The sequence below is a fragment of the Burkholderia sp. YHN3-13 genome (assembly GCF_055810675.1).
On record NZ_JBVVNQ010000003.1, the window covers coordinates 388504 to 503846 of the forward strand.

A 115343-nucleotide genomic window follows, 5' to 3' on the forward strand; every position below is an offset into this window, starting at 1 on the left:
AGAAAACGCACCACATACAGCGACGCGCTGCCGGTCACGAACATCTGCGCGACCGTGCAGAGGCCCCACAGCACCATGATTCGCATGAGCGTGCGGCTCGCGCCGATGCGCGCCAGCAGCAGATTGCTCGGCACCTCGAATGCGGCGTAACTGATGAAGAAGATGGCCGCCGCGGAGCCGAATACGGCTTCGCTCAAGCCGAGGTCCTGCAGGAACTGCAGCTTGGCGAACCCGATGTTGACGCGATCGACGAAGTTGACGACGTAGCAGAGGAACAGAAACGGAATCACGCGCAGCGCGATCCGACGATACAAGAAGGCAGGGGATGACTCGGACATGGACCGCTCCCGGTATGTGGAAATGCGTCGACCGTCGTTTGCATTGCGTGGGGGCCGCCAGCGATGGCGTCGACACACGTTGCGCGCGCACGAGCGGGTGAAGCGTTGCCGGATGATTATACAAATCCCGCTATTCGGTATTTATCGGTAGTTAACACGAGAGAGGCCGATGGACGCTACGCACGCGATGCCGCCGCAACCCGAACCCGTCAGTTTCGTAATAAATATCGAAAAAACTCGATCACCAGGCCCTCTTTCCCGCGTGCGGGGTATCGCGTGACACCCTATGTAAACCCCATCATAAAAATAAATACAATCCCTTATAATGAGATTTACAAAAAATAGATCCTCGAGGGTTGAGATCACCTCCTCCCGTGTTTTTTTCTGGATATGATCGTCGAGGAAACTGGCCGCGTCGTACGGCACCTTCGGAAGCCATCCAGGCGAACCGCGCGCATGGCGCGAGCCCGCTGCCCGCGCCTGGCAGCATGAGCCGGCTTCGGCCGGCGTCGAATTTGAGACGGAATGCATTAGCCACGCCATGAACCTGCACGCTGAAACACTGTGCTTCTCGGATGTGTTCCTCCATTCGCAGGCGATCGTAAACTGGTCGCAGCACTACGATCAGATCAGTCCGGGCACGGCCACGACCACGTTGCGCCAGGTCGCCGGCCAGCGCTTTCACGTCTTTCGCGAACGCATCAACCAGCGCGTGATGCAGCACGGACTCGCGCCGCGCGGCCGGCTCTGCTTCGCACTGCCGATCGCCAGTGCGGTTGCGCCGGTGGTCCAGGGCCGTACCGTCGAGCGCCCGAGCCTGCTGACGCTGCGCGGCGGCGAGGAATTCGTCGCGCACCTTCCGAGCGACACCGAAGTGCTCGCCTTCACGATCGATCGCACCCTCACCGCCGATCGCGAGGTCGACGAACTCGCGCACCTGCCGGCGCGCATCCTGCAGCAGCCGGTACTCCCCATCGCGCCCGCGCGTTACCGCGATGCACTGGACGGCCTCGAGCAGGTACTCTGCCAGGCGCTCGACCGCGATTCGCTCACGGCGCGCGATGCGTTCGACGAACGCGTGCTCGCGCACAGCGTCGTCGGTATCCTGCTCGACCTCGTGCAGACCGACGCGTCCGGCGCCGGCGCGCTGCCGTCGGCGTCGACGCAGAGCTACATCGTGCGCCGCAGCCAGGAGATCGCGCTCGACAGCGACGACGTGCCGACCGTCATCGATCTCTGCCACCACCTGCGCATCAGCCGCCGCACGCTGCAATACAGCTTCCAGAACGTCGTCGGCACGACGCCGACGGCCTACCTCCGCTCGATCCGGCTGAACGCGGTGCGGCGCTTCCTGATGACGACGCCCGAGACGATACGCATCGGCGACGCGGCGGCGCAATTCGGCTTCTGCCACTTCGGGCGCTTCTCCGCGTACTACCAGCAACATTTCCACGAGTTGCCGTCGCATACGCCGCGCCTGAGCTGAGTCCGTGCGCAAGCGCCGTGACGCCGCATCCGGGTAATCCCCTGCCGCTCGACGCATGCGGATTGCCGATAGCGGACAACGCCCGGTTTTTCGGCACCGTAAATTGCGTCGTCGGCCTGCTCCGCGGTGCGTTGCACCGGGCGGCCGGCCAAGCGCACACCGGTGTCGCCGGCGAACATCAGCCTCCATGGCCGGTTCGTCAGGATCGGCCCGCGGCACCGGGATATTGATCAGACATGCCGGTGTCGATTCCTGATGGACGATCCGGTCAGCGGGACTACTCATGAACGAATCGTCATCCCGGTCCGACGCGGGGCTCAGCAGGAACGCGGTCGGACTCTCACACATCGTCTTCTTCGTCGTCGCCGCGGCCGCGCCGCTCACCGCGATGGTCGGCGCGACGCCCGCGGCATTCTCGCTCGGCAACGGCCCCGGCGTGCCCGGCGTATTCGTGCTGGCCGGCATCATGTACCTGATCTTCAGCATCGGTTATGCCGCGATGAGCCGGCATATCTCCAATGCGGGCGCGTTCTACGCGTATATCGCGAACGGGCTCGGACGTCCGGCCGGCGTGGGTGGCGCGTTCATCGCGATCGTCGCGTACAACGCGGTGCAGATCGCGATCTACTGCATGTTCGGCTTCTTCCTGAACGACAGCATCCAGCGCCACTACGGCGTCGACGTGCCGTGGTGGGCGTTCGCGCTCGCCTGCGTCGTCGCCGTCCATGTCTGCGGCGCGCGGCGCATCGAGTTCAGCGGCCGGCTGCTCGGCATGCTGATGATCGGCGAGATCGCGATCGTGATGCTGCTCGATCTCGCGATCGTCGCGCACGGCGCGAGCACCGGCGGCTTCAGCGCGAAACCGTTCAGCCCGTCGACGGTGTTCGCGCCCGGGCTGGGCACCGCGCTCGTGTTCGTCCTCGGCTCGTACATGGGTTTCGAGGCAACGGCGATCTTCTCCGAGGAGGCACGCGACCCGAAGCGCACGATTCCGCGCGCGACCTACGTTGCCGTGCTTCTCATCATGGCGTTCTACGCGCTGTCGTCGTGGGCGATCGTCGAGGCATGGGGGGAGAGCCGGATCGCCGCGCAGGCGGCCCACGACCCGGCCAATCTCTGGTTCGCCGTCAGCGGCCGGCTGCTCGGCGGCATCGCGACGGACGCGATGAACGTCCTGCTCGTCACGAGCCTGTTCGCGGCCATCCTGTCGTTCCACAACACGATCACGCGCTATTTCTACGCGATGGGCCGTGAACGTGTGCTGTGGCGCAAGCTCGGCCATACGTGCCCCGTGCATCGCTGCCCCGACGTCGCCGGCAAAGTGCAGACGCTGATCGCGCTCGCGGCCATCGCCGGATCGGCCGCCTTTCGCCTCGACCCGTTCGCGGTCGTGTTCTCGTGGATGAGCGCGCTGGCCACGATCGGCATCATCGCGGTGCAGATCCTCGTGGCGGCCTCGGTGATCGCGTTCTTCGCGCGCGATCGCCGGGATGCCAGCGTCGTGCACCGCCTGATCGCGCCGCTCGTCAGCATGATCGCGCTCGGTGCCTGCCTCGTGCTGGTCGTACGCAACCTGTCCGTGCTGAGCGGATCGGATTCCACCTTTGTCGCGATGTTTCCGTATTTCCTGGTCGCCGTCGGCGCGCTCGGCATCCGCGCCGCCTTGCGATTGAAGCGCAGCGATCCCGACCTGTACCGCGCACTCGGGCGCGCCGTCCAGTAGCCGCCCCCGGACGGTGCCGCACGGCACCGCCGTCGCACGACGCCCCGTCGACGCTGTCCCGGTGCCGGCGACCCGCGCCCGCTGCGTCGCGCCGGCGCGGGTATTCCCTGTCCCGATCGCCTCGCAACGATTGCCGATAGCGGACAAGGCCCGCGATTTCATCGACATACAGTGAAAGCGACGTTGAAGCCGCACCGTGGCCGCTGCCCTCGCCGCCACCGGTTCGGCCCGACGATTCGCCCCTGGGAAACACGGACACCATGATGAAAATTCAGAATCTGATCGGCGGCCGGCATTGCGATGCCTCCGCCGGCCGCACCTTCGAAAAACTTGCGCCGGCGACGGGCGACTACGTCGCCGCGGTGCCCGCGTCGAGCGCCGAAGACGTCGATCGCGCCGCGCGTGCCGCGCACAATGCCCTGCACGACGACGCGTGGGCCCGCGCGGGCGGGCCGGCCAGAGCCCGCTGGCTGCTGCGGCTGGCGGACCTGGTCGAACGCGACGGCGATGCGCTGACGCAGCTGCTCGCCGTCGAACAAGGACGGCCGCTCGCCGAGATGCGCATGATGGACCTTCCGATGTGCATCGACACGCTGCGCTACTTCGCCGGCTGGGCCGACAAGCTCGAGGGCCGCACGATTCCGACCGACGGCTTCATGGGCCGCCCGACGCTCAGCTACACGCGGCGTGCGCCGGTGGGCGTGGCCGGCCAGATCATCCCGTGGAACGCGCCGCTGATGATCGCCGTGTGGAAACTCGCGCCGGCGCTGGCGGCCGGCTGCACGGTGGTCGTCAAGCCGTCGGAGGATGCGCCGCTGGCCGTGGCCCGGCTCGGCGAACTCGCATGCGAAGCCGGCCTCCCTGCCGGGGTCGTCAATATTGTCCACGGCGTGGGCGCGGAAGTCGGCGCCGCACTGGTCGCGCACCCGCTCGTCAACAAGATCAGCTTCACGGGCAGCACCGAAGTGGGCCGCGCGATCGCAGGCGCCGCGGCAAAGACCTTCAAGCGCGTCACGCTCGAACTGGGCGGAAAAGCCGCGCAGATCGTCTTCGCGGATGCCGATCTCGACCGTGCGATCCCGTCGCTGATGGCCGGCATGTTCGCGAACCAGGGCCAGACGTGCGCCGCCGGCTCGCGCGTGCTCGCGCATCGCTCGATCGCGCCCGCACTCGAAGCGCGGCTCGCCGATGCGGCCCGCGCGATCCGCGTCGGTCCGCCGTCGGAGCCCGGCGTGCAGATGGGCGCCCTCATCAACCCGCGTCACCTCGCACGCGTCCGCGCGCTGGTCGACGGCGCGCTCGCCGAAGGCGCCGTGCTGCTGGCCGGCGACGAACAGGTGCCGCCGCGCGGCTGCTTCATGCGCCCGACGGTGCTCGGCGGCGTCCAACCTGGCATGCGGATCGCCCGTGACGAAGTGTTCGGCCCGGTCGGCATGGTCATGCCGTTCGACACCGAGGACGAGGCGGTTCGCATCGCCAACGACACGCCGTTCGGCCTGTCCGCTTCCGTGTGGACGCAGGACGTCGGCACCGCGCACCGCGTCGCCGAGCGGCTCGACGTCGGCGCGGTCGCGATCAATGCGTGGAGCCCGATCGACGCGCGCCTGCCGTGGGGCGGCACCAAGCAAAGCGGGATCGGGCGCGACCTGTCGAAGGCCGCGCTCGATTCGTACCTCGAGGAAAAGATCGTCACCGCAGCCCTGTGATCCCGCGGCGCACACCGCGCCGCCTCCTGTTCAAGTACTTCGTAAGAGAGACGAGAGACACCATGGACTATCAAACGCGTCAAAAACGATTCTGGCATCCGATGAGCTCGGCGGCCGCCGGACATACGACCCCCACCGTCGTCATCGCGCGCGGCGACGGCAACTATGTGTACGACGTCGAAGGCCACCGCATGCTCGACGGCGTCGGCGGCCTGTGGAACGTCAACGTCGGCCACAACCGGCCGGAAGTGAAAAGCGCGATCGCCCGGCAGATGGACGAACTGTCGTACTACCAGACCTTCGACGGCGTCGCCCACCCACGCGTCTACGACCTGGCCGACCGCCTGTGCGCGATGTTCGCGCAGGAAGACATGCAGCGCGTGATGTTCGGCAGCGGCGGATCCGACGCGATCGAAACCGCGCTCAAGATGGCGCGCCAGTACTGGATCGCCGCGGGCGAGCCGTCGCGCACGAAATTCCTGTCGCTGCGCAACGGCTATCACGGCGTGCACATGGGCGGCACGTCGATCGGCGGCAACGGCGTCTACCATTACAATCACGGCCCGCTGCTGCCCGGCTGCGTGCTGCTCGATACGCCCTGGCTCTATCGCAACCCGTGGAACTGCGACGATCCGCAGCAGCTCGTCGAGCATTGCATCGGACAGCTCGAGGAAACGATCGCGTTCCACGGTCCGCAGACCATCGCCGCGTTCGTCGCGGAACCGGTCCAGGGCGCGGGCGGCCTGATCGTCCCGCCGGCCGATTACTGGGCGCGCGTGCGCGACGTATGCGACCGCAACGGCATCCTGCTGATCGCCGACGAGGTGGTGACGGGCTTCGGCCGCACCGGCAGCATGCTCGGCAGTCGCGGCTGGGGCGTCGCCGCCGACATCCTGTGCGTCGCCAAGGGGATTTCGGCCGGCTACGTGCCGCTCGGCGCGACACTGTACAACGGGCGCATCGCGCAGGCGATCGAACACGGCGCGGGCTTCTCGCACGTGGTCATGCACGGCTACACGTACAGCGGGCATCCGCTCGCGTGCGCCGCGTCGCTCGCGGTGCTCGACATCGTCGAGGCCGAGGATCTGCCGGGCAATGCCGCGCGGGTCGGCCAGCGCCTGCTCGAGCAGCTTCAGCCGCTGAAAGCCGACTTCGAGACCGTCGGCGACGTGCGCGGCAAGGGGCTGATGCTGGCGCTCGATCTGGTGACCGACAAGGCCAGCCGCACGCCGCTCGATCCGGGCCAGGGGTTTGCGGCGCGCGTGGCCGATGCCGCGCGCAAGCGCGGGGTCCTGGTCCGCGCGATCGCGAACAAGGTCGTGATGTCGCCGCCGCTGACGCTGCTGCCGGACGAAGCCGACTTCATCGCGGTCACGCTGCGCGAGGCGCTGCAGGCGTGCTGCGCGGATTCGCGGTCGATCGCCTGACGCCGCCGGCCTTCGTGCACGGGCCCGGCATCCCGGGTTCGTGCGCATGGCCATGCCCCCGCGCGCCGATGGGCACCCTCGCGGGACGTCGATGCCCGGCGCCCCGCCCGCCGTTATTTCGTTTTCGAGGATCACACGCCAAATGGAAAACCAGGCCGTTGCATTCACGGTGGAGAAATACCCGCTCGCCCTTCGGCTGCTGCACTGGGCCCGGGCGATCCTGATCGGTGCGCAGCTGTGGACCGGCTGGACCATGGTCCGGCTCGACGACAACCTGCCGGCCAAATTCGACTGGTACTACCCGACCCACAAGGAATTCGGCGTGCTCACGCTGCTGGTGGTCGTCACGCAACTGGCGATCCGCTCGATGAAGCCGTTGCCGCCGCTGCCTGCGACCCTGCCGAGGCTCGACCGCAAGCTCGCCAAGATCGGCCACATCCTGCTGTACACGCTGGCGATCGTCGTGCCGCTGATGGGTTATTCGATGTCCAGTACCTATACGCAGAGCGACGGCGTGCCGTTCTTCCTGTTCCGCGTGCCTGAGCTGCTGCCGAAAAACGACCACTGGTTCGAGGCGTTCCAGTGGCTGCACCGGACGCTGGCCTACACGCTGCTCGCGCTCATCGTCCTGCACGTTCTCGGCGCGCTGAAACACCGGTTCTTCGACCGCAATCCGGAAAACGACGTGCTGCGGCGGATGCTGTAACGCCGCCGCCGACCGGGCGCGCGGCCCGGTCGGGATTCGCCTTCGGGCCGCCTGGTGACGGCGGCCCGGTTTCCTGCATTTTCCTTGCTTCGTTTTACTAACTACTACCGGACCGGTTCGGGCGTCCGATGCCCTTGCACGCCCTCGAAACCGGTACCGCGCCGGCAATCCGGCGCTCACCTGGAGATCGACGATGAAGAAGATGATTGCGGCCGTATCGGCCGCCGGCGCGATGGGATTCGGCTTGACGGCCCATGCGCAGAGCAGCGTGACGCTGTACGGGCTGATCGACGAAGGCGTCAATTTCACGAGCAACGCGGGCGGCAGCAAGGCCTACCAGATGGTCAGCGGCGACACCGTCGGCAGCAACTGGGGACTCAAAGGCACCGAAGACCTCGGCGGCGGCCTGAGAGCGCTGTTCCAGCTCGAAAACGGCTTCAACGCAAGTACGGGCGCGCTCGGCGTGACGTCCCGGATGTTCGGCAGGCAGGCCTATGTCGGCCTCGATTCCGACCGGTTCGGCACGCTCACGCTCGGCCGCCAGTACGACCCCACGCTCGACATGTGGAGCCCGTTCACGGCCACCGGAAACTGGCTCGGCGACTTCGGCGCGCACCCGTACGACAACGACAACGCCGACTGGGACTACCGCATCCAGAACAGCGTCAAGTACGTGTCGCCCGCGTATGCCGGCTTCAAGGGCGAAGTGCTCTACGGCCTCTCGAACCAGGCGGGCGGCTTCGCGCGAAACCGCGTCTACAGCGCGGCCGTGCAGTACCAGATGGGCGCGTTCTCCGCCGCCGTCGCCTACCTGAAGGCGAACAACGGCGGCGCGACCGCGGGCGGCGCGCTGTCGAGCGACGACACGGTATTCAGCGGCCGCTCGCAGCAGAACATCGATGCCGGCGCGTCATACAAGTTCAGCGACACGTTCACGCTCTCCGCCGCGTATTCGCACGTCGACGTGACCCACCCCGAGTCGAATCTCTACTTCGCGAACCCGCCCGCGGCAGGCACGCAGAACGCGTGGAAATTCGACAACTTCGAGGTCAACGGCCAGTATTTCTTCCGGCCGGACCTCTGGCTCGGCGCCGCCTATACGTTCACGCACGCGCATGTCGCCACGACGGCCGGCGACGTATCGCCGAGCTGGCACCAGTTGTCGATGATGCTCGACTACGACCTCAGCAAGCGGACATCGACCTACATCCAGGGTGCGTACCAGCATGCAACCGGCAACACCGGTACCGACTTCGACTACGCGCACGTGCTCGGCACGGCCGGGCAGTCGTCGGGCCGCAACCAGCTGGCGCTGCGGATCGGGATGATGCACCGGTTCTGAGCGCGGCGACCCGCGGGCCGGGTTGCCGCACGCGGCAACCCGGGCTTTCCCGTGCGGTCAGAACTGATGCCGCACCCCGACGCGCACCGCCGTCTGCGACGCGCCTGCCGCCGCTGCGCCGAGCGCGGCTTCGACCTGGGCGCCGTAAGCACTGTCGTGCCCGCGCGCGAACACAGCGTACAGCCCGGTGCGCTTCGACAGCGAATAGTCGGCGCTCAGCGTGATCTGGTTGGCCGAGCCGATGTCCCCGCCGCGCTGCTGGTACTGGAAACCGCCGCCGAGCTGCAACGAGGGCGTGACCGCATAGGTCAACCCGGCGTCGTAGGTGGTGGCGCGCAGCGGCGCGGCGGCGCTGATCCGGACGTCCGACACCATGCCGAAGACGCGGAACGCCCCGACGTTGTAGCCGGCCCCGCCCGAGAAGTTGCGTAGATTGCCGCCGGCCGTCACGTCGTGCTGGCCGAAATAGGCGAGCGCGGCGCTGAATGCACCTTGCGTGTAGGACAGCATCGCGCTTTGCACGCTGCCGCGCGCGACCGTGCCGGGCACGTTGCCGAACCCCCACATGCCGCCGAACGCGACACCGCCGAACGTCGGACTCACGTACTTCACCGCGTTGTTCACCTGCACACCCCACACGCGGTTGTCGAGCGCGCCGCCCGCCGACGCGTTCGCCGGCAAGCCCCACGCGAGCAGCCCGGCCGGCGTGTTCGCGCCGATCGCGAACGACGGCATGAGATCGCCGACGAAATCGAACTGGCGCCCGAGCGTCACGGTGCCCCAGTCGCCGCCGAGCCCGACGTAGGCTTGCGAACTAAACGCGGAGCCCGGCACGGTCAGCGTGCCGTCCGATGTCTGGAACTGGCTTTCGAGCCGGAATACCGCGAAGTTGGCGCCGCCGAGATCTTCCCTGCCCGTCAGACCCCACACGTCGTTGCGCGACACGCCCGCCTGGAGCGCGAGCTGGCGGCCGCCGTGCGGCGCGGATGCGACGTCGCTCGTATAGGTGATGCCGGTGTCCAGCGAACCGTAGAGCGTCACGCTCGACTGCGCGAACACCGGCGAAACGGCACCGCAGCCGCACAGCGCCATCATCTTCAACCACGTTCCCATCTTCTTCTCCTCATCGAATTTTCGCGCGTCGCGTCCGCGAGCCGGACCGCACGCAGGCCGTACCGGGTTGCGTCATCTTCATCGTCAACATAGGATTCCATATCGATTCGACGCGACGCGATCTCGGGACCGTCAGTGGCATGTGTCACGCGCCTTCCTTGATGCGAGTCCCGTTGCCGCCGCCACGACTTAAGTTAGACTACGGCCCTGCCGTCGCCGATGTGTCGCGTCGCCCGCGACCGCGGCGCGGCGCGAGCCGTTTCCGATCGTCCCGTTCCATTGCCGCAAGCCGCCTGATTTCCGGATCACGTCATGTCGAGCCTCACCAAAATGCTGTCCATCCTCGACGTCTTCTCTTCGTCCGCGACGTCGATGACCGCCGAGGAAATCGCCGAACACCTGGGTTTTTCACGCACCACGTGTTATCGCTACGTGAAGGAACTGGCTTCCGTCGGCCTGCTCGTCGGCACCAACGGCCGCTATACGCTGGGCCCGCGCATCATCCATCTCGACTACAACATGCGGCAGTCGGACCCGACGCTCACCGCCGCGAAGCCCGTCATCCAGAAACTGGTCCAGGTCACCGGCGGCGATGCGCTCGTGTCGACGCTGTTCGACGAACAGATCATCAACGTCATGCACGAAACCGGCGCCGAGAATCTGCAGCTCGGTTTCGGCCGCGGCCGCATCATGCCGCTGTTCCAGGGCGCGTCGTCGAAAGTGATCGTGGCCGCGATGTCGCGCGCGCGCCTGAAACGGCTGCACGAACGGCACAATGCCGCGTTCGGCGAGTTCGCGGCCGACTGGACGCAGTTCTGGCGGCACTGCCAGCAGATCGTCGAGACCGGCTACTGGATCTCGCGCGGCGAACTCGACGCCGGTTTCGTCGGCATCGCCGCCCCGATCCGCACCGCCAGCAGCGGCGAGATCAACAGCAGCCTGTCGCTGGTCTTCCGCGCCGAGCACTTCGCGCTGTTCGACGAGCACGTGCTCGGCAAGCTGCTGATCGACGCCACCGCGCAGATCGGCGAAGCTACCTGAAGGCTGGCGCGACGCCGCGCGCGGGCGCCGGCGTGCGCACCGTCAGTTCAGTTGCGTGATGAATTTGGTGACCAGATAACCGTCGAAGGTCTCCGTGCCTCCCTCGCTGCCGAAGCCGCTGTCCTTCACGCCGCCGAACGGGATCTCCGCCGGCCCCATGCCGAAGTGATTGATGTTGACCATGCCGGCCTCGAGCGCGCGGCCGATGCGGTGCGCGTTGCGTACCGATGTCGTGAATGCATACGACGCCAGGCCGAACGGCAAACGATTGGCCTCGGCGAGCGCATCGTCGAGTGCATCGAACGGCACGATCCCGACGATCGGGCCGAACGGCTCGTCGTTCATCAGGCGCGCCTCGCGCGGCGGCGCCACGACGACCGTCGGCGCGAAGTAATGGCCGGGCCCCGGCAAACGCGTGCCGCCCGCGACGATCGCCGCGCCGTTCGCCTTCGCGTCGGCGACGAACGCGTCGATCTCCGACACGCGCCGCGCATGCGCGAGCGGCCCCATCGTGACGCCCTCCTCCAGTCCGTAGCCGACGCGGATCTTGCCGACCGCTTCCAGATACGCGGCAACGAAGCGGTCGAATACCGCGCGTTGCACGAAGAACCGCGTCGGCGACACGCACACCTGCCCGGCATTGCGAAACTTGTACGCGGCCAGCATCGTCGCGGCGCGCTCGATCTCGGCATCCGCGCAGACGATCACGGGTGCGTGTCCGCCCAGCTCCATCGTCATGCGCTTCATGTGCGACGCGGCGAGCGCCGCCAGCCGCTTGCCGACCGGCACCGAACCGGTGAACGAGATCTTGCGCACCTGCGGCGCCTCGATCAGCTGCGTCGATACGTCGCCCGGCACACCCCACACGATGTTCAGGCAGCCCGGCGGCAACCCCGCATCGTGGAAGAGGTGCGCGAGCGCGACGATCGCGCTCGGCGATTCCTCGGGCCCCTTCAGCACCAGCGTGCACCCCGACGCAAGCGCGGCCGCGATCTTGTGCATCGCCTGGCTGAACGGGAAATTCCACGGCGAAAACGCCGCGCACACGCCGATCGGCTCCCGCAGCACCGTCTGCATCACGTCCGGCGAACGCGCGGGCACGACGCGGCCGTAGGTGCGACGCCCCTCCTCCGCGTGCCATTCGAGCTGTTCCGCGGACGACACGACCTCCGCGACCGCCTCGCGAAGCGGCTTGCCCTGGTCCATCGTAATGTGGCGGCCGATGGACTCGGCGCGCTCGCGCACGAGCGAAGCGGCGCGCCGCAGGATGTCCGAGCGCACGAGCGGCGACTCGCGGCGCCATGCCGCGAACGCGCGATGCGCGGCATGCACGGCGGCGTCGATATCGGCCCGCGTCGCATGCGGCAGGTCGCCGAGCACGCGGCCGTTGCCCGGATCGACGACGGGCTGCGTGCGCCGGCCGTCGGCCGGCAGGAACCGTCCATCGACATACAGACGAAGCGGCGGGTAATCGGCGCACGCATCAGGCACCATGCGCGAAGTCAGCGGCGTAAACGGAATCAAGACGGTACCCTCGGTTGAAAGTGCGCGGTGGGCGCGGACGGTGCGACGGTCGTGTCACGCCGCCTGTTGCGGCGCTTGCAGCAAGCCGCCGATTTCCTGCCGGAGAATCTGGTTTTCCTGCCTGACGAGCAGATGCCGGACCTTGCCGCGGAACGTCCCGAACTCGGGATCGGCCATCAGCGCGGCCCGCCGCCGCGCACGCATGTCGAGCGAATCGAATGCCCACAGATAGACGAGCTGGTTCAGCGGCCCGACTTCCGTCGCGAAACAGCCGATCATCGTGCCGAGTGCCCGCTCCTGCGCGGCGCGCCCGCATTCCGCATACAGCCGCAGATATTCGGCGACGCCGCCCGGCACCAGCGTATAGGTGCGTTGCTCAACAAACATGCGCTTCCTCCCGTTGTCGCGGCGCGAACGCCTGAAAGGCCGCGGTCGCGCGGGCCATCCCCGCGGCGTCCGTCTGCGCCGCCACGTAGCGATCGGGGCGCACCACCACGAGCGGGCCGGCATGCCGGTCGAACCATGCCGCCAGCGCGTTGTCGACGTCCTCGACGCAAGCGCTGCCGTGCACGCTGGTCACGCGCCGGGCGCGACTCGTCCCGCTGCGCGAACGGCTGACCTGCACGAAGGTCGCGCCGAGCGACGTCCAGTACGCACGATCGTCGTCACTCAGGCACGCTTGCGGATCGCACTGCCAGCCGACGATCGAGAACCACGGGCCCAGCACGTCGTCGAGTTTGCGGCGCAGGCCATCGGCCGTTTCGACGTCGGGCTGCACGATCATCCTGCCGACCGCATCCGAGCCGCCCGGCAGCACGATGCCGCGCGTGTAGCTCGGCATCGGCTTGAACCGCATCTGCAGGATGTAGTCCTTCAGCCCCGGTGCAAAGCGGACGAGCCCGAGAACGCGATCGCGCAGAAACGCGACGAGCCGGTTGGTCGGCATCAGCATCGCGCCGAAGGTGTCCGCGAGGTCGATCATCGCCTTCGCGTGATCGCGCCGCTCGGATTCGTACGTCGAGATCACGCCGGGATGCAACGCGCCACGGACGATGCCGGCCAGCTTCCACGCGAGGTTGCCCACGTCGCGCAGGCCCGCGTTCAGGCCCTGGCCGATCCACGGCGGACTCAGGTGCGCGGCATCGCCGACGAACGCCACGCGACCGACGATGAAACGCTCGGCCACGCGCGAATGGTGCGTGTAGGTGCGCGCCCGCACGATCTCGACGCGATCGATGTCGTCGACGTACGGCGCGATCAGCGCGCGAATCGAGTCGGGCTGGGCGATCGCCGCTTCGTCCTCGTGCGGAAACACGAGAAATTCCCAGCGCCGGAAATCGAACGGCAGATAGATGCAGACGTTCGGGCGGCGCGGGTCGCAGTTCAGCGCCGTGCAAGGCTGGTCGAGGCCGGCGTTCTTCACGTCGACCACGACCCACTTGATCGGATGCGTCGTGCCGGCGAGCATGACGCCGAGCAGCTCGCGCATCGGGCTGCGTCCGCCGTCGGCCGCGACCACGTAGTCGGCCTGGAGCGCGTACTGCCGGCCGTCCGCGCGGCGCACCTGCAACGTGACGCCTCCGTCGTCCTGTTCGACATCCACCACTTCCTGACTGGTCCGCAGCGACACGTGCGGATAGCGGGCCAGCCCGGCGCGCAGCGTTCGTTCGGCCAGTTGCTGCATGAAGATGTTGCGCCGCCACCAGCCGAATTCGCGGATCGACGGGCGGATATCGGCAAAGCATTCGCCGTTCGCCTTGAACATGCGCAGCGGCACGTTCTGGATGATGTCGCGGCTCAGTTCGTCGGCGAGCCCCGCTGTCTGAAACATCCGCAACGCTTCGTCGTCGATGCCGACCGCGCGCGGAAATTCGACGATCTCCGCGGCCTTCTCGACGATCACCGTCGCGATGCCGTAGAGGCCGAGCAGATTCGCCATCGCCACGCCGTTCGGCCCCGCGCCGACGATCGCGACCGAGGTCCGCTCCGGATTGTTCGCCTTCATGCGTCGGCCCCCGTCCGCCACGCCGGATCGTCGAGACGATCGAGCCATGATCGCAGTGCGCGATTGAATGCATCGGGCTGGTCGTCATGCACGTAATGCGTCGCGCCGGGCAGGTCGATCCGTCCGATTCCCGCATTGGCGGCCGCCATTTCGGCCGCCACTTCCGCGGACAGGAAGTCCGACGCGCCGCCGCGCAACAGCAGGGTGGGCACGTGCAGGTTGAGGACGAGCGGCCACAGATGGACGAGCTGCTCCGGCGTCGCGGCCAGCCGTGCCGCCGCGATCCCGGCGGCGTCGTGCCGCCACACGATCCGTCCGTGCGCGTCTTCCTTCAGCGAGTGTGCGACCCGCGAATCGAGCGCGGATTCCGCGATGTTCGGCCGCTGATGCCGCCAGAATGCGCGCGCGTCGTCCCACGACGCGAACGCGTCCGGCGTTTCCTGCAGCTCGCGCTTGATGCGCTCGGCACCTTGCGAGCCGGCCGACGCGCCCGGGCCCATGTCCTCGATCACGAGACCGGCAAGCCGGTCCGGATTCGATGCCGCGTAGACGAACGCATTGGCGCCACCCATCGAATGCCCGGCCAGCACGAATCGTCGCAGGTCGAGCGCGCGCACCAGCGCATCGAGATCGCGCACGTAGGCCGCCGCGTAATAGTCCCGCCGCGGATCCCAGTCGCTCAGCCCGCGCCCGCGCTGATCGAGCGCAACGACCCGGTAGCGGTCGGCCAGCGCGTCGGCGACGGGCTCCCACGTCCGCGCGTAGCTGCGCAAGCCGTGCAGCATCACCACGGCCGGCGCATCGTCGCGCCCCCAGCTCACGTAGTGCAGCCGCAACCCGTCGCTCTCGACCCATCCATCCTTGACGGACACCGTATTCATCATTCGCTCTCCGGCAGCCCCTGCTTTCACACCAGGCCGTCGCGACCGACGATCTCGCTCGCCTTCAGGCCGCCGAGCCGCGCGTGCAGGCGGCCGCGCGTCGCGAACGCGAAGATCACCAGCACTTCGTCGTCGTTGGGCGCGTCGGGAAACAGGCAGGTCACCGTGTCGTAATGCGAGCGCACGTAGAGCGCATCCTTGTGCGCGAGCGGCACGTCGATCACCGTGTTGATCGGGCCGCGCTTGCCGCTCGACGGCACCCACGACTTCCCGCCGCCGAGCGCGGCACGGATCGGCTCCGCGAAGATCGACGTGAGGAACGCGTTGCCATGTTCGTATTCGCCCGCCGAGCCGACCAGGCACGCCTTGCCGTAGCTCTCGATCGCCTGGCCCGCCGCGAGCGACGCGATGCGTCGCGCGAACTCCTGCCCGAGCGCCGACGACGGGCGTACGAGATCGTCAAGATTTTCGCTGTACCGCCCCGCATACGGGTTGTGAACGGCCGCGGCGATCACGATCTTGCGCAGCGGCTCGCCGTCCGCGAGCTGGCCGGTCTCGTTCGCGAGCGAATCCTCGATCTGCGTATACCACTTGCGGATATGAAAGCCTTCGAAATTGGCGATCTTGCTCATCAGTAATCCTCTATAAAGTATCGATGATGTCGGAATGAATGGACGGCGCGTCAGTCGAACAGCGGTTCGAGCTGGAAGGGATCGCTGGGCGCGTTGTACCGGTGCAGCACGCGCTTGCCTTCCTCGTCGTCCGTGACGGTTTCGCAAAAGAATTCGAGCCGGTTGCCGTCCGGGTCCGGAAAATACACGCCGATCCCGACCTTGTGATCGGTGATCTTCACGATCGGCACGTCGCGACGGATCAGCATCCCGTACAGCCGGCGCAGTTCGGACAGGCCGCCCGCGATTTCGAGGCCGTAGTGCTGCAGGCCGATCGTGCCGAGTTCCGCATCGGACGCCGCGCGAATCAGCGCGATGTCATGGTGTTTCTGGCCGAACGACATGAACACCCACTGCTCGCCGCGAGCGGTTTCCGTCATGCCGAGCACGTCGGCATACCAGATGCTCGATCGCACCGGATCGCGCACGAACAGCGACAGGTGCGTGCGCTGCACGCGCGGTACCGGCAGCGGCAGCCCAAGCGCGTTCGCATGCGCCGCCCGTTGCTGGAGGTCAGGCTGGGTCATCGCTCGCTCCGCTCAATGCGTCGACTGCGCGTGGGCGACGAGCGGCGCTTCGAACGGCGTCCACGCCACGGCCGTGATCTCGCTGAAATCGCGCCATTCCTTGGTCCAGCTCCGGCCGCCGTCGTGCGAACGGAACAGGTGCCCGTACTTGGTCCCCGCATAGACGAGCCCGGGCCGCGCCGCATGGACGCCAAATGCCCAGAACGTCGAATTCGGCGGCGTGCGCAGATCCGTCTCGTGCCATGCACGGCCGCGATCGGGCGAGCGGTAGATACGGCTGCGCGTGCCCGGCGTACCGTCGCCGATCGCCATCAGCAGGTCGCCGCCGGGCGCCGCCAGCGGGACGACCGTGCGCGTGTAGTACAGCCCGTCGAAGCGGTCGCGCGACAGCTTGCCGTCCCAGGTCAGGCCGTCGTCGTCGCTCACGTGCACCGCGTTCACCGTCAGCAGCACCGTCGTCTTCGGCTGGTGCGGCCCGGCGGGCAGCACGGCGATCGCATGAATGTCGCTGTTGCGGATCGCCGTGCCGGGGCCGTCCACGCGCGTCCAGGTCGCACCGGCGTCGCGGCTGCGCCATGCGCCGCCTTCCTCCACGCCGTACCACACGTTGCGGCCGTCTTCCGGGTCCACGCAGATCGTCAGCAGCCGCGGACGATTGACGCCCGAACAGAACTCCGGGAACTCGGGAGCCGTTCGCGCCCAGGTCAGACCCGCGTCGCTCGACTTGTAGAGCGCGGCGCGCGACGGCGCGCCGGTGCCCGCATACAGCACGGCCGGATTCGCGGGATCGATCGCGATGGACCAGACTGTCTGCCCGTTCAGCAGGTTCTCGGGGCGAAACCAGTGCGCGCCGCCATCCTCGCTGATGCACAGCCCCGAATCGGCGCCGGCATACACCCGCGACGGCGTCGCGGGGTCCACCGCGAGCGCGCGCACGATGCCGTCGAACTCGATGGGCTCGTCCAGCCCGAGGCGATGCCAGGTCTTGCCGTCGTCGTTCGAGCGCAGGATGCCTTGTCCGGCGGTGGCGACCAGTACGGTTGCGGTCATGCGATGCTCCTTGTGTCAGAGAAAAATGCCGCGCGTGAGCCCGCCGTCGCAGCCGATCGACTCGCCGGTGATCGAGCCGGACTTCGGGGACGCGAGAAACGCCACGATCCATCCCATTTCCTCCGGCTGCAGCACGCGCCGGATCGGCGTGACCTTCACGTAGTTGGCCTCGACCTCCGCGGCCGTCAGCCCCTGCTTCCGCGCTTCCTTCTCGTAGAGCTCGTGAATGTGCGGCGTCTCGACGACGCCCGGGTGAATCGTGTTGACCGTGATGCCGAACGGGCCGAGCTGGTCGGACAGCGTCTTGGTCAGGTGCACGATCGCGACGTTGCGCATGCCGGACAACTGCTTGCTGCCGCGGCCCGTGAGCCCGCCGACATTGACGATCCGGCCGAAACCGTGGCGCCGCATGTAGGGCGCTGCCGCCTTCGCGCAACGCAGGTAGCCGACGACCTTGATGTCGATGTCCTGGAGCAGCCCCTGCGGATCCGCGTGCTCCAGCTCCGCGCGCACGAGGCCGCCCGGATGCGCGGCGCCGTTCAGCAGGATGTCGAGCCGGCCGAAACGTTCGACGCTCGCCGCCATCGCCGCTTCGACGGACGCCATGTCGGTCGTGTCGAGCGTGACGGGCAGGATCGCGCCGGCCGCGTCGCCCAGCGGCGCGAGCGTCGCGCGAATCTCGGCGGCGGCGGCCTCGAGGTGTTCGAGGCGTCGCGCGGCAATGGCGACGTTGACGCCTTCGCGCGCCAGTTCGAGCGCGACCGCCTTGCCGATGCCCATGCTGCCGCCGGTGATGAATGCGGCTTTTCCGTGGAGTTGCAGGTCCATAACGATGAAAGATCAGAGTCGGGAGTGAAGAAATCGGCGGGCGGCGCGATCAGGGCAGGCACATTTCGATGAGCCGCGGCCCGTCGGTGTGCGCGAGTGCGTCGTCGAGCGCCTGGGACAGCGCCTGCACCGTGCTCGTACGCTCGGCCGGTACGCCGTAGCCGCGCGACAGCGCGAGCCAGTCGATCGGCGGATCGTCCAGCAGCGTCAGGCGGCTCGCGTGCGGCGTGTCGGCCGGCAGGCCGCCGCGTGCGAGCTCGGTCTGCAGGATGCCGTAGCGCCGGTTCGAGGCGATCAGCATGACGATCGGCAGACGCTCGCGCGCCATCGTCCACAATGACTGGATCGTGTACTGCGCGCTGCCGTCGGACTGCAGCGCGAACACGCGGCGTGCCGGGCACGCGACGGCGGCGCCGAGCGCCACCGGCAAACCCTGGCCGATCGCGCCGCCGGTATTCGTGAGGATCGTGTGACGGCGCGCGCGCGCCGACGCGGTCACGAACGGATAACCGCACGTGCCGCCCTCGATCGACACGATCGCGTCGTCGGGCAACGCATTCGCCAGCACGCGACCGACGGCTTGCGGCGTCAGCGGCCCGCTTTCCACCTGCCAGCGCTCGACGGGCACGCCGCCGGCGCCCTCCGGCGCGCCGATGCGCGCGGCCAGCGCGTCCAGCGCGTCGTCCGCCGCGTCGCCCGGCTCGGCCAGCGTCACGATGTCCTCGGGGCGCGCGAGTTCGCCGGGAATGCCTTCGTAGCCGAAGTACGTGACGGGAGCGAGCGCCCCCGCCAGCACCACGCGCCGGCCGGCCAGCGCGGCGAGCGCCGGCTCGGGGAAATACGGCAGGCGGTCGATGTCCGGCAGGCCGCCGCCGCGCTCGGCGCGCGCCGGAAACGTCTCGCCGAAGCAGGTCGCGCCGGTCGCCGCCGCGATGCGCGCCGCCGCGCGCTGCCCGCGTGCCGACAGCGCGCGGCCGCCCAGCAGCAGCACGGCCGGCAGGCCGCCGAGCAACTGATCGGCGACCCGCTCGACCCGGGTTCGGTCGAACGACACCGCGGCCGCGCGAACGACGGCCGGCGACACCGAACCGCCGCGCACCGCGACCGACTGCAGATCCACCGGCAGCACGAGCGTCGCGACGCCGCGCCGCGCGCCCATCGCGGCCGCAATCGCGTCGGCCGTATCCGTCGCGAGATCCGCGGCGCGTGCCACGCTGCGATACCACACCGACACCGGGCGGGCGAGAGATTCGATGTCGGACGTGAGCGGCGCGTCGTACTTCAGATGATCGCGCGTGTGATCGCCGACGATGTTCAGGATCGGCGTGCGGGCGCGGCGCGCGTTGTGCAGGTTCGCAATGCCGTTCGCGTGCCCGGGCCCGAGGTGCAGCAGCGTCATCGCGGGTTTGCCGGCCATGCGGCCGTAACCGTCGGCCGCCCCGGTGCATACGCCCTCGAACAGCCCGAGGATCGGGCGCACGCCCGCCACGGTATCCAGCGCACCGACGAACGGCATCTCGGTGGTACCGGGGTTCGCAAAACAGACGTCGACGCCCGCGTCGCGCGCCGTGGCGAGCACGACGCCCGCCCCGCTTCGTGTTCCGGCATCGATGTCCAACTGTGGGATGTTCATGCGTCCGCTCGACGGTTTGAATGAAGTGGATATCACTTTAATCCCGAATTACGGGATTTGTCAAACTCGCCAGTGCGCGAATAACGCCAAACCGATCCTCGTTTACCCGGAAAAAATTCGACTGGATAGTGCTATCAAGGCTCAACCCCAGCGATTTGCCATGTCCTGAGCTCGTCGTAAATTCCCGCCATTCGGAATTCATGAAATCCACCGATTACGCCAACTTCCATGGCCGCGTGCCTGTGGCGAGCCGCATCGCGTCGCACACAAAAATGCGAGCTTACGATTGCAAATGCCTCTCATTTGCATTAAATTTCCGCGCAAATGTACCGTTTGGAACACAGATGCCGATGCCCAACCGTCAGCCCTGCCCGAACGCCAACCACATCAAAGGACAGGGTATGAGCAGGAAGAAATGGGCGGCCGCACCGATGGCCATCGTCGTCGGCGCGGCCGGCGTGGGCACCGCCGACGCGCAGGAGGCGACGCTGCCGACCATCGAGATCGCCGGGCAGCGCGCGAGCGCGCCGTTTCGCACGCGTGACTCGACGAGCGCCACGCGTGGTGACGCGGACGTGATGGAGATCCCGTTCGCGGTCAGCAGCGTCGATGCGCAACTCGTGCGGACCGTCGCGGCGACACGCGGCGAGGACCTGTACGACTGGGTCGCGGGCGTCGCGCGGCAAAACAGCTTCGGCGGGCTGTGGGACAACTACGCGGTGCGCGGCTTCGCCGGCGACGGCAACACGTCCGGCACCGATTACCTCGTCAACGGCTTTTCGTGGAATCGCGGCATCGGCGTCCCGCGCGACACCGTCAACCTCGAGCGCATGGAAGTGCTCAAGGGGCCGGCGTCGGCGCTGTACGGGCGCGGCGATCCGGGCGGCCTCATCAGCTACACGACGAAGCAGCCGCAGTTCACGCGCGCGAATACCGTCGGCGTGTCGGCCGGCAGCTATGGCGCGTTGCGCGAGACGCTCGATTCGACCGGCCCCGTGACGAAATCGCTCGCGTACCGCTTCGTCGCGATGAACGAGAACAACGGCAGCTTCCGCGATACGGTGTCGAGCAAGCGCTACCTGTTCGCGCCGTCGTTCACGTGGGACATCGGCGCGGACACGACGCTCCATTACGAATTCGAGAGCGTGCGCCAGCGCGCGCCGCTCGATCGCGGCGTGGTCGCGGTGGGCGGGCAGCTCGGCGCGATTCCCGCGTCGCGCTTCCTCGGCGAGCCGCGCGACGGCGACTTCGACGTGCGCAACACGGGCCATCAGTTCACGCTCGAGCATCGCGTCGATGCGAACTGGTCGGTCAACGCCGGCTTCGCGCAGCGCACCACCGACCTGTCCGGCCGCTCGTCCGAGGCATTCGCGCTGCAGCCGGACGGCCGCACGCTGTGGCGCCGCTACCGGCAAGTCGCGTTTCACTCGAACGACCTGCAGGGCCGCCTCGAAACGGCCGGCAAGTTCCGCACCGGCGGCATCGGCCACACGCTCGTGCTGGGTATCGACGCGTACCGCTTCAACTACGACCAGTTCGTCGCGCGCTCGACACCCACGGCCGCCGCGCCGTATGCGATCGACATCTTCGATCCCGTCTACGGCCAGCCGGCGCCCGTGCCGCGCACCGCGACCAACCTGCTCGAGCGCGACGACGGCCAGGGCGTCTATGCGCAGGACACGCTCGCGTTCGGGCCGCACTGGAAAATCCTCGCGGGGCTGCGCTGGGATCGCTTTCACCAGTCGGTCGAGAACCGCCTGAAAGGCACGACGAGCCACCAGTTGCAGACCGCGTTGAGTCCGCGCCTCGGCATCGTGTACGAGATGAGCCCCGCGCTGTCGCTGTATGCGAACACCGCGTATTCGTTCCGGCCCAACAACGGCGCCGACGTAAACGGCCGCGCGTTCGATCCGGAGAAGGGGCATGGCTACGAAGTCGGCGCGAAATGGGCCGGCGCACGCTGGCTCGCCACCGTCGCGGCATTCCACGTCAACAAGCGCAACGTGCTGACCGCCGATCCGGCCAACGCCGGCTTCTCCCGCGCGGCGGGCGAGGTGCGCAGCCGCGGCGTCGAATTCGAATGGAACGGCGACCTGGGTCACGGCGTGCGCGGCCTCGTCAACGTCGCCTATGTCGATGCCGCGGTCACGCGCGACGCGGTGCTGACGCCCGGCGCACGCCTCGTCGACATTCCGCGCCTGAGCGGCAGCGCGCTGCTCCTGTACGAAACCGCGGTGCCGTTCGCGGACAAGGCCGGCGCCGGCGCCGGCGTGATCTACGTCGGACGCCGGGCCGGCAATACCGCGAACACGCAGGACGGGTTCGACCTGCCGGCCTATGCGACCGTGCAGCTGAACGGCTATGTGCAGATCGACAAGCATCTGCGCGCGTCGGTCGTGCTGAACAACCTGTTCAACCGCACCACCTACGTCAGCTCCTACAACAGCCTGTGGGTCACGCCAGGCGCGCCGCGCAGCCTGTTCGCGTCGCTCGCCTACGCGTTCTAGCCGGAATCGGCCGGCCGCCGCGTACCGCGGTCACGCGCCGAGCGCGAGCCGTGCGGCGAGCGCGAGCAGCAGGGCCGGCAACATCACGCACGCGCCGACCGCAAGGAACGCGCGGAAGCCGACCTGCAGCCCCTCGCGCCGGATAGCCGCGAGCCACAGGATCGTCGCGAGCGATCCGGTCACGGACAGGTTCGGCCCCAGGTCGACGCCGATCAGGATCGCGTCGATCACCCGGTGCGGGCTGCCCGCGGCGTCGATCGTCGAGCTCGCGAGGAGTCCGGCCGGCAGGTTGTTGACCAGATTCGACGCCAGCGCGATCGCGACGCCCGCCACGGCCGCGGCGGTCTGCTCGCCGCTTGCCGTCAGCGCGCGCAGCAGCCCGGCCAGCGCACGCACCGCGCCGCTCCGGTCGAGCGCCTCGACCAGAACGAACAGCCCGGCGACGAGCGGCAACACGCTCCATGAAATCGCGCGAACGATCGGCACGGCGGCCGTGCGATCCCGAACCAGCACGCACGCGACCGTGACGACACCCGCCGCCGCGGTCGGCAACCCGAGCGGAAGATCGAGCGCCGACACCGCCATCAGCGCGGCGGCCGTGACCGCGATGCCGGCCAGCGCGATACGGCCGCCGCCGGTGAGCGGCCGCGTCGGCAGGCCCGATTCGCAACGACCGCGCAGCGCGTGTCGCTGGGTGATCCGCAGCATCCCGTACGTGCAGGCGATCGACACGACGGACGGAACCGCGAAGTGGTCCAGCCATGCGCCGAGCGGCGGCATGCGCGCGCCGTACAGCACGAGATTCGCCGGGTTCGAGATCGGCAGCACGAAACTCGCCGCGTTCGCGACGAACGCGCAGATGTACAGCAGCGGCAGCGGCTCGGCCTTCGCGCGGCGCGCGGCCGCGACGACCGCGGGCGTCAGCACGACGGCGGTCGCATCGTTGGACAGGAAGACCGTCGTCACCGCGCCCACCAGGTAGACGAGCGCGAACAGGCGCCGGGGCGAACCCTGCGCGCGATTGACGACGCGCGTCGCGACCCAGTCGAACAGCCCTTCGCGCCGCGCGACCTCGGACAGCAGCATCATGCCGGTCAGGAACAGGTACACGTCGCCGCCCTTCGCGACGGCCTCGAGCGCCGGATGCACGGGCAGCAGGCCGCATGCGACCAGCAGCAGCGCGCCGCTCACCGCCCAGGTCGCCTCGGGCCAGCCGAACGGACGCGCGATGACGCCCGCCGTGGCGAGCGCGGAAATCAGCCATGCAAGCGAAACGGAATTCATGGACAAGTCGGAAATGACATGGAGAGGACAGGCACGTTCATGACGACGTGGCCGGCAGATCGGCCGGCTTGCCGCACACGCTGCTCAGCGCGCGCGCATGGCCGAGCCAGAGCGCGAGCGACCCGGTCGACACGGCGCCCAGCACGACGAATGCGGCCGGATAACCGAAGTGCTGCGCGAGCACGCCGCCCAGCGCGGGACTGAGCGCCGCGCCGATGCCCTGCGCGGTCGCGACGGCGCCCTGCCCGGCGTTCACGCGGCCGGAGCCGTGCAGCAGGCGTACGACGAGCGCCGGCACGACGACGCTCTGCAGGCCGGCGCCGATACCGTCGAGCACCTGCACCGGCCAGACGCCCGCCTCGCTCATCAGGACGGCGGCGAGCGCGCCGCGCACCGGCAGCACCAGATAGGACAGCAGCAGCACGCGCCAATAGCCGTGCGCGCGGATCAACCGGGGTGCGAGCCACGCGGCCGCGATCATCACGAGCTGCGCGATGACGATGGTCTGCGCGGTGAACATGCTCGCGTTGCTGCGATGCGTGGCGACCACGCCCATCCCGTAGAGCGGCAGCATCGCCGCGTTGCCGAGATGAAACAGCGCGAGCGACGCACCGAGCAGGACCAGCGGCCGGTTCGAGGCCAGCGTGCGCATGCCGCCGACGCGCATCGTCGGCGCGCCCGCGGGCCGGTCGTCGTGCGCGGCAAGCGTTCGCGGCGCGGCAGGCTCGGTGTCGAGGCCACGCGCGCACGCATGGTCGATGGCCTGCCCGGGAATCGCCAGCGTGCTCGCGATCGCGAGGATCGTGAACACGGCGACGAGCGCGAACACCGCGTCGAATCCCGCATGCCAGCCGAGCCAGCCGGCGAGCGCCGCGCCCACGACGTTGCCCGCGTGGTTCGCCATCTGGTTGCGGCCGAACTGCCGGTCGAAACCCTGCCGGCGCGCGATGCCGAGCGTCACGCCCGCGACGGCCGGCGCCAGCGCCGCGCCGCCGACGGCGGCCAGGATCTGCGACGCCGCCACCGCCGGATAGCCGTCGGCGACCATCAGCGCCAGCGAGGCGAGCGCCGTCACGGCGGTGGCCACGATGATCAGCGCGCGCTTCGCGCGCAGCGCATCGACGAGCGCGCCGGCCGGCGGCGTCGCGGCCATCGCGGCGAGCCCGGCCAGCGTCATGACCGAGCCGATCGCGTCGGCACTCCAGCCGCGCGACAGCAGGATCACGCCGACGAACGGGCCGATGCCGGCCTGCACGTCGGCCAGGAAAAAGTTGAGCGCCTCGAGCGCGCGCGTCGGTTTCATGGTCGACGGGCGGTCATTCGTCTTCCGCATCGACGAGTTCGGCGATCTCGCTGACATCGAGCACGGCGCCGTATCGCGTGACGACGCCTTGTCCCCACGCCATGACATGGACACCGGCGCGCAGATAGTCGCTCAGTTCGGCCGCCGCATGGGGCGGCACCCGCAGCACGGCACCGTTCGCCAGCAACGCGCCGTTCAGCTCGCCTTTCGGGCCGTGCAGCGCGAACGCGACCTCGCCGCTCATCTCCATCGGCTTGCGGCCGCCATGCGGCGGCTTCGGCGCACCGTGCACGGGCCCGTCGTCGACGATCTCGACGCCGTGGCGCCCGGTCAGTTGCACCGCGGCGATCGTCTCGGCGCCGCGCATCTTGACGCCGCGCACGCGAATGCGGTCGCCTACCTCGATGTGGCGAACCAGTTCGCGGCCCAGATGCGGCGGCACGTGAACCTGCAGGTCGCCGTTCAGGACCAGGCCGTCGATGTCGCCGTGCGGGTTGAGCAGGAACTGCGTGACGCGGCCGCGCGTTTCGGGCAGGCAGGCGGGATCGATCCAGTGCATGGCAGGACTCCTTATTGGATGAAGAGAAAACGACGCGCGGTCAGCGCGCGACGTCGTCATAGAGATTCACGACGCGGCCCGGCGCACCGAACGCGGTGGCCTGCAGCGCTTCGCCATAGGCGTTGCGCGTGCCGTACCCGACCGCGGCCACGCGCGCGCCCGGCACGAGCAGCCCGCCGAATTGCTGGGCGGCCGGCACGGTCAGCTTGACGATCGCGCCGTCGTCGAGCATCACGCCGTCCGGCTCGCCGCGCGGCGCGCGCATGACGCGCCGCACGACGCCGGACACGCTGATCCGGGTCAGATTGACGCCGCGCAGCGCGGGCGGCATCGGCGCGGCAGGTGCCGGCGGCTGGTCCGACAGCGACGCGCCGGTGCGGTCGTTGCGCACGACGCGCGCGTGGAGGTCGTCGCCGAGGCGGCGTTCCCCGGCCACCGTGACGCGCTCGCCCGGCCGCGCGAGCGCGACCAGTTGCGTGCCGAGATGCGGCGGCAGGCGGACGAGCGTGCCGTCGGTCAGCACGAAACCGTCGACGTCGCCTTCCGGGTTGATCGTCATGCGTGCCAGCGTGCCGGACACGAGCGCGTCGGGAGCGATGCCGCCGCCGGGCACGCCGACCGGCGGCGCCGGGTCGAGGCCGGCGCGCGGCGGTGCGCCGGGCGGCTCGTCCGCACGCGGCGCGGGCGGAATCTGCGCGGCGCAGGCGGTCGCCGCGGCAAGCAGCGCGACGGCGCACAGTCCGGCAGCGGTGCGGCGAACGGCGGCGCGCCGCGGCGGCCGCGAACGCGCGGCAAGTGGGGTCGACATCATGGCGGGCTCCGGCAACGGGTTGCGATGCGTCGATATTCGCAACACGCGTGCCAGCACGCGCGCGCCCGCCGGGCGGTGTTCCGGACGACGGACCGTGCGGGACGTGTCGGGATTCCCGACATGTTTCACCCGCCGTTGTCGGAGATTCCGACAGTCACATCGGCGCGGCTAGTCGTCGCGCTCGATCCCCAGATGAGCCATGCGCGCGTAGAGCGATTGCCGGCCGATACCGAGCTGCCGCGCGGCCTCGGCGCGATTGCCGTTCGCACGCTCGAGCGCGCGCAGGATCGCGGCGCGCTCGACCGCCGCCAGCGCATCGGGCAACGGCAGGTCGAACAGCGAGGCCGGCAGCGCGAGCGTGTCGCTGCCGTTCTGAAGCGCGGGCACGGCGGCCAGCCCGAGATCGGCCGCACCGATGGCCGGCCCGGGCGCCAGCGCGGCCGCCCGCTCCATCACGTTGCGCAGTTCCCGGACGTTGCCGGGCCAGCGATGATCGAGCAACGCCCGCTGCGCGTCGTTCGTCAGGTGCAACGCACGCGCGCCTGCCGCCCCCGCCAGGAAATGCGCGGCCAGCGGCAGGATGTCGGCCACGCGCTCCGCGAGCGGCGGCAAGTGCAGCGGAATGACGTTCAGGCGATAGAACAGGTCTTCGCGAAACGTGCCGTTCGCGACCGCCGCGGCAAGATCGCGGTGCGTCGCGGCCACCACGCGAATGTCGATCGCCGTCGGACGATCCGCACCGAGCGGCGTCACCTGGCGCTCCTGCAGCGCGCGCAGCAGCTTGGCCTGCATCGCGGCGGGCATGTCGCCGATCTCGTCGAGAAACAGCGTGCCGCCGTCGGCCTCGACGAGCCGTCCGGCGCGATCGGCATGCGCGCCGGTAAACGCGCCGCGACGATGCCCGAACAATTCGCTTTCGAGCAGATCGGCCGGAATCGCCGCGCAGTTGACCGCGACGAACGGCTGCGCATGCCGCGCCGACGCCGCATGCAGCACGCGAGCCGCCACTTCCTTGCCGGTACCCGTCTCGCCGGTGACGAGTACGGTCGCGTCGCTCGTTGCGGCGCGGCCGATCTGCTTTTGCACGTCGCGCATCGCGGCGCTCACGCCCAGCAGCCGGGGGCGGGTCGACACCGGTTCGCGCGCGAACCCGTCGCCGTGCGGCTCGGCGGCCGCCGGCGGCGTGTTCGCGGACACGACGCGCGTGAGCAGTTGCGCGATGTCGCGGCGCCCGATCGGCTTGGTCAGGTGATCGAACGCGCCAAGCCGCATCGCGTCGATCGTGTTGTCGCTGGTCGCATGGGCGGTCAGCATCACGACCGGAATCGCGGCCAGCGCGGGATCGTCGCGCAATTGCGCGAGCACCGCGAGCCCGTCCAGGTCGGGCAGGCGGTAATCCAGAAAGATGCAATCGACGCGGACGCCATCGCGCAGCACGCTCAACGCCGCTTGCCCGGCCTCCGCTTCGACGACGCGATGGCCGAGATCGGCGAGCGTCTCGGCCAGGCCATCGCGAAACGCCGCGTCGTCGTCGACTATGAGGATGGTTGCCATGGGATTTCAATGACGAAGGAGGCGCCGCGCGGCACGTCGTCGAGCCAGGCCTGGCCGCCGTGCGCCGCGGCCACTTCGCGGACGACCGCAAGACCGAGGCCCGTGCCGTCCGCCCGTCCCGTCACGAACGGCTCGAAAATGCGGTCGCGCTGCTCGGCGGGAACGCCGGGGCCGGTATCCGACACGGTGATCCTCAGCCAGTCGCGTCCGGCATCGGTGCGACGCGCGGCGGTCAGCGTGACCGCGCCGCCGTCGCCGGCATGGCGCAGCGCATTGAGCACCAGGTTGTCCAGTGCGCGGCGCATCTGGTCGGGATCGAACACGGGGAAACCGGCGGGCTCCGCCACGCGTTCGCGAGGCTCGCCGCGCGACCATACTAGCTCGATCGACCGGCGCTGCGCCAGCTCGCGGTGCGCGTCGACGACCTGCGCGAGCCACACGTCGACATCGACCCGCGTCGCATGCGGGCTGACCGGCTGCGTCAGCGCAAGCAGGCCGGACAGTTGCGCATCGATGCGTTCGATCTGCGCCAGGATCACGCGCAGCGCATCCTGCTGCCGCCCGCTGTCGCCGGCCAGCGCGTTTTCGGCTTTCAGCCGCATCGCGCCCATCGGGTTGCGAATCTCGTGCGCGACCTGGGCGGCCAGCTTGCCCAGCATCCCGAAGCGTTCCGCCTGCGCGAGCCGCGTGCGGAGTTCGGCGGCCTGCTGCTGCAGGTGTTCGGCACGCCGTGCGCGCGCGTTGAACGCCTCGATGATCCGGTCGAGATCCGACTCGCCGACGTAAGGCAGGTGCGGTTCGCGACCGTCGGGCCCGAGCCCGGTCTCGATCCGCGCGAGATTGCGCTTCCAGCGGCGCAATCCGATGGCCAGCGCCGCCGCGATCGCGAGAATCACCGCGAGCACGCCGGCGAGGCCCAGCGCCAGCAGCTCGCCGTGCCGGCCGAGCGGCGGGCGGGCGCGCGTCAGCATCCAGACGAACAGGCCCGATCCGGCGCGGACGGGGCACGCCGCCGCGATCACGGCGTCCTGCGCGCCCTCGACGGCGTTCGACGTCGCGGCGCGCGTCGCGGCGGCCGCGCGCAGCGTGCGGAGAATCAGCGGCGTTTCCGCGTCCGGCACGTCGCGCTTGATGCCGCTGCCCTGATAGGTGGGAAAGGAATACGCGAGAAAACCGCTCGCCGCGGCGCCGCCGCCCGCCGTCCAGAAACCGCCTTCCATGTCCGGCGCGCGCGCGAGGACGATATCGAGGATCGCATGCATCAGCGCGGCATCCGGCTGCGCGCCGGCCGGCGCGGACGTATCGTAACGCGACGCGACCGCTTCGCAGGCCGCTGCGCCCGCGGCCCGCGCACCGGCGATCTGCTGCCCTTCGGCGGAACTGGCCATGACCCAGACGACCGCGACCAGCGTCGCGCAGAGCGCCGCGACGAGCGCCCAGAGCATGACGAGTTGAGTGGAGAACGGCGGACGCTTCATCGGATCGGGCATGCGGTCGAGGGCGACAGGATAACGTAAAGCATACGACGCCGGGACCCGCGCGAATACGACGCGTCGCGCCGGACGGCAACGGTCGCCATCGGGAAAGGCCGCTGAAAGAACCAAGCGCTAGACTGCCTGCGGCTCGACACTCCCGCCCCTTCCCCTCGAGGACAGCATGCGCGCCATTGCCTTCCGAAGACTCTCCGTCGCCTTGTTCGCCGCCGGTGCGCTGTTCGGCGCCGCGTCCGCGAGCCGCGCCTGCGACGTGCCCGCCCCGGTGCGAACGATCGATCCGCCCGGTTACTACGACGACCCGACCGGCTACGCGCGCGACGTGAAGCCGATGCGCGATTTCGTCGCGAAGCTGAACGCCGCGGCGGAACGCGCCGACTGGTCGTGCGCGCTGACGCTGCTCGACAGTTGGGCGCAATCGGATGCGCTGATGGGCAAGATCTCCGGCTATCAGGGATATTTCGAGCGTTCGTGGGCCGGCACCGACTTCGCGATGGTGATCCTGCGCATGCCGCCCGGCGTGCGCGAAGCGAACCGCGCGCCATTCAACGCGATCGACCCGTGGCTCGAACGCATCGCGATCGCCACCCGCGATTCGGAGGCAATCAACCGCCTGCACAACAACCTCGTGTACTGGGCGGGCCTCGACCTGATCGCCATCGGCACCGTGACCGACAACGCGAGCCTGATCGACTCGGGCCTGCTGCGCGTGCGCGAAGGAATCCGCGACATCGCCGCGGACGGTTCGCTGGCCCGGGAAGTCAAGCGCGGCAACCGCGCGCTGCACTATCACACCTTCGCGCTGCTGCCGCTCGTGTTCGCGGCGGAGCTCGTGCACCGGCGCAAGATCGACCTGTATCGCGAGAACGGCGGCGCGATCGGCCGCCTGGCCAACCTCGTGATCGACGCGGTGGAGAACCCCGACAGTTTCAGGAAGATCACGCCGGTCAGGCAGGACCTGTTCCCGTGGACGTTCCGCGACGAACTGAGCTGGGTCGAGCCGTACTACGCACGCTTCGGCGATCGCCGGCTGCCCGCGATCATCGCGCCGCGCCGCCCGTTCAGCGAATGGCGGCTCGGCGGCGACGTGACCGCGGCGTGGGGTGCGCCGCTGCCGTAACGATCCGCGCGTCGAGTCACGCCGACCGCCCGGACGGTGTTGCGCCCCCCGTTCCGCGCGTCAGCGCATGCCCTCGTGCGTAGCCTCGTTCACGGCGCCGCCGACGCGCTCCGCGCGCTCGACGATACGCGCAAGCCGGATGATGTCGGTCAGCGCGAAATCGTTCGCGTCCGGCGTCGGCCGATCGTGCTCGCGCGCCACGCGCATCGCGAACGCGAGCGCTTCCGAGCGCTCGCGCAACAGCGTGCGCAGTGCATCCGCGATGATCCGGCGGTCGCGCGGATCGTCGAGGCCGAGCACCGGCCCGCGGCCCGGTTCGCCGGCCGGCGCCGCCAGCATGGCGATGCCGGGTATCGGCACCGTGTTCCGCTTCATGTCCCTCTCCCGTTGACGGGCGGCCGCACGCTGCGTCACCGCCGGTTCGACCGCGACACCACGTCGATCCACACCGCCAGCACCAGTACCGCGCCCTTGACGATCATCTGCCAGTACGCGTCGACGTCCAGCATCGACATGCCGTTGTCGAGGCTTGCCATCACCAGCGCGCCGATCAACGCGCCGTACACGGTGCCCGAGCCGCCGCGCATCGACGTGCCGCCGATGAAGCAGGCGGCGATCGCGTCGAGTTCGCCCATCGTGCCCGCGGACGGCGAGCCGGCCGCGAGCCGCGCGGTGTTCACGATGCCGGCGAACGCGCACATCAGCCCCATCAGCGCGAAGATCGCAAGCTTCACGCGGTCGGTGTCGACGCCCGACAGCCGCGTCGCCTCGAGATTCGAGCCGACCGCATAGATACGCCGCCCGAACACGGTCTGCGTCGCGATCCACGAGAAAATGCCGAGCAGCGCGAGCAGCAGCAGCACCGGCACCGGGATGCCGCCGTAGCGGTCGAGCGTTGCGACGAACGCGAACAGCACCGCGCCCGCGCCCACGATCTTGACGGCGTCCTGCCACGGCGGCGCAACCGTGAGCCGGTAGCGGCGCCGCGTGCCGCGCTGGCGCACGACCAGCAGCGCGACGAGCGCGAACAGCAGCAGCGCGAGGCCGTCCCCGGCCACGCGCGGCAGGTAGCCCTGCCCGAGGAACACGAAGCCGTCGGATACCGGCGCGATCGTCGAGCCGCCCGTCACGCCGAGCAGGATCCCGCGAAACGCGAGCATGCCGCCCAGCCCGACGATGAACGACGGCACGCGCCGATAGGTCGACCACCAGCCGTTGAAGAGCCCGATCAGCACGCCAAGCGCGAGCACCACCGGCACCGTCGCGGCGACCGGCCAGTGACGGTTCACGTCGAGGATCGCCGCGACGCCGCCGAGCAGCCCGAGCAGCGAACCGACCGACAGGTCGATCTCGCCCGCGATGATCACGAACACCATCCCGCAGGCGAGCATGCCGGTGATCGACATCTGCCGCAGCAGGTTCGACACGTTGCGCGGCGTGACGAACGCGCCGTCGGTCAGCACCGAGAAGAAGGCCCAGATCGCCGCGACCGCGAGCAGCAGCGCGAGGATCTTGTAGCGCACGAAGACCTGGCGAAGCTGACTGCCGGTCGGACGACCTGCCGGGTGCGCCGCGTCGTGGCCGCTTGAACGGCGCGCGTCCGCGTCCTGCGTCGCCGGGGTGGAAGAGGAAAGTTCTGGATTCATGTCGCACTCGCTGCGGTGGGTTCGGTCGGCCGCCGGCCGGATTTCAGCGCGGCGCCGAGGATCTGTTCCTGCGTGAGGCCTTCGTTGACGAAATCCCCGCGCAGCTCGCCTTCGCCGATCACCAGCACGCGATCGGCGAGCCCGAGCACCTCCGGCATTTCCGACGACACGACGATCAGCGCGACGCCGCGCTTCGCGAGCGCGAACACGAGCCGGTAGATCTCGGCCTTCGCGCCCACGTCGACGCCGCGCGTCGGCTCGTCGAGAATCAGCACCTGCGGCTCGGCCAGCAGCATCTTCGCGAGCACGGCCTTCTGCTGGTTGCCGCCGGACAGGCTCGCGATCGGCAGGAACGGATGCGCGGCGCGCACCGACAGCCGCTGCATCTCGGTGCGGATCGCATCCAGCTCGGCCGCCGCGTCGATCCGGCCGCGCACCGCGAAGCGCCGCAGCACCGCCAGCGTGATGTTGTGGCCGACACCGAGCTGCGGCACGATGCCGTGACGCTTGCGGTCCTCGGGCACCATCGCGATGCCGGCGCGGATCGCATCGGCAGGCGCCCGGATCGACAACGGCCGGCCGTTCATCAGCACGGTCGCCGTGCTCGCGCCCGGGTACGCGCCGAAGATCGCCTGCATCAGCTCGGTACGGCCCGCGCCGACGAGCCCCGCGACGCCGAGGATCTCGCCGCGCCGCACGCTGAACGACACGTCGTCGACCCGCTTGCGGCGCGGGTTCGTCACGTCGCGGCAGGTCACGTGGCGCGCCTCCAGCACGACCTCGCCGATATCGTGCGGCTCGCGCGGATACAGATCGCGTATCTCGCGGCCGACCATCATCGCGATGATCCGGTCGGTCGTCAGCGCGCGCATCGGCTCGGTCGCGACGTGACGGCCGTCGCGGATCACGGTCACGGTGTCGCACACCGCCTCGACCTCGTCGAGCTTGTGCGAGATGTACACGCACGCGACGCCGCGGCGCTTCAGGTCGCGCACGATGTCGAGCAGGATGCGCGTTTCGGACGCGCTCAGCGACGAAGACGGCTCGTCGAGAATCAGCAGCTTCGCGCGCTTGTTCAGCGCCTTCGCGATCTCGATCAGTTGCTGGTGCCCACCGCCGTAGTTCATCACCGGCTGGGCGACGTTGATCGAGTCGATCCGCAGTTCGTGCAGCAGTGCCTCGGCACGCTGCACCATCGCCGCGAAGTTCATGCGTCCGCCCGGCAGCGTGATCTCGTTGCCGAGGAAGATGTTCTCGGCCACCGACAGCTCGGGCACGAGCATCAATTCCTGGTGGATGATCACGATGCCCGCACGCTCGGTGTCGCGCACGCCGGACGCGACGAGCGGCGCGCCCTCCCAGCGGATCTCGCCGTCCCACGTGCCGTGCGGATACACGCCCGACAGCACTTTCATCAGCGTCGATTTGCCCGCGCCGTTCTCGCCGCACAGCCCCACGCACTCGCCCGGCCGCACCATCAGGTCGATGCCGTCCAGCGCCTTCACGCCGTCGAATTCCTTGACGATGCCGCGCATCGTCAGCAAGGGTTCGGTCATTCGCTCATGCCTCGCAGTGTGCGCGCGGACGCGCCGGTGGGCCGCCCGCGCACCGCGCCGTTACTGGCTCGCCAGCTGTGCCTGGGTATAGAAGCCGTCCTTCACGACGACGTCGACGTTGCGCTTGGTCAGGAGCGTCGGCTGCAGCAGCACCGTGTCGACCTTCTTCCTGCCGTTGTCGTACTGCGCATTGAACGCGGGCTTCGTGCCCTTGGCGAGATCCACCGCGAGCTTCGCCGCTTCGCTCGCGATCAGCTTGAGCGGCTTGTAGACGGTCATCGTCTGCGTCCCGGCGATCACGCGCTTGACGGCGGCGAGATCCGCATCCTGCCCGGACACCGGCACCTTGCCGGCCAGGTGCTGCGCGGCGAGCGCCTGGATCGCGCCGCCCGCGGTGCCGTCGTTCGACGCGACGATCGCATCGATCCGGTTGTTGTTCGCGGTCAGCGCATCCTCGACGATCCGCAGCGCGGTCGACGCGCTCCACTCCGGCACCCACTGCTGGCCGACGACCTTGATGTCGCCGCGATCGATCGCCGGCTTCAGCACCTTCAGTTGCCCTTCGCGCAGCATCTTCGCGTTGTTGTCGGTCGGCGCGCCGCCGAGCAGGAAATAGTTGCCCTTCGGCTTCGCGTCGACGACGCCCTGCGCCTGCAGTTCGCCGACCTTCTCGTTGTCGAACGAGATGTACGCATCGACGTCGGCGTCGAGGATCAGCCGGTCGTAGGACACCACCTTGATGCCGGCCTTGCGCGCCTCGGCCACCACGTTGCCGAGCGTCTTCGAATTGAACGGGACGATCACGATCACGTCCACGCCGCGCGAAATCAGGTTCTCGATCTGCGAGATCTGCCGCTCCTCGCTCGCATCCGCGGACTGCACGGACACTTTCGCGCCGAGCTTCGTGGCGGCGGCCACGAAATAGTCGCGGTCGCGCGACCAGCGCTCGACGCGCAGGTCGTCGATGCAGAAGCCGATTTCCGGCTTGTCCTTGCTCGCGTGCGCGAGCGGCGCGCCCAGCGCGAAGACCGCCAGCGCGGCGGCGCCGGCCAGTGCATTCAATACGGTACGACGTTTCACGGATTTCATGTCTCCATTCCTCTCTTTATTGGACAACGTCACGAACGCCGGGCAGCCGCCGAAGCCGCTCGCCCATCGTCTTGCCACCGCGCGGCACGGCATCGTACGGCGTGCTACGCGCCTGCCGCGAACACCGGTTCGAGCGCCCGGTACAACGCGCGAAACGTCGGGCGCCGCGCGTCCCGATACCACGCGTGGCGCGCCATGTCGGGCTCCCGCACCGCGACGACGGGCGGCTGCGGGCACACGGCGTCGAGCGGCGCATCCGGTTCGAGCGCGAGATGCGCGAGCCGCGCGGCACCGAGCGCCGGGCCGACTTCGCCGCCCGCGCGCAAGGTCAGTGCGCGGCCGCTCAGGTCGGCGAGCATCTGCGTCCAGTACGCGCTGCGCGAGCCGCCGCCGATCACCGTGATGCCGTCCGGCGCGAGCCCGGCCGCATGCAGCGCGTCGATCCCGTCGAGCAGCGCGAAGCCGACGCCCTCGAGCGTCGCGTTCGCGAGATCCGCGCGCCGCGTATCGGGCGTCATCCCGTAGAACACGCCCTTCGCGTTCACGTCGTTGTGCGGCGTGCGCTCGCCGCTCAGATAAGGCAGGAACCACGGGCGCTCCGCGCGCGCGTTGTCCTGCGCGTCGGCGAGCAGCGCGGCCACGCCGTCGTACCCGGCCAGTTGCGCGGTGAAATCGATGCAGCCGGCCGCGTTCAGCATCACCGACATCAGGTGCCAGGTGCGCGGCAACGCATGACAGAAACTGTGCACCGCCGATTCGGGATTCGCGCGAAACCCGTCCGACACGGCGAAATAGACACCCGACGTGCCGAGCGACAGCAGCGCGTCGCCGGGCCGCACGATGCCCACGCCCACCGCGCCGGCCGCGTTGTCGCCCCCGCCCGCGACGACCGGAATCTCGCGCAACCCGAGCGAGCGTGCGACGCCCGGCAGCAGCGTGCCGGCGATGCGGTTGCCCTCGAACACGGCGGGCACCTGCGCGCGCGACAGCCCGCATGCGGCCAGGAGCCCGTCGTCGTAGTCGCGCTTCGCGACGTCGAGCCACAGCGTGCCGGCCGCATCCGACGGGTCGGTCGCGAACATGCCGGTCAACCGGTAGCGCAGATAATCCTTCGGCAGCAGCACGTGGGCGATCCGCGCGAATACGTCCGGCTCGTGCCGGCGCACCCACAGGAGTTTCGGCGCGGTGAAACCGGGCATCGCCAGATTGCCGGCGACGGCACGCAACGTGGGCGCCAGCCGCTCGAGTTCCGCACACTCGGCGTCCGCGCGGCCGTCGTTCCACAGAATCGCGGGGCGCAGCACGTCGCCCCGCGCATCGAGCAGCGTCGCGCCATGCATTTGCCCGGTGAGCCCGATCGCGCCGATGTCGTGCGGATCGATGCCGGCCGCGCGCGCGTCGGCGACCAGCGCCGCCAGCGCGCCGCACGCCGCGTCCCACCAGTCGCGCGGCGCCTGTTCGGACCAGCGCGGGTGCGGCCGGCTCACCGTCAGCGCCTGGCTCGCGCTGGCCCGCACCGCACCGTCGCGGTCGAGCAGCACGGCCTTCACGCCGGACGTACCGAGGTCGACTCCGATATACATGGCGTCAACGCAGCCCGTAGATGGCCTGGTTCACGATGTTCTCGAGCCGCTCCTGCCCGCCGCTCGCATGCTGCGGATTCACGCCGCGCGCGAGCGCGTCGGCGGCGAGCGACTCCAGCGTGTAGCCGCCCGCCAGGATCTCGCGGCCGAATGCGCTGTCCCATTGCGCGTAGCGCTGCCGGCGCAGCGCGTCGAGCCGGTCGTTCTCGACCAGCACGGCAGCGCGCTCCAGCGCCAGCGCGAGCACGTCGATCGCGCCCACGTGGCCGTGGAACAGGTCTTCCGGATCGACGCTCTGGCGGCGCACCTTCGCGTCGAAGTTCATGCCGCCGGTGGTGAAACCGCCGTGGCGCAGGATCTCGTAGAACGCGAGCGTCAGTTCCTCGACGCTGTTCGGAAACTGGTCGGTGTCCCAGCCGTTCTGCGGATCGCCGCGATTCGCGTCGACGCTGCCGAACACGTCGAGCGCGAACGCGTTCGCGATCTCGTGATGGAACGAATGGCCGGCGAGCGTCGCATGGTTCGCCTCGATATTCACGCGGATCTCGTTCTGCAATCCGTACTGCGTGAGGAAACCGTGCACGGTCGCGACGTCGTGGTCGTACTGGTGCTTGGTCGGCTCCTGCGGCTTCGGCTCGATCAGCAGTGCGCCGGTGAAGCCGATCCGGTGCTTGTGCTCGACGACCATCGACAGGAAGCGCGCGAACTGCTCGCGCTCGCGCACGAGATCGGTATTGAGCAGCGTCTCGTAGCCTTCGCGGCCCCCCCACAGCACGTAGTTCTCGCCGCCGAGCCGGTGCGTCGCATCGAGCGCGTGACGCACTTGCGTCGCCGCCCACGCGAACACGTCGGGATTCGGGTTGGTCGCCGCGCCCGCCGCGAAGCGCGGATGCGAGAACAGGTTCGCGGTGCCCCACAGCAGCCGGACGCCCGTGGCCTGCTGACGCTCGCCGAGGTAGTCGGTCATCCGCGCGAAGTTCTCGACGTACTCGCGCAGGCTGTCGCCCTCCGGCGCAACGTCGGTGTCGTGAAACGTGTAGAACGGCGTGCCGAGCTTCGTGAAGAACTCGAACGCCGCATCCGCCTTCTGCCGCGCCCGCTCGAGCGCATCGCCCGGCTGGTCCCACGGCCGCCGGAACGCCCCCTGGCCGAACATGTCGTGGCCCGGCCACACGAACGTGTGCCAGTAGCACACCGCGATCCGCAGATGCGCCTCGAGCGTCTTGCCGAGCACCTGCTTCGTGCGGTCGTAATACCGGTAGGCAAGCGGGTTGTCCGATTGCGGACCTTCGTAGCGAATCGCGGGAATCTGTTCGAAATACGACATGGCGTCTCCGTGCGGTTTCTTGTTGCGGTGCGGCGCGCGGCGCGTGGGCACGCGGGCCGGATTCGATCTGGCTGGATCGTGCCCGTGCACCTGCCCGCCCGCAATTGCGAAATTGCGCAGTACGCTTAACGTTTCTTGCCAGCGCGCTGCGCACGGCATGCGTTCCGTCCTACAATCGCCGGACACCCGACCACCGCGCGGCACGCCCCGCGCCCCCGGAGACAACGGCGCGACGTCCCGCACGGCGCGCGCTTCGAGACCGAGATGAACCGCGCCCCTTCCAGCCAGACACCGCACCGCATCGCGCTGCTGTTCAACGCCAACAAGGTCTACGACCGCGAGATCATCAGCGGCATCGGCCAGTACCTGCGCTCGACGCGCGTGGTGTGGGACCTGTTCCTCGAAGACGATTTCCGCTGCCGGCTCGCCGGCATCGAGCACTTCGACGGCGACGGCATCATGGCCGACTTCGACGATCCGGCCGTGGCCGACGCGCTCGCCGGCTCGCCGCTGCCGATCGTCGCGCTCGGCTCGTCTTACGAGGATCCGGCGCAGTACCCGGACGGCGTGCCGTATATCGCGACCGACAACGCGAAGCTCGTGTCGCTCGCGTACACGCACCTGATCGGCGCCGGGCTCGCGCACTTCGCGATGTACAGCCTGCCCGTCGCGCAGCAGAACCGCTGGGCGCAGCAGCGCGAGCTGGCGTTCGACCGGCTCGCGCGCGCGGACGGGCTCGACGCGCCGATCTACCGCGGGCTGTCGACGAGCGCATCGGCCTGGAACCACGCGATCGAGCAGCTGATCGGCTGGCTGCACGCGCTGCCGAAGCCCGTCGGCATCATCGCGGTGACCGATGCGCGCGCGCGGCACCTGCTGCAGGCCTGCCTGATCGCCGGCCTCGCGGTGCCGGAACAGGTCGCGATCATCGGCATCGACAACGATCCGCTCACCCGCACGCTGACGCGCATCCCGCTGTCGTCCGTGATCCAGGGCACCGAGGAAATGGGCCGGACCGCCGCGCACCTGCTGCACCAGATGCTGCGCGGCGCGCGTTTTCCCGACCGGCGGATTCTCGTGCCGCCCGTCGGGATCAACGTGCTCGAATCGACGCGCCACCAGCCGCTCACGAGCCCGTACGTGATGCGTGCACGCCATTTCATCCGCCAGTACGCGTGCCAGGGCATCAAGACCGAGCAGGTCGCCGACTACGTCGGCGTGTCGCGCTCGCTGCTCGAGGAACACTTCCGGCGCGAACTGCAGCGCACCGTGCACCAGGAAATCCTGCGCCACAAGCTTGAAGCGGCGCAGGCGCTGCTCGCCGGCCGGCAGGCGTCGAGCGCCGAAGTCGCGATCCGCTGCGGGTTCACGTCGCTCCAGTACATGTACGCGGTGTTCCGGCGCGAACTCGGCTGCACGCCGCGCGAATACCAGGAACGCGCGATCGCCGCGCATTGAAGCCGCCTTTACCCATCGAATCCGCCCATGCATATCGATACCGACTCTCTCCACCGGGCGCCCGGCGCCGCACGCGTGCATGCCGAGCCGTGGGGCACGCTGCCCGACGGCGACGCGGTGCGGCGCTATACGCTGCGCAACGCGCACGGGATGCGCGTGGTCGTCAGCGATCTCGGCGCGACCGTCGTGTCGTGGCTCGCACCCGACCGTGCCGGACGCTTCGCCGATATCGTGCTCGCGCACGACACGCCCGCCGAATACGTCGATTCGGGCGTCTACCTCGGCGCGACGATCGGCCGGTGGGCGAACCGGATCGCCGGCGCGCGCTTCACGCTCGACGGCGTCGACTACCGGCTCGATCGCAACGAGCGCGACAACCTGCTGCACGGCGGCGCGAACGGCTTTCACCGCCAGCGCTGGGCGGTCGTCGACGATGGCGGCGGGCTGACGCTGCAGCTCGATTCGCCCGAAGGCGACGCCGGTTTTCCGGGCAACGTGAGCGTGCAGGTTCGCTACGCGCTCGACGACGACGGCACGCTGACGATCGACTACACCGCCGTCACCGACGCACCCACGCCGCTCAACCTGACGAATCACAGCTACTTCAACCTCAGCGGCCGCGCGGGCAGCGACGTACGCGGCCACGTGCTGAGCATCGACGCGGACGCGTTCCTCGAAGTCGACGACGCGCTGATCCCGACCGGCACCGCCGATGTGACCGGCACGGCGTTCGACTTCCGGCAGAGCGCGCCGCTCGGCGCGCGCCTCGACTGGCCGCACGCGCAACTCGCGCGGGCGCGCGGTTTCGATCACTGCTTCGTGCTGCGCGACGGCGCGCACGCGGTCAGGCCGGTCGCGACCATCTACGATCCGGAAAGCGGCCGAGAGCTGATCGTGTCGACCGATCAGCGCGGCCTGCAACTCTATACGGGCAACTATCTGGATGGCGTGCGCGTGAGCGGCGGCACGCGCTGCGTGCGACACGCCGCGCTGTGCGTCGAGGCCGGCGGCTTTCCGGATCAGGTCAACATGGCCGACCTGCGCGACGACGTCATCGTTCAACCGGGCGCCGTCTATCGGCAGACCACGCAATACCGCGTCGGCGTTCGCGCATGACGCGGCGCGCGGCGTCGACCTGTCGAGCCGCCGCGCCGCACGCATTGTCGCGCGATCCGCTACACGCGCCGCATCGTCGCCGATACCAGCGCCGCATCCTCGCCCGTCCCGGCCGGCCGTGCCGCGGGCGCCGCATCGGCCGGCCGCGCACCGAGCCCCGTGCCGCCCGTGCGCCGCCGCGTCGCATGCCGCTCGATCACGCGCTGCAGCACGCAGAACACGCACAGCAGCGCGCCGATCACGATTCGCGTCCACCACGAACTCAACGTGCCGTCGAACGTGATCAGCACCTGGATCGTGCCGAGGATGCCGACGCCGAACACCGAGCCGATCACGTAGCCCACGCCACCCGTCAGCAGCGTGCCGCCGATCACGGTCGCGGCGATCGCGTCGAGCTCCATCCCCTGCGCCTGCAGCCCGTAACCCGACAGCACGTACAGCGTAAACACCACGCCGCCGAGCGCCGAACAGAAGCCGCTCAGCGCGTAGACGCCGATCTTGGTGCGCGCGACCGGCAGCCCCATCAGCAGCGCCGAGCGCTCGTTGCCGCCGATCGCATACACGTTGCGGCCGAAGCGCGTGAAATGCGCGACGTAGATCGCGACGGCCAGCGTCGCGAGCGCGATCAGCGCGCCCGCGCTCAGCATCCCGCCGCCGACCGGCACGCTGATGCCCGCGATCGCATGGAACACCGGTTCGTTGATCGTGATCGACTGCGTCGTGATCAGGAAGCACGCGCCGCGCGCGAGAAACATCCCGGCCAGCGTGACGATGAACGGCTGCAGACGGAAGTAATGGATCAGCGCGCCCATCGCCGCGCCGTACAGCGCGCCGAACGCGAGCACGAGCGGCACGATCACCCACACGGGCCAGTGCAGCCGCTCGGCGCCGACCGCGCAGAAGATCGTTGTCAGCGCAACGACCGAGCCGACCGACAGGTCGATGCCGCCCGACACGATCACGAAGGTCATCCCGATCGCGACGATCAGCAGGAATGCGTTGTCGACGAGCAGCCCGGTCAGCACCTGCATCGAGAAGAAGCCCGTGTACATCACGGACCCGAAGCCGAACAGCGCGGCGAACAGCACGATCGTCACGACGATCGGCAGCGTGCGCGGGTCGGCAAGCCGTGCGAGGAATCGGTTCATCGCGGCGTCGCTCCGGTGGTGGCGCGCGAACGCGCGGCAGGCAGCAGTCGCGACGCGAACCGGACGACGAGCGCACGCGCCGCGTCCGACTGGATCAGCGTCACGACGATCACGACGACCGCCTTGACGACGAGCGTCGCCTCCGGCGGCACGCCGATCGAATAGGTCGTGTAGGTGAGCGTCTGGATGATCAGCGCGCCGAGCACCGAGCCGGCGAGGCTGAAGCGGCCGCCGAGCAGCGACGTGCCGCCGAGCGTCACCGCGAGGATCGCGTCGAGTTCGAGCAGCAGGCCCGCGTTGTTGCCGTCCGCACTGCGCACGTTCGAGCTCGCGAGGATGCCGGCCAGCGCCGACATCACGCCCGAACACAGATAGACGCCGAACACGACCGCGCCCGAGCGCAGCCCGACGAGCCGCGTCGCGACCGGGTTCACGCCGATCGCGCGAATGAACAGCCCGAGCGCCGTGCGGTTCACCAGCAGCGCGGTCGCCGCGATCGTCGCGGCCGCGATCCACACCGCGCACGGCACGGTCGCGAGATAACCGCCGCCCAGCGCGAGGTAGCCCGGCGCGCCGATCGGGATGATCTGACCGCCCGTCAGCAGTTGCGCGACGCCGCGGCCGGCCACCATCAGGATCAGCGTCGCGATGATCGGCTGCATCCCGACGAATGCGACGAGCAGCCCGTTCCACGCGCCGGCCAGCAGCCCGACACCGAGCGCGGCCGCGAGCGCCAGGCCGACCCGCGACGGGTCCGCATCGAGCACGATCGCCGCGGCCGCGCCGGCAATCGCGACGATCGCACCGACCGAGATGTCGATCCCGCGCGTCGCGATCACGAGCGTCATGCCGAGCGACACGAGCACGAGCGGCGCCGCGCGGTTCAGGATGTCGATCGGCGCGCCGAACAGGTGACCGTCGAGCAGCGCGATCGACAGGAAACCCGGACGATACGCGACGTCGAGCGCCAGCAGCAGTACGAGCGTCAGCACCGGCCACGCGAGCGGATGACGAAACAGCGTGCGCAGCCGCGTCATGACTGGCCTCCCGCGATCAGCCGGTACACCTGCTCCTCGGAAGCGTCGGCGCCGGTCAGTTCGGCGACCTTGCGCCGGTCGCGCAGCACCGCGATCCGGTGGCTCACGCGCACCACCTCGCCGATCTCCGACGAGATGAACAGGATCGCGAGCCCGGTCGCGCACAACGCGAGCACGCGCTCCATGATGTCGAACTTCGCGGCGACGTCGATGCCGCGCGTCGGCTCGTCGAGGATCAGCAGCTTCGGGGCCGTCGCGAGCCAGCGCGCGAGCAGCACCTTCTGCTGGTTGCCGCCCGACAGCAGCCCGATCGGCTGCTCCGCGTCGCGCGCCTTGATGCCGAGCCGGGCGATGTACGTCTCGGCGATCTCGCGCTGCCGCGCGCGCGCGATCAGCCGCCACCAACCGCGTCGCGCCTGCAGCGCGAGGATGATGTTCTCGCGGATCGACAGCGCGGCGACGATGCCCTCCTTCTTGCGATCCTCCGGACAGTACGCGATGCCGTGCCGGACCGCATCGTGCGGCGACGCGAGCCGCGTGCGCGCGCCGTCGATCTCGATCGCGCCGGTGTCCGCACGCTCGGCGGCAAACGCCAGCTGCGCGGTTTCGGTGCGCCCCGAGCCGAGCAGCCCCGCCAGCCCGACGATTTCGCCCGGGCGCACGTCGAGATCGAGCGCGCTCATCATCCCGCGCCGGCCGACCTGCTGCATCGACAGGAACGGCGCGGCGCCGCCGGCCGTGCGCTCGACGGCCGCCGCGCCGGCCTGCAGCGTGTCGGACATCCGTTCGCGGCCGGTCATCTTCGCGACCAGCGCGTCGACCGGCAGGTCCCGCGCCAGATACTCGCCTTCGCGCTCGCCGTTGCGCATCACGGTGATCCGGTCGGACACCGCATAGGTTTGCTCGAGAAAGTGCGTGACGAACAGGATCGCGATGCCCGACGCCTTCAACCGGCGCAGCACGTCGAACAGCCGCGCGACCTCGCCGTCGTCGAGGCTCGACGTCGGCTCGTCGAGAATCAGCACGCGCGCGTCGACGGACACGGCGCGCGCGATCGCGACCATCTGCTGGACGGCGATCGGATACGCATCGAGCGAGCGCGTGACGTCGAGCGACAGGTCGAGCTCGGCCAGCGCCGCGCGCGAGCGCGCATGGATCGCGTTCCAGTCGATCGCGCCGCGCCGCATCGGCTGCCGGCCCGCGAAGATATTCTCCGCGACCGACAGGTTCGCGCACAGGTTCACTTCCTGGTAGAGCGTCTGGATGCCGGCCGCCTCGGCCTCACGCGGCGCGGCGAAGCGCACCGGCCGGCCGCCGACGCGAATCTCGCCTGCATCGTGCGCATGCACGCCGGTGAGCACGTTGATCAGCGTCGACTTGCCCGCGCCGTTCTGGCCCATCAACGCGTGGATCTCGCCCGGAAACAGCCGGAAGTTCACGCACTGCAGCGCGCTGACGCCCGGAAACGACTTGTCGATGCCGATCATCTCGACCACCGGCGGACTCTCCATGCAGCCTCCCTCGAAGCGGTTGCGATCCTCGGGCGGCCGCGATGCGGCGGCCCGAGCCGGACCTGCCGGGCCGGTCAGTACTTGCGGGTCGGCATCACCTGCGCGGCGACGCTCATCGGGAACACGGTCTCGTTCGTGACGATGCGCTTGGGCAGCGTCTTGCCGGCGACGACGTCCTTCACCGCGCTCATCAGTTGCGGGCCGAGCAGCGGGCTGCATTCGACGTCGACGTTGATCTTGCCGGCGATCATCGCCTGGAAGCCGCCCTTCGTCGCGTCGAACGACACGACGCTCACGTCCTTGCCGGGCTTGATCCCGGCTTCCTCCATCGCCTGGATCGCGCCGAGCGCCATGTCGTCGTTGTGTGCGTAGACGACGTTGATCTGCTTGCCGTAGGTCTTCGCGAACGCTTCCATCACCTGCTTGCCGCCGGCGAGCGTGAAGTCGCCGCTCTGCGACGCGATCACCTTGAATTTGGGATTGTTCTTGATCACTTCGAGCAGGCCCGCGCGCCGGTCGTTGGCCGGCGCGGAACCGACCGTGCCCTGCAGCTCGACGATGTTGATCGGGCCCGGGTCGTTCTTGTAGCGCTCTTCCATCCAGTGGCCCGCGCGGCGCCCTTCCTCGAGGAAGTCCGAGCCGATCATCGTCACGAACAGCGACGGATCCTTCACGTCGACCGCGCGGTCGGTCAGGATCACCGGGATGTGCGCGGCCTTCGCTTCGGTCAGCACGGGCTCCCAGCCCGATTCGACGACCGGCGAGAACGCGATCACGTCGACCTTCTGCGCGATGAACGAGCGAATCGCGCGAATCTGGTTCTCCTGCTTCTGCTGCGCGTCGGAGAATTTCAGGTTGATGCCGGCATCCTTCGCCGCGCTCTTCACCGACACGGTGTTCGCGGTGCGCCACGCGCTTTCCGCGCCGACCTGCGAGAACCCGAGCGTGATCGGCTTCTGCTGGGCGAACGTGCCCGGCGCCCATACCGTCGCCGCGGCGACGAGCGCACCGGCCGCCAGCTTCCTGATGAATGTCATGGTCCGTCTCCGATGATGTAATTGTCTGCCGCGGCGCTGTTCTGATTCTGCATGGCGCGAACGCGGTGCGGGGCCGGTGCCGGCCGGCGCGTTCGGCCGGCCCGGTCTGCATGCCCCGCATCAGTCTAGGAACAAGTCCGATAACCTTCCAATGAAATATTGGATTGAGGCGATATCGGAATCGGCATACGTATAAACACCTAAAGCACGTCCCGCCCGTTACAGCCGGCCCTGGCCGCGTTTGCGACGCACTCGCCCGCCACGCCATGTTCCGTTCGGCGAATCCGCCGAATGCCGCCTTCGTCATCGTGTGTTCGTTCGCACGCGTGGTATCGCGGCCGCAGCCGGGCCGGGATCGGCGCACGATTCTTGCTCCCCGGGGCTCGAACCGACGAACGACCAGGAGCAGAACATGCGTGCAGGATGCCCTCCCGGAACACGGCCCGGCGATACGCGGATCGGCACACGTGTCGATCGACGCGCCGCAGCATGACGAAGCGCACGCCATCGCGGCCGAATGCGCGCATGCCCGGCGGGCCCCTGCGTCATGTCGACGACCGTCGCCCCGGCTATACGCGCCGGCGGCTCCGCCACGGCTTTGCCTATTACGGACCTGACGGTGCGCGGGTTCGCGACGCCGACGAAATCGCCCGCATCGACGCGCTTGCGATTCCACCCGCGTACACCGACGTATGGATCTGCATGGACCCGCGCGGACATCTGCAGGCAACCGGCCGCGACGCGCGCGGGCGCAAGCAGTATCGCTATCACCCGCTGTGGCGCGAAACGCGGGACGCGAACAAGTACGCGCGGATGGCCGCCTTCGCGCGGGCGCTGCCGCGCATCCGCGCGCGCGTCGCGCGTGATCTGGCGTTGCCGGGCATGCCGCGCGACAAGGTCGTCGCGACGATCGTCCGATTGCTCGACACCACGCTCGCACGGATCGGCAACGCCGAATACGCGCGGGAAAACGGCTCGTACGGGCTGACGACGCTGCGCAAGCGCCATTTGAAGATCCAGCCCGGCCAGGTGCGGCTGCGCTTCGCCGGCAAGAGCGGGATCGAACACGACGTGACGGTCGACGACGCGCGGGTCGCGCGGATCGTGCGGCGCTGTGCGGAGCTGCCCGGTCACGAGTTGTTCCAGTACGTGGACGACGACGGCGCGCGCCATCCGGTCGGCTCGTCCGACGTGAACGACTACCTGCGTGACGCCGGCGGCGCCGATTTCACCGCGAAGGATTATCGGACCTGGGCCGGCAGCGTGCACGCACTCGGCTTGTTGCGGCGCGTGGAGCACCGCGGCATCACGCACGCGCGCAAGCAGATCGTCGAGACCGTGCGCGCGGTGGCGGACCTGCTGCGCAACACGCCGGCCGTGTGCCGGCGCTGCTACATCCATCCGGCCGTGCTGGACGCCTTCGAGGCGGGTGCGCTCGCCGCGCTCGCGGTCGAGCGGACGCCGCGCGGCCTGCGTGCGGACGAAGCGGCCTTCGTGGCAGTGCTCGGCGCCGTCGGCCGGCGCACGGCGAAATGACCGTGCGCATCGTGCCGCCGCCCGTTTAGCGACCGGCACTGGCCGGGACCCGTGTCGTCTTCAACCGGGTTCCGGGCGCATGACCGACAGCCGGATCTGCCCGTTTCCCCGAACTCGTTCACACCACAGGCCCGCACGACGCCGCTGCATGCCAGCCCGGCCGCCCCTAGACGCGGCCCGCCAGATGAAACCGCGACGCCGGATGCCAAAGCTGCACCGACGTCGCGACGTGATCGCCCACCCAGGTACGGCGTCGCAACAACAGGCACGGCTCGCCGATTTCCATCACAAGGTGCCGACGCACCTGCGCATTGGGCTTCTCCGCGTAGATCCTGAACTCGGCACGCTGGATCGGTGCCAGTCGCACCATGTAGTGATTCGGCGTCTCGAGCGTGAAATCCTGCTCGAGATAGTCGGGAAACAAGACCGGATTGACGTAGCGATCCTCGAACTGGATCGGCTCGTCTTCCTCGAAATGCACGATGCGCGAGTGAAACACCGGCCCCGACCGCAGCCCGAGCGCATCGATCGCTTCCGGGTCGACGCTGCGCTCGATCAGCAGCACCCGCGCGCTGTGCCGATGGCCCCGCTCCGCGATCTCGTCCGCGATGTTGCGGATTTCGAGCACCGTCGATTCGTAATGCCGGCGTTCGACGAACGTGCCGGCTCCCTGGATGCGGGTCAGCACGCGTTCGGCCGTCAGTTCGCGCAGCGCGCGCGACACCGTCATCCGGGCCACGCCGAATTCCTTGACCAGTTCGGCCTCGGTGGGAATCGCGCCGCCGGGCTTCCAGTCGCCCTTCGCGATCCGTTCGACCACGTAGCGCTTGATCTGCTGATAGGCCGGCAGTGCACGCGCCGGCCGGGCGGAAAGTTCGCGTTCCGTTTCGTTCATGCGCCCTCGACCGAATGAAAATTGGATGATTCGCCGTGCCCGGTCATCGTCACTGCAACGACGGCGGCACGCCCGCGACGATGCCTGCCGCGATCGCGATATCGTCCGCGAGCGGCCGGTCGTCGTGATACGCCGGCACGCGTTCGCGCACCTGCCGCCACAACGCATCGGTCGACGCGGCCCGCCCCGTTTCGCCCGATTGCAGGTCGTATGCCTGCGCGGCGGCCAGCAGCTCGATCGCGAGCACGCGCGTCGTATTCTCGATGATGTCGAGCGCCTTCAGCGCGGCCGGCGTCGCATGACACAGGTGATCTTCCTGCAGCCCCGACGTGATACCGCCGTCGAGGCTCGCCGGCGCCGCGAGCCGCTGGTTCTGCGCAACCAGCGCGACCGCCGTGTACTGCGCGATCATGAAACCGGAGCAACTGCCGCCCGGCGTCGCGAGAAACGCCGGCAGCCCGCTGACGAGCGGATTCACGAGCCGGTCGAGACGCCGCTCGGCGATCGCCGCAACCTGGGCCATCGCGGCCGCGAGGCTGTCCATCGCGAGCGCGATACCCGCACCGACCGCATGAGCCTGCGAATGCGCGACGGGTGCCTCCCGCGTGCCGGCGACGATCGGATTGTCGGTGACGGACGCGAGTTCGCGATCGACCACCTCCGCCGTCACGGCGAACACGTCGCGCGCCGCGCCATGCACGTGCGGAATCGTGCGCAGGCTGAGCGGATCCTGCGTATGCCGGCCGCTCGCCGCGCACAGCATCCCGCTGCCCGCCAGCAGCGCACGCAAGCGCGCCCCGACCTGCCCGATGCCCGGCGAAATCCGCAGCGCGAGCGACGCCGGATCGAATGACGCGAGTTGCCCGCCGAGGTTCTCGAAGCTCATCGCCGCGATCCAGTCGGCCCAGTCGAGCAACCGTTCCGCGCGCGCGAGGGCGAGCGCGGCCAGGCCGGTGACGCACGGTGTGCCGTTGACGAGGCTCAACCCTTCCTTCGCGCCGAGGACGAGCGGCTCGCGACCGATACGGCGCAGCGCCTCGTCGCCGCGCATGCGCTCGCCGCGATGGCGCGCATGACCGTGACCGATGCAGACGAGCGCGACGTGAGCCATGTGGGTCAGATAGCCGACCGACCCGTGCGCCGGCACTTCGGGCAGGCAATCGTGCTCGAGCAATGCGACGAGCTGCTCGACGACGTCGACCCGCACGCCCGAATACCCGTGCACGTAATTGTTGATCGCCGCCGCGATGATCGCGCGCGTTTCCGCCGCGCCGAGCGGCACGCCGACGCCCACCGCGTGGCTCATCAGGATATTGCGCGACAGCTCGCTCTGCTGGGCCGGCGATACGATCACGTTGCACAGCGCGCCGACCCCCGTGTTGACGCCGTACGCGCGAATGCCGCGCGCGACGATTTCGTCGACGAGTTCGCGAGCGGCGACGACGCGCGCGCGGGCGTCGTCGGTCAATGCCAGCGGCGCGCCTGCCGCCACCGCCGCAACCTGGCGCCAGTCGAGCGGCCGTGCCGCGCGGAATACGGTCATGACGGCCTCAGTTGGTGGTGCGGTCGTGGTGGCTCGACACGAATTGCCGGAAGCGCTCGGAGGTCTGGCCGCCGAAGACCGCGTCGGGCGTCCCGTCCGTGTCGACCTCGCCCTGATGCAGGAACATCACGCGATTCGACACGTGCCGCGCAAAGCCCATTTCATGCGTGACGACCAGCATCGTGCGGCCCTCTTCCGCGAGCGAGCGCATCACGCGCAGCACCTCGCCGACCAGCTCGGGGTCGAGTGCCGACGTCGGTTCGTCGAACAGCATCACTTTCGGATGCATCGCGAGCGCGCGGGCGATCGCGACGCGCTGCTGCTGCCCGCCCGACAGGTGGGCAGGATAGTAGCCGCGCTTGTCCGCGAGGCCGACGCGCGCCAGCAGCGCCTCGGCCTCTTCGACCGCTTCGGCGCGGCTGCGCTTTTGCACGCGCAGCGGCCCTTCGACGAGGTTGTCGAGCACCGTCATGTGCGACCACAGGTTGAAGTTCTGGAACACCATGCCGAGCTGCGAACGGATCCGGTCGACCTGGCGGCGGTCGCTCGGGTGCAGCTTGCCGTCGCGCGCGCGCTTCATCGCCAGTTGTTCGCCCGCGAGCGCGACCGAGCCGTCGTCGGGGGTCTCGAGCAGGTTCAGGCAGCGCAGGAACGTGCTCTTGCCCGATCCGCTCGCGCCGAGGATCGAGATGACGTCGCCCTCATGCGCGTCGAGCGAAATGCCCTTCAGCACATGATGATCGCCGAACGACTTGTGGATGTTCTTGACCGACAGCGCAACGGGAGCAGCGGTGTTCATCGAATTCTCCAGGAAGGAATGGCGCGCTCAGGAGGCGACGCGCCGGGCATTGCGGGCCGACGCGGGCGCACCGGACGGCTTCGGCGCGCGCAGGTGCGCCGAGAGCCGCCATTCGAGCGCGCCGAGCAGGCGCACGACGATGAAGTTCAGGCCCAGATAGATGACGGCGGCGCAAACGAACACTTCGGTCGTCCGATAGGTTTGCTGAATGATCTGCTGCGCGACGCCCGTCACCTCCCACACGGTGACGAGGCTCGCGAGCGCGGTCGACTTGACGAGCAGCACGGCCTCGGTCGAATACGCGGGCAGACACTGGCGCAGCGCGATCGGGCCGATCACGCGCCGCAACAGCGCGAAACCGGACAGACCGATCGAGTAACCGGCTTCGATCTGCCCGACCGGCACGGCCATCAGCCCGCCGCGCAGGATCTCGGCCGTGTAGCCGGCCGTGCACAGCGCGAGCGACAGGACCGCGCAGACATAAGGTTCGCGCAGCAGCGGCCACATGAAACTCTCGCGGATCACGCCGAACTGGCCGAGCCCGTAATACACGAGAAACATCTGGATCAGCAGCGGCGAGCCGCGAAACACCAGGATGTACGCGCGCGCAAAACGGTTCGGCAGCCAGTGCGGCGACACGCGCATCGTGACGATCACGAGCGACAGCAGGCCGCCGAGCACGAGCGACGCGAAGAACAGCCCGAGCGTGGTCGGCACGGCCGCGAGCAGCTGGCGCAGCGTATCGAGGAGAAAGCCGAAATCGATGGACATGCGCGTTCTCCGTCAGTTGCGCGCGAAATTGCGGCGGAACGACCGGCCGACGATCGCTTCCGCCCGGTTGAACACGCGGTTCGACAAGCCCGTCATCAGCAGGTACAGCGCACCGCCCGCGACGAAGAACACGAAGTACTGGTGGGTCGAATTGGCGGCGATCTGGCTCGTGCGCAGCAGCTCGGCCAGGCCGGTGACCGAGATCAGCGCCGAGTCCTTCAGGCTCAATTGCCATACGTTGCCGATACCGGGCAGCGCGAAGCGCAGCACCTGCGGAACCAGGATGCGGCGCAGCACCATGCTGCGGGGCATGCCGATCGAGCGTGCCGCCTCGAGCTCGCCCTTCGACACCGCGAGCACCGCCGCGCGATAGACCTCCGCCTGGTAGGCGCCCGAAATCATCCCGACCGCGAGCGCGCCGATCACGAACGGCGGCACGCCGATGAATCCTTCCGCGCCGAACCACTGGCCGACGGCCGTGACGAGCGTCGAGCCGCCGAAGTAGAACAGATAGATGACGAGCAGTTCGGGCACGCCGCGAAATACCGTCGTGTACAGGTCGCCGAGCAGCCGGGCGCTGCGGTAGCGCGACAGCTTGGCCGCCGCGATCGCCGCGCCGATCACCGCGCCGACCGCGAGCGCGGCGAGCGTCAGCGCCACCGTCATCAGCGCGGCGAGCAGCAGCACGCCGCCCCAGCCTTCGGTTCCGAAGCCGAGCATTTCAAGAATCGCCATGCGTGCCTCCCGGCAAGCGTTGAGTGAATCGGCAGGATGCCGGCCGCCGCGCGTGTCGCTTACGCGGCGGCGGCCCAATGCGCGCTTACGGCGTGACGTCGGTCTTGAACCAATTGTCGGCGAGCTTCTTCACCGTGCCGTCCGCGAGCGCCGCGCCGATCGCCGTATCGAACTTCGTCTTCAGGTCGGCATCCTGCTTGCGGAACGCAAGCCCTTCGCCCGGCCCCCAGATCGGCCCGCCGAGCTTCGGGCCCGCGAGCACGATCGACGCGTTGTCCTTCTTCGCGTTGTTCGCCGCGTAGTACGTGACGTCGTCGAACGATGCGTCGATGCGCCCGGCGACGAGGTCGAGATCGCGCTCGGGGGAGGTCTTGTACACGCGAATCGACGCGATGTCCTTGAAGCTGTCGTTGATGAATTTCGTGTAGACGGTGCCCGACTGGATGCCGATCGTCTTGCCCTTCAGCTGCTTGCGCAGCGCGTCGACGGTGGGCTTGTCGGCATTGGCGTCGCCCGTCAGCTTGACGATCGGCGCGCCGGGCGCGGCCTTCGGCAGGATCTTGGTGTCGGTGACGGCGAACGTCGCGGGCGTCGCCGCGTACGGACGCGAGAACAGCAGGATCTTTTCGCGGTCCGGCGTGATGGAAATCGCATCCATCAGGATATCGAACTTGCCGGCCTGCAGGCCGGGGATCATCCCGTCCCAGTCCTGCGCGACCATGTTGCACTGCACCTTGATCCGTTCGCACACGTTGGCGAGCAGCTCCGGTTCGAAGCCGCCCAGCTTGCCGCCGGGCAGCGTGAGGTTCCAGGGTGCGTAGCCGCCTTCGAGCGCGACCGTCACCGTTTTCCATTCCTTGGCCTGCACGGGAGCCGCGAGCGTTGCCGCCGCGGCCGCGATGATGCCGATCGTCCTGAGTGCCCAGTTGATGCGCTTGCCGTTCACGAGATTTCTCCTTGCGTTGAAGTTCGCCATCCCTTCGGTGCAGCAAGCCGCCTCAGGAATTTGTCTATACAAGCATGCAAGAAGAAAAACGGCGATACAAGCGGTGATCAAAAAAAACCGGGGAAACGCGGGAAATCCCCTAATTTCAAGGCTTTCACGTGCCCCATCGAAGAGAATTCGGGCACGGGTTTGGTGCAGTTCGTGCAGATCAATCACAAGGATGACTAGACAAATTCCGGATTCGATCGGCATCGCGGCTGCCGCGCGACGAGCCATTTCCGTCGATCCGATTCGCCATGCGCGCGCGATTGAAAGCAACTGGTCGCCGGGGCTGACGTCACGCGTCGAATGTGCGCCAACGCTCACCCCGTGTATCAACACGGCTTCGATCCGGTGCCGCTCGTTGTCGGGTTGTGTGCATGCCGATGCGGAGCGGTCCGGGTTCCCGAAGGTGGAAGCCTGAACCGGTCCGACTGCAAATCCTTCGATCGCTCGATCGGCTTGCGCTTGCCGATCGATCCGGCACGGACGACATCGCGTACCGGACGGCACATCCGTGAACAGGCTTCCGGAAAACCTCGGCAGCGGGCATTTCAATCCCGGTATTTCGTTGCACTCGCCCGTGAATGGCCAGCTTCACGTCCTCCCGTTCGGGACGGGCGCACCCGCGTTGCCGTCACGATGGTCCGGGGCCGATGCGGACCGGCATTGCGCCCCATCAGGCGCGCGCGTCGGGTTCGGTTCACGCAGCACGTTGGCGCGGCTGCCGTCGTCATTCGGCAATTGGGGCTGCCCGCGCGCGAACGCGGGCGCGACCGCCGCCGCGAGCAGCGCGGCGATCGCCAGTCGGGAAAAGCTTTTCATCGCCCGACTCCCCGCTTACTGCGCGCTGGCGGCCGGTACGGACACCGACGCGGTCGCCGTGCTCTGCTCGCCATGCGCAATTGCATAGAGTTCGCGATTGCGCGCGATCGTCTGCGTGCTCGGCGGATAGTCCCAGTTCGACGTCGGCACGGTGCCGTCACGCTGCGCCTGAACGAGATCGGCGATCACGTCGACGCGGGTCGGACCCGATGACGACGTCTGTGCGAAAGCGGCCATCGGCGTGCCGATGGCGAGGGCGAGCAGCGCGGCAGCTGCGATCAATCTGCGATTCATGATGAAACTCCCCAGAACGGTTCGATGAGGACGCATCGTCGATGCGCCGCCGGCGGAACCGCGGATGCGATTCGCCGCCTGACGCTTTCATTCTGGTGATCGCGACCGGCACGACGCTGACGCCCGGATGACAATCCTGAAATCCGCCGCATCGCGCGCAGGTTCACGACGACGATAATCGACCTGCGCGGGCTGGCCGATCGGCGGCGGTACCCGAACGCGCGCCAATGCGAAACCGGCACCCGCCCGAAGACGGCCTGTCCTTCGTCACGCCGTCCGCCCGGGCGCGGCCGGCCAACGTCGGCGTGCTGGCCGAGTTCTTCGTCGCGAAGCTGACCGCGACCGGGTGGCGCGCCGGCAGCGTGTCGGGCCGCCCGACGATCAGCCGGCCGAGCGGGACGATCGACTGCCGCAGCCGGTCGGCGGGCAGGCTCGCGAGCGCGGCGCGAGACGCGGCAGGCACCGGGTCCACGAAATTGACGTCCGGACGGAAGCACGGCGGCACGATCGCATCGAGGAGCGGTGGCACGATGCTGCCGGCCGCGCAGGCGCGCTTCGAGAATGCGGCGCCCGCGCGCCGCCCGTTCGACCATGGCGCGCTCTTCGCGACCGGCATCTTCGTGATGGCGTTGACGGCGATCGGCCTCGACTCGACGACCACCGCGATCGCGTCGCTGCGCGAACGCAATACGTTCAAGCTGTACGTGTGCTTACCCGTCTCGCGCGGATGGCGATGATCGCGCTGCAGGCGCTCGTGCTCGTGACGGCCGCGCGCAGTCGCTCGCGGCCGCCGAACTCGTGTGCAACGTCACCGACTACCCGCTGCCGTTCTTCAGCGATCTGACGATCCCGATGCACGACGCGTCGCCACGCTGTTCCGACGAAGGAAAGACACCAATGACATCGAGCAATCCCATAACCGGCTACCTGCTGCACGCAAGCAACCCCCTGCCCGCGATCGTGCTCCTGTTCCACGGCCGGCTGCGCCCCGAACAGCCGGACCTGCTCGGGACGCACGCGTTCCTGATCGGCGACATGCTCGCGCTCATGCACGGCGCCTGGCCGATCCGTCGCGCGAAACGCAACAGCATCGCGATCGGCATCGACCTATTCTTCGTGATCGGTGCGGTGCGGTGCTGGCACTGGTGTCGCCGGCAGGTAGCCGTCTGTGGGGCGACTGTGGAGCGAGGAACTCGGGCTGGCCGCGACACCCATCCGCGTGCTGGTGGTCGGCATTATGCGTACCGCGCGGTCGGACGGCGGTTTCGTCGACGGCACGTTCGTCGACCATGCGCGTGCACGTTCGCTGTCGCTCGTGCTGCTCGCCGTCACGGCCGTCGCGCTCGCGGTGTCGATCACGATGCGGCACAGCCCGCTGTGGGGCGGCGTCGGGCCGGTCAATATCGCGTACTGCCGCAAGCACGTGCCGGCCGCGCAGCGGCAGCTTGCCGCCGCCGTCCGGCACGCCGTCGACCCGCCGGGCCTGATCGGACGGGTCCGCTACTGACACGCCGGTTCGCGGCGCCACGGAGAATGTCGCATGACGTTTCGACAGCCGCGCGGCCCGGGCACCGCGTCCGAACCGGACGCCGATCCCCGGCTTGCCGGCATCCGGGCCACGCTGTCCGATTCGGGGCGGTCGTGAACGTGCGCGGCGTGGCTGACGTGATCACGCAGCCGCCGCGCGATCGCGCGCGTCAGAACACCGCGTGCCCGCTGATCAGGCTCGGCAGCCAGGTCGAGAAAAACGGCATGTACGTGACGATGTTGATCGCACTGAAGATCGCGAGGTAGTACGGCCACGCCATCTTCGTGGTCTCGCCGATCGACACGTTGCCGATCGCGCAGCCGACGAACTGCACCGACCCGATCGGCGGATGCACGAGGCCGAGCGAGCAGTTCAGCAGCAGCATGATCCCGAACTGCACCGGCCCGACGCCGCACGCCATCGCGATCGGCAGGAACAGCGGTGTCGTGATCAGGATGTGCGCGGCCATGTCGACGAACGTGCCGAGAAACACCTGGATGATGTTGATGTACAGCAGCATCAGCCACGGCGCGGCGGTCGACTGCTTGAGCAGCCCTTCGATCGCATCCGGAATCTCCAGGTACGACATCTGGAAGCGCAGCATGTTGGACACCGCGATCAGCAGCAGCACGACACCCGTCGTGCGCGCCGCATGCGACAGCGCGCGGCGCAGCTTCGCGGCCGTCAGCGTGCGGTAGACGAGCGCGGTCAGCACGAGCGAGTACACGACGGCGATCGCGGCCGCTTCGGTCGCGGTGGCGATGCCCTTCGCGACGCACACGAGGATGATCGCGATCACCATCAGCCCGGGCACCGCGCCGACGAAGCTGCGCAGCACCGCATACCAGCCGGGAAACGCGGGCAGCGCGGACGAGCCGTCCTCGCGGCGCGGGTAGCCGTGACGCACGGCCTGCCAGTACGCGGCGGCGAGCACGAAGCCCATCACCCACAGCACCGGCAGCAGCCCCGAGAACAGCAGGTCGCCGATCGACACGCCGCTCACCGGCTGGCCGTGCAGCATGCCGGTGATGCCCTGCGCGGCGAACGCGTAGATGATCATGTTGGTCGACGTCGGCATCAGCGCGCCGGCGAGCGACGCGTGCGTCGTCACGTTGACCGCGTACGCGGCGCTGTAGCCTTCGCGCTTCATCAGCGGAATCACCACGCCGCCCATCGCGGACGTATCGGCGGTCGGCGAGCCCGACACGCCGCCGAACAGCGTGCACGCGACGACGTTCGCCATCCCGAGGCCGCCGCGGAAATGGCCGACGGTCGCCTGCGCGAAGCGCAGGATCCGGTCCGCGATGCCGCCGTGCAGCATCAGTTCGCCGGAGAAGATGAAGAACGGCACCGCGAGGAACGAGAACGCGTTCATCCCCGAGATCATCGCCTGCATCGCGGTCGCGATCGGCAGGCCTTCGACCATGTAGGTCAGCACGCAGGCTATCCCGAGCGCGAACGACACGGGCACGCCGAGGACGAGAAAAATCAGAAAACTGACGGACAGGATCGCGAGTCCCATGGCGTTATTGTCCCGACGAAGAACGACGAAGCGCGAGCAGGTGCTCGAGCGAGAAGAGGATGATCGCAACCGCCGCGGGCATCGCGATCAGGTAGCGCACGCCTTCGGGCAGCCCGATGATCGGGATGCGGTCGCCCATCGTCTCGGCGGCCATGCTGCCGCAGCCGACCATGATCATCACCGCGAACGCCATCAGGCTCAGGTGCTGGATCCCGATGACCACGTTGCGCGCCTTCGGCGACAGCCGGCGCACGAGCGAATCGAGGCCGATATGGCCGCCGTCGCGCACCTTCATCGCCGCGCCGAACATCGCGATCACGATCACGAGCAGCAGCGCGATCGGCTCGACGAAATCCGGCGCGTTCTCGAACACGTAGCGCATCACGACCGCGTAGAACACCAGCACCGTGAGCACCGCGAGGCACGCCGACGCGATCACGGCCAGCACGCGGAACAGCACGTCGTTCACGCAGCTCAGGAACGGCGCGGCGTGCGGCCGCGCCGGCCCGGCGCCGTCCGGGGCGGCGGCCGACGAGCCGCCAGCCGCGGCGCCGTTCAGGGAAGTGCGACGCGTCACTTGGTGGCCTCGATCTCGTCGACGATCTGCTTCATCTGCGGCGTCTTTTCATACTTCGTCCACAGCGGCTGCATCGCCTTCACGAACGCCGCGCGGTCGATCTGCGCGGCCGGCAGGATCTTCGCGCCGCCCTTCGTCACCATCTGCTGCGCGGACGCCTCGCGCGCGGTCCACAGCTTCTGGTAGTACGGCACCGAATCGGCCGCCGCCTTCCGGATCGCCGCCTGCTCCTGCGGCGACAGCGTGTCCCAGATCTTCTTCGAGAACACCAGCACTTCCGGCGTCATCGCGTGCTGCGTCTCCGAGTAATCGGGCGCCACTTCGTAGTGCTTGGTTTCCTCGTACGACGGCAGGTTGTTTTCCGCCGCGTCGACGAGGCCCGTCTTCAGGCCCGTGTACACCTCGGCGAACGGCATCGGCGTCGGCGTGCCGCCCATCGCCTTGATCTCGTCGACCATCAGGTCGGACGGTTGCACGCGCACCTTCAGCCCCTTCATGTCGGCCGGCGTGCGCACCGGGCGCTTCGCGTAGATCGAGCGCGCGCCGCTCTCGTAGAACGTCAGCGCGATCATCCCCTTCGCGCTGAACGCATCGAGGATCTTCTGGCCGGCCGGGCCGTACATCGCCTTGCGGAAATGGTCGACGTCGCGGAACAGGAACGGAAACGACGGGATCAGCGATTCCGGCACGATCTCGTTGAACGACGCGCCGTTCACCCGCGCCATGTCGATCGCGCCGATCCGCACCTGGTCGACCGTGTCCTTCTCCGAGCCCAGCGCGCTGTTGCCGAACACCTTGATCGAATCCTTCCCGCCCGTCGCCTTCGACAGTTCGTCGCCCATGAACTTCACGGCCATGTTGGTCGGGAAGTTGTCGCCGTGCACGTCCGCCGAGCGGAACACGCGCGCCTGCGCGGACATCGCGAAGCCGGCCATCAATGCGACGGCCAGGGCGGTACGGGAGCCGGTGAATCGGTGCTTCATGGTGAGTCTCCTTGATGGTCGATCGTTGTTGTGCGGCGATCCGTCGGCAGGCACATGCGTCGGCGAGACGCTCCGCTGAACCGCAGAGTCATACGTCGTATGACGTGTCGAGCGAATGTACGTCGGTTAACCGTTTAACTCACTTGGTGCATACCCCTATGACCGTTACCATCAGGGGTTTTTGGCGTGAATCGGGGAATCGTTCCCTCTGTTTTTGCGCGTTTTTGGCGAAACGTTTTCCGGAAACGGGGCGGGATTCGGATCGAACAGGGGCGGGGCGATTTCCTGACGGCCAATCGCCTTCTTTCGTAGCGCCCCGTTTTGTTATAGGATGACTGACTACAGTGCGACCACGTCCACGCACTTTGCCGACCAAGTCCGAGCGTGCTCGGCCGGCTTGCCGCCTTGCCCGCAACGGCGGCGGCGGCACTCACCGCGTGCGGCCGCGGCGATTCGAGCGCCCGCCGCGCGCCAACCGGGCGTCAATGCCCGGTTGGCGAATACCCCTTCAACGTGATCGGGCTGTCGACTGCCTCGACCTCGCGCCTGCCGTCACGGCGAGCGCCTGAAATAATGCTGCGCCAGCGCGACCCAATAGCGGACGCCCGCCGGAATGATGTCGTCGTTGAAGTCGTATTTCGGGTGATGCAGCGACGGGGCATCCGTTCCGGCCGGCGCATTGCCGATCAGCACGTAAGCGCCGGGCCGCTCTTCCAGCATGAAGCCGAAGTCTTCGGACGTCATGTTCGGCGGCACGTCGCGCAACAGGCGGTCGTCGCCGAACGTGTCGCGAACGACCGTTTCGCACAGCGCCGTCTCGGCCGGCGTGTTGACGGTCGCCGGATAGTACTGGAAGAACTCGACGTCGACCTGCGCGCCATGCGCGGCGGCCAGCCCTTCGCATACGAGCCGGACATCGCGCTGCAGCCGTTGCTGCAATTCGGACGACAGCGTGCGAATCGTCCCGCGCAGCTCCGCGCTGTCCGGAATGACGTTGTCCGTCGTGCCCGCCTGGAACATGCAGACGGAAATGACGGCCGGATCGACCGGATCCTTGTGCCGCGCGGCGATGGTCTGGCACTGCAGCACCATCGCGCACGCGAGCGGCACCGGATCGATGCCCAGGTGCGGTTGAGCCGCGTGCGCGCCCTTGCCGGTGACCGTGATCCGGAAACGGGAACCCGCGGCCATGATCGGGCCGGTGCGCATCCCGAAATGCCCGGCCGGCAGGCCGGGCCAGTTGTGCATGCCGAATACGGCTTCCGTCGGGTAGCGATCGAACAGCCCGTCGTCGATCATCTTGCGCGCGCCCGCACCGCCCTCTTCCCCGGGCTGAAACACGAAATGCACGGCGCCCGGCAGCTGCGGCAAGTCCTTCAGGATGCGCGCGGCGCCGAGCAGCATGACGGTATGGCCGTCGTGCCCGCACGCATGCATGATTCCGTGCGTGCACGACGCATGCGCGAAGTCGTTCGCTTCGTGAATCGGCAATGCATCCAGATCCGCGCGCAGCACGATGCCGCGGCGCGGGTCCGCGCCGGGCAGGCTCGCGACGACGCCCGTGCCGCCGAGCCCGCGCGACACCGCGTAGCCGAGCGCCTCGAGCTCGCGGGCGACGACGTCGGCCGTCCGGTGTTCCTCGAATCGCAGTTCGGGGTGCGCATGCAGATCGCGGCGCAATGTCGCCCAGTGCGCGTGATGCAGGTCCAGCGACGTGTCGGGGATGACGATGTTTTCCAAGTCGGCACCTCTGCCAGGCAAACCGGTTCAAATCGGGACCGCCGCCGCATCGCGTGCGGCGACAGCTTCAGTCGTCGAATCCGAGGATCGACTTGATTTCCATATATTCCTCCATCCCTTCGATCCCGTACTCGCGGCCGTTGCCCGACTGCTTGTATCCGCCGAACGGCGCCTGCGGATCCCACGCCGGGTAGTTCAGGTGTACCTGGCCGGCCCGGATGCGCGCGGCCACCGCGCGCGCCTGCGCCTTGTCGGTGCCCTGCACATGCGCGCCCAGCCCGTAGACCGTGTCGTTCGCAATGGCGATCGCCTCGTCCACGGTATCGTAGGGAAGAATCGCGAGCACCGGACCGAAGATCTCCTGCTGCGCGATCGTCATGTCGGTGCGGACGTCGGAGAAAATCGTCGGCCGCGCATAAAAGCCCTTGTCGAACCCTTCCGGCCGGCCGGGACCGCCGGCGATCAGCTTCGCCCGTTCGTCGAGGCCCGCGTCGATCATCTGCGCGACCCGGCCGAATTGCGCGCGATTGGCAAGCGGCCCGTGCGTCGTCGTCTCCGCGAACGGATCGCCGACCACCAGTTTCTGCGCGGCCGCGAGAGCCAGCGCCTCGACCGTGCCGAGCAGGTTGCGCGGCACGATCATGCGGGTCGGCGCGCTGCACGACTGACCCATGTTCCGGAACGCGGCGGCCACGCCGGGCGCAATGGCCCGCTGCAGGTCCGCATCCGGCAAGACGATGTTCGGCGACTTGCCGCCCAGCTCCTGCGCGACGCGCTTGACGGTCGGCGCCGCCGCCTGCGCCACCAGCACGCCGGCACGCGTCGAGCCGGTGATCGACACCATGTCGACTTCCGGGTGCGAAGACAGCGCGGCGCCCACCACCGCGCCGTCGCCGCTCACCAGGTTGAATACGCCCGCGGGCACGCCCGCATCGGCGATCACTTCCGCGAACAGCAGCGCGCTGAGCGGCGACAGCTCGCTGGGTTTCAGCACGACCGTACAGCCGGCCGCGAGCGCCGGGCCGACCTTCGCCGTGATCTGGTAGATCGGCCAGTTCCACGGCGTGATCAGCGCGCACACGCCGATCGGCTCGCGCACGATCGCGGTCGTTCCCCGCCGCGAGACGAACGGATAACGCGCGAGATTGTCGCGCGCGACGCGGATATGCTCGGCCGCGAGCGGCACGTGCGCGGCGCGCGCATAGCTGATCGGCGCGCCCATTTCCGTGGCCAGCGCCGCGGCGAACAGCTCCGCGCGCTCCAGCATCAACGCATGCACGCGATCGAGCAGCGCGGCGCGCGCCTGCGGCGACGTGGCCGCCCACGGTTCGAAGGCCCTGCGCGCGGCGCTGACGGCCCGGTCGGCGTCACGCGCGTTGCCGAGCGGGATCTCGCACAGTCCGTCTTCGGTGGACGGGCTGACGACCACGAACCGGTCGCCGCCGTCGGGCACGACCCAGTCGCCGTCGATGAAGAGGCGATCGAGCCTTCCGTTTTGCATCAGGTGAACAACAGGAGAATTCATTGCAGCGTGTCCTTGAGTCGATACCAGGCACCGACGAACGGCAGGAACCAGGGTTTGCCGAAGTGCCCGGGAATGGCCGGCCAGTCGAAGTCTTTCCAGGGGTTGAGATCCGCGCGCCCGTCCATGATCTCCGCCATCAGCGTGCCCATCAGCGTGGCCATGTGCGTGCCGTGGCCGCTATAGCCCATCGCGTAGTACACGCCGTCGCGCTCGCCCGCGCGCGGTAGTCGGTTGGCGGTCATGTCGACCATCCCGCCCCAACAATAGTCGATGCGTACGCCGGCCAGTTCGGGAAACACGGCGGCCAGCTGCTGCCGCAGGATCGCCCCGCTCTTTTCGTCCGAACGCGGGTTCGACGCGGCGAACCGCGCGCGACCGCCGAACAGCATCCGGTTGTCGGGCGTGACGCGAAAGAAATTGACGAAGTTCTTCGTGTCGGTGACCATCCGGCGCGTCGGCAACAGCCGGTCGAGCAGGTCGTCCGGCAACGGCTCGGTGACGATGATGAACGCACCGACCGGCACGATCCTGCGGCGAATCCAGCCGAACGGGCCGACCTGCGAAATGCCGCTCGCGAGCAGCACCTGGCGCGCACGGATCTCGCCGAGCGGCGTACGCGCCGCGTAAGCGCCGCCCGCTTGCCGCTTCAGCCCGAGCACCGGCGCATGCTCGAGGACGTGCGCGCCGCGCGCTTGCGCGGCGCGTGCCAGGCCGCGCACGTAACGGCCGACGTGCATCCCGGCACTCTTGCCGAACAGCAGGCCGCCGTGATAACGGTCCGAGCCGATCTCGTCACGCAGCTCGGCTTTCGTCACCATGCGCGTGTCGGGATCCACGCTCGCCGCGAGCAGTGCCTGACTTCGCGCGAGCTTGTCGTAATGCTCAGGTTTCGCCGCGAGCTTGAGCTTGCCGCGGCGCACGAAATCGCAATCGATCGACTCCTCCCTGACCAGCCGCTCGACCGTGTCGACGCCTGCGTCGAACGCGCGATAGAGCCGATTGGCCAGTTCCGTGCCGATGCGCTGCGACAGCGCCGCGTAATCCTGCGCGAAGCCGTTGTTGCACATACCGCCGTTGCGTCCCGATGCCGCCTGCCCGACGGTGCCCGCCTCGCAGACGATCACGCGCGCCCCTTTCCTGGCCAGCGCCAGTGCGGCCGCCGAGCCGGTGATCCCGCCGCCCACCACCAGCACGTCGCAACTGCCGTCGCGCAACGCCGGCGAGTTGCTCGCAAATGGCTCCGACGTATCGAGCCAGTAGGAACCGAAACGCATCCGTCACTCCCAGGTGGCCGCGCCGGACGGTCAGGCCGGCGAAGGTTCGCCGCGCCGGTCCGGCCGCTCGCGTGCGAGCGTCGCGGCCTTGCATCAGAAATCGGCGACCTTGCCCCATGCGGAATCGCTGAACCGGGCCGGCTGGTACGGCACCGGATCGACCAGCGGCGGCGCGCCCGTCGCAAGATCCGCGATCAGGTGCCCGGCGCCCGGCCCGATCCCGAAGCCGTGGCCGGAAAAGCCCGCCGCGAGGATCAGCCCCGGCACGCCCGGCACTTCGCCGATGCCCGGCACGCCGTCCGGCGTGCTGTCGACGAACCCGGCCCACGCGTGCGTGATCTTCGCGTCGCGAAGTTCGGGCATCAGTTCGACGGCGCGGCGGTAGGTTTCGTGGACCGTCGACATGTCCGGCTTCGGATCCAGGATGCGGACCGCCTCCATCGGCGTCGGCGCATCGAGGCGCCAGCGCTTCAGCGTTTCATGACCGCCGCGCAGCCCTTCGAGCCCGCCCGGCAGCAGATTGCGCCAGCGCTTCGCGAACATCGGCACGAATTGCGGCGCGAATCGCAGGAACTGCGGCGTCAGGTCCACCCGAGCGCGGCCGCTGATCGCCAGCGCGTAGCGTCCGTCGCTGCGGCGCGTCACGGACACGCCGGACGTGTACATCGCATCCGGCAGCGGATGCTCGACCGGCGACACGCTCAGGATCGACTGACGGATCGACGCCTGCGGAAAACGGATGCCGAGCTGGCGGCAGAACGACGACGCCCAGGCACCGCCCGCGAGCACGACGGTCTTGGTCTTGATCACGCCGGACTCCGTGACGACGGCGCTCACGCGTCCGCCCTCGCGTTCGATGCCGCGCGCCGCGCAGTACTGGTGGACACTGCCGCCGAGCTTCATCAGCGCGGCGGCGACGGCCGGCGCGGCCTTTTCCGGGTCGGCCGTGCCGTCGGTCGGCGAAAACACGCCGCCTTTCCACGGCCGCCCGGTCGCGTGCCCGCGCTCGGTGGCCTGCTTGCCGTCGAGCATGTACGTCGCCACGCCCGCCGTCTTCGCGAACTCGCCCCAGCTGGCCCAGCGGGCCAGCTCGGCCTCGTCATTGCTCAGGTACAACAGGCCGCAGCGATGAAAGCCCGTGTCCTCGCCCGATTCGATCGCGAATCGTTCCCACAGGTCGATGCTCTTGCTTGCCATCGGCAACTCGCGCGCATCGCGGTTCTGCTGCCGGCACCAGCCCCAGTTGCGGCTCGACTGCTCGGCGCCGATGCGCCCCTTCTCGACGAGCGCGACCGATACGCCGCGCCGGGCGAGATAGTAGGCGGTGAAGACGCCGATGATGCCGCCGCCGATCACGACGACATCGGCCGAAGCCGGCAGCGTGGCCGGGGTTTCGATATGGCGTAGCGGAGGAGTCATGCTCAGGCTCGCTCGGTGGATGCGTTGACGGTCTGCACGACGTAGAACTTCGCCACGCGTTCGCTGCTTTCCCACCCGATCGGCGTGCCTTGCGGCACGAACAGCGCATCGCCGGCGCCGAGCGACAGCACGCTGCCGTCCGGCGCGGCGAACCGTACGTCGCCGTCCAGCAGGAACATGAATTCGTTCACGCGATGCGGCCGGACGATCCGGTGATAGGGCGTCGAATCCCACGTGCCCGCGCAGTACGCGGCGCCGTCGTCGACGAACACGTTATCGCTGCTGCACTGCGGCGCCGAGCCGAGCAGCACCTCCGCCGGCAGCGTGGCCGACGGCTTGAAGTCGGCATCGGCTCGCAGCGCGAACACGCCGCGCCGGGTCGGTGCCGCGCACGCGGCGGCGCAGAACGTGAACAGCACGCGCGATGCCGCGGTCACGCGCAGCGCCGTGCCGCCGCCGATCACGGCCCCGTCTCCCGGGCCCAGCACCAGCGGCGCGGCGCCGGCCGCTTCGAGCGTCAGCTCGCCCTCGATGATCGCGATGGTTTCGATGTGCGGAAAGCTCGCCACGTCGAGTTCACCGGCGAACGCGACACGTCCGGCGGCCATCGCGTCGGGACCTTCCCACGCGATCTCCCGGGCTTGCGCGAAAGGATCGTTCGCGCCGAACGCCTGCTGGCGAAATACGGTTGACGAAGGCGCGCCATCGGCGCGGTGCAACACGAAAACTGCGGTCATATCTGCTCCTGTGCGGCGCGCGGCGGTGCGGTTGAACGCCGCCGCGCGATATCGGAAATCGTCGTTCGCCGGCTCTGCCGCCGGACCTCCCCGGCATGCGAACCGTGCGTGTGTGCGCCTACGCCGCGTGACACGACGCTTCGCGGCGCTCGGCATGCCTGCGCGTCGAAGACGTGCGCGCCGTCGCACCGCCTGCCCGCGCGACCACGTAATCGCGCGGCGTGATCCCGAGCACCCGCCGGAAATGCCGGCACAGATGGCTCTGATCGAAGAAACCGACGTCGGTCGCGACGACCGACGGCGCGAGACCGGCGCGCAACAGGTCCTGCGCACGGCGTACCCGCACCAGGCACAGATACCGGTGCGGCGACAAGCCGGTTTCGCTGCGAAAGCGCGCGGTGAAACGCGACACGCTCAATCCGGCCACCGCCGCGAGCGTGTCGAGGTTCAGCGGCTGCGCGAACGATGCATCGATCGCGCGCAGCACGTCGCCGATCGCCGGCGAGACGGGCCGCGCGACACGAGACGAGCCAACGAGTTGCACTGTCATGTCGTATCCTCCCGGGCGCTCGCTTCAGTGCAGGAAATCCTGCATCCGGTAATACGCGCCGACGAGCGGCAGGAACCACGCGTGCCCGAAATGGCCCGGTATCGCCGGCCATTCGAGCTCGCGCCACGGGTTCGACGCGGCTGCGCCATACAGCACGTCGGCCATCACGCGGCCCATGTGCACCGACATCTGCACGCCGTGGCCGCTGTAGCCCATCGAGTAATAGAGCCCGTCGTGCTGGCCCGCGCGCGGCAGCCGGTCGGCGGTGATGTCGACGAGGCCGCCCCAGCAGTAGTCGAGCCGCACGTCGGCCAGTTCCGGAAAGTAGCCGGCCATGCCGGCGCGCAGGACGTCGCCGCTTTTCGTATCCGAGCGCGGGCTCGACATCGCGAAACGCGCGCGGCCGCCGAACAGCAGCCGGTTGTCGGGCGTCACGCGGAAGTAGTTGCCGATCTGGCGCGACGTCACGTACGCGCGGCGATGCGGGAACAGCCGGTTCAGTTGCGCGTCGGCCAGCGGCTCGGTGACGACGATGAAGCTGCCGACCGGCGCGATGCGCCGCCGGAACCACGCGAACGGGCCGTGCTGCGATGCGCCGGTCGCGACCAGCACGCGATCGGCGACGATCGTGCCGCGGGTGCTGGTGATCGAGTGACGCTCGCCGTCGAGCCGGTCGAGCTGCGTGACGGCCGCCTGCTCGTACACGCGTGCGCCGGCACGCACGGCCGCTTGCGCGAGGCCGACGCCGAACTTGCCCATGTGCATCTGCGCGCCGTTGCGCTGCAGGAGCCCGCCGTAGAAACCGTCGGATGCGATTTCATCGCGGATCCGCGACGGCTCGATCAGCTCGATGTCGGGATCGACGTCGCGGCGCAACGCATCGAAGGTCTTTTCGAGCCCGGCGAAGTGCTGCGGCTTCGCGGCGAGCTTCAGCTTGCCCGCGCGCCGGAAATCGCAATCGATCGCCTGTTCGGTCACGATCGTCTCGACGCTCTTCACCGCGCTTTCGTACGCGAGATAAAACTGCTTCGCCTGCGTGGCGCCAATGCGCGCGGCCAGCGACGCGTAGTCCTGCGCGACGCCCGTATTGCACTGGCCGCCGTTGCGGCCGGACGCCTCGCCGGCCACCTGCGCGGCTTCGAGCACGACCACCGACACGCCGCGCTGCGCGAGCGCGAGCGCCGCCGACAAGCCGGTGAAACCGCCGCCGATCACGACGACGTCGGCCCGCCCTTCGACGGGACCAACGCTTCCGGCACGAAACGCGGGGCGGGTATCCAGCCAGTACGATTCCAGTTTCATTGGATCCTTCTTGTGCATGCCGGCAATGTCGATCGGCGAACGTTCAATGAGAATCATTTAATCACCGTCAAAAACCGCAGTTGCCGCGTATTCGCGCGCGGCACGCGTGCAAATTGCCGTTTTGCGCAACCGCCGCAGCAGACTATGCGGCGAGCCGTCCACCGCACCGCGCGATGAACGGTTCGCGCGCCTCGCACTACAGCTGTACCGGCGCGACGCCAGCGGAAATCGGCTCCGCCTGGAAGCGCGCGAGATCTTCCTCGCTGCGATGGCACAGCACCTGCGCGCCGTTCCCGAGCGTGCGCAGCGACGGGGCCGTGCGGTTGCACACGCCGTCCACACGCATCGCGCAGCGCGACAGGAACGGACACAGCTCGGCCTCGTTCTCGCGCTCGCCGATCGGCACCAGCGGCCGGTGGCAACGCTCGGCCGCATCGTCGAGCCAGCCCGCGCGCAACTCCGGCGCGGACGACACCAGCAAGTGCGAATACGGGTGATAAGGCGGCGCGCACAGCGCGTCGCGGCTGCCCGTCTCCACACGGCGGCCCGCATACAGCACGACGATGTCGTCGCTGATCGCGCGCACCTTCGCGATGTCGTGCGTGATGAACACGTACGACACGCCGAGCTTCGCCTGCAGGTCGCGCAGCAGCTCGATGATCGCGGCGCCGACCACGGTGTCGAGCGCCGACGTGACCTCGTCGCACAGGATCAGGTCGGGCTCGGCCGCGAGCGCGCGCGCGAGGTTCACGCGCTGCTTCTGGCCGCCCGACAGCTCGCCGGTACGCCGCGAGGCCACCGCCGGCGGTAGCCGCACGAGTTCGAGCAGCTCCGCGACGCGCTGCCGCGCACGCGCGCCCTTGATGCCGTGATAGAACGCGAGCGGCCGTGCGAGCGTGCGCTCGACGGTATGCACCGGGTTGAGCGCGGTATCGGCGTTCTGGAACACGATCTGCACGCGGCGGTGCTGCTCCTTGGTGCGCTTGACGATATCGAGCGCGAGCGGCTCGCCGTCGAGCAGGATCTTGCCGCCCGTCGCCGGCACGAGGCCCGCGATCACCTTCGCGAGCGTGGTCTTGCCGGAGCCCGATTCGCCGATCACGCCGACCGTCTGGCCGCGCCCGATGCGCAGGTCGACTTCGTGCAGGATCACCTTCGCGGGCCACCCTTTGGCGGTACGGCCGCCGTAGCCGGCGATCGCGCCGCGCACGTCGAGCAGCGGCGTCGGCGCGGCCGGCTCCGGTGCTTGCCCCTGCGCGTCGCGTTCGGCATCGTTCGGCGTGACCGCCGCGATCAGGCTCTGCGTGTACGGGTGCGTCGGCGCATGCAGGATCTGTTCGGTGTCGCCCGCCTCGCGGATCACACCGTCGCTCAGCACGACGATCCGGTCGGCCATCTGCGCGACCACGGCCAGGTCGTGGGACACGTACACCGCACTCATCCCGTAGCGCCGGATCACGCTCTTGAACGCCTGCAGCACGTCGATCTGCGTGGTCACGTCGAGCGCGGTGGTCGGCTCGTCGAGGATCACCAGCTCCGGATCCGTGATCAGCGCCATCGCGGCCATCAGCCGCTGCAGTTGACCGCCCGATACCTGGTGCGGATAGCGCTTGCCGATCGTCTCCGGCTCCGGCAGCGCGAGCGCGCGAAACAGCTCGATCGCCTTCGCCTGCGCGTCGCGCTTCGTCATCGTCTTGTGGATCAGCGCGCTCTCGATCACCTGGTCGAGAATCGTGCGCGACGGGTTGAACGCGGCGGCCGCGCTCTGCGCGATATACGCGACCTTGCGGCCGCGCAGCGCGGTCAGCGCCGCTGCGGAAAGCGTGCACACGTCGGTGCCGTCGAGCTTCACCGAGCCGCCGGCGATCCGGCATCCGGCGCGCGCATGGCCCATCAGCGACAGCGCGATCGTCGTCTTGCCGGAGCCCGATTCGCCGATCAGCGCGAGCACCTCGCCGCGCGCGATGTCGAAGTCGACACCGTGGACGATTGTCGTTTCCTCGCCGCCCGGCCGGCCGCCGACCACGCGCAGCCCGCGCACCTCGACGAGCGGGTTCGATTCGTGTCGCATCAGTGTCCTCCGGCGGCGCCGGCCGCGCCCTTGCGGCGGCCGCGATGCGGCAGGCCGTCGATCATCAGGTTGACGCCCACCGTCAGGATCGCGATCGCGACCGCGGGCACGATCGCGACGGCCGAGCCGTCGCCGAGGCTCGCGATGTTCTCGCGCACGAGCGAGCCGAGGTCCGCGTACGGCGGTTGCACGCCGAGCCCGAGAAAGCTCAGGCCGCTCAGCAGCAGCACGACGAACGTGAAGCGCAGCCCGGTGTCCGCCAGCATCGGGTGGATCATGTTCGGCAGCATCTCGACGCACGCGATGTACAGCGCGCTTTCGCCGCGTGCGCGCGCGACCTGCACGAATTCCAGCGTGCTGATGTTGACGGCGAGCGCGCGCGCGATCCGGTACGAGCCGGGCATGTAGCTGACCGCGGCGGTAAGGACCAGCAGCGGCAACGACGAGCCGAACGCGGCGACGAACATCAGCGCGAACATCTTCGACGGAATCGACGTGAGCGCGTCGAGCAGCCGGCTCATCGTCTCGTCGACCGCGCGGCCCGACACGGTCGCGAGCAACCCGAGCGTCGTGCCGGTCACGGCGGCGAGCAGCACCGCGGCCAGCGCGAGCAGCACGGTCAGCCGCGCGCCGTACAGGATCCGGCTCAGCATGTCGCGGCCGAGGAAGTCGGAGCCGAACGGCAGCTTCGCGCTGAACGGCGCGAACACGTCCGGCGTGACGATCGCGCCGACGTCGTGCGGCGCGAGCAGCGGCGCGAACACGGCGATGAACAGCATCAGGCCGACCATCGCCAGACCGACGCGGCCGCCGGTCGTCAAGGCGATGCGCGCGGGGCGGCGCTTGCGCGGCTGGTCGGGGGCAGGCGCGGCCGGCGGCATGCTGCCCCGCCCCAGGGGCGGGTCGTCGGATGGCGGCAGCGGGCTGCTGCGTTGTACGGGTTCGATCGGTTGCATGGGCGGCATCTCGGAAGGAAGACGAAACACTCAGGTGCGCAGTCGCGGGTTCGACACGATCGAGCACAGGTCGGCGAACAGCACGAGCGTCAGGTAAGCGACGCAGAAGATCAGCGTGCACGCCTGGACCAACGGGAAATCGCGGTTGCTGACGGCGTCGACCATCAGGCTCGCGAGGCCCGGATAGTTGAAGATCGTCTCGACGACGATCACGCCGCCGAGCAGATACGACAGGCTCAGCGCGATTGCATTGGCGATCGGGCCGATCGCGTTCGGCAGCGCATGGCGCAGCACGACGCGCGCGGGGCTTGCGCCCTTCAACGTGGCCATCTCGACGTACGACGCGCTCAGTTGCTCGATCACCGCGGCGCGCGTCATGCGCGCCATCTGCGCGATCACGACCGCGCACAGCGTCAACACCGGCATCGCATACGCACGCAGGAAATCGTGCAGGCTCTCGATCGGGCCGCTGTACGACAGCGCGGACAGCCAGTGCAGCTTCACCGCGAACACGAGCACGGCGACCGTCGCGATCAGGAATTCCGGCGTCGCGACGAGCGACAGCGTGCCGAGGCTGATCACGCGGTCGACCACCGTCTCGCGCTTGACCGCCGCGAGGATGCCGAGCAGCAGCGCGATCGGCACCGACACGGCGGTCGTGATCGCCGCAAGCGCGAGCGACTTCGGCAGGCGGCCGCCGATCAGCTCCGACACCGGCATGTCGCCGGACAGCGACCGGCCGAAATCGCCGTGCAACAGCCCGGCGAGCCAGTGCACGTAACGGACGTGCGCCGGCATGTCGAGACCGAACTGCTGGCGCAGCGCGGCGACCGTTTCCGGCGTCGCCGACTGGCCGAGCGCGGCCTGCGCGGCGTCGCCCGGCAGCAGGTTCGTGATCGTGAAGATGATCGCGGACACGATCAGCAGCGTCAGCGCGGTGACCGCGATGCGCCGGCCGATCAGCCCGATGAGAATTCGGTTCATGGAGCAGCACTCCCGAAAAAACCGTGCGTGGCCGGCGCGGGGGCCCGCACCGGCCGCGCGACGGCGGCCAGCCACGACGTCACGCGTTCCACCACACGTTCTCGGCGAACATGAAGCCCATCATCCCGCCGGTCGGGATCGAACCGAGGCCCGCGAGCCGCTTGTCGTACCCGTCGAGGAAGCTGATGAACGCCGGAATGCCGACCCGGCCCTGCTGCGCCACGATTACCTGCATGTCGCCGTACATCTGCTTGCGCTTCGCGTCGTCGGTTTCCGAACGCGCGGCGAGCAGCAACTGGTCGAACTTCGCGTTCTTCCAGCCCGATTCGTTCCACGGCGCATCCGACTTGAAGAACTGCGTGAACAGCACGTCGGCGCTCGAACGCGGGTTGATGTTGCCGAACGTGAGCGGGTGCTTCATCCAGTGGTTCGACCAGTAGCCGTCGGGCGACGCGCGGTTGACCTGCAGGTTCAGCCCGATCTTCTGGCCGGCCTGCTGCAGCAGCACGGCCATTTCGATCGACCCGTTCGCGTCGGACGTCGCATAGATCGGCGGCAGCGTGGTGCCGAGCGCGCCCGCCTTCTGGAGCAGGAATTTCGCCTTGTCAGGATCGTGCGCCCGCTGCGGCAGCGACGCGTTGAAGTAGCGATGCCCCGGCGGGATCGGCTGGTCGTTGCCGATCACCGAGTAGCCGCGGAACACCGCCGTGCGGATCTGCTCGCGATCGAACAGGTACTTCATCCCTTCGACGAAATCGGGATTCGAGACGATCGGGTTGTCGCTGCGCATGATCAGGTCGGTATAGAGGCCCGACTTGGTTTCCTTCAGCGCGTAGCCCGGCGTCGACGAGACCCGCTGCGTCGAGCGCGGATCGATCGCGTTGATCAGGTGCACGTCGCCCGACAGCAGCGCGTTCAGGCGCGCGGCGCTGTCGCCGATGCCGATCAGCTCGATCTCGTCGAGATACGGCCTGCCCGGCTTGAAGTAGCTGTCATTGCGCACGCCGATGGTCGCCACGCCCGGCTTGAACGACTTCAGCTTGTACGGGCCGCAGCCGATACCGGTGCTGAAGTCGGTCGTGCCGTCCTTGACGATCACGAGCTGCGGCGTCGCGAGGATCACCGGCAGATCGGCGTTCGCGCTCACGAGCGTCAGCGTGACTTCGTCGGGCCCGGTTGCCTTCGCATCCGCGAACTGTTCGGCGAGCGGCTTGACCTTCGACGCGGTGGCCGGGTTCTTGTGGCGCATCAGCGAAAACACCACGTCGGCCGGGCCGACGGGCTTGCCGTCGTGGAACGTGACGCCCTTGCGCAGCTTGATGATCCACGTCTTCGCATCGGTCGTCTGCAGCGACTCGGCGAGGTTCATCTGCGGCGTGAGGCTCGCATCGAGCTGCGTGAGACCGCTGTAGAACATGAAGAAACGGGTGTAGTCCGCGCCCGTCGAGCCCTTGGCCGGATCGAGCGTATCGGCCGTCGAGCCGGCTTCGTTCGCGACCCGGATCTTGCCGCCGCGCTTCGGCGCGGGCGCGGCGAATGCCGACTGCGCATCCATCAGCAGCCCGCCGCCGCCGACGGCCATCATGCCGCTCGCCGCCATGACCCGCATCATGTCGCGGCGCGTGAAGCCGCCCTTGCCGTCATTGTCGATATCGTCGCTCATCCGAACTGCTCCTGACTGTGGGAAGTGGGTCCAAGGGTCCAGCGTGGTTGTTCAATCCCGCCGCGCCCGCTTGCTGGTGGCGGGCGCGACGTCGTACACATGCAGTTCATTTAAGCATCGCCAAAATGCGGTTTGTCGCGATTCGGGCGGCCCGCACGATACGAATCGACCGTTTTGAGCCGCCCGCGCAGCATGAATTGCTGCGTGCGCGCATGTGTCGTCGTGCGCCCGGCGGCGTGTCGCGGCGGCTGCCCGACCCGTGTCGATACAGGAAATCGTAAGGCCGCAGCCGCCGCAGATTGCGCCGACAAAATTGCCCGTTCGGCATCCGGCGCGCGTTTGACTCACGCAAACCGCACGTTTGTGTCGAATGTGTGTGCGCGTGCCCAAGACGGTCGAAACGAGCGGCACGTTGCGGCGGATCGCCGCACGCACGAGCGGCGACGATGGGGATCGCGACGGGACGTCGCGCAGGAAAGTTCGGAAGAATGCCGCTCGATCGGAACGGCTTGGCGGGAAGACGGGAAGATGACGGGACTGCCCGGAAACCGGGCCCGTGCAGCCGTCAGGCGCCGCGGCCGCGAGCGGCGATGCATGCGTCACCGGGCATGTCGGCGCGCTCGCCGGCGCGGCGCCCAGGCGGCAGGATGATGCGCCCCCGCGAGCGGACGGCGCGAAGCCGTCACGCAGCGAGCCGGAATACCGATACGGCGGCCCGCAGGCGCGCCGCCTGCTCGTCCAGCGACGAGGCGGCGGCCGCTGCCTGCTCGACGAGCGCGGCGTTCTGCTGGGTGACTTCATCCATTTGCGCGACGGCCAGCCCGATTTGTTCGATGCCGGTGCTTTGCTCCGCCGATGCCGCGGAAATCTCGCCCATGATGTCCGCCACCCGGTCGATCGACCGGACGATCTCGGTCATGCGCTCGCCGGCCGTCTCGACGAGCCGGCTGCCGCTGCCGGCCCGCTCGACCGACGCGTCGATCAATCCCTTGATGTCCTTCGCGGCCGCCGCGCTGCGCTGCGCGAGCGAGCGGACTTCCGATGCGACGACGGCGAACCCCCGCCCCTCCTCGCCGGCCCGCGCGGCTTCCACCGCGGCGTTGAGCGCGAGAATGTTGGTCTGGAATGCGATGCTTTCGATGACGACGGTAATGTCGGCGATCCGCACCGATCCGTCCGAAATCTGCCGCATCGTTTCGACGACCGCGTGCACGGCGGCGCCGCCGAGCTCGGTCGCATCCTTGGCCTGGGCCACGAGCGCATTCGCCTGGCGCGCGTTGTCGGCGTTCTGTTTGACCGTGGACGTGATCTGCTCCATGCTCGCCGCCGTTTCCTGCAGCGACGCGGCCTGCTGCTCCGTGCGCTGCGACAGATCCAGGTTGCCTTGCGCGATCTCGCCGGTGCCGGTGGCGATCGAGTGGGTCGTGGTCTGGATCTCGGCGATGGTGTCGGTCAGCCGCGCCTTCATGTCGCCCAGCGCGACGAGCAGGCTGCCGGGCGCGGCGTGCGCCGTATCGAACTGCACGTCCAGTTCACCGGCGGCGATGCGGGCGGCGATCTGCGTCGCATGCGCGGGTTCCCCGCCCAGCGTGCGCCTGACGCTGCGCAGCACGCCCCATGCGATGGCCGCGAGCGCCGCGGCGATGACGAGCGCGACGGCGCCCAGCACCATCGCGAGCCGGGCAAACGCCGCGTTGATGTCGTCGTAGAAAAATCCCGTGCCGATCCACCAGTTCCAGTCCGGAATCGCGACCACGCCCTGCAGCTTCGGCTCCAGGTCCGCGTCGGGGCTGCGCTTGACCAGCACGTCGACGAGCGCGAAATGCGCCTGCGCCATCCCCGCGCGGTACGCCTCGCTGTCGGTCATGCCGCTGGTCGCGCGGTTGCCTTTCGCGCGCGTGCCGATGAATTTCGCGTTCGGGTGCACGAGGTTGACGCCGTCGGACGTCGTGACCCAGAAGTAGCTCTTCGAATTCGCGTTGAGCGCCGCCAGCGCAGCCTTGGCCTGCTGCTGCGCCTGCTCCTGCGTGAGCGTGCCGCTCGTCTGCATCGCGCGATACGAATCGACCAGATGCTCGGCCTTGGTCAGCAGAATGACGATCTCTTCGCGGCGGCTGTCGATCAGCGCGTCGCGCAGCGTGTGCAGCGACAACGCGGCCAGCAGGACGACGCCGAGCAGCGCCGCGGCGACGAGCATCAGCAGTTTGGTGGACAACTTCATGCGGGGGCCTCGAAATATTAACCGTTCGGTACATATATCGGCCCGGGCGGCCCCGCCTTGAACGACTCAATATCGGTAATTACCCTCATTTCGTGCGCTGACCGAACGCGCCGGGACGCGACGGCATCACGGCCGCGCCCCGGCGCTCGACGAATCGGCCGGCGCGGCCGGCTTACAGCCCGAGTTGCGTCGCGAGCTGACCGATGTCCGACACTTCGTAATAGTTGTAGAACGGCGTGCCCGGCTCGTGGCCGCGGTTCACGAATGCCTTGTGCTTGATGCCGAGATCCTCGGCCGTCATGAGGTCGTAGCGCAGGCTCGACGACACGTGCAGCACGTCCTCGGGCTTGCAGCCGAGCTTGTCGAACATGTATTCGAAGCCCTGCATCCGCGGCTTGTACGATTGCGCCTGCTGCGCGGTGAACACGGCGTGGAACGGCGCGCCCAGCTTGTCGACGTTGCTCATGATCTGCTCGTCCATCGCATTCGACAGGATCACCAGCTTGTACTTCGACGCCAGCCGCGACAGCCCGGCCGGCACGTCCGGATGCGGGCCCCACGTCGGCACCGCATGATAGAAAAGCTCGGCCTCGGCCTCGTCGAACTTCACGCCGAGCCGCGCGCAGGTGCGGCGGACCGCGTTGACGACGACGTCGCGGTACGGCTTCCACGCGCCGAGCACCTCGTCGAGCCGATAGGCGGCGAACGCGCGCACGAATGCCTCCATCGCGGCCGGCGACAGCCGGTCCGCATAGATTTCGCGCGCCGTCTCGGCCATCCGGAAATGGGTCAGCGTGCCGTAGCAGTCGAAGGTGATGTACTTCGGTTCAAACTGGATCATGGTGACGTCCTGTCGGTGTGAAGCCCCGGCAGGGCCGGGGACGGGCTGGATTTAACGAAATTGAATCAGGGCAAAAAGTCGTCCGCGCATCGTTCGGCGCCGCTCAAAACGCAGAATCGCCGCGTGTTGCCCGCCACATGCAGCACGATCTGCGGCACGATCGGGCGCGGCGCGGGCGGCGGGCGCCGATGGGCGCCGCGCTACCGCGGCGAGCCCGTCTGCCGATGCGGCCCTTCGGCAGGCGGCAGTGCCGCCGTGCCATTGATCGTAGTGGTATTCCACAGCACGCGTGGCCGGATTGACCCGTCTCGCCAGCACGATCCGGGCGTTCGTTCGCGCCGATCGAGCCGGTTTGCATCGAATTCGCGGGCGCGCCCGCCGCCGCCGGAAAACAGGCGAATCGTCCTATCCGCCCCGCGGCCTCGCTGGCACAGTGATGCGTCATTCCCACCCCTCCGGAGTCCGGCGTGTCCGACCTCAATCCTTCCAGCACGCTTACCTATCGCCCGTTCGCCGAAACCGACCTGCCCGCCGCGCACCGGCTGTCGGAAGCCGTCAAGTGGCCGCACCGGCTCGACGACTGGCGCTTCGTGTTCCAACTCGGCGGCGGCTTCGTCGCCGAAGACGAAACCGGCGTCGTCGGCACCGCGCTCGGCTGGCGCTTCGGCGAATCGCACGCGTCGCTCGGCATGGTCATCGTGTCGCCCGAGCGCCAGGGCCGCGGCATCGGGCGCGAGTTGCTCGCCCGCCTGGTCGACAGCTTCGGCCCGCGGACCGTGTTCCTGCACGCGACGCCGGCCGGCGAGCCGCTGTACGCGAAATTCGGGTTCGAAGCGATCGGCACGATCGATCAACACCAGGGCGCCGCCTTCCAGCCGCCGCTGATATCGCTGCCGCCCGGCGAGCGCCTGCGGCCGATCGGCGCGAACGACGGCCCGCGCCTTGCCGCGCTCGCGTCGCGCGCCGCGGGCTATCAGCGCGACGAAGTGATCGGCGCGCTGCTCGACGTCGCGAACGGCATCGCGCTCGATCGCGACGGCGAGCTGCTCGGCTTCGCGCTGTTCCGCCGCTTCGGCCGCGGCCACGCGATCGGCCCGGTGATCGCACCGGACGCGCAGCGCGCGCAGGCGCTGATCAGTCACTGGCTCGCCCTGCACGAGGGCATGTTCGTGCGGCTCGACGTGCCGGGCGACAGCGGGCTGTCCGACTGGCTGCAGGGGCTCGGGCTGCCGCGCGTCGATACCGTCGTCGCGATGGCGCGCGGCGCCGCGCCCGAGCGCGATCCGGCGCTGCGCGCGTACGCGATCGTGAACCAGGCACTCGGCTGAGCGGAACGAAGATGAGCTTCCTGTACAAGGCCGACCCGGTGCGCGGCGCGCAATGGGCACAGCGCTTCGCGCAGCGCGCACCCGATCTCGCGTTCCGGATCTGGCCGGACATCGGCGACCCGGAGGCGGTCCGCTATCTCGCCGCGTGGCAGCCGCCGGACGATCCGGCCGCGCTGCTCCCGAATCTCGAGGTCGTGTTCTCGGTCGGGGCCGGCATCGATCAGTTCGACCTGTCGCGCGTGCCGCCGCACATCCCCGTCGTGCGGATGATCGAGCCGGGCATCGTCGAGGGCATGGTCGAATACGTGACGCAGGCGGTGCTGACGATTCACCGCGACCTGTTCGACTACGCGGCACAACAACGCGCGCAGGTGTGGCACGAGAAACCGGTGCGCGCCGCCGCGTCGACGCGGATCGGCGTCCTCGGGCTCGGCACGCTCGGCCAGGCGGTGCTCGACATGCTCCGGCGCTTCGGCTTCCCGTGCGCGGGCTGGAGCCGCACGCCGCGCACGCTCGACGGCATCGCGTGCTACGCCGGCGACGACGCGCTCGAACCGTTCCTCGCCCGTACCGACATCCTGATCTGCCTGCTGCCGCTGACCGACGGCACGCGCGGGCTGCTCGGCACACGCGTGTTCGATGCGCTGCCGCCCGGCGCGTCGCTCGTGCAGGTCGGGCGCGGGCCGCAGCTCGACGCGGCCGCGCTGCTCGCCGCGCTCGACAGCGGCCGGCTCGACAGCGCGATCCTCGACGTGACCGACCCCGAACCGTTGCCGGCCGGTCATCCGTTCTGGGCGCATCCGCGCATCCGGATCACGCCGCACATCGCGAGCGCCACGCGGCCCGACACCGCCGTGGACGCCGTGCTCGCGAATCTCGCGCGCCATCGTGCAGGACAACCGATGATCGGCGTCGTCGACCGCACACGCGGCTACTGACGCACGCGTCCGGCACGGCGGGGCGCGCAGCAGAAAATGCCGAAGCGCCCCGTGCAAACGCCGCGCCCATACGTTTCGGGGCGCAAATTGAAAGCGCATGCGGATCGTTCGCCCGGTAGCATGAACTCACCGCTGACACCTGACGAGAGTCCTGCCCTGCCATGAACCACGCCGACCACGCTGCGCTGATCGAAGCCGATCGTCAGCATCTGATCCACCCCGTCGTCAACTATCGCGCACACGAGGCGCGCGGCGCCACCGTGCTCGAATCCGCGGACGGCGTGTTCCTGCGCGACGCCGACGGCCACACGCTGCTCGACGCGTTCTCGGGCCTGTGGTGCGTGAACGTCGGCTACGGCCGCGACAGCATCGTGAAAGCGGCCGCCGACCAGATGGCGAAGCTGCCCTACGCGACCGGCTATTTCCATTTCGGCTCGCAGCCGGCGATCGAGCTGGCCGAACGGCTCGCCGCGCTCGCGCCGCCGTCGCTGAACCACGTGTACTTCACGCTCGGCGGCTCGGATGCGGTCGACTCCGCGGTGCGCTTCATCACGCACTATTTCAACGCGACCGGCCGTCCGTCGAAAAAGCAGATGATCGCGCTCGAGCGCGGTTATCACGGCTCGTCGTCGATCGGCGCCGGCCTCACCGCGCTGCCGGCGTTCCACCGTCACTTCGACCTGCCGCGCGCGGACCAGCATCACATCCCGTCGCCCTACCCGTATCGCCATCCGCTCGGCGACGATCCGCAGGCGCTGATCGCCGCGTCGGTCGCCGCGCTCGAAGCGAAGGTCGCCGAACTCGGCGCGGACAACGTGGCCGCCTTCTTCTGCGAGCCCGTGCAGGGTTCCGGCGGCGTGATCGTGCCGCCGGCCGGCTGGCTGAAGGCGATGCGCGACGCCTGCCGTCGCCTCGGCATCCTGTTCGTCGCCGACGAGGTGATCACCGGCTTCGGCCGCACGGGGCCGCTGTTCGCGTGCGAGACCGAACAGGTCGATCCGGACCTGATGACCGTCGCGAAGGGACTGACCGCCGGTTATGCGCCGATGGGCGCGGTGCTGATGTCCGATGAAATCTATGAAGGGATCGCGGGCAGCCGCGCCGAATCGGCCGTGGTCGGCCACGGCCATACGTATTCCGCGCATCCGGTCAGCGCGGCGATCGGCCTCGAGGTGCTGAAGCTCTATCACGAAGGCGGGCTGCTCGCGAACGGCCAGGCGCTGGCGCCGCGCTTCGCGGCGGGCCTCGACGCACTGCGCGCGCATCCGCTCGTCGGCGATGCGCGTTCCGTCGGCCTGCTCGGTGCGCTCGAACTGGTGACCGACAAGGCCCGCAAGACGCGCTTCGACCCGGCGCTGAACGTGCCCGACAAGATCGCGGCGGCCGCTTACGCGAACGGCGTGGTGTTCCGCGCGTTCGGCGACGGCGTGCTCGGCTTCGCGCCGGCGCTGAGCTTCACCGCGGGCGAGTTCGACCTGTTGTTCGAACGCGTGCGCAAGACGCTCGACGACGTGCTGGGCGATGCCGGCGTGCAGCGCGCGCTCGACGCCGCGCACGCGCAGCCGGCCTGACCGGCCAAGGGAAAGCCGGGCTTGTGGCGGCCCTCGTTCGACTCTAAAGTAACCGGACATTCCATTTTTTTCGCCTCTCACGTGAACATGACGGACAGCAAGCTGGATCGCATCGACCTGCGCATCCTCTCCCAGTTGCAGAAGCGCGGCCGCATGACCAACGTCGAGCTGGCCGATGCGGTCGGGCTGTCGCCCAGTCCTTGCCTGATCCGCGTGAAGCGGCTCGAGAAGGCCGGCTACATCGGCGGCTACGGCGCGCACATCCAGCTCGAGAAACTCGGCGACGTGCAGGTCGTGTTCACCGAGGTCACGCTGGCCGACCACCGGCGCGAGGACTTCGACCGCTTCGTCGCGGCGATCCGCAACGTCGACGAGATCGTCGAGTGCCATCTCGCGAGCGGCGGCTACGACTACCTGCTGAAGTTCATCACGCGCAGCGTGAGCCATTACCAGACGATCGTCGAAGGGCTGCTCGAGCAGAACATCGGCATCGAAAAGTATTTCAGTTACGTGATCATCAAGTCGCCGTTCGTCAAACGGCACTATCCGCTCGAATCGCTGTTCGGCGACCGGCACTGACGCACGGTGCCCGCCTGCCTCGAACGCGGCAGCGTGCTGTCCGCGCGGGGTAGTCGCGCGCCCGCGCCGCCGCCGAACCGCTTCATCCAAGGACCTGTCATGCCGCTTACGCTGTCCCGAACCGAACTGCTGCGTACCGCCAACCTGATCGACGGTACCTGGCGCGATGCGCTCGACGGCGCGCGCTTCGACGTCACCGATCCGGCGACGCTCGAGACCGTTGCCCACGCACCCGACAGCGGAGCCGCCGACGCGCGCGCCGCGACCGACGCGGCGGCACGCGCGCTGCCCGCATGGCGCGCGACGCCCGCTCGCGAACGCGCCGCGATCCTGCGCGCGTGGCACGCGGCGATCATCGCGCACACCGACGATCTCGCGAAGCTGATGTCGCGCGAACAGGGCAAGCCGCTCGCCGAAGCGCGCGGCGAAGTCGCCTACGGCGCGTCGTACGTGCTGTGGTTTGCCGAGGAAGCGACGCGCACGTACGGCGACCTGATTCCGCAACAGCAGCGCGGCAAACGGCTGAGCGCGGTCAAGGAACCGATCGGCATCGTCGCCGCGATCACGCCGTGGAATTTCCCGCTCGCGATGATCGCGCGCAAGATCGCGCCCGCCCTCGCGGCCGGCTGCACGGTCGTCGCGAAGCCGGCGGAAGACACGCCGCTGACCGCGCTCGCGCTCGCCTTCCTCGCGCAGGAAGCCGGCGTGCCGCCCGGCGTGCTGAACCTGATCGCCGCCTCGCGCGAGCGCGGGGTCGCTGCCGTGGCCGACTGGCTCGCGGACGGCCGCGTGCGCAAGATCACGTTCACCGGATCGACACCCGTCGGCAAGCTGCTCGCACGCGAATCGGCGGCGACGCTGAAGAAGCTGTCGCTGGAGCTCGGCGGCAATGCGCCGTTCATCGTGTTCGACGATGCCGAGCTCGATAGCGCGGTCGACGGGCTGATGGCGTCCAAGTTCCGCAACGGCGGCCAGACCTGCGTGTCGCCGAATCGCGTGTATGTGCAGCGCGGCGTCTACGACGCGTTCGCCGCGAAGCTCGCGGCACGCGTCGCCGCGCTGAAGGTCGCACCGGCAACCGACCCGGCCGCGCAGATCGGCCCGATGATCAACGCGCGCGCGGTCGACAAGATCGCCCGCCACGTCGGCGACGCTGTCGAACGCGGCGCGCGCGTGCTCGCCGGCGGCAAGCGTCTGGCCGAACTCGGCCCGAACTTCTACGCCCCGACGGTGCTCGCCGACGCGACCGCCGACATGCAACTGAACTGCGAGGAAACGTTCGGCCCGATCGCGGCGCTGTTCCGCTTCGATACCGAGGACGAGGCCGTCGGCGCGGCGAACGACACGCCGTTCGGGCTCGCCGCGTATTTCTACACGCAGGACGTGCGGCGCATCGCGCGCGTGTCGGCACGGCTCGAAACGGGCATCGTCGGCATCAACGAAGGCGCGCTCGCGAGCGAGGCCGCGCCGTTCGGCGGGGTGAAGGAATCGGGCTACGGCCGCGAAGGCTCGCGCTACGGCCTCGACGATTACCTGTCGATCAAGTACCTGTGCCAGGGCGGGCTCGAGTGAATCCGGCCGGACGCGACGGCCTGCCGCGCACCGCAGGGTCGGGCCGGCCGTCACGCATCGTCACGTCTGCATGACCAGCGACGTCAGCTGCGCCGCGCGCGCCACGTCCGTCTTCGTGTAGATCGACTTGATCTGCGCGCGGACCGTACCGATCGACACGCCGCGCAGCGCCGCGCACTCCTGCGGCGAGCGCCCGTCGCAGCACAGCAGCACCGCGAGGTCGGCTTCGGCCGACGACAGCCCGTAGAACACGCGCAATCGCTGCGCGCGCGCCGACGGCGAGCGCAGGTCCGCGGCGGTCATCAATGCCGTCACGCCCGGCCGTTCGCGCGCGAGGTGCGACTGTTCGGGAACGGGGATCAACGCCAGCGGCAGCGGCTCGCCCGTCGTCCGCCGCAGCAGCAGCCCGCCGCGCGCGAACGCATGCCGCCATTGCGCGTCGTCGACGCATCCTTCCGGCGCGAAACGCCCGTTCACGACCCGCAGCGCCGGTTCGGCGGCGATCAGTTGATCGGCCGCACGGTTCGTGTAGCGCAGTTCGCGCCGCGCGCCGAGCAGGAACACCGGCACCGGAATCGCGTCGAGCGCCGATTCCGCGGCGGCCACGCGCGCTTCGAGTTCGCCGATGCGCGCCTGAATCCGCAGCGCGCGGCTGATGTGCGCGCCCATGATTTCGATCATGCGGCGCTGATCGTCGGACAGCCCCTGCGATTCGGGGCCGCCCTGCACGCTGAGGAACGCGCCCGAGCCTTTGCCGCGATGGATGTACAGGCCCGAGATGCTGCCGAGCCCGAACGGGTGCATGAATTCCTGATAGAACACGCTGTGCGCGCGCTGGTGCGCGGACAGGTGCTTGACGTCCTCGAACCAGCGCCCCGTCGGCCAGTCCGCGGCGATCGGCACGACCGGGTCGTACAGGTAGAACTCGGTGTTGTAGCTGTGGTAGCACGCGGCGACCCACGACGCGTCGTCGCCGGCCGCCTGCTCGATCGCCGGCACCCTCGCCTTGTCGTCGAACGACAGCAGCGTGGCCATGCGCACACCGACCGACGATCGCAGCCCGTCCAGCACCGCTTCCCATCGTTGATCGCCCAGTGCCGCCGCGTAGATATCGTCGATCCACGCCGATTGAATCAATCCGTTCAGTTGCATCTGGCTACCCCGCGCCGTGCGTTTCTGTCGAACGTCTTCAGCGCATCTTACTCAATGAACGAGATCGTTCAAATTAACCGGGTACGTTTGGTCTGAAATACCACGTTTGTTACCGTTTCTCGTCTGATGTATTGGCAATCCTGGCAAGACAGCGCGGCCGACGCCGGCACGAACCGCGCCGCGGCCGGCTTTTCATCCGGATCAGGGTATGCCATGATGCAGCGCATGACGATCCGAAACGCCACGTCCTCGCTGCACCATCACCACGGCCGCCCTCCATTGCGCCGTGGGTCGTTTCGCATCCAGTCATCGATCGGGTAGCTCCCCGGTCAACACGACAACCAAGGCGCCTCCGGCGCCTTTTTTGTTTTTTGCCGCCGAAAAAGCCCGCTGCGCCGCCCCATCGATAACGTCCGGAGTGTTTTCAATGCAACAACCGTGGAAAGACATTGCCCTGTCGGATTTGCCGCTGCGGGACGATCTGACGTTGCGGCATGCGTACGGCGCGCCGCAGCTCGACGTGCCGGTCCGCCTGAACGTCAACGAGAATCCGTATCCGCCATCGCCGGCGCTCGTCGAACGCATCGCGACCGCGGCGGCCGATGCGGCGCGCGACGCGAACCGCTATCCCGATCGCGACTTCGCCGAACTGCGATCGCATCTCACTGCCTACCTGACGCACGACACCGGCGTGCCGGTCGACGCGAGCCGCGTCTGGGCGGCCAACGGGTCGAACGAGGTGATCCAGCAGATCCTGCAGGCATTCGGCGGCCCGGGGCGCTCGGTGCTGGCCTTTACGCCCGCGTATCCGATGTATGACGAATACTGCCGGACGACCTTCACGCGCCTGCACACGTTGCCGCGCGACGAGGATTTCTCGCTGGACCTCGATCGGGCGCTCGACGGCATCCGCGAACACCGGCCGAGCGTGATCCTGCTCACGTCACCGAACAACCCGACGGGAACCGCGCTGCCGATCGACGACATCCGCGCGATTCTCGACCTCGCGCCGGGTGTGGTCGTCGTCGACGAAGCGTATGCGGAATTCCGTCGTCACGGCGTCCGCAGCGCGGTGACGCTGCTGCCCGACCATCCGCGGCTGATCGTGACGCGTACGTTGAGCAAGGCATTCAAGTTCGCGGGGGGCCGCATCGGGTATTGCGCATGCGCGCCGGCGATCGTGGACGCGCTGAAGCGGGTTCGCCTGCCGTATCACCTGTCCGCGTTGACGCAGGCGGCGGCCTGCGCGGCGCTCGCCGCGCGTGACGAAATGCTGTCGCAGGTCGACGCGATCAAGGTCGAGCGCGACGCGACCGTGTGCTGGCTGCGCGGCCGGGGCCTCGCGGTCGCCGATTCGGACGCGAACTTCGTGATGTTCGGCAAGTTTGCGGATCGCCACCGGATCTGGAGCGGACTCCTGCGTCACGGTGTCCTGATTCGCGAGTCCGGGCCGCCCGAGTACCTGCGCGTCTCGATCGGCACCGCTCTGGAGATGGCTGCGTTTCGCGCGGCGCTGCTCGACGTGATGGCGCGCGAATAAGCAATGGGGTGCTTACTTCATCGTCGCGAGCCGCGATTCCAGTTCGTCGATCTTCGCGAGCACGGCTTCGCTGAGCTTCCTGACGTGACGCGGCACGTCGGGCGCCGACAGCAGTTCCTCGATGCGCCCGCGCCAGTAGCTCGGATGCCTGACGCGCGCCGCGCCCGACATCGATACGTCGTCAGCGATCGCATCGCTGTCCAGGAGAGCCACCATTCTCTGGATGTGAGAAAGCTCTCGTTCCACGTAGTCTCTTGCCAGCATATTGATTGCCATTCCCCGAAATACGACATCAGGCCTTCCGTCGTCAACGCCATCGTGCCGCGATGCCAACGATGCACCGCCCACGCCGTGCGTCGTCGCATGCAACGGCCGTGTCGTTCAACTGCGCGGACGATCGCATGCAATCGACACGGAATGGCAGGCCTGTTCGTTTGTTTTCGTTACATCCGCTCCCCGGTGCACTGTCGTCAATCGTAGGCGCACCGGCCCGCGCCGGCATCCCCAAAAATGGGGATGCCGGCCGATATCGTTTGCGCGACGGGTTACGGAAATGCCGGAGGCGGGGCACCTCCCGCCGATAAGACGGCGGTGCGAATTCGACCGGATCGGGGTTCAGGCGCGATACGGCCCGCAATTCGGACGCGTTTGCCTTGCACCGTCGCGGCACGTCAGGTTCACGGGCACCGGTTGCGTCCGCAACGCCTGATGCCAGGTCTGCCACGGGCCGTCCGCGACGGCGATCGGCGACCGTCCGTCGTGGAGCCGGCGGCACGTCAGACAGCGCATGGAGCCGGTCCAGCGCGCCACTGTCCATGTCGACGCGGGCAGCGGGCATCGCGCCGCCTGTCGCACCTTGCATGTCGATTGGCGCGCTTTGCAAGTGAATTGGCGCGTAAAAGGCGGCATCATGACGCATCGCCTCTGCCACGGAACCCACGCCCATGAATATCGATACCGACCTCCCCGTGATGGTGACCGGCGCCACCGGATACGTCGCGGGCCGGCTCGTGCAACGGCTTCTCAAGGCCGGCCTGACGGTCCACGCGGCCGTCCGCGACCCCGACAGCCCGGACAAGCTGAAGCACCTCCAGCGCATCGCGGCGGGCACACCCGGCACGATCCGTTTTTTCCGCGCCGATCTGCTCGAACCCGGCTCGTACGCGGCTGCGATGGCCGGTTGCGGCATCGTGTTCCACACCGCGTCGCCGTTCACGGTCACCGTTCGCGACCCGCAGAAGGAACTCGTCGATCCGGCGCTGCTCGGCACGCGCAACGTGCTCGAAACGGCCAACCGCACACCGTCGGTGCGGCGCGTCGTGCTGACCAGCAGTTGCGCGGCGATCTACGGCGACAATGCCGATCTCGCCGCGACGCCGAACGGCGTGTTCACCGAGGCGATCTGGAACACCAGCTCGTCGCTCGCCCATCAGCCGTATTCGTATTCGAAGACCGTGGCGGAGCGCGAAGCGTGGAAAATCGCCGGCGCGCAGCACCGCTGGGATCTCGTGACCATCAATCCGTCGCTCGTGATCGGCCCCGGCATCAATCCGTACGCCACGTCGGAAAGCTTCGAGATCGTGCGGCAGATGGGCAACGGCACGATGAAAGCGGGCGTGCCGAATCTCGGCCTGGGCGCGGTCGACGTGCGCGACGTCGCCGATGCGCACGTCCGGGCCGCGTTTCTGGCGAGCGCCAACGGCCGCTACATCGTGTCCGGTCACGATACCAGCCTGCCGGCGATGGCCGCCACGCTGCTCGAGCGGTATGGCGCCGACTACCCGATTCCGCGGCGCATCCTGCCCAAATGGCTCGTGTGGCTGGTCGGTCCGCTCGCGAACAAAGGCGTGACGCGCCGCGTGATCGCGCGCAACGTCGGGCTTCCCTGGCGCGGCGACAACAGCCGCAGTCGCAACGAACTCGGCCTGCGCTATCGCCCGCTCGCCGAGTCGATGAACGACTTCTTTCAGCAGTTCGTCGAAACCGGGCAATTGCGGCGATGAACCGCTTCGCGATTTTACCGGGCTACCAGATCGTGATGGCCGACCTCGGCCTGCGTACCGACGAACTGCTGCGGCGCGCGCAATTGCCCGCCGATCTGTTCGCGCGGCCCGGGAACGGGCTGACCACCCGCGAGTACTTCCGCATGTGGCAGGCGGTGGAGGAGCTGGCCGGCGTGCCGGCCGTCGCGCTGCGCCTCCTCGACCTGCTCTCCGTCGAGGCCTTCGACCCGCTGTTGTTCGCCGCGCTGTGCAGTCCGGACCTGGAGGTCGCCATCCGGCGCATCGGCCAGTTCAAGCCGCTGATCGGCCCGATGCGCGTGCACGTCACGCACGATGCCGACGCGCTCGTGCTCGCCGTCGACTTCCTCGAACGCGAGGTGCCGCCGCCCGGCATGCTGCTCGCGGCCGAACTGGGCTTCTTCGTGAAGCTGGCGCGGCTGGCAACCCGCACCGCATTGCCCGCCCGCGCCGTCACGCTGCCGCGCGGCCTCGCGCCGCATCCCGGCTATGCGCGTTTTTTCGGCGTGGCGCCGCAATACGGCGACGCGCCCGCCGTGAGCTTCGCGCTGCAGGACGCGCGGCGCCCGTTCGTGACGGCCAACCATGCGATGTGGGCAATCTTCGAACCCGATCTGCGCCGCCGCCTCGACGCGCTGTCGGCGGGCGCGGGTATCGTCGAACGCGTGCGCGCGGCACTGCTCGAATTGATCCCGGGCGGCCTCGCCACCGCGGACGACGTCGCACGGACGCTTGCGATCAGCAAGCGCACGCTGCAACGCCGGCTCGGCGACGACGGCGCAACCTTCAAGACCATCCTGGCCGATGTCCGCGAGAAGCTCGCGTGGCACTACCTCGATCGCTCGGAACTCCCCTACAGCCAGATCGCGTTCCTGCTCGGCTACCAGGATCCGAACTCGTTCTTCCGCGCGTTCAACGAATGGACCGGCATGACCCCCGACGCCGCACGCTCGCGGACGATGCCACGCTGACGCACAAGGTTGCCCCATCGTTGGACCGGCGGGCGATCAGCGTGTGGCGTCGTCGCGGTTCAGCCCGAAAATGAAATCGGCTTCCACCGCCGCGCCTTTGGGCAACTGCACCACGCCGACCGACGAACGCGTGTGGACGCCGGCATCGCCGAGCACGGCGTACAGGACGTCGGACGCGCCGTCGGCCACTTCGCTTTGCATCGTGAAGCCGGGTGCACTGCGCACATAAACGGTGATGCGCGGCACCGTCGCGATCGCATCGAGCGTGCCGCAATGCTTGCGAATCAGCGACAGCGCACGCAGCGCCGATATGCCGGCCGCACGGCGGCCGTCGTCCAGCGAAACGGATTCGCCGACGATACCGACGAAATGCACGACTTCCCCGATTCGCGGAATCTGGCCTGAGATATAGGCCGTCCTTCCATCGACCAGAACGGGCGTGTACTTTCCGCCGATCCTGATTTCCGCGTCCGGATCGAATCCGAAATCGGCCGCGATCTGTTTCAGCTTATCGTCTCTGTTCATCCGTGAATTCCCCGATCCTTCATAAAAAAGATAAAGAATAATTGAGTCCCCGAATCTTGTCCCGAAGGCACCCATCCGCCGAAAATGACGCAATTGACACACTTATCAGGTGTTCGAAGCAGTCCCGCGCGCGATATCGACACCGTAATTCGTAGTCGGCGAGATTTTTTTCATCATTTCCGGTTGAAACCGCTATCATGTGAACACACAACCTGATGAGCGATATATGGCGACTTACAAGGAACTGAAAGCCCAAATGGACGCTTTGGCCGAAAAGGCCGAAGCCGCGCGCATCGCCGAATTCCAGGCGATCGTCGACGACATCCGTGCCAAGGTCGCGGAATACGGCATTACCGAAAAGGACATTTTCGGCACGCGTCGTGGTCGGCCGGCCAAGCAGGCAGCGGCGCCCGTGCAGGCGAAGTATCGCGACCCGAAGACCGGTGCAACCTGGTCGGGCCGCGGTCGCGCGCCGGCATGGATCAAGGATGCGAAGAACCGCAATCGATTCCTGATCCAGGAATAAGATTTTCGGCGCGTACCGGCGCGCGGTTCAGCGCGCTGTCCGGCGAGTGGGGCATCGATACCGGCGGGATTCAAAGACCGCTCCGGGTTAATACCCGTTTGTCTCATTCGGGCCGCCGCACGCCAATTCCTTCCTCATCGTTCGTAATAAATCGCAAGCCAGACGGTTTGCGTTTCTTCATGCGTCCACGCAACTCGATGGCGGCAATGCGGTTCGATCAGCACATAGTCGCCCGGATGCATCTCGTGCCGCGTCGAACCTTCTTCGAATTCGAGCACGGCCGCGCCCGACAGCAAGACGACCCATTCGGCACGCGCATCGTCATACCAGAATCCATCGGGGCTCGTATGTCCCATCGACACGATCCGCTCGACATTCAGGCGCTGTGCCGTGACGAGGAGATCGATCCGCTCGTCGCCGCCGCGTTGCCCTTCGACACTGAACAGGTTACCGGTTTGAAGTTGCATCGCTCGACCTCGTGATTGTCCTTCCGATGCAGGAAGCGGGTTGAAAGGCGCCGCGAAATGTTCACTGCAGTCCAGCCGTTACCGCGCCGCATCGGACGCTCGCCTGTCAATCAGTCTTCTCGCGCAAGTCGCAGCAAGATGTCGGCGAGGGCGCGAATTTTCGGTTGTGCCGCACGTTGAGGCGGATAGACGAGGAAGTAGGACAGGCCGTCCGGAACCACGTCCGCAAACGGCGTCACCAGCGATCCGGCACGGAGTCGGTCTCGTGCCATTCGCGGGTCGCCGATGGCCACGCCGTGCCCTTCCACCGATGCCGCGAGCGTCAATTCGAGGGTATCGAATACCAGTCCGCGTCCCGCATCGATCTGGCGCGCCCCGACATGATCGAGCCAGCATCGCCACTCCGCGTGGCTGGGCCCGGGATGAAGCAAATCGACCTGCGCAAGGTCGGCAACGGATTGAAGCGATGCGGCCAATGCGGGCGCGCACATCGGCGTGAGCATCTCGGAAAAGAGCGGTACCGCTTCCATGCCGGTCCACTGCCCCGTGCCGCGCACAATGACGGCATCGACGTCGGGCGTCGTGAAATCCGGCGTATCGTCCGCGGATGTCGAAATACGAAGTTCCGTACCGCTCATCGCGCGATGAATGTCCGGCAGCCGCGGGAGCAGCCAGCGAATGGCGAACGTGGACGGCAACTTCAACGTGAGCACCGAGGTCGCCCGTGCATGCACGTCCGCGTGCTGAACCAGTTGCGTGAGCACGTTGACCGCGACCGTCAGCAGCTCGCTTCCTTCCGCCGTCAACGTGAGACCCGATACACGGCGCACGAAGAGTGCGCATCGATAATGCGTTTCCAGTTGCTGTATCTGGCGGCTCACCGCGCCTTGCGTACGGCACAGGTGATCCGCGGCCTTGCTGACGCTGCCGAGCTGCGCCGCGGCGACGAACGACTGAATCGCCGCCAACGGCGGCAGGGGCCTCGTCAGGTCGGCCAGCGGGTATGCATGCGCCGCATACCCGGCTTGCAAATTTTTCGATTGTCCAGTCATCGGTGCGTCGCTATCGTGCGTCTACCGGATGCCCCGTTCACGCGAATGAACAGGGTTGTCAACGAATGATCGGAGGATAATCTTGGGCTCAACGTCGGCCTCACTATATACGGAACAGGTTCGCGCTTACCTTCGGGAACTGGAGCGAGGCGATGTCGATGCCATTTGCGCGCTCTTTACGCCGGACGCGCAGATTTTCTCGCCATTTCTCGGCTGGATGCACCCTGAGCGCTTCTTTTCGAAGGTTGCCGCCGCGTCGGGAGCAAGCAAGATTACACCGATCGATATCTGCGTCAGCACGAGCGGGGCTCGACGTGCGACAGGCTACTTCATCTACGACTGGGCGCTCAAAGACGGCTCGGTGGCGCACTTCGAGTGCGTCGACGTGTTCGAGTTCGACAGCGCGGGGCGCATCGAACGGATGATCATCGTCTACGACACCCATCCGATTCGCAGTACGGTCGGCGACAAATACGCGTAGCCGAATCGATGTCGGCCAATCCCGACGGCTGGCGTGTGCGGTGGGCTGCTCCGCATGAAGTCGCACTTCCGCGCACGCTGGAGCCCCGCCGAGCAGCCGGCGTTCCGGGACGAGACGGAACGACCGTTTGACCTCGGACCCTGCCGTCAGGGCCGGAATGGATCGACACCCCCGATCGAGTTCGCCACGCACGGCCCACTTCCGCTCCCCAACTCCCCCCATCACACTACCGCCCGCAACCACCTCAACAACGCCCCCGGTACGCTCCCGTCCACCACCGGCGCCGGCGTCAGCAGGCAGTAATGCGAGCCATCCTCGACGAATCCCATCGGCGCGACCAGCACACCGCTTTCGATGTCGTCGCGCACGAGATGCCACGGTCCGATCGCCACCCCCAGCCCCGCAACGGCCGCCTGCAGGCTGAAATAGAAATGATCGAACGTCTGCCCGCGCCTGCTCGCGGCCGGCAGACCGGCCGCCACCGTCCACTCCTTCCACGCATTCGGCCGGGTCCGCGTATGCAGGAGCGGCGCCTCCTGCTTCAACGAACGCTGGCCGCGGCGCGCGGCAAACCACGCACCGGCTTTGTCCGGTCGACAAACCGGCCCCACCTGCTCGGCGAACAACGGCTCCGCGTGATACCCCGCCGGCCACGTGAAATCGTTGCGGCGAATCGCCATGTCGATCCCGCTGTCGAACGAAAACGGCCCGCCCTCGGCAACCAGGTGGATATCGACATCCGCCTGTCGCGCCTGGAAATCCGGCCAGCGCGGGATCAGCCAGCGCATCAGCAGCGTCGGCTCGCACGACAGTACCCACCGCCGGGCACGCTCAGCCTCGCCACGCAATTCCTGTGTAGCGCGACGCATCAGGCCGAGGCCGTCGTGAACGGCCTGCGCCAGCTTGCGTCCTGCATCGGTCAGGAATACGCGACGACTGCGCCGCAGAAAAAGCGCCACGCCGAGATCCTCCTCGAGCAGACGCACCGCGCGGCTGACCGCGCCGTGGGTCACGCACAGCTCGTCCGCCGCACGGCTGAAATTCTCGTGACGCGCCGCCGCCTCGAAACAGCGCAGCGCCATCAGCGACGGCAGGTTCGCACGGGTCGATTGTGAGTCAAACTCACGATCGTCGTCAGAAATCATCGTTTTTCCTGATGGAATACGGTGGCTAAGATTGTGCCATCAAGACTCCAACCGAAAGGAAAAGCGATGACCGAATTGATAGTTGTAGTCACCATCACGTTGCTGGCCGTCATCAGCCCGGGCCCGGACTTCGCGATGGTCACGCGCAACAGCCTCATGCTGTCGCGCCGCGCCGGCGTGCTCACCGCGCTCGGAATCGGGCTGGGCGTCACGGTTCACGTGAGCTACACGCTGCTGGGCATCGGGCTGCTGATCCGTCAATCGCTGTGGCTCTTCAACGCCATCAAGCTGATCGGCGCGATCTACCTGGTCTACCTGGGCGTCAAGATGCTCATGGCCAAGGCCCACGCCAGGCAACCCGACACGCCGGCGGCCCCGCTGTCCGATCTCGCCGCATTACGCACCGGTTTCCTGACCAACGCGCTGAACCCCAAAACCACGGTGTTCATCGTCAGCCTGTTCATGCAGGCCGTGCGGCCCGACACGCCGCTGATCGTACAGATCGGCTATGGCGCGTTCATCGCGGTCGCGCATGCCGGCTGGTTCAGCCTGGTGGCCGTCTGCTTTTCGGCGACGGCCGTCCGCGATCGCCTGCTGTCCTTGCGCCACTGGATCGACCGCACCTTCGGTTGCCTGCTCGTGGGATTCGGCGTCGCGCTCGCCATCGCGCGCGGCGGGCGCTGACCTGACCGCCGACCATGCGGCAACGTCAGAACGTGCGCGCGATCGTCCGGGCTTCGTCGAGCGCGCGACTGCGATCGATCTTCCCGTCCGGGCCGAACAACGTGCGCTCCACGACAATCCCGGTGAGGTCGGTCACGCCCACGAACTTCAGCCACGTTTCCATGTACGGACGCTGCAGGTCGAACGCGGCGGCCGGCGTAAACGAACCCGGCGCCTCATAGCTGAGCCCGCGCGCATACACGACCGCCGCCTTCTTGCCGGCCAGCTTGCCGCTGAAACCCGTGCCGTCGAACGTGAACAGCACGTCTTTCTGCGAGATCACGTCGATCAGGTGCTTGAGCTTGTACGGAATGCTGAAATTCCACAGCGGCACGCCGAACAGGAACTTGTCCGCTTCGTGGAACGGCGCCGCGAGCCGTTCGATCTGCTGCCACGCCGCCGCCTGTTCCGGCGTCAGCGCCGTGCCGCTCAGTCCGGCATACTTCGCGGCCAGCGCGGCCGCATCGAATTCGGGCAGCGCCACGTCCCAGATATCGAGTTTCTGGATGTCATGATCGGGATGCGCATGCCGGTACGCATCGAGAAATGCGTTGCACACGTCGATGGACGCCGAATATGCCTTGTTGGGGGAGCCTTCGATATAGAGCACGCGTGTCATGGAGCCAATCCTTGCGACGAGTGACGGCGACGCGCGGGATGCGCGATCGCCCACTGCGACTCGCAGCGTATCGGGTCGGCTTATAATCCGGAAACGATATTAATTGATCGAATTAACCTGGATTGATGATCAATGAATCCTCCCCTCGACACGGCATTGCTTCATACGTTTGTTGCGGTCGCCGACATACGAAGCTTTACCGGTGCCGGTCATCGGCTGAACCTCAGCCAGTCCGCGGTCAGCGCGCAGATCGTTCGGCTCGAGGAGCAGGTCGGCCGCGCCCTGTTCGTCCGCAATACGCGCAGCGTCACGCCCACCGCGCATGGCGAGACACTGCTCGGCTATGCACGCGCGATGCTCAATCTGAGCGAGGAAGCGCGGGCGAAACTGGGAAAAGGCAACGCCGTCGACATCAAGTTGCGGATCGGCGTGTCGGAGGATGTCGCGGAAGGCTGGCTGCCGGACCTGATGCGACGCCATGGCGCCGCGCGGCGCGGCCTGCGGATGGATCTGGTGGTCGACATCGGCGACAGCTTGTTCCAACGGTACGCAAACGGCGAGTTCGATCTCGTGATCGGCAGCCGGTGCTCGCATGCCGGTCAGGGCGCGACGTTGTGGCAGGAGCCGCTGGCCTGGGCGTTTGCGCGCCACGAGCCGCTTCCGGAAGGCGACGTGCCGCTCGCATGTTTCCCCGATCCGTGCCCTTACCGCGGCGCCGCGATCAAGGCACTCGCGCTGGCCGGCATGGACTACCGGATCGCGTGCGAAAGCCCGAGCGTGACCGGCATCCGGGCCTTCGCGCGAGCGGGTGTCGCGATCGCCCCGGTGCCGCGCAGCGCGATCGACGACACGCTCCGCGAGCTGGGCGTGGCCGAGGGTTTGCCGGCACTGCCGGACATGGCATTCGTGATGATGCATGACGCCCGGATGCCGGCCGCCGCCGAATTCGCCGCGACGATCCTGGACGAGACGACCGCCCGCACGAGCGCCGGCAAACGCGACCGGGCGTCGTGAGCGGCGCGATCTTTACCCTGCTTCTTCAATCGCAGGTGGATTACGCTCAGATCACCTCGAAGCGCAACCCGGCATGGCGAACCAGGCGCTCGATATAGCGCTCGTCGAACATCGTCGCGGGCGTCCAGAAGCCGCCGCCGCGCCCGCGCTTGACACCGTCGGCGCTGCCATCCAGCGCGAGGCTGAGGGCCGCCTGCCCGAGCATCTTGCCGGTCGACCCGTAACCCGGATCGCGATCGCCGGTGACTTTCACGCGCAAGATCCGCCCGTCGTCGGCCCGACCGAAGAAACGCAAGTCGTAGCGGCCGGCCTGCTGGGCCTCGACGCTCGGTCCCTCGCCGGGCTTCGGCAGCAGGAAGCGCTCCATCAGGCTGCGCACCGGCTTGACGAGGATGCCCACCATGAACGCGCCGAGTCCCGCGACGATCGTCAGCGCGGTCAGGCGGCCCCTGAGGCCCGCGCCCGTCATCACGGCTTCGTCATAGGTGAAGCGGCTGCCGTACGCATTGCCGGCCAGCGCATTGGAGCGATGCACGACGCGCTCGTTGATCGCCGCCATCACGAACGGGGCGATCCACGCATCGCAATCGCGATCGAATTCGGCGGACCGAACCGCATGCTGCCGCGCCGTAAAGCCATGCCCTTTCGGGCACAGCGAATAAGGATCGAGCAATTCGCGGCGCAACGCGGGATCGGCCGCCGCTTCCCGCACGACGTTGATCACGCTCGCCACGGTGCCGCCTGATGCGCCGCCCTTCAGCGTGCGGACGCGCATCTTCACCTGCCCGGCCGGCATGCCCCACTGCCGCCGCGCGTGTTGCTGCAGGAAGAAAACGCCCATGTCCGACGGCACCGAATCGAAGCCGCAGCAATGCACGATGCGCGCGCCCGATTGCCGGGCCGCGGGCTCGTACCGGTCGATCATCCGCCTGATCCACTGCGTCTCGCCGGTGAGGTCGCAGTAGTCGGTGCCGGTTTGCGCACAGACCCTGACGAGCGGTTCCCCGTAAAGGGCGTACGGCCCGACGGTCGACACGACCACCCGCGTTTGCGCGCACAGCGCCCGAAGCTGCGCTTCGTCGGCCGCGTCCGCCACGATGATCGGCACCGACTGCCCGGCCGCGCCGAGCGCCTCCCTGACTTGCCTGAGCTTCGCCTCCGACCGGCCGGCGATCGCCCAGCGCAGCGTCTCGCCGGCGTCCGGCAGGTAGTCGGACAGATAGCGGGACAGGATCTGCCCGACAAAACTGGTGGCGCCAAATACGACGAGATCGTAGGCGGGTTGCTGCATGAGTGGCTCCTCCGGTGCGTGCGCGCGCGTCGCGCATCCCTATCGTCAGCGTGGCATTCCGGGGGCATCGAAGGTTTTCAGGGGCGTCTGTAGGTTCAGGACCCGTTGCGCATCCTTGACCACGTCGAGCCGCATGACCGTCGACGCACCGAGCCCGACCTGCGTCAATCGCCGGTCCATGCTCGTCGCCTCTCGTCGGTGATCGACCGTGGCAGTCGACACCCGACGCCGCTGATTCACTGTCGTCAGCAAGCACTCTAAGCTTTAAGTCGACTTCAAGGTCAAGGCCCGGAATAGAGGAACACGTCGGACTTCGTTCGTGCGGCGCTCCGGCGCTCGGCGCCGCGCCGGGCGATCATGCGGCCGTCGTGCGAAAGCCGCTACCAAAGTTCGCGCAGAAACCCGGGAACGGCTTCCCCGATCGACGCAAGATACGCCGCCATCGCACCGGCCACCTTGCGCACGGCGGGGCGAGCCGTCATCCGTTCGCGCCACGCGAGCAGGTTCGGCGTGTCGTCGGTCATCGGCGCGCCCTTGCGTGCGCCGAACAATTGCGCCATGTAGAACGCGATGTCGGCATAGGAGTAGGCGCCGGCCAGAAAATCCCGATCCGCGAGCACGCGCTCCATGCGTCGATAGTATTGCGCCGCCTCGGCACGCGCGGCCTGCGCCGCCGGGTCGTCCGGCGTGCGCTCGAGCCCCATCAGCCGGACGACGTGCGGGAAATAGACTTCGTCGCTGCCGTGTTCGAGCTGACGCGCCACGGCGCGCGCCGCCGGTTGCGCGGGCCACAACGCGGGCTGCGGCTTCAGGTCCTCGAGATACTCGAAGATTTGCGTGGAATCGAAGATCTCCAGATTGCCGTCGATCAGCACGGGCACCTGGCGCTTCGGGTTGATACGCAAGACGTCCGGATGCTTCGGTTCGTAGCCGCGCTGTTGACTGAACGGCACCATCACCCGCTCGAAATCGATGCCTTTCTCGTGCGCCGCAATCTCGACCTTGGCGCCGAACATGCTCAGCGGTCCTGAAATGATCTTCATGGTTCGTCTCCGCTACAGTGGAACGGGTTCAGTGATGCGACGAAGCATATGCTTGAAAACATGACATCCAGTGTCATGTATTTGAGGTAACGTGTCGCGTATGAAAGCGAGCCGCCTGTTGTCGATCATGATGATGCTGCAAGCGCGCGGCCGAATGACCGCGCCGGCGCTTGCCGAAGCGCTGGAAGTGTCCGAGCGCACGATCCTGCGCGATATCGACCAGCTCTCGACGGCCGGTGTGCCGATCTGGGGCGAGCGCGGCCGCAACGGCGGATTTCAGTTGCGCGACGGCTGGCGCACCGATCTGACGGGGCTCACCGAACACGAAGCGCGCGCGCTGATCCTCGCGGGCTTGCCCGGGCCGGCGAGTGAATTGGGGCTCGACGGCATGGCGGCTTCCGCGCGGCTGAAGATGATCGCCAGCCTGCCGCCGGCCTCGCGCGAGCAGGCCGATCGCGTCGCGAGCCGGCTGCACGTCGACACCGTGGACTGGTACCGCGCGCAGGAAACGCCCGCGTTCCTGCGTGAAGCCGCCGATGCGGTGTGGGGTGCGTATTGCATCGACGTGACGTACCAGAGCTGGCGCGGTGTGTCCCGCCGCGCGCTCGAACCGCTCGGCCTCGTGCTCAAGGGCGGGGCCTGGTATCTGATCGCGAGGGTAGTCGGCAAACCCGCCGCGCTCACTTTCCGGCTCGCGAACATCCGCGAATTCAACACGACGCGCCGCCGTTTCAGGCGCCCCGCGCGATTCGACCTGGCCGCGCACTGGCGTGACGCGATGAACCGGGTCGAAGCCGATCTCCATCGGCTCACCGCCCATGTCGCCCTATCGCCGCGCGGCGCAACCTGGCTGGCCAATGCGCGGATCGAGGCCGCGCCGGCCGGGCATGAGGCCGGCAATGCGGACGTACCGCCGGGATGGAACGCATTCCTGATGCCCATCGAATCGATCGAGCACGGCGCGCGCAAGTTGCTGGGCTTCGGCGCGCACGTGAAGATCCTCGGGCCGCAGGCGCTCAAGGACCGGTTCCTCGACGAGTTGTCGCAGCTGAACGCGCTGTATCGATCCGTCGGCGATTGAAGCGGCGCCCTCAGATCTCGTCGGAGAACGCGTCGAGAAAGCGTTGCAATCGCTCGCGACGAACGTTCGCCATGCGCATACCGGTGACGGTCTGGAAACCGGTTGCCAGCTTCAGCAGCTTCGTGCGGAAGTGGTCGATCGCGAATCGCGTGTCGTCGAGCGCCCGATTCGCGGCATGCGGATCGGCCGGGTCATACAACGCGCTGCCCATCCGGCCCGCGACATAAAAGCAGCGCGCGACGCCCACCATGCCGATCGCATCGAGCCGGTCGGCATCCTGAAGCACCTTGGCTTCCAGTGTCCTCGGCGCGATACGGGCAGAGTAACTGTGCGCTTCGACCGCGTGCGCGACGGCGTCGATCTTCGCATCCGGCCAGCCGAGCGACTTCAGCACCCGCCGCGCCTTTTCCGCCGACAGCCGCGACGCCTGTGCGCGCAACGGGGAATCTTTCTCGACCGCGACGCAGTCGTGCAACAGCGTTGCCGCACACAGCACTTCGGCGTCGCCGCCCTCCTCGGCATGAATCGCGGCGGCATTCTTCCACACGCGCTGCAGATGCGACGTGTCGTGGGCGCCGTCGCCATGAGCGTCGGGCCACTGAGCGAGCAAGGTATGAGCCAGATCCTGAAAGGGGGCGAACGCAGAAGTCGTCACGGGTGCGGAGGGTCGAAGAGGGGACGCCGATTATCCCCCATGCTCGGCACGTTCACGACCCGACGTCGAATCCTGTTGCCTCGCTGCCCGCGCATCAGGCAAACGACTGCCTCCATCGGCAACGGCCGGCACGCGTACCGCTTCGGCCATGCATTACCCGGCAACGCGCAGTGTGGCTCACGGCGATACCGCCACACGATCCCGCCTCACGCGACGGCCTCGTCGCGCAGACGGAATTGCGCGACCGCCGCGCTCAGCCGCGAACCCTGTTCATCGAGCGACAGCGCCGCGGCGGCGGCCTCCTCGACCAGCGCCGCATTGCGCTGCATCGTCTGCTCCATCTGGATGACCGCGGCGTTCACCTGCTCGATCCCCGCCGACTGCTCTTCGAACGCGTTGCTGGTCTCCCCCATGATCGCGTTGACACGCTCGACCGCGGCGACGAGTTCGCTCATCGCCGAGCCGGCCAGCGTGACGAGGCCGCTGCCGTCTTCGACCCGCCGCGCGGCACTGCCGATCAGGTCGCGAATTTCCTTCGCCGCCGACGCGCAGCGCTGCGCGAGCCCGCGCACCTCCGTCGCGACGACCGCGAACCCGCGCCCCTGCTCGCCCGCGCGCGCGGCTTCGACCGCCGCGTTCAACGCCAGGATGTTGGTCTGGAACGCGATGCTTTCGATCGTGCCGACGATGCCGGAAATCCGCGCGGAGCTGGTCGAAATCGCGGACATGGTCTCGACGACGCGCTGCATCGCCTCGCCGCCGCGCGACGCGATGCCGGCCGCCCCTTCGACGTAAGTCCGCGCATCGCGTGCGTTGTCCGCGTTCTGGCGCACGGCCGCCGTCAGTTGTTCGACGCTCGCGGCCGCCTGCTGCAGCGACACGGCCTGCTGCTCGGTGCGCGCGGACAGGTCGACGTTGCCGCTCGCGATCGTGCGGACGTCGCCGACGATCGTCTCGGTGCTCGCGCGCACCTGGTTCACGGTGTCGACCAGACCGTCCTGCATCCGCTTCAGCGCATTCAGCAGGTAGGCCATTTCGTTTTCGCCCGCGACGACGACGGTGCCCGTCAGGTCGCCTTTCGAAATTTTCTCGAACTGGCCGACCGCGAGATGGATCGGTTCGATGATCGCCTTCGCGAGCAGGCGCTGCGCGAAAAAGCCGACGACGAGGGCCAGCCCGGCGACCGCCGCCATCCCCCACACGATCCGGTGGAAACGCACGCCGGCCGCCTCGTAGCGGGCCTTCTGGCGCGCGACCTGGAACGATTCGAGCGCGTCGATCGCGTCCTGGTAGGCGGCGAACAGCGCCGGCGGCGCGGTGCGCTGCGTGTCGAGGAAGTTGAACGCGTCGTCGCCGTCGAGCTGCGACAGCGCTTTCAGGAACACCCGATCGAGCAGCGCGCGCCGGCGGCTCTGCAGCGCGTCGAACAATGCCTGCTCGTTCGCGTCGCGCGCATGCAGGCGCGTGTACGCCTCCAGTTCGTCATTGCTCTGCTTGAGGAGCGTGTGAAGCTGCGCGGTGCCCTCCTTGCCCGATTGACCCGCGCTGATGATCTGCGCCACGTCGCTCATGCGTTCGCGCAACACGAGCATCCGCTCGGAGCTGGTCTTCAGGTGCAGCAGCGAAGCGGTGTCGTCGCGGTACATCGCCTCGAGCGAATCGTTACCCATATAAAGGGCCGCGATACAGGCGCCGACCACCAGCACGAGCAGCACGGTATAACCGGCGATGGTCGCGACGAGTCCACCGCGGATGGTGAGTTGTTTTCGCATGACGTTCCCTTGCGCGGGCCGGGTGCGGGCCGCGGCGGATGTGGATTCCGGATCACGAACGACGAGCGCCGCGTCACGGCTCGTGAGCACGCGGCGCGGGGCTACGAACCGGATAACGGCATGGGGAACGGGAAGGTTTTACCTGGACGCGACATGAATCTTGACGATTGCGACAGACTAGGCAGCAAAAATTGCGGCTATTCCCCGCCGGCGAGCCTTGCGCGGATCTCGTCGGCCGACAGGTCGCGCCGATGCGTGGCGATCTGCCAGAGGTTTCCCCACGGATCCTTCACCATCGCGCGCCGGTCGCCGTACGGCATGTCGGCGGGCGCTTCCAGCGAGATCGCGTGCGCCGCGACCGCTCGCCGATGGATCGCGTCGGTATCCTCGACGTACACGTACAGGAACGCCGGCATCGGATCGCGCAGACCGTCGTCGCCGCTGATCATCACGACCGAATCGCCGATGCGGATGTCGGCCGGCAAGCCGGCACGGTATTCGCCGCGGGCGTCGAACACCGTCCGGACGAATGCGATCAGGTTTTCCGGATCCGGTACGACGATCCGTGGCGTGACGGTATGCCATCCGCCGGGCTGGAATGTGGCCATGGTGCGCAACCTCCGATGCGTGCGTCAGCGGTATTGTCCTCCGCGCACCGGCACCCTGCAAAGGAATCCGAAGGGTTGATCAGATACCGTCCGCTCTCTTCTCCGCTCGTCAAAGGCCGACGTTCGAATCCAGCCACCGCGGTTCATACGCGCCCAACGCGCGTGCCGGATGGAACCACGCGAGCGGCGCCCCCTCGATTCGCAACGGCGGGAGCAGCCGTGTTGCGGGGCCCCACGACGTCGCTTCGACGTGATTCGCGCGATCGTGCTCCGTCTCGGGAACCAACGCAACCACGTCGCTCATCGGCTCGGAACGCAGCTGCAACACGGCCGACGTACGCGCCAGCGAAGCGCGAACCTCGGTGCCCGCACCGTCCTTCAGTCGCGCCGTCAGGCCGCGTACGGCCGACGCCGCCATCAGGTAACCCGTCGCATGGTCGATCGCCTGGACGGGCAGATTCACCGGCGCGTCGCTTCCCGCCGCGCGCATGCCAGCGTCGGCGATTCCCGTGCTCATCTGGATAAGGCTGTCGAAGCCGCGCCGGCAATGCCAGGCGCCACTCCAGCCGTATGCATCGAGCGATACGTCGACGAGCGCGGGATTGAGCTCGCGCCGTCGCGCGGCATCGAGACCAAGACGCGCGAGCGCGTCGGAGCGGTAGCCGTGGACGACGATATCCGCGCCGCGCAGCAGCCGCTTGAGCGTAGCGAGATCCGCGGGCTGCTTCAGGTCAAGCCGGGCGCAGCGCTTGCCCAGAACGACGTCGGGCACCGTGCCCGGCTCTTCCCAACCATACGGATCGATGCGCAGCACGTCGGCGCCGAGCCCTGCCAGAAATCGCGTCGCGACGGGGCCGGCGAGAATGCGTGTCAGGTCGAGCACGCGAATGCCGCGCAACGGCCGGTCTCGCGCCGGCTGCCAGTCGCGCGACGCTACCGCCTGCGTGGCGTGAACGTGCAGCAACGGTTCGGCAGCAACGGCCTTGCCTTGCGGATGCGCGGCCCATTCCTCCCGCGAGTACATCACCGCCGCGCAACCGCCGCGCCCGACGATCGCGTCTTCGAGCGCCTCGGCGTCCCAGCGGCCGACCGTCCGGGCAACTGCCTGTGCATCCGCCGCGCAGCCGAGCACCGTCAACGCGGCTTGCCGGTGATGCGGTGCGTTGGTGTGCAGACGGATCCAGCGATCGCGCGCCCGATAGTTGCCGGCCACCGGATCCCACTGAGGCGGCAGCGTCCATCCCGACGGGCGCAGCGACGTGCCGAACCACAGCGACGCCATGCGCCGGTCGACGTGAACGGCCGGCGATGTGCCGGTCGATTCGCACACCAGTTCGGCAACGGCCGCACCTGCCGCGCCAATCGCCGCACTGGCCAGGTCGGTCACGCGAAACGCGGACGGCAGTTCGCCCGACCCGCTGAAGCGGCAACGCTCGAGAAAGTGCGGCGCGCCGCCCAGCGCGGCCCAGAGTGCCTGCAGATGGCGCGATATCGGCCCCTCGCCGGCCGTCGTCGCAACACGGGAAATTTGATCGGCACGCATGTTCGTCTCGAATCGTTTCGGTGACGCAACGATCGGCTCGCTCGCATTTGTTGTCAACGTTGATTATCCTGATCAACCTGTCGAACGATTCGAGCCTGATGCCATGTCGCCCTACCTGAATTCGATCGAAGCGGCCGCAAAGCTGGGCGTCTCGCGGCAGACGCTTTACGCCTACGTCAGCCGCGGCCTGCTTCGCGCGGAGCCCTCGGGCAATCCGCGCGAAAGCCGCTACTTCGCGGCGGACGTCGACCGGCTCGCGGCCGAACGTGCGCGCGGCCGCAAACCGAAGGAAGTCGCGAAAGCCGCGCTGAACTGGGGGGCGCCCGTGCTCGAATCGAGCATCACGTTGATCGAGGGTGGCCAGCTTTTCTATCGCGGCGCGAACGCGCTCGATCTCGCCGGCCACGCGAGTCTCGAGGAAGTCGCCGCGCTGCTCTGGCAATGCGACCAGCGCACCGCGTTCGGTCCTCGCGTTCCCCGCGCACCCGCGGTGTTGCGCACCCTCTTCAAGCACTACGGCGATCAACGCGCGGAGCAAGCGCTCCTGCCGCTGTTCGCCGTCGCCACCGACGACGCACCGACGGCGGTGTGGCAGCAAGCGGCCGACAGCCGGGCGCAGGGTTGCGGCGATCTGGTACGGATCCTCGCCGCGTGCCTGTTGCGCACCGGGTTCGATGCGGCGCCCGTTCACGTGCAATGCGCGCGCGCATGGGGCGTGGGCCCGGCGGGCGCGGAACTCATCCGGATCGCGCTCGTCCTGTGCGCGGATCACGAACTCAACGCATCGAGTTTCACGGGCCGATGCGTGGCATCGACGAATGCGAGCCTGCGAGCGGTCGTGATCGGCGGCCTCGCCGCTCTGTCCGGCGGGCGGCACGGCGCCACCACCGCGCGGGTCGAGGCGATGTGGGATGAAATCGGCAACCGGGACGTCGCGCGCACGATGCGCGAGCGCCTGCACCGCGGTGACGACCTGCCGGGGTTCGGACATTCGCTGTATCCGGGTGGCGACGTGCGGGCGACGGCCCTGTTGTCGCGCATGCTGCCGCGCCATCGGCAATGGAAAACGATGATCGAGGCGGGCAGTTCGCTGGTTGGCCAGAGGCCTTCGGTGGATTTCGCGCTCGTCGCGCTACGCCGGCATTTGCGGCTGCCTGTCGGCGCCGCGTTCGGCCTGTTCGCGCTGGGCCGCTCGATCGGCTGGATCGCGCACGGGCTCGAACAGCGCGAACATCCCGACCTGATCAGGCCTCGCGCGGTTTATACGGGAGTGCGGTCAAGCGAAACGCATGCCGGCTCGGGTCCGCTTCGATCGCGCGGGCGGCCGGAAAAGCGCACCGTGTCGCGGCAAGGGGCGCCGGAAAACGACATCCTTGCCACGTTTTTCAGCGCGCGATAGCGGAGCGTGTGACGCGGGCGTGGCGTGCCATGACATGCGCAAGCCCGCACTCTTCGCGGGAGCGGTCGCCGGCGCCGGACCATGACAAACCGACCTCGAAGCGGAGGATGGTTCGACGACCTTCTGTCAAAATATCAGCCCGATCCTTCTGACCAATCGCGGAATGGAACTCAGACAACTGCGCTATTTTCTCAGCGTCGTGGAACACGGAAGCATGGGCAAGGCAGCGCTGGAGCTCGGCGTGGTGACCTCGGCATTGAGTCAGCAGATCAGCCGCCTCGAAGGCGAGCTGTCCACGCGTCTGCTGCAACGCACCTCGGCGGGCGTCGTCCCGACCGACGCAGGTTTGGCGTTCTGGCGTCAGGCGCAACTCGCGCTGCGTCACATCGACGATGCCGCGCTAGCTGCACGCTCAGCCCGTCTGTCGGGCCACGTCAGCGTCGGCATGGCGCCGAGCACGGCGAGCGTGATGGGTGTCGCGTTCATGCAGGCCATGCGCGCGCGCTATCCCGATGTCCGGTTGCACATGGTCGAAAGTCTCTCCGGCTATCTGGCGTCCATGTTGAGCGCGCGTCAGATCGACCTCGCGGTGCTGTTCCGCGAGGAGTCCGCGCAACGCTGGAGCGTGCTGCCGCTGCTGGACGAGCGGCTGTTCCTGATCGGCGCGGGCGATCTCGATGGCATGCCGACGAGCGCATCCGTCCGGCTCAAGCATCTCGGCAGGCTTCCGCTGATTCTCCCCAGCGGCACGCACGGGCTGCGTTCGCTGCTGCTGTCCGCATTCAGGCGCGCCGAGTACGAGCCGAACATCGTCGCCGAAGTCGACGGCCTCGCGCTCCTGATGGACTTCGTCCGCGCCGGCATCGGCGCGACGATACAGCCGGGCGCGGCGCTCGCAAGGCCCGAGAACGTGATACTCACGAGCGTGCCCGTCGCCGAGAAATACGCCACGCGGCCCAACATGCTCGCCAGCATCTCCGATGACGAACTGTCTCCCGCCGGTCTCGCCGCGCGCGTGGTGCTCGCCGATGTCGCCCGTCAACTGGTGCGGGAAGGCCGTTGGCCCGGCGCACGGCTGCGGGAACCTCAGCCTTCACAAAAAGTGAACACCCGTTGACGGCTGGCTGGTAGCGGCGCGTGCACGAGGCCTTTACGATTTGCCCAAAAGGAGGCAAGTCTGATGGTCGATGTGCTCGTAATCGGAGGAGGCAATGCCGCGCTGTGTGCCGCATTGATGGCGCGCGAAGCGGGCGCCTCGGTCCTGCTGCTCGGATCCGCGCCGCGCGCATGGCGCGGCGGCAACTCGCAACACACGCGCAATCTGCGCTGCATGCACGATGCCCCCCAGGACGTTCTCGTCGATGCCTATCCGGAAGAGGAATTCTGGCAGGACCTGTTGAAAGTCACGGGCGGCATCACGAACGAGCATCTCGCGCGGCTGACGATCCGCGCGTCGTCGTCGTGCCGGCCGTGGATGCGGAAGCACGGCGTACGGTTCCAGCCGCCGCTGTCCGGTGCGCTGCACGTGGCCCGCACCAATGCGTTCTTCATGGGTGGCGGCAAGGCGCTCGTCAACGCGTATTACCGCAGCGCCGAAGCGCTCGGCGTCGATATCCGCTATGAAACGCCCGTCGATTCGCTCGAACTCGACGGCAGCCGCTTCATCGCGGCGCGCAGCGGCAGCCAGCGCTTCGAGGCACGCGCCTGCGTGCTGGCGGCCGGCGGTTTCGAATCCAATCGCGAATGGCTGCGCGAAGCGTGGGGGCAAAACGCGCGCGGCGAATGGCCCGCCGACAACTTCCTGATTCGCGGCACGCGCTTCAACCAGGGCGTGCTCATCAAGCATATGGCCGACGCCGGTGCCGACATGATCGGCGACCCGTCGCAGTCGCATTGCGTCGCGATCGATGCACGCGCTCCGCTGTATGACGGCGGCATCTGTACGCGCATCGACTGCGTGTCGCTGGGCGTCGTGGTGAATCGCGACGCCCAGCGCTTCTACGACGAAGGCGAGGATTTCTGGCCGAAGCGCTATGCAATCTGGGGACGGCTCGTTGCGCATCAGCCGGGGCAGATCGGCTATTCGATCATCGATTCGAAAGCCATCGGCCGCTTCATGCCGCCGGTGTTTCCGGGCGAAAAGGCCGACACGCTGCCGGAACTCGCGCGCAAGCTCGGGCTGCCGGAAGCACGCTTCATGGAAACGCTCACGCGCTATAACGATGCGTGCCGCGACGGCACCTTCGATCACACCGCACTCGACGACTGCCACACCGAAGGGCTCGCGCCACCCAAGACGCATTGGGCGCGCCGCATCGAGACGCCGCCGTTCTACGGTTATGCGCTGCGGCCGGGCATCACGTTCACGTACCTCGGACTGAAGACCAACGACCACGCGCAGGTTCACTTCGGCGGCACCGCCAGCGAGAACCTGTTCGTGGCCGGCGAAATGATGGCCGGCAACGTGCTCGGCAAGGGCTATACAGCGGGCGTCGGCATGTCGATCGGCACGGCCTTCGGGCGCATTGCCGGGACGCAGGCCGCGCGCGCCGCACTCAAAACAACGGAGGCAACCCGTGCAGCAGTCTGACCCGCTCGCGCCCGAACACACGCGCACGGCCTTTTCGGTCGAGACGAAAAAAACGCCACGCGACAGCACGGCGCGCGTGATTCCCATTGTGCCGATGAGCGCCGGCGAAACCGAAGTCGCCCGGCAGATGCAGATCTGCAACGCCTGCCGCTACTGCGAGGGCTTCTGTGCCGTGTTCCCGGCCATGACGCGCCGCCTGGAATTCGGCAAGGCGGACGTCAACTATCTGGCGAATCTCTGCCACAACTGCGGTGCGTGCTATCACGCGTGCCAATATGCGCCGCCGCACGAGTTCGGCGTGAACGTGCCGAAAGCGATGGCCGAAGTCCGGCTCGAAACCTACACCGAATACGCGTTTCCCGCGTCGTTCGGCGCGCTGTACAAGCGCAACGGCCTGACCCTGTCGGTCGCACTGGCGGCCGGACTCGCGCTGTTTCTGCTGCTCGGTACGGCATTGCACGGCGGCTTGCCCGACGATGTCGCACCCGCGAACTTCTACGCGATCTTCCCGCACAACCTGCTCGCGGCGATGTTCGGCATCGTTTTCCTGTTCGCCATGCTCGCGCTCGGTATCGGCGTCACGCGCTTCTGGCGCGACGTGTCGGCAGGAACGGCGAGCGCGAGCGCGCCGGCCGTCGCGGAAGCGGCCCGGAACGCGCTGACGCTCAAGTACCTGGACGGCGGCCACGGCGACGGCTGCAACGAGGAGAACGATACGTTCACGCTGGCGCGGCGCCGGTTCCATCACCTGACGTTCTACGGCTTCATGCTGTGCTTCGCGGCGACCGCCGTCGCGACGCTCTATCACTATGCCTTCGGGCTGGAAGCGCCGTATCCGTTTCTGAGCGTGCCGGTGCTGCTGGGAACCGCGGGCGGCATCGGACTGATCGCCGGACCGGCGGGACTGCTGTGGCTGAACCTGAAACGCGCTCCGGCGCGCGGCGACGCTCGTCAGCGTCCGATGGACCGCGGCTTCATCGCGCTCCTGCTTCTGACGAGCACGTCCGGTCTCGCGCTGCTCGCACTCCGCACGACCTCGGCGATGCCGTCGCTGCTCGCGATTCATCTCGGCATCGTGATGGCGCTGTTCGCCACGCTGCCTTACGGCAAGTTCGCGCACGGCATCTTCCGCTCGGCGGCGCTGCTCAAATCGTCGATCGAGAAGCGCCAACGCAGCACACTGAGCCTCGGTTCGGATTAGCCAGTCACCCGGGCGCCCGTTGGGCGCCCATCACTACAGACAAGAAGCAGGAGACGCAATGAACCGTACCGAACCGATCGCCGCGACACCCGGCGTTTCGCCCACGACAAGGGCCGCCGCCGTGTTGCGTGTGACGAGCGGCAATTTCATCGAACAGTTCGATTTCTTTCTGTTCGGCTTCTACGCGACGTCGATCTCGAAGATCTTCTTCCCGGCCACCAGCGAGTTCGCGTCGCTGATGCTCACCTTCGCGGTGTTCGGCGCGGGCTTTCTGATGCGTCCGCTCGGTGCGATCTTTCTCGGCGCGTACATCGACAAGGTCGGACGGCGCACCGGGCTGATCGTTACGCTGTCGATCATGGCGAGCGGCACCATTCTGATCGCCTGCGTGCCCGGGTACGCGACCATCGGCCTGCTCGCGCCGGCGCTCGTGCTGCTCGGGCGTCTGTTGCAGGGCTTTTCGGCAGGCGCCGAACTCGGCGGCGTATCCGTCTATCTCGCGGAAATGGCGACGCCCGGCAACAAGGGTTTCTACACGAGCTGGCAGTCGGCGAGCCAGCAGGTGGCCATCGTCGTGGCGGCGGCCATCGGTTACAGCCTGAACGCGTGGTTGTCCGCACAGCAGATCGCCGCATGGGGCTGGCGCGTGCCGTTCTTTATCGGTTGCGCGATCGTGCCGTTCCTGTTCGTGTTGCGCCGCTCGCTGCAGGAGACCGCGGCATTCGAAGCGCGGCGGCATCATCCGCAGGCACGCGACATTTTCGCGATGCTGCTCGCCAACTGGCGCACCGTGATCGGCGGCATGCTGCTGACCGCCATGACCACCACCACCTTCTATCTCATCACGGTCTATACGCCGACCTTCGGCAAGTCGGTACTGAAGCTGTCCACCTCCGACAGCTTGATGGTGACGCTGCTCGTGGCTGCATCGAATTTCATCTGGCTTCCGATCGGCGGCACGATCTCCGACCGCATCGGCCGCAAGCCGGTGCTGCTCGCCATTTCCGTGCTGGCGATCCTCACGGCTTATCCGGCGTTGTCCTGGCTTGCCGATGCGCCGAGCTTTGCGCGCATGCTGATCGTGCTGCTGTGGTTCTCGTTCTTCTTCGGCATGTATAACGGCGCGATGGTCGCCGCGCTCACCGAAGTGATGCCGGTCGAAGTGCGCGTCGCGGGTTTCTCGCTGGCGTTCAGTCTCGCGACGGCGCTGTTCGGCGGCTTTACGCCGGCGGTATCGACGTATCTGATTCAGGTCCTGCACGACAAGGCCGCACCCGGCTACTGGCTGAGCTTCGCCGCGCTCTGCGGCTTGTGCGCGACGCTCGGGCTGTACCGTCGCCGCGCGGACGGCAACGCGTCGGCGGCATCGTCGGCCTGACAGCGATTGCATCGGCGCGTGCCGGTCACCCCGGCTTCGCGCCGGGCTTTCGTTTTTCCAGCGGCGGCAAGAACGGGCGACGCGCGCCCGCTTGCGCGGCAACGCAGGCCGCGCCCGCTTGCCGTTGGAGCGGCATGTCCGGGCGCGGGCAAGCCGGTGTGATACAGGTTGCTTCAACCGCCGTTGGGAAACACGCCCCTGCTCATCGCATCGAGCTGGCGCACGATCTCCGCGCGCAGTTCGGCCGATACCTCGACACTGTCCAGCAATTCCGAAATCCACAGCCCGTCGGCCGCGAGCCGGCAGATCATCAGCGTCGCAGCCTGCTCGAGCGGCACCGGATCGGGCCGCGTCCATTCGCGCATCGGCACCGACCATCGTTCGCGCGTGTCCTGCTCGGTAATCATCGACGCGACCAGCACGCGCAGCACGTCGGTACTCGCGGCCGGATTGGCCGCATCGAGCACCGCATGCAAATAAGCGCGCGCCGCCGCGCCGTCGCCGCTCGGATCCGCCGTCATGCGCGCGTCCATCTGCGCGCCGAACCGCGCGGTCGCCTGGCCGAACAACGCATCGAGCAGCCCCTGCTTGTTTGCGAAGTGATATTGCAACGCGCCTTTCGTCACGCCGGCACGCTCGGCCACCGCATCGAGCGTCAACGCGGCCACGCCGTGATGTGTCGCGATTTCCGATGCGGCCGCCAGCAATTGCGCGCGCACCTGATCCGGCGCTTTTTTTCGCCGCACGCCGGCGGCGACGGCGGCGGGCGCTGACGATCCTTCAGACGCCCTCGCACCGGCCGTTCCAGCCGGTTCGACGGGCGCGGACACATCGTGCGGCGCGGGTTCGAGACGTTTTTTCATGGTGCGGATGGTAGCACCCGGGTGTCTCGATATAAACATTCCGGCTGGATGGTATGATCCGCCGCATGAACAAAACCGCCCCCTCTTCCTGGTCCGCGCTCGACACCGCGATCGCCCGTGGACGCGATGCGCTCGCGCGCCTTCAGCAGCCCGACGGCAGCTGGTGTTTCGAACTCGAATCCGACGCGACGATCACCGCGGAATACATCCTGATGATGCATTTCATGGACAAGATCGACGACGACCGCCAGGAGAGGATGGCGCGTTACCTGCGCGCGAACCAGCGGCTCGACACGCATGGCGCCTGGGCACTGTACGTCGACGGCGCGCCGGACGTGTCGTGCAGCGTAAAGGCGTATTTCGCGCTGAAGGCGGCCGGCGACAGCGAACACGCACCGCACATGATCCGTGCGCGCGAGGCGATCCTGACGCTCGGCGGCGCGGCGCGCGCGAACGTGTTCACGCGCATCCTGCTCGCGACGTTCGGCCAGGTGCCGTGGCGCGCGGCGCCGTTCATGCCGATCGAATTCGTGCTGTTCCCGAAGTGGGTGCCGATCTCGATGTACAAGGTCGCATACTGGGCGCGCACGACGATGGTGCCGCTGCTCGTGCTGTGCTCGCTGAAGGCCCGCGCGCGCAATCCGCGCAACATCTCGATCCGCGAGCTGTTCGTCACGCCGCCGGACGAGGAGCGCCGGTACTTCCCGCCCGCGAGCGGCATGCGCAAGGTATTCCTCGCGCTCGACCGCACGGTCCGCCATATCGAGCCGCTGATGCCGAAGCGCCTGCGGCAGCGCGCGATCCGGCACGCGGAAGCCTGGTGCGCGGAACGGATGAACGGCGAGGACGGGCTCGGCGGCATCTTCCCGCCGATCGTGTACAGCTACCAGATGATGCAGGTGCTCGGCTACCCGGACGACCATCCGCTGCGGCGCGATTGCGAACACGCGCTGGAAAAGCTGCTGGTCACGCGGCCGGACGGCAGCATGTATTGCCAGCCGTGCCTGTCGCCGGTGTGGGACACCGCGTGGAGCACGATGGCGCTCGAACAGGCACGCGGCGTCGCCGTGCCGGACGCCGGCGAGACGGCGTCGGGCGCGCTGCGCGAACTCGACGCACGCATCGCACGCGCGTACGACTGGCTGGCCGAGCGTCAGGTCGACGACCTGCGGGGCGACTGGATCGAGAACGCGCCGGCCGATGTCGAACCGGGCGGCTGGGCATTCCAGTACGCGAACCCGTACTACCCCGACATCGACGACACGGCGGTCGTCACCGCGATGCTCGATCGCCGCGGCCGCACGCACCGCAACGCGGACGGCACGAACCCGCACGCGCCGCGCGTCGCACGCGCGCTCGACTGGATGCGCGGGCTGCAATCGCGCAACGGCGGCTTCGCGGCATTCGACGCCGACTGCGACCGCATGTACCTGAACGCGATCCCGTTCGCCGATCACGGCGCGCTGCTCGATCCGCCGACCGAGGACGTGTCGGGCCGCGTGCTGCTGTGCTTCGGCGTGACGAACCGCCCGGAAGAACGCGCGTCGCGCGCGCGCTGCATCGACTACGTGAAGCGCACGCAGCAACCCGACGGCAACTGGTGGGGCCGCTGGGGCACGAACTACATCTACGGCACGTGGAGCGTGCTGGCCGGCCTCGCGCTCGCCGGCGAGGACAAGTCGCAGCCGTATATCGCACGCGCGATCGACTGGCTGCGCGCCCAGCAGCATGCGGACGGCGGCTGGGGCGAGACCAACGACAGCTATCTCGACCCGAAGCTGGGCGGCACGAACGGCGGCGAAAGCACGTCGAACTTCACCGCGTGGGCGCTGCTCGCGCAGATGGCGTTCGGCGACCACGAATCCGATTCGGTGAAACGCGGCATCGCGTACCTGCTGTCGGTGCAACAGGACGACGGCTTCTGGTGGCACCGCTCGCACAATGCGCCGGGTTTCCCGCGCATCTTCTACCTGAAGTATCACGGCTATACCGCGTACTTCCCGCTGTGGGCCCTTGCGCGTTACCGACGGCTGGCGGGCGCCGCCGCCCCGGCTCGCGCCGCGGCGGAAGCCACCGACACGGCAATCGCTTGAACGATCACGCGCCGCGGTGCCCCGGGGTACCCGGCGCGGTCGTGACGGATCATCCTCCGCCCTGCTCCCGCATCCTGACGAACGCGTCACGCAGATCCGCGCAGAACGCGTCGCCGACCATCGACAGCGGCTGCGACGCAGACGTCACCAGATAGAAGTGATCGGGCACGGCCGGCTCGAACGGCTTGACCGCCACGCGCCGGCCCGCGTACACGGCCGTCACCGGATCGATCAGCGCGACGCCCGCGCCGTTCGCGACGAACGCGACGATCGTCTGCGACAGTTGCGCCTCGATCGACAGCACGCGCGGCACGCCGGCCTCGACGAACACGCGGTCGATCGCGCTGCGCGCCTCGAAGCTCGGCGGAAACGAGATGAACGATTCGTCGCGCAGGTCGGCCGGCTGCACGATGCGCTTGCGCGCGAGCCGGTGCCCGCGCGGCACGATGCAGCACATCGCGCTTTCCGCGAGCCGCTCGCCGCGCACGGCCGGATGCGGGACGGGTTCGGCGATCAGCCCGACATCGCACTGCCCTGACGCGACCTTGTCGACGACGGTGGATGCGCTGTGCGCGAGCAGCGTGATGTCGACGCCCGGATGCGCATGCGAGAAACGCGTGACGAGCGCCGGCAGCAGGTCGAGCGCGACGGCCGGCGAGCCCGCCACGCGCAGCGTGCCGCGCCGCATCGCGCGGATCTGTTCGGCGGCCTGCGCGACGCGATCGAGCCCGACGAACGCGCGCTCGACCTCCTCGTACAGCACGCGCGCCTGCGCGGTCGGCGTGAACCGCCCCTGCTGCCGCTCGAACAACACGAAGCCGATCCGGTCCTCGAGATCGGCGATCAGCCGGCTCACGGCCGGCTGCGAGATATGGAGATCGCGTGCGGCGCGCGTGACGGTATGGCGCTGCATCACCGCACGGAACGCTTCGATCTGACGGATTCTCAGCGATGGCATGGTCATAACACTGGATTATGGAGCATTGATCAAGCTGTATTGGACAGTGCATTTTGCCTGCCCGAACATCGGTTCCACAACGTATTGAACGTAGGGAGCCGCGCCGCCATGGGATATAACACGGAACCGTCTTGCCCACGACACCGGAGCCGCGCATGACCGTGCGCCGCTTCGACGTCGTGGTGGCCGGCGGCGGCCTCGTCGGCATGGCCATCGCGTGGGGCGTCGCGCGTCTCGGCAAGCGCGTCGCGGTCTGCGACGGCGACGACATCGCGTTTCGCGCGTCGCGCGGCAATTTCGGGCTCGTGTGGGTACAGGGCAAAGGCGGCCGTTGCCTGCCGTATGCGCGCTGGTCGCGCGAATCGTCCGAGCGCTGGCACGCGTTCGCCGCGCAGTTGCAGCGCGCAACGGGCGTGAACTGCGGTTTCGAACGCCCGGGCGGCATCGAGCTGTTCGAGCATCGCGCCGAGCTCGACAGCGCAACGGCTCTGCTCGAATCGCTGCACCGGCAGGAAGCGGCGCTGTCGTACGAAGTGCTCGATCCGGCGGCGCTGCGCCGGCGCATCCCGTCGGCATCGCGAGCGCTGGCCGGCGCGCTGTGGTCGCCGAACGACGGCCACGCGAATCCGCTCTACACGCTGCGCGCGATGCTGCAGGCATTCCAGCAGTGCGGCGGCGTCTATCTGCCGCGCAGCGAAGTCACCGAGATCCGCCCGCGCGCCGGGCGTTTCGAGATCGACACGCGCGACGCGCGGCTCGACGCCGGGCGCGTGGTGCTCGCGGCCGGCCTCGACAATGCACGGCTCGCGCCGATGGTCGACCTGCTCGCGCCGATCGCGCCGTTGCGCGGCCAGATCATGGTCACCGAGCGCCTCGCCCCGTTTCTCGACTACCCGACGCTCGTCGTCCGTCAAACGCCGGAAGGCACGGTGCTGCTCGGTGACTCGGCCGAAGACGTCGGCTTCGACGACGGCCAGACGCGCCCCGCGATGGTCGACATCGCACGCCGCGCGCGCACCGCGTTCCCGGCGCTCGTGCATGCGCGCATCGTGCGCGCGTGGGGCGCGCTGCGCATCATGACGCCCGACGGGCTGCCCGTCTACGAGGCGTCGGCCACGCATCCCGGCGCGTTCATCGCGATCTGCCACAGCGGCGTGACGCTCGCGGCGGCCCACGCCGATCTCGTCGCGCCGTGGATCGCGGGCGGCGCCGCGCCGGCCGACCTGTCCGCCTTTACCACCGCGCGCTTCGCCGCGCCCACGGAAGTCCGGCATGTTTGAATCCCTCATTCCCGCCGCCGCGACGGTCGAACGCGTGCGCATCCATATCGACGGCACGCCGCACGAGGTGCCTGCGCACTACAGCGTCGCGGCCGCGCTGCTCGCCACCGGTCCGGCCGCGTGCCGCGCGAGCGCCGTGAGCGGCGCACCGCGCGGCCCGTTCTGCATGATGGGCGTGTGCTTCGACTGTCTCGTCGAAGTCGATGGCGTACCCAACGTGCAAGGCTGCATGACACCCGTTTCCGACGGCATGCAGGTGCGCGCGATGCACGGCAAGGCGAGGCTCGCATGACGCGCCGCCAGTGCGACCTGCTGATCGTCGGCGCCGGGCCGGCCGGGATGGCGGCGGCTGCCGCCGCGCGCTCGGCCGGACTGTCGGTCGTCGTCGCGGACGAAGGCCGCGCGCCCGGCGGCCAGATCTACCGCAACGTGGCCGATGCGCCGGCGCCGCTCGCGCAATGGCTCGGCACCGACTACACGGCCGGCCGGCCGCTCGTCGACGACCTGCTCGCGAGCGGCGCGCACTACCTGCCGCGCAGCGTCGTTTGGCAGGTCGCGTTCGAACCTGAACCCGTCGCGATGCTCACGCAAGGCGGCCCGTCCGGCGGCACGCTCGAAGTCGGCGCGCGCGCCGTGCTGATCGCGACCGGCGCGCAGGAGCGTCCGTGGCCGGTGCGCGGCTGGACGCTGCCCGGCGTGATGGGCGTCGGCGCCGCGCAGACGCTGCTGAAATCGTCGGGCCTCGCGCCGTCGGCCGACGCCGTGCTCGCGGGCAGCGGCCCGCTGCTGTGGCTGTTCGCCGCGCAATTGCTGAATGCGGGGCGGCGCGTGCGTGCGCTGATCGACACGACACCGCGCGACGCCTGGCGTCGTGCGCTCCCGCATGCGCTGCCGGCGCTGCGCGGCGCCGACTATCTGCTCAAGGGCTGGCGCATGCTGCGCGCGGTACGCCACGCCGGGATTCCCGTCTATCGCGGTGCGACCGATATCGGCATCGACGGCGACGAGCGCGCCGAACGCATTCGCTTTCGCGATGCTCGAGGCGTCGTGCACATGCTCGACACGTCGCTCGTGCTGCTGCATCAGGGCGTCGTTCCGTCGACGCAGCTCGCGCGCGCGCTCGGGTGCGCACACGAATGGGACGAACGGTCGGCATGCTGGCGGCCGCAATGCGACGCGCGCGGCCGCAGCAGCGTGCCGCACGTCTGGATCGCGGGCGACGGCGCGGGCATCGGCGGCGCGCGAGCGGCGGCACTCGCCGGCGAAGTGGCGGCGCTCGGCATCGCCGCGGAACTCGGCACGCTCGACGCGCAGCGGCAGGCCGCACGCGAGCGCCCGGTACTGCGCGCGCTGCATCGTCATCTCGCGGTGCGCCCGCTGCTCGATGCGCTGTACACGCCGCCCGCCGCGCTGCGCCGCCCCGACGACGACACGATCGTGTGCCGCTGCGAGGAGATCACGGCCGGCGAGATCCGCCAGCTCGCCGCGCTTGGTTGCCAGGGACCGAATCAGATGAAGGCATTCACGCGCTGCGGCATGGGCCCGTGCCAGGGCCGCTGGTGCGGCACGACGGTCGGCGAGCTGATCGCCGAGGTGCAGCGGCGCAGCGTCGGCGACGTCGGTTACTACCGGATCCGCGCACCGATCACGCCCGTCACCGTCGGCGAGATGGCCGACGCCCTCGAACTGTCGAACGATTTCCAGCGCGGCGATTTCCCGAGCTGATGCGCATGCCTACTCTTCCTCACACGAACGGAGCCTGACCATGAAGACGCGCCTCACGATTCTCCTTTCCGCCGCCGCGATGGCCTTCGCGTCGCTGGCGTCGGCGAAGGAATGGACGACCATCCGCATCGGTGTCGACCCGACCTACCCGCCGTTCGAATCGACCGCGACCGACGGCAGCGTGCAAGGCTTCGACATCGATCTCGGCAACGCGCTGTGCGCG

General features: G+C 68.2%; 102 protein-coding genes and 2 pseudogenes (2 of these 104 only partly in view). 36 read left to right on the forward strand and 68 right to left on the reverse strand.

Translation table 11 applies throughout. The features are described from left to right. A protein-coding gene (locus AC0KUR_RS10010; RefSeq protein WP_049028483.1) for an MFS transporter crosses the window boundary here: on the reverse strand, positions 1 to 338 show its 5' end (the start). It extends 991 nt beyond the left edge of the window; only the first 338 of its 1329 coding nucleotides appear in the window; the start codon lies at positions 336 to 338; its stop codon lies off the left edge, out of view. Between the two features lie 541 nt (positions 339 to 879). On the opposite strand from AC0KUR_RS10010, the gene AC0KUR_RS10015 reads away from it, so the two are divergent. From AC0KUR_RS10015 to AC0KUR_RS10040, 6 genes are all read left to right on the forward strand, one after another. Further along, entirely contained in the window at positions 880 to 1824 is a 945-nt protein-coding gene (locus tag AC0KUR_RS10015) for a helix-turn-helix domain-containing protein (RefSeq protein ID WP_034191818.1), read from the forward strand. A 283-nt stretch (positions 1825 to 2107) separates the two neighbouring features. After that, entirely contained in the window at positions 2108 to 3547 is a 1440-nt protein-coding gene (locus tag AC0KUR_RS10020) for an APC family permease (protein ID WP_124670007.1), read from the forward strand. 260 nt (positions 3548 to 3807) lie between these two features. Beyond that, positions 3808 to 5253 carry an aldehyde dehydrogenase family protein gene (locus AC0KUR_RS10025; RefSeq protein ID WP_473375810.1) on the forward strand — a complete coding sequence of 482 codons (1446 nt, stop codon included), beginning with the start codon at positions 3808 to 3810 and terminating at the stop codon, positions 5251 to 5253. 62 nt (positions 5254 to 5315) lie between these two features. Further along, on the forward strand, positions 5316 to 6680 hold the full coding sequence (locus tag AC0KUR_RS10030; protein ID WP_034191821.1) for an aspartate aminotransferase family protein: 1365 nt from the start codon (positions 5316 to 5318) through the stop codon (positions 6678 to 6680). 142 nt (positions 6681 to 6822) lie between these two features. Further along, positions 6823 to 7386, forward strand: coding sequence for a cytochrome b (locus tag AC0KUR_RS10035; protein ID WP_124670010.1), 564 nt, complete (start codon positions 6823 to 6825; stop codon positions 7384 to 7386). A 193-nt stretch (positions 7387 to 7579) separates the two neighbouring features. Then, entirely contained in the window at positions 7580 to 8728 is a 1149-nt protein-coding gene (locus AC0KUR_RS10040; protein ID WP_473375811.1) for a porin, read from the forward strand. A gap of 57 nt (positions 8729 to 8785) precedes the next feature. Here AC0KUR_RS10040 and AC0KUR_RS10045 read toward each other — a convergent pair whose 3' ends face one another. Next, positions 8786 to 9841 carry a porin gene (locus AC0KUR_RS10045; RefSeq protein ID WP_124670012.1) on the reverse strand — a complete coding sequence of 352 codons (1056 nt, stop codon included), beginning with the start codon at positions 9839 to 9841 and terminating at the stop codon, positions 8786 to 8788. Positions 9842 to 10153: 312 nt separating this feature from the next. Here AC0KUR_RS10045 and AC0KUR_RS10050 point away from each other — a divergent pair, with 312 nt between their 5' ends. Beyond that, positions 10154 to 10882 carry an IclR family transcriptional regulator gene (locus AC0KUR_RS10050; RefSeq protein WP_034191825.1) on the forward strand — a complete coding sequence of 243 codons (729 nt, stop codon included), beginning with the start codon at positions 10154 to 10156 and terminating at the stop codon, positions 10880 to 10882. Between the two features lie 42 nt (positions 10883 to 10924). On the opposite strand, the gene AC0KUR_RS10055 is transcribed toward AC0KUR_RS10050, so the two are convergent. From AC0KUR_RS10055 to AC0KUR_RS10095, 9 genes are all read right to left on the reverse strand, one after another. Beyond that, positions 10925 to 12376, reverse strand: a complete 1452-nt coding sequence (locus AC0KUR_RS10055; RefSeq protein ID WP_185732848.1) for an NAD-dependent succinate-semialdehyde dehydrogenase — start codon at positions 12374 to 12376, stop codon at positions 10925 to 10927. Between the two features lie 84 nt (positions 12377 to 12460). Then, positions 12461 to 12793 carry an NIPSNAP family protein gene (locus tag AC0KUR_RS10060; RefSeq protein ID WP_124670014.1) on the reverse strand — a complete coding sequence of 111 codons (333 nt, stop codon included), beginning with the start codon at positions 12791 to 12793 and terminating at the stop codon, positions 12461 to 12463. Then, on the reverse strand, positions 12783 to 14411 hold the full coding sequence (locus AC0KUR_RS10065; protein ID WP_473375812.1) for a bifunctional 3-(3-hydroxy-phenyl)propionate/3-hydroxycinnamic acid hydroxylase: 1629 nt from the start codon (positions 14409 to 14411) through the stop codon (positions 12783 to 12785). Before AC0KUR_RS10065 ends, AC0KUR_RS10060 begins: the two co-directional genes overlap by 11 nt. Beyond that, positions 14408 to 15292, reverse strand: a complete 885-nt coding sequence (locus tag AC0KUR_RS10070) for an alpha/beta fold hydrolase (RefSeq protein ID WP_473375813.1) — start codon at positions 15290 to 15292, stop codon at positions 14408 to 14410. The genes AC0KUR_RS10065 and AC0KUR_RS10070 overlap by 4 nt, the downstream gene beginning before the upstream one ends. 26 nt (positions 15293 to 15318) lie before the next feature. After that, positions 15319 to 15924, reverse strand: coding sequence for an amino acid synthesis family protein (locus AC0KUR_RS10075; protein ID WP_473375814.1), 606 nt, complete (start codon positions 15922 to 15924; stop codon positions 15319 to 15321). A gap of 50 nt (positions 15925 to 15974) precedes the next feature. After that, positions 15975 to 16490: a VOC family protein gene (locus tag AC0KUR_RS10080; protein WP_034191829.1), complete on the reverse strand. Its 516-nt coding sequence runs from the start codon at positions 16488 to 16490 to the stop codon at positions 15975 to 15977. Positions 16491 to 16502: 12 nt separating this feature from the next. Next, positions 16503 to 17540 carry a WD40/YVTN/BNR-like repeat-containing protein gene (locus AC0KUR_RS10085; RefSeq protein ID WP_192387725.1) on the reverse strand — a complete coding sequence of 346 codons (1038 nt, stop codon included), beginning with the start codon at positions 17538 to 17540 and terminating at the stop codon, positions 16503 to 16505. 15 nt (positions 17541 to 17555) lie between these two features. Next, positions 17556 to 18368: an SDR family NAD(P)-dependent oxidoreductase gene (locus AC0KUR_RS10090; protein ID WP_034191831.1), complete on the reverse strand. Its 813-nt coding sequence runs from the start codon at positions 18366 to 18368 to the stop codon at positions 17556 to 17558. Between the two features lie 49 nt (positions 18369 to 18417). After that, positions 18418 to 20001 carry an acetolactate synthase large subunit gene (locus AC0KUR_RS10095; protein WP_473375815.1) on the reverse strand — a complete coding sequence of 528 codons (1584 nt, stop codon included), beginning with the start codon at positions 19999 to 20001 and terminating at the stop codon, positions 18418 to 18420. Between the two features lie 401 nt (positions 20002 to 20402). Here AC0KUR_RS10095 and AC0KUR_RS10100 point away from each other — a divergent pair, with 401 nt between their 5' ends. Next, positions 20403 to 22508, forward strand: a complete 2106-nt coding sequence (locus AC0KUR_RS10100) for a TonB-dependent siderophore receptor (protein ID WP_473375816.1) — start codon at positions 20403 to 20405, stop codon at positions 22506 to 22508. 30 nt (positions 22509 to 22538) lie between these two features. Here the strand turns inward: AC0KUR_RS10100 and AC0KUR_RS10105 are convergent, their stop codons facing one another. From AC0KUR_RS10105 to AC0KUR_RS10130, 6 genes are all read right to left on the reverse strand, one after another. Continuing rightward, entirely contained in the window at positions 22539 to 23792 is a 1254-nt protein-coding gene (locus AC0KUR_RS10105) for an arsenic transporter (RefSeq protein ID WP_473375817.1), read from the reverse strand. Between the two features lie 37 nt (positions 23793 to 23829). Next, entirely contained in the window at positions 23830 to 25095 is a 1266-nt protein-coding gene (locus AC0KUR_RS10110) for an MFS transporter (RefSeq protein ID WP_049032425.1), read from the reverse strand. Between the two features lie 13 nt (positions 25096 to 25108). Next, positions 25109 to 25654, reverse strand: coding sequence for a hypothetical protein (locus tag AC0KUR_RS10115; protein WP_034191835.1), 546 nt, complete (start codon positions 25652 to 25654; stop codon positions 25109 to 25111). A 40-nt stretch (positions 25655 to 25694) separates the two neighbouring features. Continuing rightward, a complete protein-coding gene (locus AC0KUR_RS10120; protein ID WP_473375818.1) occupies positions 25695 to 26465 on the reverse strand; it encodes a hypothetical protein in 771 nt (256 codons plus the stop codon). 168 nt (positions 26466 to 26633) lie between these two features. Then, positions 26634 to 28019, reverse strand: a complete 1386-nt coding sequence (locus AC0KUR_RS10125) for a sigma-54-dependent transcriptional regulator (RefSeq protein WP_473375819.1) — start codon at positions 28017 to 28019, stop codon at positions 26634 to 26636. Further along, positions 28001 to 29497, reverse strand: a complete 1497-nt coding sequence (locus AC0KUR_RS10130; protein WP_473375905.1) for an ATP-binding protein — start codon at positions 29495 to 29497, stop codon at positions 28001 to 28003. Before AC0KUR_RS10130 ends, AC0KUR_RS10125 begins: the two co-directional genes overlap by 19 nt. Before the next feature lie 178 nt (positions 29498 to 29675). Between AC0KUR_RS10130 and AC0KUR_RS10135 the strand changes: the two genes are divergently transcribed. Then, positions 29676 to 30632, forward strand: coding sequence for a mannuronate-specific alginate lyase (locus AC0KUR_RS10135; RefSeq protein WP_069704857.1), 957 nt, complete (start codon positions 29676 to 29678; stop codon positions 30630 to 30632). A gap of 60 nt (positions 30633 to 30692) precedes the next feature. Here AC0KUR_RS10135 and AC0KUR_RS10140 read toward each other — a convergent pair whose 3' ends face one another. From AC0KUR_RS10140 to xylA, 6 genes are all read right to left on the reverse strand, one after another. Next, positions 30693 to 31007 carry a hypothetical protein gene (locus AC0KUR_RS10140; protein ID WP_034191839.1) on the reverse strand — a complete coding sequence of 105 codons (315 nt, stop codon included), beginning with the start codon at positions 31005 to 31007 and terminating at the stop codon, positions 30693 to 30695. Positions 31008 to 31042: 35 nt separating this feature from the next. After that, positions 31043 to 32278 carry a sugar ABC transporter permease gene (locus tag AC0KUR_RS10145; RefSeq protein WP_473375820.1) on the reverse strand — a complete coding sequence of 412 codons (1236 nt, stop codon included), beginning with the start codon at positions 32276 to 32278 and terminating at the stop codon, positions 31043 to 31045. Beyond that, positions 32275 to 33834, reverse strand: a complete 1560-nt coding sequence (gene xylG, locus AC0KUR_RS10150) for a D-xylose ABC transporter ATP-binding protein (protein WP_473375821.1) — start codon at positions 33832 to 33834, stop codon at positions 32275 to 32277. The genes AC0KUR_RS10145 and xylG overlap by 4 nt, the downstream gene beginning before the upstream one ends. A 60-nt stretch (positions 33835 to 33894) precedes the next feature. Continuing rightward, entirely contained in the window at positions 33895 to 34923 is a 1029-nt protein-coding gene (gene xylF, locus AC0KUR_RS10155) for a D-xylose ABC transporter substrate-binding protein (RefSeq protein ID WP_034191842.1), read from the reverse strand. Between the two features lie 104 nt (positions 34924 to 35027). Further along, positions 35028 to 36506, reverse strand: a complete 1479-nt coding sequence (xylB, locus tag AC0KUR_RS10160; protein ID WP_473375822.1) for a xylulokinase — start codon at positions 36504 to 36506, stop codon at positions 35028 to 35030. Between the two features lie 4 nt (positions 36507 to 36510). After that, positions 36511 to 37833: a xylose isomerase gene (xylA, locus tag AC0KUR_RS10165; RefSeq protein WP_034192028.1), complete on the reverse strand. Its 1323-nt coding sequence runs from the start codon at positions 37831 to 37833 to the stop codon at positions 36511 to 36513. Between the two features lie 264 nt (positions 37834 to 38097). Between xylA and AC0KUR_RS10170 the strand changes: the two genes are divergently transcribed. Together AC0KUR_RS10170 and AC0KUR_RS10175 are read left to right on the forward strand one after the other, a co-directional pair. Continuing rightward, on the forward strand, positions 38098 to 39291 hold the full coding sequence (locus AC0KUR_RS10170; RefSeq protein WP_034191844.1) for a XylR family transcriptional regulator: 1194 nt from the start codon (positions 38098 to 38100) through the stop codon (positions 39289 to 39291). 27 nt (positions 39292 to 39318) lie between these two features. Beyond that, on the forward strand, positions 39319 to 40407 hold the full coding sequence (locus AC0KUR_RS10175) for an aldose epimerase family protein (protein ID WP_473375823.1): 1089 nt from the start codon (positions 39319 to 39321) through the stop codon (positions 40405 to 40407). A gap of 59 nt (positions 40408 to 40466) precedes the next feature. Here the strand turns inward: AC0KUR_RS10175 and yjfF are convergent, their stop codons facing one another. From yjfF to AC0KUR_RS10195, 4 genes are all read right to left on the reverse strand, one after another. Then, complete coding sequence (gene yjfF, locus AC0KUR_RS10180; protein ID WP_200086730.1) at positions 40467 to 41555, reverse strand: galactofuranose ABC transporter, permease protein YjfF; 1089 nt, start codon at positions 41553 to 41555, stop codon at positions 40467 to 40469. Next, complete coding sequence (locus tag AC0KUR_RS10185; protein ID WP_049029265.1) at positions 41552 to 42592, reverse strand: ABC transporter permease; 1041 nt, start codon at positions 42590 to 42592, stop codon at positions 41552 to 41554. The genes yjfF and AC0KUR_RS10185 overlap by 4 nt, the downstream gene beginning before the upstream one ends. Beyond that, positions 42589 to 44103: a sugar ABC transporter ATP-binding protein gene (locus AC0KUR_RS10190; protein ID WP_473375824.1), complete on the reverse strand. Its 1515-nt coding sequence runs from the start codon at positions 44101 to 44103 to the stop codon at positions 42589 to 42591. The genes AC0KUR_RS10185 and AC0KUR_RS10190 overlap by 4 nt, the downstream gene beginning before the upstream one ends. Before the next feature lie 74 nt (positions 44104 to 44177). Next, on the reverse strand, positions 44178 to 45140 hold the full coding sequence (locus AC0KUR_RS10195; protein WP_006405299.1) for an ABC transporter substrate-binding protein: 963 nt from the start codon (positions 45138 to 45140) through the stop codon (positions 44178 to 44180). A gap of 489 nt (positions 45141 to 45629) precedes the next feature. On the opposite strand from AC0KUR_RS10195, the gene AC0KUR_RS10200 reads away from it, so the two are divergent. Beyond that, complete coding sequence (locus AC0KUR_RS10200) at positions 45630 to 46676, forward strand: DNA topoisomerase IB (protein WP_473375825.1); 1047 nt, start codon at positions 45630 to 45632, stop codon at positions 46674 to 46676. 166 nt (positions 46677 to 46842) lie between these two features. On the opposite strand, the gene hutC is transcribed toward AC0KUR_RS10200, so the two are convergent. From hutC to AC0KUR_RS10245, 9 genes and pseudogenes are all read right to left on the reverse strand, one after another. Then, positions 46843 to 47571: a histidine utilization repressor gene (gene hutC / locus AC0KUR_RS10205; RefSeq protein ID WP_034191849.1), complete on the reverse strand. Its 729-nt coding sequence runs from the start codon at positions 47569 to 47571 to the stop codon at positions 46843 to 46845. A 49-nt stretch (positions 47572 to 47620) separates the two neighbouring features. Then, positions 47621 to 49114, reverse strand: coding sequence for an HAL/PAL/TAL family ammonia-lyase (locus AC0KUR_RS10210; RefSeq protein WP_034191850.1), 1494 nt, complete (start codon positions 49112 to 49114; stop codon positions 47621 to 47623). Between the two features lie 7 nt (positions 49115 to 49121). Continuing rightward, a complete protein-coding gene (locus AC0KUR_RS10215; RefSeq protein WP_006405304.1) occupies positions 49122 to 49913 on the reverse strand; it encodes an ABC transporter ATP-binding protein in 792 nt (263 codons plus the stop codon). A 27-nt stretch (positions 49914 to 49940) separates the two neighbouring features. Continuing rightward, on the reverse strand, positions 49941 to 50684 hold the full coding sequence (locus tag AC0KUR_RS10220) for an ABC transporter permease (RefSeq protein WP_473375826.1): 744 nt from the start codon (positions 50682 to 50684) through the stop codon (positions 49941 to 49943). Between the two features lie 12 nt (positions 50685 to 50696). Next, a complete protein-coding gene (locus AC0KUR_RS10225; RefSeq protein ID WP_006405306.1) occupies positions 50697 to 51419 on the reverse strand; it encodes an ABC transporter permease in 723 nt (240 codons plus the stop codon). An 85-nt stretch (positions 51420 to 51504) separates the two neighbouring features. Next, positions 51505 to 52365, reverse strand: coding sequence for a transporter substrate-binding domain-containing protein (locus AC0KUR_RS10230; protein WP_473375827.1), 861 nt, complete (start codon positions 52363 to 52365; stop codon positions 51505 to 51507). A gap of 636 nt (positions 52366 to 53001) precedes the next feature. Next, positions 53002 to 53229, reverse strand: coding sequence for a hypothetical protein (locus AC0KUR_RS10235; RefSeq protein WP_473375828.1), 228 nt, complete (start codon positions 53227 to 53229; stop codon positions 53002 to 53004). Between the two features lie 15 nt (positions 53230 to 53244). Next, positions 53245 to 53523: a DUF4148 domain-containing protein gene (locus tag AC0KUR_RS10240; RefSeq protein WP_226229171.1), complete on the reverse strand. Its 279-nt coding sequence runs from the start codon at positions 53521 to 53523 to the stop codon at positions 53245 to 53247. Positions 53524 to 53875: 352 nt separating this feature from the next. Further along, positions 53876 to 54067, reverse strand: a pseudogene (locus AC0KUR_RS10245) (alpha/beta fold hydrolase); the annotation flags it as partial. Positions 54068 to 54691: 624 nt separating this feature from the next. On the opposite strand from AC0KUR_RS10245, the gene AC0KUR_RS10250 reads away from it, so the two are divergent. Further along, positions 54692 to 55030 (forward strand): lactate dehydrogenase, encoded by a 339-nt coding sequence (locus tag AC0KUR_RS10250; RefSeq protein ID WP_473375829.1) that lies wholly within the window; start codon positions 54692 to 54694, stop codon positions 55028 to 55030. Between the two features lie 190 nt (positions 55031 to 55220). Here the strand turns inward: AC0KUR_RS10250 and AC0KUR_RS10255 are convergent, their stop codons facing one another. The 16 genes from AC0KUR_RS10255 to AC0KUR_RS10330 form a co-directional block, all read right to left on the reverse strand. Then, entirely contained in the window at positions 55221 to 56573 is a 1353-nt protein-coding gene (locus AC0KUR_RS10255) for a TRAP transporter large permease (protein ID WP_473375830.1), read from the reverse strand. A gap of 4 nt (positions 56574 to 56577) precedes the next feature. Next, positions 56578 to 57150 carry a TRAP transporter small permease gene (locus AC0KUR_RS10260; RefSeq protein ID WP_473375831.1) on the reverse strand — a complete coding sequence of 191 codons (573 nt, stop codon included), beginning with the start codon at positions 57148 to 57150 and terminating at the stop codon, positions 56578 to 56580. Further along, on the reverse strand, positions 57147 to 58133 hold the full coding sequence (locus tag AC0KUR_RS10265; protein WP_367190477.1) for a TRAP transporter substrate-binding protein: 987 nt from the start codon (positions 58131 to 58133) through the stop codon (positions 57147 to 57149). Before AC0KUR_RS10265 ends, AC0KUR_RS10260 begins: the two co-directional genes overlap by 4 nt. Positions 58134 to 58685: 552 nt before the next feature. After that, complete coding sequence (locus AC0KUR_RS10270) at positions 58686 to 59873, reverse strand: M20 aminoacylase family protein (RefSeq protein WP_034191860.1); 1188 nt, start codon at positions 59871 to 59873, stop codon at positions 58686 to 58688. Positions 59874 to 59940: 67 nt separating this feature from the next. Continuing rightward, positions 59941 to 61398 carry an aldehyde dehydrogenase family protein gene (locus AC0KUR_RS10275; RefSeq protein ID WP_059562497.1) on the reverse strand — a complete coding sequence of 486 codons (1458 nt, stop codon included), beginning with the start codon at positions 61396 to 61398 and terminating at the stop codon, positions 59941 to 59943. Further along, complete coding sequence (locus AC0KUR_RS10280; protein WP_200161445.1) at positions 61395 to 62672, reverse strand: NAD(P)/FAD-dependent oxidoreductase; 1278 nt, start codon at positions 62670 to 62672, stop codon at positions 61395 to 61397. The genes AC0KUR_RS10275 and AC0KUR_RS10280 overlap by 4 nt, the downstream gene beginning before the upstream one ends. Positions 62673 to 62765: 93 nt before the next feature. Next, positions 62766 to 64091: an NAD(P)/FAD-dependent oxidoreductase gene (locus tag AC0KUR_RS10285; RefSeq protein ID WP_027791938.1), complete on the reverse strand. Its 1326-nt coding sequence runs from the start codon at positions 64089 to 64091 to the stop codon at positions 62766 to 62768. Positions 64092 to 64093: 2 nt separating this feature from the next. Next, the gene (locus tag AC0KUR_RS10290) at positions 64094 to 64828 is read right to left on the reverse strand and encodes a cupin domain-containing protein (protein WP_473375832.1); all 735 of its coding nucleotides are present in this window, start codon (positions 64826 to 64828) and stop codon (positions 64094 to 64096) included. 118 nt (positions 64829 to 64946) lie between these two features. Continuing rightward, complete coding sequence (locus tag AC0KUR_RS10295) at positions 64947 to 65378, reverse strand: helix-turn-helix domain-containing protein (protein WP_027791940.1); 432 nt, start codon at positions 65376 to 65378, stop codon at positions 64947 to 64949. A 24-nt stretch (positions 65379 to 65402) separates the two neighbouring features. Continuing rightward, positions 65403 to 66680: an NAD(P)/FAD-dependent oxidoreductase gene (locus AC0KUR_RS10300; RefSeq protein WP_034192031.1), complete on the reverse strand. Its 1278-nt coding sequence runs from the start codon at positions 66678 to 66680 to the stop codon at positions 65403 to 65405. 196 nt (positions 66681 to 66876) lie between these two features. After that, positions 66877 to 68751: an ABC transporter ATP-binding protein gene (locus tag AC0KUR_RS10305; RefSeq protein ID WP_034191864.1), complete on the reverse strand. Its 1875-nt coding sequence runs from the start codon at positions 68749 to 68751 to the stop codon at positions 66877 to 66879. Beyond that, positions 68751 to 69707: an ABC transporter permease gene (locus AC0KUR_RS10310; protein WP_226252571.1), complete on the reverse strand. Its 957-nt coding sequence runs from the start codon at positions 69705 to 69707 to the stop codon at positions 68751 to 68753. Before AC0KUR_RS10310 ends, AC0KUR_RS10305 begins: the two co-directional genes overlap by 1 nt. A gap of 30 nt (positions 69708 to 69737) precedes the next feature. Next, positions 69738 to 70691, reverse strand: coding sequence for an ABC transporter permease (locus tag AC0KUR_RS10315; protein ID WP_034191866.1), 954 nt, complete (start codon positions 70689 to 70691; stop codon positions 69738 to 69740). 79 nt (positions 70692 to 70770) lie between these two features. Then, positions 70771 to 72354, reverse strand: a complete 1584-nt coding sequence (locus AC0KUR_RS10320; protein ID WP_034191867.1) for an ABC transporter substrate-binding protein — start codon at positions 72352 to 72354, stop codon at positions 70771 to 70773. Between the two features lie 682 nt (positions 72355 to 73036). Beyond that, positions 73037 to 74575: a methyl-accepting chemotaxis protein gene (locus AC0KUR_RS10325; protein WP_473375833.1), complete on the reverse strand. Its 1539-nt coding sequence runs from the start codon at positions 74573 to 74575 to the stop codon at positions 73037 to 73039. 172 nt (positions 74576 to 74747) lie between these two features. After that, complete coding sequence (locus tag AC0KUR_RS10330) at positions 74748 to 75416, reverse strand: haloacid dehalogenase type II (RefSeq protein WP_034191869.1); 669 nt, start codon at positions 75414 to 75416, stop codon at positions 74748 to 74750. Positions 75417 to 75883: 467 nt separating this feature from the next. Between AC0KUR_RS10330 and AC0KUR_RS10335 the strand changes: the two genes are divergently transcribed. The 5 genes from AC0KUR_RS10335 to AC0KUR_RS10355 all read left to right on the forward strand — a co-directional run bounded on the left by AC0KUR_RS10335 (position 75884) and on the right by AC0KUR_RS10355 (position 81404). Next, entirely contained in the window at positions 75884 to 76744 is an 861-nt protein-coding gene (locus AC0KUR_RS10335) for a GNAT family N-acetyltransferase (RefSeq protein WP_226229181.1), read from the forward strand. An 11-nt stretch (positions 76745 to 76755) separates the two neighbouring features. Further along, the gene (locus AC0KUR_RS10340; RefSeq protein WP_124608701.1) at positions 76756 to 77682 is read left to right on the forward strand and encodes a 2-hydroxyacid dehydrogenase; all 927 of its coding nucleotides are present in this window, start codon (positions 76756 to 76758) and stop codon (positions 77680 to 77682) included. Between the two features lie 161 nt (positions 77683 to 77843). After that, positions 77844 to 79253, forward strand: coding sequence for an aspartate aminotransferase family protein (locus AC0KUR_RS10345; protein WP_069704873.1), 1410 nt, complete (start codon positions 77844 to 77846; stop codon positions 79251 to 79253). 87 nt (positions 79254 to 79340) lie between these two features. Beyond that, positions 79341 to 79832, forward strand: coding sequence for an Lrp/AsnC family transcriptional regulator (locus AC0KUR_RS10350; protein ID WP_034191873.1), 492 nt, complete (start codon positions 79341 to 79343; stop codon positions 79830 to 79832). 99 nt (positions 79833 to 79931) lie between these two features. Continuing rightward, on the forward strand, positions 79932 to 81404 hold the full coding sequence (locus AC0KUR_RS10355) for an NAD-dependent succinate-semialdehyde dehydrogenase (protein WP_034191874.1): 1473 nt from the start codon (positions 79932 to 79934) through the stop codon (positions 81402 to 81404). A gap of 60 nt (positions 81405 to 81464) precedes the next feature. Here AC0KUR_RS10355 and AC0KUR_RS10360 read toward each other — a convergent pair whose 3' ends face one another. Continuing rightward, positions 81465 to 82556, reverse strand: coding sequence for a helix-turn-helix transcriptional regulator (locus AC0KUR_RS10360; RefSeq protein WP_473375834.1), 1092 nt, complete (start codon positions 82554 to 82556; stop codon positions 81465 to 81467). 427 nt (positions 82557 to 82983) lie between these two features. Between AC0KUR_RS10360 and AC0KUR_RS10365 the strand changes: the two genes are divergently transcribed. Beyond that, positions 82984 to 84096, forward strand: coding sequence for a histidinol-phosphate transaminase (locus AC0KUR_RS10365; protein ID WP_473375835.1), 1113 nt, complete (start codon positions 82984 to 82986; stop codon positions 84094 to 84096). 12 nt (positions 84097 to 84108) lie between these two features. Here the strand turns inward: AC0KUR_RS10365 and AC0KUR_RS10370 are convergent, their stop codons facing one another. Beyond that, positions 84109 to 84360, reverse strand: a complete 252-nt coding sequence (locus AC0KUR_RS10370) for a hypothetical protein (protein ID WP_034191877.1) — start codon at positions 84358 to 84360, stop codon at positions 84109 to 84111. A 680-nt stretch (positions 84361 to 85040) separates the two neighbouring features. On the opposite strand from AC0KUR_RS10370, the gene AC0KUR_RS10375 reads away from it, so the two are divergent. Continuing rightward, a complete protein-coding gene (locus AC0KUR_RS10375; RefSeq protein ID WP_473375836.1) occupies positions 85041 to 86099 on the forward strand; it encodes an NAD-dependent epimerase/dehydratase family protein in 1059 nt (352 codons plus the stop codon). Further along, entirely contained in the window at positions 86096 to 87088 is a 993-nt protein-coding gene (locus tag AC0KUR_RS10380; protein WP_059562473.1) for an AraC family transcriptional regulator, read from the forward strand. Before AC0KUR_RS10375 ends, AC0KUR_RS10380 begins: the two co-directional genes overlap by 4 nt. 36 nt (positions 87089 to 87124) lie before the next feature. Here AC0KUR_RS10380 and AC0KUR_RS10385 read toward each other — a convergent pair whose 3' ends face one another. Then, on the reverse strand, positions 87125 to 87613 hold the full coding sequence (locus AC0KUR_RS10385) for a RidA family protein (protein ID WP_034191880.1): 489 nt from the start codon (positions 87611 to 87613) through the stop codon (positions 87125 to 87127). A 226-nt stretch (positions 87614 to 87839) separates the two neighbouring features. Between AC0KUR_RS10385 and AC0KUR_RS10390 the strand changes: the two genes are divergently transcribed. Next, positions 87840 to 88139, forward strand: a complete 300-nt coding sequence (locus AC0KUR_RS10390) for an H-NS histone family protein (RefSeq protein WP_034191881.1) — start codon at positions 87840 to 87842, stop codon at positions 88137 to 88139. Positions 88140 to 88273: 134 nt separating this feature from the next. Here AC0KUR_RS10390 and AC0KUR_RS10395 read toward each other — a convergent pair whose 3' ends face one another. Both AC0KUR_RS10395 and AC0KUR_RS10400 read right to left on the reverse strand, forming a co-directional pair. Further along, positions 88274 to 88606, reverse strand: a complete 333-nt coding sequence (locus AC0KUR_RS10395) for a cupin domain-containing protein (protein ID WP_034191882.1) — start codon at positions 88604 to 88606, stop codon at positions 88274 to 88276. A 110-nt stretch (positions 88607 to 88716) separates the two neighbouring features. Next, entirely contained in the window at positions 88717 to 89658 is a 942-nt protein-coding gene (locus AC0KUR_RS10400; RefSeq protein ID WP_473375837.1) for a LysR substrate-binding domain-containing protein, read from the reverse strand. 82 nt (positions 89659 to 89740) lie between these two features. Between AC0KUR_RS10400 and AC0KUR_RS10405 the strand changes: the two genes are divergently transcribed. Further along, positions 89741 to 90139, forward strand: coding sequence for a nuclear transport factor 2 family protein (locus tag AC0KUR_RS10405; RefSeq protein ID WP_473375838.1), 399 nt, complete (start codon positions 89741 to 89743; stop codon positions 90137 to 90139). A gap of 221 nt (positions 90140 to 90360) precedes the next feature. Here AC0KUR_RS10405 and AC0KUR_RS10410 read toward each other — a convergent pair whose 3' ends face one another. Beyond that, positions 90361 to 91284 carry a LysR family transcriptional regulator gene (locus AC0KUR_RS10410; protein ID WP_473375839.1) on the reverse strand — a complete coding sequence of 308 codons (924 nt, stop codon included), beginning with the start codon at positions 91282 to 91284 and terminating at the stop codon, positions 90361 to 90363. A 66-nt stretch (positions 91285 to 91350) separates the two neighbouring features. On the opposite strand from AC0KUR_RS10410, the gene AC0KUR_RS10415 reads away from it, so the two are divergent. Then, positions 91351 to 91968, forward strand: a complete 618-nt coding sequence (locus AC0KUR_RS10415; protein WP_059562461.1) for a LysE family translocator — start codon at positions 91351 to 91353, stop codon at positions 91966 to 91968. Between the two features lie 25 nt (positions 91969 to 91993). Here the strand turns inward: AC0KUR_RS10415 and AC0KUR_RS10420 are convergent, their stop codons facing one another. Next, positions 91994 to 92626, reverse strand: a complete 633-nt coding sequence (locus AC0KUR_RS10420) for an FMN-dependent NADH-azoreductase (protein WP_034191886.1) — start codon at positions 92624 to 92626, stop codon at positions 91994 to 91996. Between the two features lie 132 nt (positions 92627 to 92758). Between AC0KUR_RS10420 and AC0KUR_RS10425 the strand changes: the two genes are divergently transcribed. Beyond that, a complete protein-coding gene (locus tag AC0KUR_RS10425) occupies positions 92759 to 93640 on the forward strand; it encodes a LysR substrate-binding domain-containing protein (RefSeq protein WP_473375840.1) in 882 nt (293 codons plus the stop codon). 46 nt (positions 93641 to 93686) lie between these two features. On the opposite strand, the gene AC0KUR_RS10430 is transcribed toward AC0KUR_RS10425, so the two are convergent. The 3 genes and pseudogenes from AC0KUR_RS10430 to AC0KUR_RS10440 form a co-directional block, all read right to left on the reverse strand. Continuing rightward, positions 93687 to 94931: a saccharopine dehydrogenase family protein gene (locus AC0KUR_RS10430; protein ID WP_473375841.1), complete on the reverse strand. Its 1245-nt coding sequence runs from the start codon at positions 94929 to 94931 to the stop codon at positions 93687 to 93689. 45 nt (positions 94932 to 94976) lie between these two features. Next, positions 94977 to 95087: pseudogene (locus AC0KUR_RS10435) on the reverse strand (acetoacetate decarboxylase); the annotation flags it as partial. A 224-nt stretch (positions 95088 to 95311) separates the two neighbouring features. Further along, positions 95312 to 95974, reverse strand: a complete 663-nt coding sequence (locus tag AC0KUR_RS10440) for a glutathione S-transferase family protein (RefSeq protein ID WP_124608693.1) — start codon at positions 95972 to 95974, stop codon at positions 95312 to 95314. A gap of 100 nt (positions 95975 to 96074) precedes the next feature. Between AC0KUR_RS10440 and AC0KUR_RS10445 the strand changes: the two genes are divergently transcribed. Further along, positions 96075 to 97055, forward strand: a complete 981-nt coding sequence (locus AC0KUR_RS10445; protein WP_124670036.1) for a helix-turn-helix transcriptional regulator — start codon at positions 96075 to 96077, stop codon at positions 97053 to 97055. 10 nt (positions 97056 to 97065) lie between these two features. On the opposite strand, the gene AC0KUR_RS10450 is transcribed toward AC0KUR_RS10445, so the two are convergent. From AC0KUR_RS10450 to AC0KUR_RS10465, 4 genes are all read right to left on the reverse strand, one after another. Beyond that, positions 97066 to 97710, reverse strand: coding sequence for an HD domain-containing protein (locus AC0KUR_RS10450; protein WP_473375842.1), 645 nt, complete (start codon positions 97708 to 97710; stop codon positions 97066 to 97068). Positions 97711 to 97916: 206 nt separating this feature from the next. Next, positions 97917 to 99482, reverse strand: coding sequence for a methyl-accepting chemotaxis protein (locus AC0KUR_RS10455; protein ID WP_034191892.1), 1566 nt, complete (start codon positions 99480 to 99482; stop codon positions 97917 to 97919). Positions 99483 to 99679: 197 nt separating this feature from the next. Further along, positions 99680 to 100090 (reverse strand): VOC family protein, encoded by a 411-nt coding sequence (locus AC0KUR_RS10460; protein WP_473375843.1) that lies wholly within the window; start codon positions 100088 to 100090, stop codon positions 99680 to 99682. 109 nt (positions 100091 to 100199) lie between these two features. Continuing rightward, a complete protein-coding gene (locus AC0KUR_RS10465) occupies positions 100200 to 101633 on the reverse strand; it encodes a CoA transferase (RefSeq protein ID WP_473375844.1) in 1434 nt (477 codons plus the stop codon). Positions 101634 to 101736: 103 nt separating this feature from the next. Here AC0KUR_RS10465 and AC0KUR_RS10470 point away from each other — a divergent pair, with 103 nt between their 5' ends. From AC0KUR_RS10470 to tcuC, 5 genes are all read left to right on the forward strand, one after another. Next, a complete protein-coding gene (locus AC0KUR_RS10470) occupies positions 101737 to 103032 on the forward strand; it encodes a citrate synthase family protein (RefSeq protein ID WP_473375845.1) in 1296 nt (431 codons plus the stop codon). A 163-nt stretch (positions 103033 to 103195) separates the two neighbouring features. After that, positions 103196 to 104149, forward strand: coding sequence for a LysR family transcriptional regulator (locus AC0KUR_RS10475; RefSeq protein ID WP_049035751.1), 954 nt, complete (start codon positions 103196 to 103198; stop codon positions 104147 to 104149). Between the two features lie 63 nt (positions 104150 to 104212). Further along, the gene (gene tcuA, locus AC0KUR_RS10480; protein ID WP_473375846.1) at positions 104213 to 105622 is read left to right on the forward strand and encodes an FAD-dependent tricarballylate dehydrogenase TcuA; all 1410 of its coding nucleotides are present in this window, start codon (positions 104213 to 104215) and stop codon (positions 105620 to 105622) included. Then, entirely contained in the window at positions 105609 to 106823 is a 1215-nt protein-coding gene (gene tcuB, locus AC0KUR_RS10485; protein ID WP_049035748.1) for a tricarballylate utilization 4Fe-4S protein TcuB, read from the forward strand. The genes tcuA and tcuB overlap by 14 nt, the downstream gene beginning before the upstream one ends. Before the next feature lie 58 nt (positions 106824 to 106881). Next, on the forward strand, positions 106882 to 108201 hold the full coding sequence (gene tcuC / locus AC0KUR_RS10490; protein WP_473375847.1) for a tricarballylate/proton symporter TcuC: 1320 nt from the start codon (positions 106882 to 106884) through the stop codon (positions 108199 to 108201). A 173-nt stretch (positions 108202 to 108374) separates the two neighbouring features. Here tcuC and AC0KUR_RS10495 read toward each other — a convergent pair whose 3' ends face one another. Next, a complete protein-coding gene (locus AC0KUR_RS10495; RefSeq protein WP_473375848.1) occupies positions 108375 to 109064 on the reverse strand; it encodes a TetR/AcrR family transcriptional regulator in 690 nt (229 codons plus the stop codon). A 53-nt stretch (positions 109065 to 109117) separates the two neighbouring features. Here AC0KUR_RS10495 and shc point away from each other — a divergent pair, with 53 nt between their 5' ends. After that, a complete protein-coding gene (gene shc / locus AC0KUR_RS10500; RefSeq protein WP_473375849.1) occupies positions 109118 to 111157 on the forward strand; it encodes a squalene--hopene cyclase in 2040 nt (679 codons plus the stop codon). Between the two features lie 49 nt (positions 111158 to 111206). Here shc and AC0KUR_RS10505 read toward each other — a convergent pair whose 3' ends face one another. Next, the gene (locus AC0KUR_RS10505) at positions 111207 to 112121 is read right to left on the reverse strand and encodes a LysR substrate-binding domain-containing protein (protein WP_473375850.1); all 915 of its coding nucleotides are present in this window, start codon (positions 112119 to 112121) and stop codon (positions 111207 to 111209) included. A gap of 149 nt (positions 112122 to 112270) precedes the next feature. On the opposite strand from AC0KUR_RS10505, the gene AC0KUR_RS10510 reads away from it, so the two are divergent. The 4 genes in view from AC0KUR_RS10510 to AC0KUR_RS10525 are tightly spaced (at most 40 nt apart) and all read left to right on the forward strand, a layout consistent with a single transcriptional unit that may run on beyond the window. After that, a complete protein-coding gene (locus AC0KUR_RS10510; RefSeq protein WP_034191903.1) occupies positions 112271 to 113395 on the forward strand; it encodes an NAD(P)/FAD-dependent oxidoreductase in 1125 nt (374 codons plus the stop codon). Further along, positions 113388 to 113687 carry a (2Fe-2S)-binding protein gene (locus tag AC0KUR_RS10515; protein WP_034191904.1) on the forward strand — a complete coding sequence of 100 codons (300 nt, stop codon included), beginning with the start codon at positions 113388 to 113390 and terminating at the stop codon, positions 113685 to 113687. Before AC0KUR_RS10510 ends, AC0KUR_RS10515 begins: the two co-directional genes overlap by 8 nt. After that, positions 113684 to 115120, forward strand: a complete 1437-nt coding sequence (locus tag AC0KUR_RS10520; protein ID WP_473375851.1) for an FAD/NAD(P)-dependent oxidoreductase — start codon at positions 113684 to 113686, stop codon at positions 115118 to 115120. The genes AC0KUR_RS10515 and AC0KUR_RS10520 overlap by 4 nt, the downstream gene beginning before the upstream one ends. Before the next feature lie 40 nt (positions 115121 to 115160). Continuing rightward, positions 115161 to 115343 carry the 5' portion of an ABC transporter substrate-binding protein gene (locus tag AC0KUR_RS10525; protein WP_034191906.1) on the forward strand. The gene runs 600 nt beyond the window's last position, so only the first 183 of its 783 coding nucleotides appear in the window; its start codon is at positions 115161 to 115163; its stop codon lies beyond the right edge, outside the window.

Coding starts and splice junctions, on each gene's coding strand:
- AC0KUR_RS10015 (WP_034191818.1), top strand. CDS start 880: ATGAACCTGCACGCTGAAACACTGTGCTTCTCGGATGTGTTCCTCCAT.
- AC0KUR_RS10020 (WP_124670007.1), top strand. CDS start 2,108: ATGAACGAATCGTCATCCCGGTCCGACGCGGGGCTCAGCAGGAACGCG.
- AC0KUR_RS10025 (WP_473375810.1), top strand. CDS start 3,808: ATGATGAAAATTCAGAATCTGATCGGCGGCCGGCATTGCGATGCCTCC.
- AC0KUR_RS10030 (WP_034191821.1), top strand. CDS start 5,316: ATGGACTATCAAACGCGTCAAAAACGATTCTGGCATCCGATGAGCTCG.
- AC0KUR_RS10035 (WP_124670010.1), top strand. CDS start 6,823: ATGGAAAACCAGGCCGTTGCATTCACGGTGGAGAAATACCCGCTCGCC.
- AC0KUR_RS10040 (WP_473375811.1), top strand. CDS start 7,580: ATGAAGAAGATGATTGCGGCCGTATCGGCCGCCGGCGCGATGGGATTC.
- AC0KUR_RS10045 (WP_124670012.1), bottom strand. CDS start 9,841: ATGGGAACGTGGTTGAAGATGATGGCGCTGTGCGGCTGCGGTGCCGTT.
- AC0KUR_RS10050 (WP_034191825.1), top strand. CDS start 10,154: ATGTCGAGCCTCACCAAAATGCTGTCCATCCTCGACGTCTTCTCTTCG.
- AC0KUR_RS10055 (WP_185732848.1), bottom strand. CDS start 12,376: ATGGTGCCTGATGCGTGCGCCGATTACCCGCCGCTTCGTCTGTATGTC.
- AC0KUR_RS10060 (WP_124670014.1), bottom strand. CDS start 12,793: ATGTTTGTTGAGCAACGCACCTATACGCTGGTGCCGGGCGGCGTCGCC.
- AC0KUR_RS10065 (WP_473375812.1), bottom strand. CDS start 14,411: ATGAAGGCGAACAATCCGGAGCGGACCTCGGTCGCGATCGTCGGCGCG.
- AC0KUR_RS10070 (WP_473375813.1), bottom strand. CDS start 15,292: ATGAATACGGTGTCCGTCAAGGATGGATGGGTCGAGAGCGACGGGTTG.
- AC0KUR_RS10075 (WP_473375814.1), bottom strand. CDS start 15,924: ATGAGCAAGATCGCCAATTTCGAAGGCTTTCATATCCGCAAGTGGTAT.
- AC0KUR_RS10080 (WP_034191829.1), bottom strand. CDS start 16,490: ATGACCCAGCCTGACCTCCAGCAACGGGCGGCGCATGCGAACGCGCTT.
- AC0KUR_RS10085 (WP_192387725.1), bottom strand. CDS start 17,540: ATGACCGCAACCGTACTGGTCGCCACCGCCGGACAAGGCATCCTGCGC.
- AC0KUR_RS10090 (WP_034191831.1), bottom strand. CDS start 18,368: ATGGACCTGCAACTCCACGGAAAAGCCGCATTCATCACCGGCGGCAGC.
- AC0KUR_RS10095 (WP_473375815.1), bottom strand. CDS start 20,001: ATGAACATCCCACAGTTGGACATCGATGCCGGAACACGAAGCGGGGCG.
- AC0KUR_RS10100 (WP_473375816.1), top strand. CDS start 20,403: ATGAGCAGGAAGAAATGGGCGGCCGCACCGATGGCCATCGTCGTCGGC.
- AC0KUR_RS10105 (WP_473375817.1), bottom strand. CDS start 23,792: ATGAATTCCGTTTCGCTTGCATGGCTGATTTCCGCGCTCGCCACGGCG.
- AC0KUR_RS10110 (WP_049032425.1), bottom strand. CDS start 25,095: ATGAAACCGACGCGCGCGCTCGAGGCGCTCAACTTTTTCCTGGCCGAC.
- AC0KUR_RS10115 (WP_034191835.1), bottom strand. CDS start 25,654: ATGCACTGGATCGATCCCGCCTGCCTGCCCGAAACGCGCGGCCGCGTC.
- AC0KUR_RS10120 (WP_473375818.1), bottom strand. CDS start 26,465: ATGATGTCGACCCCACTTGCCGCGCGTTCGCGGCCGCCGCGGCGCGCC.
- AC0KUR_RS10125 (WP_473375819.1), bottom strand. CDS start 28,019: ATGGCAACCATCCTCATAGTCGACGACGACGCGGCGTTTCGCGATGGC.
- AC0KUR_RS10130 (WP_473375905.1), bottom strand. CDS start 29,497: ATGAAGCGTCCGCCGTTCTCCACTCAACTCGTCATGCTCTGGGCGCTC.
- AC0KUR_RS10135 (WP_069704857.1), top strand. CDS start 29,676: ATGCGCGCCATTGCCTTCCGAAGACTCTCCGTCGCCTTGTTCGCCGCC.
- AC0KUR_RS10140 (WP_034191839.1), bottom strand. CDS start 31,007: ATGAAGCGGAACACGGTGCCGATACCCGGCATCGCCATGCTGGCGGCG.
- AC0KUR_RS10145 (WP_473375820.1), bottom strand. CDS start 32,278: ATGAATCCAGAACTTTCCTCTTCCACCCCGGCGACGCAGGACGCGGAC.
- xylG (WP_473375821.1), bottom strand. CDS start 33,834: ATGACCGAACCCTTGCTGACGATGCGCGGCATCGTCAAGGAATTCGAC.
- xylF (WP_034191842.1), bottom strand. CDS start 34,923: ATGAAATCCGTGAAACGTCGTACCGTATTGAATGCACTGGCCGGCGCC.
- xylB (WP_473375822.1), bottom strand. CDS start 36,506: ATGTATATCGGAGTCGACCTCGGTACGTCCGGCGTGAAGGCCGTGCTG.
- xylA (WP_034192028.1), bottom strand. CDS start 37,833: ATGTCGTATTTCGAACAGATTCCCGCGATTCGCTACGAAGGTCCGCAA.
- AC0KUR_RS10170 (WP_034191844.1), top strand. CDS start 38,098: ATGAACCGCGCCCCTTCCAGCCAGACACCGCACCGCATCGCGCTGCTG.
- AC0KUR_RS10175 (WP_473375823.1), top strand. CDS start 39,319: ATGCATATCGATACCGACTCTCTCCACCGGGCGCCCGGCGCCGCACGC.
- yjfF (WP_200086730.1), bottom strand. CDS start 41,555: ATGAACCGATTCCTCGCACGGCTTGCCGACCCGCGCACGCTGCCGATC.
- AC0KUR_RS10185 (WP_049029265.1), bottom strand. CDS start 42,592: ATGACGCGGCTGCGCACGCTGTTTCGTCATCCGCTCGCGTGGCCGGTG.
- AC0KUR_RS10190 (WP_473375824.1), bottom strand. CDS start 44,103: ATGGAGAGTCCGCCGGTGGTCGAGATGATCGGCATCGACAAGTCGTTT.
- AC0KUR_RS10195 (WP_006405299.1), bottom strand. CDS start 45,140: ATGACATTCATCAGGAAGCTGGCGGCCGGTGCGCTCGTCGCCGCGGCG.
- AC0KUR_RS10200 (WP_473375825.1), top strand. CDS start 45,630: ATGACGAAGCGCACGCCATCGCGGCCGAATGCGCGCATGCCCGGCGGG.
- hutC (WP_034191849.1), bottom strand. CDS start 47,571: ATGAACGAAACGGAACGCGAACTTTCCGCCCGGCCGGCGCGTGCACTG.
- AC0KUR_RS10210 (WP_034191850.1), bottom strand. CDS start 49,114: ATGACCGTATTCCGCGCGGCACGGCCGCTCGACTGGCGCCAGGTTGCG.
- AC0KUR_RS10215 (WP_006405304.1), bottom strand. CDS start 49,913: ATGAACACCGCTGCTCCCGTTGCGCTGTCGGTCAAGAACATCCACAAG.
- AC0KUR_RS10220 (WP_473375826.1), bottom strand. CDS start 50,684: ATGTCCATCGATTTCGGCTTTCTCCTCGATACGCTGCGCCAGCTGCTC.
- AC0KUR_RS10225 (WP_006405306.1), bottom strand. CDS start 51,419: ATGGCGATTCTTGAAATGCTCGGCTTCGGAACCGAAGGCTGGGGCGGC.
- AC0KUR_RS10235 (WP_473375828.1), bottom strand. CDS start 53,229: ATGAAAAGCTTTTCCCGACTGGCGATCGCCGCGCTGCTCGCGGCGGCG.
- AC0KUR_RS10240 (WP_226229171.1), bottom strand. CDS start 53,523: ATGAATCGCAGATTGATCGCAGCTGCCGCGCTGCTCGCCCTCGCCATC.
- AC0KUR_RS10255 (WP_473375830.1), bottom strand. CDS start 56,573: ATGGGACTCGCGATCCTGTCCGTCAGTTTTCTGATTTTTCTCGTCCTC.
- AC0KUR_RS10265 (WP_367190477.1), bottom strand. CDS start 58,133: ATGAAGCACCGATTCACCGGCTCCCGTACCGCCCTGGCCGTCGCATTG.
- AC0KUR_RS10275 (WP_059562497.1), bottom strand. CDS start 61,398: ATGAATTCTCCTGTTGTTCACCTGATGCAAAACGGAAGGCTCGATCGC.
- AC0KUR_RS10280 (WP_200161445.1), bottom strand. CDS start 62,672: ATGCGTTTCGGTTCCTACTGGCTCGATACGTCGGAGCCATTTGCGAGC.
- AC0KUR_RS10285 (WP_027791938.1), bottom strand. CDS start 64,091: ATGACTCCTCCGCTACGCCATATCGAAACCCCGGCCACGCTGCCGGCT.
- AC0KUR_RS10290 (WP_473375832.1), bottom strand. CDS start 64,828: ATGACCGCAGTTTTCGTGTTGCACCGCGCCGATGGCGCGCCTTCGTCA.
- AC0KUR_RS10295 (WP_027791940.1), bottom strand. CDS start 65,378: ATGACAGTGCAACTCGTTGGCTCGTCTCGTGTCGCGCGGCCCGTCTCG.
- AC0KUR_RS10300 (WP_034192031.1), bottom strand. CDS start 66,680: ATGAAACTGGAATCGTACTGGCTGGATACCCGCCCCGCGTTTCGTGCC.
- AC0KUR_RS10305 (WP_034191864.1), bottom strand. CDS start 68,751: ATGCGACACGAATCGAACCCGCTCGTCGAGGTGCGCGGGCTGCGCGTG.
- AC0KUR_RS10310 (WP_226252571.1), bottom strand. CDS start 69,707: ATGCAACCGATCGAACCCGTACAACGCAGCAGCCCGCTGCCGCCATCC.
- AC0KUR_RS10315 (WP_034191866.1), bottom strand. CDS start 70,691: ATGAACCGAATTCTCATCGGGCTGATCGGCCGGCGCATCGCGGTCACC.
- AC0KUR_RS10320 (WP_034191867.1), bottom strand. CDS start 72,354: ATGAGCGACGATATCGACAATGACGGCAAGGGCGGCTTCACGCGCCGC.
- AC0KUR_RS10325 (WP_473375833.1), bottom strand. CDS start 74,575: ATGAAGTTGTCCACCAAACTGCTGATGCTCGTCGCCGCGGCGCTGCTC.
- AC0KUR_RS10330 (WP_034191869.1), bottom strand. CDS start 75,416: ATGATCCAGTTTGAACCGAAGTACATCACCTTCGACTGCTACGGCACG.
- AC0KUR_RS10340 (WP_124608701.1), top strand. CDS start 76,756: ATGAGCTTCCTGTACAAGGCCGACCCGGTGCGCGGCGCGCAATGGGCA.
- AC0KUR_RS10345 (WP_069704873.1), top strand. CDS start 77,844: ATGAACCACGCCGACCACGCTGCGCTGATCGAAGCCGATCGTCAGCAT.
- AC0KUR_RS10350 (WP_034191873.1), top strand. CDS start 79,341: ATGACGGACAGCAAGCTGGATCGCATCGACCTGCGCATCCTCTCCCAG.
- AC0KUR_RS10355 (WP_034191874.1), top strand. CDS start 79,932: ATGCCGCTTACGCTGTCCCGAACCGAACTGCTGCGTACCGCCAACCTG.
- AC0KUR_RS10360 (WP_473375834.1), bottom strand. CDS start 82,556: ATGCAACTGAACGGATTGATTCAATCGGCGTGGATCGACGATATCTAC.
- AC0KUR_RS10365 (WP_473375835.1), top strand. CDS start 82,984: ATGCAACAACCGTGGAAAGACATTGCCCTGTCGGATTTGCCGCTGCGG.
- AC0KUR_RS10370 (WP_034191877.1), bottom strand. CDS start 84,360: ATGCTGGCAAGAGACTACGTGGAACGAGAGCTTTCTCACATCCAGAGA.
- AC0KUR_RS10375 (WP_473375836.1), top strand. CDS start 85,041: ATGAATATCGATACCGACCTCCCCGTGATGGTGACCGGCGCCACCGGA.
- AC0KUR_RS10380 (WP_059562473.1), top strand. CDS start 86,096: ATGAACCGCTTCGCGATTTTACCGGGCTACCAGATCGTGATGGCCGAC.
- AC0KUR_RS10385 (WP_034191880.1), bottom strand. CDS start 87,613: ATGAACAGAGACGATAAGCTGAAACAGATCGCGGCCGATTTCGGATTC.
- AC0KUR_RS10390 (WP_034191881.1), top strand. CDS start 87,840: ATGGCGACTTACAAGGAACTGAAAGCCCAAATGGACGCTTTGGCCGAA.
- AC0KUR_RS10395 (WP_034191882.1), bottom strand. CDS start 88,606: ATGCAACTTCAAACCGGTAACCTGTTCAGTGTCGAAGGGCAACGCGGC.
- AC0KUR_RS10400 (WP_473375837.1), bottom strand. CDS start 89,658: ATGACTGGACAATCGAAAAATTTGCAAGCCGGGTATGCGGCGCATGCA.
- AC0KUR_RS10410 (WP_473375839.1), bottom strand. CDS start 91,284: ATGATTTCTGACGACGATCGTGAGTTTGACTCACAATCGACCCGTGCG.
- AC0KUR_RS10415 (WP_059562461.1), top strand. CDS start 91,351: ATGACCGAATTGATAGTTGTAGTCACCATCACGTTGCTGGCCGTCATC.
- AC0KUR_RS10420 (WP_034191886.1), bottom strand. CDS start 92,626: ATGACACGCGTGCTCTATATCGAAGGCTCCCCCAACAAGGCATATTCG.
- AC0KUR_RS10425 (WP_473375840.1), top strand. CDS start 92,759: ATGAATCCTCCCCTCGACACGGCATTGCTTCATACGTTTGTTGCGGTC.
- AC0KUR_RS10430 (WP_473375841.1), bottom strand. CDS start 94,931: ATGCAGCAACCCGCCTACGATCTCGTCGTATTTGGCGCCACCAGTTTT.
- AC0KUR_RS10440 (WP_124608693.1), bottom strand. CDS start 95,974: ATGAAGATCATTTCAGGACCGCTGAGCATGTTCGGCGCCAAGGTCGAG.
- AC0KUR_RS10445 (WP_124670036.1), top strand. CDS start 96,075: ATGAAAGCGAGCCGCCTGTTGTCGATCATGATGATGCTGCAAGCGCGC.
- AC0KUR_RS10455 (WP_034191892.1), bottom strand. CDS start 99,482: ATGCGAAAACAACTCACCATCCGCGGTGGACTCGTCGCGACCATCGCC.
- AC0KUR_RS10460 (WP_473375843.1), bottom strand. CDS start 100,090: ATGGCCACATTCCAGCCCGGCGGATGGCATACCGTCACGCCACGGATC.
- AC0KUR_RS10465 (WP_473375844.1), bottom strand. CDS start 101,633: ATGCGTGCCGATCAAATTTCCCGTGTTGCGACGACGGCCGGCGAGGGG.
- AC0KUR_RS10470 (WP_473375845.1), top strand. CDS start 101,737: ATGTCGCCCTACCTGAATTCGATCGAAGCGGCCGCAAAGCTGGGCGTC.
- AC0KUR_RS10475 (WP_049035751.1), top strand. CDS start 103,196: ATGGAACTCAGACAACTGCGCTATTTTCTCAGCGTCGTGGAACACGGA.
- tcuA (WP_473375846.1), top strand. CDS start 104,213: ATGGTCGATGTGCTCGTAATCGGAGGAGGCAATGCCGCGCTGTGTGCC.
- tcuC (WP_473375847.1), top strand. CDS start 106,882: ATGAACCGTACCGAACCGATCGCCGCGACACCCGGCGTTTCGCCCACG.
- AC0KUR_RS10495 (WP_473375848.1), bottom strand. CDS start 109,064: ATGAAAAAACGTCTCGAACCCGCGCCGCACGATGTGTCCGCGCCCGTC.
- shc (WP_473375849.1), top strand. CDS start 109,118: ATGATCCGCCGCATGAACAAAACCGCCCCCTCTTCCTGGTCCGCGCTC.
- AC0KUR_RS10505 (WP_473375850.1), bottom strand. CDS start 112,121: ATGACCATGCCATCGCTGAGAATCCGTCAGATCGAAGCGTTCCGTGCG.
- AC0KUR_RS10510 (WP_034191903.1), top strand. CDS start 112,271: ATGACCGTGCGCCGCTTCGACGTCGTGGTGGCCGGCGGCGGCCTCGTC.
- AC0KUR_RS10515 (WP_034191904.1), top strand. CDS start 113,388: ATGTTTGAATCCCTCATTCCCGCCGCCGCGACGGTCGAACGCGTGCGC.
- AC0KUR_RS10520 (WP_473375851.1), top strand. CDS start 113,684: ATGACGCGCCGCCAGTGCGACCTGCTGATCGTCGGCGCCGGGCCGGCC.